At 75.5% G+C, this 112349-nt stretch carries 107 protein-coding genes and 2 riboswitches (2 of these 109 running past the window's edge); of the genes, 82 read left to right on the top strand and 25 right to left on the bottom strand.

What is annotated here, in order from left to right; translation table 11 throughout:
* The 9 genes from ACFU9A_RS13715 to ACFU9A_RS13675 all read left to right on the top strand — a co-directional run.
* On the top strand, positions 1 to 236 hold the end of the coding sequence (locus ACFU9A_RS13715) for an LLM class flavin-dependent oxidoreductase (protein ID WP_430575838.1). It extends 892 nt beyond the left edge of the window; 236 of the gene's 1128 nt are visible here — the last part of the coding sequence; its start codon lies off the left edge, out of view; its stop codon occupies positions 234 to 236.
* Positions 237 to 349: 113 nt separating this feature from the next.
* Positions 350 to 799 carry a thioredoxin family protein gene (locus ACFU9A_RS13710; protein WP_430575837.1) on the top strand — a complete coding sequence of 150 codons (450 nt, stop codon included), beginning with the start codon at positions 350 to 352 and terminating at the stop codon, positions 797 to 799.
* A 37-nt stretch (positions 800 to 836) separates the two neighbouring features.
* Entirely contained in the window at positions 837 to 1298 is a 462-nt protein-coding gene (locus ACFU9A_RS13705) for a DUF4395 domain-containing protein (protein ID WP_430575836.1), read from the top strand.
* Between the two features lie 185 nt (positions 1299 to 1483).
* Positions 1484 to 1597, top strand: a riboswitch (SAM riboswitch).
* A 75-nt stretch (positions 1598 to 1672) separates the two neighbouring features.
* Complete coding sequence (locus tag ACFU9A_RS13700) at positions 1673 to 3310, top strand: ABC transporter substrate-binding protein (RefSeq protein WP_430575835.1); 1638 nt, start codon at positions 1673 to 1675, stop codon at positions 3308 to 3310.
* A 1-nt stretch (position 3311) separates the two neighbouring features.
* Positions 3312 to 4352 (top strand): ABC transporter permease, encoded by a 1041-nt coding sequence (locus tag ACFU9A_RS13695; RefSeq protein WP_430575834.1) that lies wholly within the window; start codon positions 3312 to 3314, stop codon positions 4350 to 4352.
* A complete protein-coding gene (locus ACFU9A_RS13690) occupies positions 4349 to 5257 on the top strand; it encodes an ABC transporter permease (RefSeq protein ID WP_430575833.1) in 909 nt (302 codons plus the stop codon). Before ACFU9A_RS13695 ends, ACFU9A_RS13690 begins: the two co-directional genes overlap by 4 nt.
* Complete coding sequence (locus ACFU9A_RS13685; RefSeq protein WP_430575832.1) at positions 5254 to 6996, top strand: dipeptide ABC transporter ATP-binding protein; 1743 nt, start codon at positions 5254 to 5256, stop codon at positions 6994 to 6996. Before ACFU9A_RS13690 ends, ACFU9A_RS13685 begins: the two co-directional genes overlap by 4 nt.
* Positions 6993 to 8369 (top strand): M20/M25/M40 family metallo-hydrolase, encoded by a 1377-nt coding sequence (locus ACFU9A_RS13680; protein WP_430575831.1) that lies wholly within the window; start codon positions 6993 to 6995, stop codon positions 8367 to 8369. The genes ACFU9A_RS13685 and ACFU9A_RS13680 overlap by 4 nt, the downstream gene beginning before the upstream one ends.
* A 60-nt stretch (positions 8370 to 8429) precedes the next feature.
* Positions 8430 to 8948 carry a gamma carbonic anhydrase family protein gene (locus tag ACFU9A_RS13675; RefSeq protein WP_430575830.1) on the top strand — a complete coding sequence of 173 codons (519 nt, stop codon included), beginning with the start codon at positions 8430 to 8432 and terminating at the stop codon, positions 8946 to 8948.
* A gap of 78 nt (positions 8949 to 9026) precedes the next feature.
* On the opposite strand, the gene ACFU9A_RS13670 is transcribed toward ACFU9A_RS13675, so the two are convergent.
* The 6 genes from ACFU9A_RS13670 to ACFU9A_RS13645 form a co-directional block, all read right to left on the bottom strand.
* On the bottom strand, positions 9027 to 9773 hold the full coding sequence (locus tag ACFU9A_RS13670; RefSeq protein WP_430575829.1) for a GNAT family N-acetyltransferase: 747 nt from the start codon (positions 9771 to 9773) through the stop codon (positions 9027 to 9029).
* 33 nt (positions 9774 to 9806) lie between these two features.
* Positions 9807 to 11216, bottom strand: coding sequence for an LLM class flavin-dependent oxidoreductase (locus ACFU9A_RS13665; protein WP_430575828.1), 1410 nt, complete (start codon positions 11214 to 11216; stop codon positions 9807 to 9809).
* Positions 11217 to 11226: 10 nt separating this feature from the next.
* On the bottom strand, positions 11227 to 12396 hold the full coding sequence (locus tag ACFU9A_RS13660; protein ID WP_430575827.1) for an LLM class flavin-dependent oxidoreductase: 1170 nt from the start codon (positions 12394 to 12396) through the stop codon (positions 11227 to 11229).
* A 14-nt stretch (positions 12397 to 12410) separates the two neighbouring features.
* Entirely contained in the window at positions 12411 to 12926 is a 516-nt protein-coding gene (locus ACFU9A_RS13655) for a flavin reductase family protein (protein WP_430576469.1), read from the bottom strand.
* A 38-nt stretch (positions 12927 to 12964) separates the two neighbouring features.
* The gene (locus ACFU9A_RS13650) at positions 12965 to 13543 is read right to left on the bottom strand and encodes an NADPH-dependent FMN reductase (RefSeq protein ID WP_430575826.1); all 579 of its coding nucleotides are present in this window, start codon (positions 13541 to 13543) and stop codon (positions 12965 to 12967) included.
* Positions 13544 to 13564: 21 nt separating this feature from the next.
* Positions 13565 to 13697, bottom strand: a riboswitch (SAM riboswitch).
* A 134-nt stretch (positions 13698 to 13831) separates the two neighbouring features.
* Positions 13832 to 14440: a DoxX family protein gene (locus ACFU9A_RS13645; protein WP_430575825.1), complete on the bottom strand. Its 609-nt coding sequence runs from the start codon at positions 14438 to 14440 to the stop codon at positions 13832 to 13834.
* 154 nt (positions 14441 to 14594) lie between these two features.
* Here ACFU9A_RS13645 and ACFU9A_RS13640 point away from each other — a divergent pair, with 154 nt between their 5' ends.
* The 22 genes from ACFU9A_RS13640 to ACFU9A_RS13535 all read left to right on the top strand — a co-directional run bounded on the left by ACFU9A_RS13640 (position 14595) and on the right by ACFU9A_RS13535 (position 40076).
* A complete protein-coding gene (locus ACFU9A_RS13640; RefSeq protein WP_430575824.1) occupies positions 14595 to 15296 on the top strand; it encodes a FadR/GntR family transcriptional regulator in 702 nt (233 codons plus the stop codon).
* Between the two features lie 77 nt (positions 15297 to 15373).
* Positions 15374 to 16558: a DUF4185 domain-containing protein gene (locus ACFU9A_RS13635; RefSeq protein WP_430575823.1), complete on the top strand. Its 1185-nt coding sequence runs from the start codon at positions 15374 to 15376 to the stop codon at positions 16556 to 16558.
* A gap of 41 nt (positions 16559 to 16599) precedes the next feature.
* Positions 16600 to 17862: an ABC transporter substrate-binding protein gene (locus ACFU9A_RS13630; protein ID WP_430575822.1), complete on the top strand. Its 1263-nt coding sequence runs from the start codon at positions 16600 to 16602 to the stop codon at positions 17860 to 17862.
* A gap of 72 nt (positions 17863 to 17934) precedes the next feature.
* A complete protein-coding gene (locus tag ACFU9A_RS13625) occupies positions 17935 to 18861 on the top strand; it encodes a carbohydrate ABC transporter permease (protein ID WP_430575821.1) in 927 nt (308 codons plus the stop codon).
* The gene (locus ACFU9A_RS13620; protein ID WP_430575820.1) at positions 18861 to 19688 is read left to right on the top strand and encodes a carbohydrate ABC transporter permease; all 828 of its coding nucleotides are present in this window, start codon (positions 18861 to 18863) and stop codon (positions 19686 to 19688) included. Before ACFU9A_RS13625 ends, ACFU9A_RS13620 begins: the two co-directional genes overlap by 1 nt.
* A 27-nt stretch (positions 19689 to 19715) precedes the next feature.
* The gene (locus ACFU9A_RS13615) at positions 19716 to 20543 is read left to right on the top strand and encodes an SDR family oxidoreductase (RefSeq protein WP_430575819.1); all 828 of its coding nucleotides are present in this window, start codon (positions 19716 to 19718) and stop codon (positions 20541 to 20543) included.
* On the top strand, positions 20540 to 21817 hold the full coding sequence (locus tag ACFU9A_RS13610) for an enolase C-terminal domain-like protein (RefSeq protein WP_430575818.1): 1278 nt from the start codon (positions 20540 to 20542) through the stop codon (positions 21815 to 21817). The genes ACFU9A_RS13615 and ACFU9A_RS13610 overlap by 4 nt, the downstream gene beginning before the upstream one ends.
* Positions 21818 to 21870: 53 nt before the next feature.
* The gene (locus ACFU9A_RS13605; RefSeq protein WP_430575817.1) at positions 21871 to 23982 is read left to right on the top strand and encodes a hypothetical protein; all 2112 of its coding nucleotides are present in this window, start codon (positions 21871 to 21873) and stop codon (positions 23980 to 23982) included.
* Entirely contained in the window at positions 23979 to 25079 is a 1101-nt protein-coding gene (locus ACFU9A_RS13600) for a DUF4432 family protein (protein WP_430575816.1), read from the top strand. The genes ACFU9A_RS13605 and ACFU9A_RS13600 overlap by 4 nt, the downstream gene beginning before the upstream one ends.
* The gene (locus ACFU9A_RS13595) at positions 25076 to 26116 is read left to right on the top strand and encodes an alpha/beta hydrolase fold domain-containing protein (protein WP_430575815.1); all 1041 of its coding nucleotides are present in this window, start codon (positions 25076 to 25078) and stop codon (positions 26114 to 26116) included. Before ACFU9A_RS13600 ends, ACFU9A_RS13595 begins: the two co-directional genes overlap by 4 nt.
* A gap of 26 nt (positions 26117 to 26142) precedes the next feature.
* A complete protein-coding gene (locus ACFU9A_RS13590; protein WP_430575814.1) occupies positions 26143 to 26562 on the top strand; it encodes a hypothetical protein in 420 nt (139 codons plus the stop codon).
* Positions 26563 to 26791: 229 nt separating this feature from the next.
* On the top strand, positions 26792 to 27832 hold the full coding sequence (locus ACFU9A_RS13585) for a LacI family DNA-binding transcriptional regulator (protein ID WP_430575813.1): 1041 nt from the start codon (positions 26792 to 26794) through the stop codon (positions 27830 to 27832).
* Complete coding sequence (locus ACFU9A_RS13580) at positions 27829 to 28809, top strand: carbohydrate ABC transporter permease (RefSeq protein WP_430575812.1); 981 nt, start codon at positions 27829 to 27831, stop codon at positions 28807 to 28809. Before ACFU9A_RS13585 ends, ACFU9A_RS13580 begins: the two co-directional genes overlap by 4 nt.
* Before the next feature lie 4 nt (positions 28810 to 28813).
* Positions 28814 to 29641, top strand: a complete 828-nt coding sequence (locus ACFU9A_RS13575) for a carbohydrate ABC transporter permease (protein ID WP_430575811.1) — start codon at positions 28814 to 28816, stop codon at positions 29639 to 29641.
* Positions 29642 to 29699: 58 nt separating this feature from the next.
* Positions 29700 to 30980 carry an ABC transporter substrate-binding protein gene (locus ACFU9A_RS13570; RefSeq protein WP_430575810.1) on the top strand — a complete coding sequence of 427 codons (1281 nt, stop codon included), beginning with the start codon at positions 29700 to 29702 and terminating at the stop codon, positions 30978 to 30980.
* A 243-nt stretch (positions 30981 to 31223) separates the two neighbouring features.
* Positions 31224 to 32414, top strand: a complete 1191-nt coding sequence (locus tag ACFU9A_RS13565; RefSeq protein ID WP_430575809.1) for an ADP-ribosylglycohydrolase family protein — start codon at positions 31224 to 31226, stop codon at positions 32412 to 32414.
* Positions 32411 to 33802 carry an ADP-ribosylglycohydrolase family protein gene (locus ACFU9A_RS13560; RefSeq protein WP_430575808.1) on the top strand — a complete coding sequence of 464 codons (1392 nt, stop codon included), beginning with the start codon at positions 32411 to 32413 and terminating at the stop codon, positions 33800 to 33802. The genes ACFU9A_RS13565 and ACFU9A_RS13560 overlap by 4 nt, the downstream gene beginning before the upstream one ends.
* The gene (locus ACFU9A_RS13555) at positions 33799 to 34725 is read left to right on the top strand and encodes a ribokinase (protein ID WP_430575807.1); all 927 of its coding nucleotides are present in this window, start codon (positions 33799 to 33801) and stop codon (positions 34723 to 34725) included. Before ACFU9A_RS13560 ends, ACFU9A_RS13555 begins: the two co-directional genes overlap by 4 nt.
* A gap of 76 nt (positions 34726 to 34801) precedes the next feature.
* Complete coding sequence (locus tag ACFU9A_RS13550; protein ID WP_430575806.1) at positions 34802 to 36847, top strand: formylglycine-generating enzyme family protein; 2046 nt, start codon at positions 34802 to 34804, stop codon at positions 36845 to 36847.
* Complete coding sequence (locus ACFU9A_RS13545; protein ID WP_430575805.1) at positions 36844 to 38052, top strand: CaiB/BaiF CoA transferase family protein; 1209 nt, start codon at positions 36844 to 36846, stop codon at positions 38050 to 38052. Before ACFU9A_RS13550 ends, ACFU9A_RS13545 begins: the two co-directional genes overlap by 4 nt.
* Positions 38049 to 38948 (top strand): HpcH/HpaI aldolase/citrate lyase family protein, encoded by a 900-nt coding sequence (locus ACFU9A_RS13540; protein ID WP_430575804.1) that lies wholly within the window; start codon positions 38049 to 38051, stop codon positions 38946 to 38948. The genes ACFU9A_RS13545 and ACFU9A_RS13540 overlap by 4 nt, the downstream gene beginning before the upstream one ends.
* Before the next feature lie 45 nt (positions 38949 to 38993).
* Complete coding sequence (locus ACFU9A_RS13535; RefSeq protein WP_430575803.1) at positions 38994 to 40076, top strand: DNA polymerase IV; 1083 nt, start codon at positions 38994 to 38996, stop codon at positions 40074 to 40076.
* Positions 40077 to 40094: 18 nt separating this feature from the next.
* Here ACFU9A_RS13535 and ACFU9A_RS13530 read toward each other — a convergent pair whose 3' ends face one another.
* The 4 genes from ACFU9A_RS13530 to ACFU9A_RS13515 form a co-directional block, all read right to left on the bottom strand.
* A complete protein-coding gene (locus ACFU9A_RS13530) occupies positions 40095 to 41204 on the bottom strand; it encodes a rhamnogalacturonan acetylesterase (protein WP_430575802.1) in 1110 nt (369 codons plus the stop codon).
* Positions 41201 to 43936 carry a Tat pathway signal sequence domain protein gene (locus ACFU9A_RS13525; protein WP_430575801.1) on the bottom strand — a complete coding sequence of 912 codons (2736 nt, stop codon included), beginning with the start codon at positions 43934 to 43936 and terminating at the stop codon, positions 41201 to 41203. Before ACFU9A_RS13525 ends, ACFU9A_RS13530 begins: the two co-directional genes overlap by 4 nt.
* A gap of 133 nt (positions 43937 to 44069) precedes the next feature.
* Entirely contained in the window at positions 44070 to 45068 is a 999-nt protein-coding gene (locus tag ACFU9A_RS13520; RefSeq protein ID WP_430575800.1) for a hydroxyacid dehydrogenase, read from the bottom strand.
* Positions 45065 to 47257, bottom strand: coding sequence for a DUF2264 domain-containing protein (locus ACFU9A_RS13515; RefSeq protein ID WP_430575799.1), 2193 nt, complete (start codon positions 47255 to 47257; stop codon positions 45065 to 45067). The genes ACFU9A_RS13520 and ACFU9A_RS13515 overlap by 4 nt, the downstream gene beginning before the upstream one ends.
* Positions 47258 to 47390: 133 nt before the next feature.
* On the opposite strand from ACFU9A_RS13515, the gene ACFU9A_RS13510 reads away from it, so the two are divergent.
* The 4 genes from ACFU9A_RS13510 (at position 47391) to ACFU9A_RS13495 (ending at position 50863) form a co-directional block, all read left to right on the top strand.
* Positions 47391 to 48467 carry a substrate-binding domain-containing protein gene (locus ACFU9A_RS13510; protein ID WP_430575798.1) on the top strand — a complete coding sequence of 359 codons (1077 nt, stop codon included), beginning with the start codon at positions 47391 to 47393 and terminating at the stop codon, positions 48465 to 48467.
* Between the two features lie 242 nt (positions 48468 to 48709).
* A complete protein-coding gene (locus ACFU9A_RS13505) occupies positions 48710 to 49132 on the top strand; it encodes a DUF6325 family protein (RefSeq protein ID WP_430575797.1) in 423 nt (140 codons plus the stop codon).
* A gap of 1 nt (position 49133) precedes the next feature.
* Positions 49134 to 49487, top strand: coding sequence for an SHOCT domain-containing protein (locus ACFU9A_RS13500; protein ID WP_430575796.1), 354 nt, complete (start codon positions 49134 to 49136; stop codon positions 49485 to 49487).
* Positions 49488 to 49492: 5 nt separating this feature from the next.
* Positions 49493 to 50863 (top strand): chloride channel protein, encoded by a 1371-nt coding sequence (locus ACFU9A_RS13495; RefSeq protein ID WP_430576468.1) that lies wholly within the window; start codon positions 49493 to 49495, stop codon positions 50861 to 50863.
* Positions 50864 to 50869: 6 nt separating this feature from the next.
* Here the strand turns inward: ACFU9A_RS13495 and ACFU9A_RS13490 are convergent, their stop codons facing one another.
* From ACFU9A_RS13490 to ACFU9A_RS13480, 3 genes are all read right to left on the bottom strand, one after another.
* Entirely contained in the window at positions 50870 to 51952 is a 1083-nt protein-coding gene (locus ACFU9A_RS13490; RefSeq protein WP_430575795.1) for a DUF664 domain-containing protein, read from the bottom strand.
* Between the two features lie 51 nt (positions 51953 to 52003).
* Positions 52004 to 52795 (bottom strand): uracil-DNA glycosylase, encoded by a 792-nt coding sequence (locus tag ACFU9A_RS13485; protein WP_430575794.1) that lies wholly within the window; start codon positions 52793 to 52795, stop codon positions 52004 to 52006.
* Between the two features lie 127 nt (positions 52796 to 52922).
* Positions 52923 to 53423 carry an aromatic ring-opening dioxygenase LigA gene (locus tag ACFU9A_RS13480; protein ID WP_430575793.1) on the bottom strand — a complete coding sequence of 167 codons (501 nt, stop codon included), beginning with the start codon at positions 53421 to 53423 and terminating at the stop codon, positions 52923 to 52925.
* A gap of 264 nt (positions 53424 to 53687) precedes the next feature.
* Between ACFU9A_RS13480 and ACFU9A_RS13475 the strand changes: the two genes are divergently transcribed.
* From ACFU9A_RS13475 to ACFU9A_RS13360, 24 genes are all read left to right on the top strand, one after another.
* Positions 53688 to 53861, top strand: a complete 174-nt coding sequence (locus ACFU9A_RS13475; protein WP_380326414.1) for an Rv0909 family putative TA system antitoxin — start codon at positions 53688 to 53690, stop codon at positions 53859 to 53861.
* A 206-nt stretch (positions 53862 to 54067) separates the two neighbouring features.
* Positions 54068 to 56080 carry a threonine--tRNA ligase gene (thrS, locus tag ACFU9A_RS13470; protein ID WP_430575792.1) on the top strand — a complete coding sequence of 671 codons (2013 nt, stop codon included), beginning with the start codon at positions 54068 to 54070 and terminating at the stop codon, positions 56078 to 56080.
* 13 nt (positions 56081 to 56093) lie between these two features.
* Positions 56094 to 56708, top strand: a complete 615-nt coding sequence (locus ACFU9A_RS13465; protein ID WP_430575791.1) for an HIT family protein — start codon at positions 56094 to 56096, stop codon at positions 56706 to 56708.
* Positions 56708 to 57379, top strand: coding sequence for a phosphatidylinositol phosphate synthase (pgsA, locus tag ACFU9A_RS13460; RefSeq protein ID WP_430575790.1), 672 nt, complete (start codon positions 56708 to 56710; stop codon positions 57377 to 57379). The genes ACFU9A_RS13465 and pgsA overlap by 1 nt, the downstream gene beginning before the upstream one ends.
* Positions 57379 to 58341 carry a phosphatidylinositol mannoside acyltransferase gene (locus ACFU9A_RS13455; protein ID WP_430575789.1) on the top strand — a complete coding sequence of 321 codons (963 nt, stop codon included), beginning with the start codon at positions 57379 to 57381 and terminating at the stop codon, positions 58339 to 58341. The genes pgsA and ACFU9A_RS13455 overlap by 1 nt, the downstream gene beginning before the upstream one ends.
* Positions 58342 to 58382: 41 nt before the next feature.
* Positions 58383 to 59588 (top strand): glycosyltransferase family 4 protein, encoded by a 1206-nt coding sequence (locus tag ACFU9A_RS13450; RefSeq protein ID WP_430576467.1) that lies wholly within the window; start codon positions 58383 to 58385, stop codon positions 59586 to 59588.
* A complete protein-coding gene (locus ACFU9A_RS13445) occupies positions 59585 to 60172 on the top strand; it encodes a hypothetical protein (protein WP_430575788.1) in 588 nt (195 codons plus the stop codon). Before ACFU9A_RS13450 ends, ACFU9A_RS13445 begins: the two co-directional genes overlap by 4 nt.
* Before the next feature lie 69 nt (positions 60173 to 60241).
* Positions 60242 to 61159 carry a pyridoxal 5'-phosphate synthase lyase subunit PdxS gene (gene pdxS / locus ACFU9A_RS13440; protein ID WP_430575787.1) on the top strand — a complete coding sequence of 306 codons (918 nt, stop codon included), beginning with the start codon at positions 60242 to 60244 and terminating at the stop codon, positions 61157 to 61159.
* A gap of 78 nt (positions 61160 to 61237) precedes the next feature.
* A complete protein-coding gene (gene hrpB, locus ACFU9A_RS13435) occupies positions 61238 to 63772 on the top strand; it encodes an ATP-dependent helicase HrpB (protein WP_430575786.1) in 2535 nt (844 codons plus the stop codon).
* Between the two features lie 123 nt (positions 63773 to 63895).
* The gene (locus ACFU9A_RS13430) at positions 63896 to 64462 is read left to right on the top strand and encodes an NUDIX hydrolase (protein ID WP_430575785.1); all 567 of its coding nucleotides are present in this window, start codon (positions 63896 to 63898) and stop codon (positions 64460 to 64462) included.
* Positions 64463 to 64597: 135 nt separating this feature from the next.
* A complete protein-coding gene (locus ACFU9A_RS13425; RefSeq protein ID WP_430575784.1) occupies positions 64598 to 65134 on the top strand; it encodes an alternate-type signal peptide domain-containing protein in 537 nt (178 codons plus the stop codon).
* A gap of 4 nt (positions 65135 to 65138) precedes the next feature.
* Complete coding sequence (locus ACFU9A_RS13420; RefSeq protein ID WP_430575783.1) at positions 65139 to 65801, top strand: signal peptidase I; 663 nt, start codon at positions 65139 to 65141, stop codon at positions 65799 to 65801.
* Entirely contained in the window at positions 65798 to 66541 is a 744-nt protein-coding gene (locus ACFU9A_RS13415; RefSeq protein ID WP_430575782.1) for a hypothetical protein, read from the top strand. Before ACFU9A_RS13420 ends, ACFU9A_RS13415 begins: the two co-directional genes overlap by 4 nt.
* Positions 66534 to 67424, top strand: coding sequence for a hypothetical protein (locus ACFU9A_RS13410; RefSeq protein WP_430575781.1), 891 nt, complete (start codon positions 66534 to 66536; stop codon positions 67422 to 67424). The genes ACFU9A_RS13415 and ACFU9A_RS13410 overlap by 8 nt, the downstream gene beginning before the upstream one ends.
* A gap of 44 nt (positions 67425 to 67468) precedes the next feature.
* Positions 67469 to 68113 (top strand): pyridoxal 5'-phosphate synthase glutaminase subunit PdxT, encoded by a 645-nt coding sequence (pdxT, locus tag ACFU9A_RS13405; RefSeq protein ID WP_430575780.1) that lies wholly within the window; start codon positions 67469 to 67471, stop codon positions 68111 to 68113.
* A gap of 7 nt (positions 68114 to 68120) precedes the next feature.
* Complete coding sequence (locus ACFU9A_RS13400; protein WP_430575779.1) at positions 68121 to 68879, top strand: YebC/PmpR family DNA-binding transcriptional regulator; 759 nt, start codon at positions 68121 to 68123, stop codon at positions 68877 to 68879.
* Positions 68880 to 69160: 281 nt separating this feature from the next.
* Positions 69161 to 69751, top strand: coding sequence for a crossover junction endodeoxyribonuclease RuvC (gene ruvC / locus ACFU9A_RS13395; protein WP_430575778.1), 591 nt, complete (start codon positions 69161 to 69163; stop codon positions 69749 to 69751).
* Between the two features lie 111 nt (positions 69752 to 69862).
* Complete coding sequence (gene ruvA / locus ACFU9A_RS13390) at positions 69863 to 70489, top strand: Holliday junction branch migration protein RuvA (protein ID WP_430575777.1); 627 nt, start codon at positions 69863 to 69865, stop codon at positions 70487 to 70489.
* Positions 70482 to 71576 carry a Holliday junction branch migration DNA helicase RuvB gene (gene ruvB / locus ACFU9A_RS13385; protein ID WP_430575776.1) on the top strand — a complete coding sequence of 365 codons (1095 nt, stop codon included), beginning with the start codon at positions 70482 to 70484 and terminating at the stop codon, positions 71574 to 71576. Before ruvA ends, ruvB begins: the two co-directional genes overlap by 8 nt.
* A gap of 179 nt (positions 71577 to 71755) precedes the next feature.
* The gene (gene yajC / locus ACFU9A_RS13380; RefSeq protein ID WP_430575775.1) at positions 71756 to 72202 is read left to right on the top strand and encodes a preprotein translocase subunit YajC; all 447 of its coding nucleotides are present in this window, start codon (positions 71756 to 71758) and stop codon (positions 72200 to 72202) included.
* 128 nt (positions 72203 to 72330) lie between these two features.
* Positions 72331 to 74460: a protein translocase subunit SecD gene (gene secD / locus ACFU9A_RS13375; protein WP_430575774.1), complete on the top strand. Its 2130-nt coding sequence runs from the start codon at positions 72331 to 72333 to the stop codon at positions 74458 to 74460.
* Positions 74460 to 75557, top strand: a complete 1098-nt coding sequence (gene secF / locus ACFU9A_RS13370; protein ID WP_430575773.1) for a protein translocase subunit SecF — start codon at positions 74460 to 74462, stop codon at positions 75555 to 75557. Before secD ends, secF begins: the two co-directional genes overlap by 1 nt.
* 16 nt (positions 75558 to 75573) lie before the next feature.
* The gene (locus tag ACFU9A_RS13365) at positions 75574 to 76185 is read left to right on the top strand and encodes an adenine phosphoribosyltransferase (RefSeq protein WP_430575772.1); all 612 of its coding nucleotides are present in this window, start codon (positions 75574 to 75576) and stop codon (positions 76183 to 76185) included.
* Between the two features lie 53 nt (positions 76186 to 76238).
* Positions 76239 to 78599: a RelA/SpoT family protein gene (locus ACFU9A_RS13360; RefSeq protein ID WP_430575771.1), complete on the top strand. Its 2361-nt coding sequence runs from the start codon at positions 76239 to 76241 to the stop codon at positions 78597 to 78599.
* Here ACFU9A_RS13360 and ACFU9A_RS13355 read toward each other — a convergent pair.
* The gene (locus ACFU9A_RS13355; protein ID WP_430575770.1) at positions 78544 to 79311 is read right to left on the bottom strand and encodes a TetR/AcrR family transcriptional regulator; all 768 of its coding nucleotides are present in this window, start codon (positions 79309 to 79311) and stop codon (positions 78544 to 78546) included. The genes ACFU9A_RS13360 and ACFU9A_RS13355 overlap by 56 nt on opposite strands.
* 108 nt (positions 79312 to 79419) lie before the next feature.
* On the opposite strand from ACFU9A_RS13355, the gene ACFU9A_RS13350 reads away from it, so the two are divergent.
* The 3 genes from ACFU9A_RS13350 (at position 79420) to ACFU9A_RS13340 (ending at position 81601) form a co-directional block, all read left to right on the top strand.
* Entirely contained in the window at positions 79420 to 79830 is a 411-nt protein-coding gene (locus ACFU9A_RS13350; protein WP_430575769.1) for a nitroreductase/quinone reductase family protein, read from the top strand.
* 10 nt (positions 79831 to 79840) lie between these two features.
* Positions 79841 to 80998 (top strand): ATP-dependent DNA ligase, encoded by a 1158-nt coding sequence (locus tag ACFU9A_RS13345; RefSeq protein WP_430575768.1) that lies wholly within the window; start codon positions 79841 to 79843, stop codon positions 80996 to 80998.
* A gap of 72 nt (positions 80999 to 81070) precedes the next feature.
* A complete protein-coding gene (locus ACFU9A_RS13340) occupies positions 81071 to 81601 on the top strand; it encodes a dihydrofolate reductase family protein (RefSeq protein WP_430575767.1) in 531 nt (176 codons plus the stop codon).
* A gap of 15 nt (positions 81602 to 81616) precedes the next feature.
* On the opposite strand, the gene ligD is transcribed toward ACFU9A_RS13340, so the two are convergent.
* From ligD to ACFU9A_RS13320, 4 genes are all read right to left on the bottom strand, one after another.
* The gene (ligD, locus tag ACFU9A_RS13335) at positions 81617 to 82705 is read right to left on the bottom strand and encodes a non-homologous end-joining DNA ligase (RefSeq protein WP_430575766.1); all 1089 of its coding nucleotides are present in this window, start codon (positions 82703 to 82705) and stop codon (positions 81617 to 81619) included.
* 10 nt (positions 82706 to 82715) lie between these two features.
* Entirely contained in the window at positions 82716 to 83402 is a 687-nt protein-coding gene (locus ACFU9A_RS13330; protein ID WP_430575765.1) for a hypothetical protein, read from the bottom strand.
* Positions 83403 to 83475: 73 nt separating this feature from the next.
* Positions 83476 to 85359: a DUF349 domain-containing protein gene (locus ACFU9A_RS13325; RefSeq protein WP_430575764.1), complete on the bottom strand. Its 1884-nt coding sequence runs from the start codon at positions 85357 to 85359 to the stop codon at positions 83476 to 83478.
* Positions 85356 to 86177: a peptidylprolyl isomerase gene (locus tag ACFU9A_RS13320; RefSeq protein WP_430575763.1), complete on the bottom strand. Its 822-nt coding sequence runs from the start codon at positions 86175 to 86177 to the stop codon at positions 85356 to 85358. Before ACFU9A_RS13320 ends, ACFU9A_RS13325 begins: the two co-directional genes overlap by 4 nt.
* A gap of 103 nt (positions 86178 to 86280) precedes the next feature.
* On the opposite strand from ACFU9A_RS13320, the gene ACFU9A_RS13315 reads away from it, so the two are divergent.
* Both ACFU9A_RS13315 and hisS read left to right on the top strand, forming a co-directional pair.
* Positions 86281 to 86973: an MBL fold metallo-hydrolase gene (locus tag ACFU9A_RS13315; protein WP_430575762.1), complete on the top strand. Its 693-nt coding sequence runs from the start codon at positions 86281 to 86283 to the stop codon at positions 86971 to 86973.
* Between the two features lie 62 nt (positions 86974 to 87035).
* Positions 87036 to 88442 (top strand): histidine--tRNA ligase, encoded by a 1407-nt coding sequence (gene hisS / locus ACFU9A_RS13310; RefSeq protein ID WP_430575761.1) that lies wholly within the window; start codon positions 87036 to 87038, stop codon positions 88440 to 88442.
* Positions 88443 to 88481: 39 nt separating this feature from the next.
* Here the strand turns inward: hisS and ACFU9A_RS13305 are convergent, their stop codons facing one another.
* Entirely contained in the window at positions 88482 to 88865 is a 384-nt protein-coding gene (locus ACFU9A_RS13305; protein ID WP_430575760.1) for a VOC family protein, read from the bottom strand.
* A gap of 192 nt (positions 88866 to 89057) precedes the next feature.
* On the opposite strand from ACFU9A_RS13305, the gene ACFU9A_RS13300 reads away from it, so the two are divergent.
* The 4 genes from ACFU9A_RS13300 to ACFU9A_RS13285 all read left to right on the top strand — a co-directional run bounded on the left by ACFU9A_RS13300 (position 89058) and on the right by ACFU9A_RS13285 (position 93019).
* Complete coding sequence (locus tag ACFU9A_RS13300; protein ID WP_430575759.1) at positions 89058 to 89636, top strand: hypothetical protein; 579 nt, start codon at positions 89058 to 89060, stop codon at positions 89634 to 89636.
* Between the two features lie 82 nt (positions 89637 to 89718).
* Entirely contained in the window at positions 89719 to 89931 is a 213-nt protein-coding gene (locus ACFU9A_RS13295; RefSeq protein ID WP_430575758.1) for a hypothetical protein, read from the top strand.
* Between the two features lie 57 nt (positions 89932 to 89988).
* On the top strand, positions 89989 to 90789 hold the full coding sequence (locus ACFU9A_RS13290) for a hypothetical protein (protein WP_430575757.1): 801 nt from the start codon (positions 89989 to 89991) through the stop codon (positions 90787 to 90789).
* A 58-nt stretch (positions 90790 to 90847) separates the two neighbouring features.
* Complete coding sequence (locus ACFU9A_RS13285) at positions 90848 to 93019, top strand: intein-containing Rv2578c family radical SAM protein (RefSeq protein ID WP_430576466.1); 2172 nt, start codon at positions 90848 to 90850, stop codon at positions 93017 to 93019.
* 35 nt (positions 93020 to 93054) lie between these two features.
* On the opposite strand, the gene ACFU9A_RS13280 is transcribed toward ACFU9A_RS13285, so the two are convergent.
* From ACFU9A_RS13280 to ACFU9A_RS13265, 4 genes are all read right to left on the bottom strand, one after another.
* Positions 93055 to 93369: a DUF1330 domain-containing protein gene (locus tag ACFU9A_RS13280; protein WP_430575756.1), complete on the bottom strand. Its 315-nt coding sequence runs from the start codon at positions 93367 to 93369 to the stop codon at positions 93055 to 93057.
* 12 nt (positions 93370 to 93381) lie between these two features.
* Positions 93382 to 93741 (bottom strand): DoxX family protein, encoded by a 360-nt coding sequence (locus ACFU9A_RS13275; RefSeq protein ID WP_430575755.1) that lies wholly within the window; start codon positions 93739 to 93741, stop codon positions 93382 to 93384.
* A 72-nt stretch (positions 93742 to 93813) separates the two neighbouring features.
* Positions 93814 to 94287 carry a PPOX class F420-dependent oxidoreductase gene (locus ACFU9A_RS13270; RefSeq protein WP_430575754.1) on the bottom strand — a complete coding sequence of 158 codons (474 nt, stop codon included), beginning with the start codon at positions 94285 to 94287 and terminating at the stop codon, positions 93814 to 93816.
* 66 nt (positions 94288 to 94353) lie between these two features.
* Positions 94354 to 95508, bottom strand: a complete 1155-nt coding sequence (locus ACFU9A_RS13265; RefSeq protein WP_430575753.1) for an SseB family protein — start codon at positions 95506 to 95508, stop codon at positions 94354 to 94356.
* A 477-nt stretch (positions 95509 to 95985) separates the two neighbouring features.
* On the opposite strand from ACFU9A_RS13265, the gene aspS reads away from it, so the two are divergent.
* Positions 95986 to 97770, top strand: coding sequence for an aspartate--tRNA ligase (gene aspS / locus ACFU9A_RS13260; protein ID WP_430575752.1), 1785 nt, complete (start codon positions 95986 to 95988; stop codon positions 97768 to 97770).
* On the top strand, positions 97767 to 98630 hold the full coding sequence (locus ACFU9A_RS13255; protein ID WP_430575751.1) for a GNAT family N-acetyltransferase: 864 nt from the start codon (positions 97767 to 97769) through the stop codon (positions 98628 to 98630). Before aspS ends, ACFU9A_RS13255 begins: the two co-directional genes overlap by 4 nt.
* 19 nt (positions 98631 to 98649) lie before the next feature.
* On the opposite strand, the gene ACFU9A_RS13250 is transcribed toward ACFU9A_RS13255, so the two are convergent.
* Positions 98650 to 100107 carry an FAD-dependent monooxygenase gene (locus tag ACFU9A_RS13250; protein WP_430575750.1) on the bottom strand — a complete coding sequence of 486 codons (1458 nt, stop codon included), beginning with the start codon at positions 100105 to 100107 and terminating at the stop codon, positions 98650 to 98652.
* A gap of 50 nt (positions 100108 to 100157) precedes the next feature.
* Here ACFU9A_RS13250 and ACFU9A_RS13245 point away from each other — a divergent pair, with 50 nt between their 5' ends.
* From ACFU9A_RS13245 to aroB, 11 genes are all read left to right on the top strand, one after another.
* Complete coding sequence (locus tag ACFU9A_RS13245; RefSeq protein ID WP_430575749.1) at positions 100158 to 101546, top strand: replication-associated recombination protein A; 1389 nt, start codon at positions 100158 to 100160, stop codon at positions 101544 to 101546.
* A gap of 197 nt (positions 101547 to 101743) precedes the next feature.
* Positions 101744 to 102370 carry a 30S ribosomal protein S4 gene (gene rpsD, locus ACFU9A_RS13240; protein ID WP_430575748.1) on the top strand — a complete coding sequence of 209 codons (627 nt, stop codon included), beginning with the start codon at positions 101744 to 101746 and terminating at the stop codon, positions 102368 to 102370.
* Positions 102371 to 102528: 158 nt separating this feature from the next.
* On the top strand, positions 102529 to 102906 hold the full coding sequence (locus ACFU9A_RS13235) for a DUF948 domain-containing protein (protein WP_430575747.1): 378 nt from the start codon (positions 102529 to 102531) through the stop codon (positions 102904 to 102906).
* A complete protein-coding gene (locus ACFU9A_RS13230) occupies positions 102906 to 103283 on the top strand; it encodes a hypothetical protein (RefSeq protein WP_430575746.1) in 378 nt (125 codons plus the stop codon). Before ACFU9A_RS13235 ends, ACFU9A_RS13230 begins: the two co-directional genes overlap by 1 nt.
* A 160-nt stretch (positions 103284 to 103443) precedes the next feature.
* On the top strand, positions 103444 to 106143 hold the full coding sequence (gene alaS / locus ACFU9A_RS13225; protein ID WP_430575745.1) for an alanine--tRNA ligase: 2700 nt from the start codon (positions 103444 to 103446) through the stop codon (positions 106141 to 106143).
* Complete coding sequence (gene ruvX / locus ACFU9A_RS13220; protein ID WP_430575744.1) at positions 106140 to 106688, top strand: Holliday junction resolvase RuvX; 549 nt, start codon at positions 106140 to 106142, stop codon at positions 106686 to 106688. Before alaS ends, ruvX begins: the two co-directional genes overlap by 4 nt.
* A gap of 60 nt (positions 106689 to 106748) precedes the next feature.
* Positions 106749 to 107897, top strand: a complete 1149-nt coding sequence (gene mltG / locus ACFU9A_RS13215) for an endolytic transglycosylase MltG (RefSeq protein ID WP_430575743.1) — start codon at positions 106749 to 106751, stop codon at positions 107895 to 107897.
* Position 107898: 1 nt separating this feature from the next.
* A complete protein-coding gene (locus ACFU9A_RS13210) occupies positions 107899 to 108786 on the top strand; it encodes a shikimate dehydrogenase (protein WP_430575742.1) in 888 nt (295 codons plus the stop codon).
* A 43-nt stretch (positions 108787 to 108829) separates the two neighbouring features.
* Positions 108830 to 110047, top strand: coding sequence for a chorismate synthase (gene aroC, locus ACFU9A_RS13205; protein ID WP_430575741.1), 1218 nt, complete (start codon positions 108830 to 108832; stop codon positions 110045 to 110047).
* Positions 110044 to 110661 (top strand): shikimate kinase, encoded by a 618-nt coding sequence (locus tag ACFU9A_RS13200; RefSeq protein WP_430575740.1) that lies wholly within the window; start codon positions 110044 to 110046, stop codon positions 110659 to 110661. The genes aroC and ACFU9A_RS13200 overlap by 4 nt, the downstream gene beginning before the upstream one ends.
* The gene (gene aroB / locus ACFU9A_RS13195; RefSeq protein WP_430575739.1) at positions 110658 to 111800 is read left to right on the top strand and encodes a 3-dehydroquinate synthase; all 1143 of its coding nucleotides are present in this window, start codon (positions 110658 to 110660) and stop codon (positions 111798 to 111800) included. The genes ACFU9A_RS13200 and aroB overlap by 4 nt, the downstream gene beginning before the upstream one ends.
* On the opposite strand, the gene ACFU9A_RS13190 is transcribed toward aroB, so the two are convergent.
* The gene (locus ACFU9A_RS13190; protein WP_430575738.1) at positions 111797 to 112264 is read right to left on the bottom strand and encodes a hypothetical protein; all 468 of its coding nucleotides are present in this window, start codon (positions 112262 to 112264) and stop codon (positions 111797 to 111799) included. The two genes, aroB and ACFU9A_RS13190, sit on opposite strands and share 4 nt — an antisense overlap.
* 64 nt (positions 112265 to 112328) lie before the next feature.
* Between ACFU9A_RS13190 and ACFU9A_RS13185 the strand changes: the two genes are divergently transcribed.
* Positions 112329 to 112349, top strand: the start of a protein-coding gene (locus ACFU9A_RS13185; RefSeq protein ID WP_430575737.1) for an ArsR/SmtB family transcription factor. 726 nt of this gene lie beyond the right edge of the window; the window shows 21 of its 747 coding nt (coding positions 1-21); it begins with the start codon at positions 112329 to 112331; its stop codon lies beyond the right edge, outside the window.

The raw sequence follows: 112349 nt of genomic DNA, 5'->3' as shown, positions 1-112349 counted from the left end.
GGGTGGCGGAGAAGATCCTCGACTACCACGGGACCTTCGGGCACGTGCTGCAGTCGGTGTCCGTGAACCACCTGCTCGAGCCGTCCCACCAGGAGGAGGTGCTGCGCCGGTTCGCCGCCGAGGTGGCTCCGGTGGTGCGCGCCGAGGTCGCGACGGACCTGTGGGGACCGGCGGACGCGCGCCGCGCGGCGGGCTTCACCGCGACCGAGCACGCCGCCGTCCCGGCCCCCGCCTGAGGTGCGCGCGTGAGGCCGACGGCGTTGTCCGGCATGCGGTCACGGTGTCGACCGGATCGTGAACGGCGAGGAGGATGTCCCAGGAACCGCCCGCGCGCCCCCGAGGGAGAACCGTGACCGACAGGCCGATCACCCAGCTCGTCGTCCTCGGCGTGCTCGTCGTCGTGACCGTCGTCCTCGGCGCGGTCTGGCGCTCGCGGCAGGGCCGCGTGCGCCCGGCGCCGGCCCGCCGGGACCTCGCCGTGGACTGGGCGGCCCGTGGCGTCCGCCTGGGGGAGCGGGTGACCTTCGTCCAGCTCTCGGCCGAGGTGTGCGCCCCCTGCCGCGCGACGGCCCGAGTGCTCCGCGGCCTCGCCGAGCGCGAGGACGGCGTCGTGCACCACGAGCTCGACGTCGAGGAGCACCTCGACCTCGTGCGCGAGCTGGGCGTGCTCAAGACGCCGACCGTGCTGGTGCTCGACGCGGCCGGGGCCCAGGCTGCCCGCAGCAGCGGCGGCATGTCGCCCGCCCAGGCGCGCCACGCGCTGGAGGCCGCGCTGCCGGTGCCCGCCGGCGCCGCGTGACCGTGCACCCACCCTCGACCGGACCCCGGAGGCGACGATGACCCGCGAGACCACCACCACGCAGGCACCGGCCGGCATCGACCCGCGCGGTCCACGCGTGGGCGCGGGCATCACCGCGCTGCTGCTCGCCGTCGTCGTCCTGCTGGGGGCGTCGCCGGCCGGCCTCGTGCTCCTCGCGGTCGTGGCCGCAGGGTTCCTGCTGGGCGCCGTCCGGGGCGCCCAGGGCACGGTGCAGGGCTGGCTCTTCCGGACGCTCGTGCGCCCGCGGCTCGCCCCGCCGGCCGAGCTGGAGGACCCGCGGCCGCCGCGGTTCGCCCAGCTCGTCGGGCTGGTCGTGACCGGCGTCGGCGTCGTCCTCGGGCTCGCGGGGGTCCTCGCCGCCGTGCCCTGGGCCGCGGGGATCGCGTTCGTGGCCGCGGGCCTCAACGCCGTCGTCGGGCTCTGCCTCGGGTGCGAGCTCTACCTGCTCGGCGCCCGCCTGCGGCCCGCCGCCCGCTGAGCCCGGCCGCTCCACGGCCCACCGCCGGCCCACCGGCGGCCCACCATCGCCCGGCCCCGCCCGTCTCCCGACGGGCGGGGCCGTCGTGCGTCCGGGCCACGTGCGCGGGCACCCCGACGTCCGTGATGTGAGACGACGCGTCCAACCCTTGACTCCCGCGGTCGCGGCGGCTTCCCTGCCGCCCAGGTGACGAGCGCCAGCACCCAGGCCCGGCTCGCTGGCCAGCAACCCTTCGACGTGACGGGGTGCTCCGGGAACGACCTGACCACGCCGCGCCCGCGGCGGGGTAAGCACGGCTCCGGTCGTCCTCGACCGTGCCCGGCGCGACGCCGGGCACGCGGACGGCCCGCCACGACCACGAGGAACCGCTCGCGATGACCACCACCCCCCGCACCCTGCGCCGCCCCGCCGTGGGGCTCGCCGCCACCGCGTCGGCCGCCGCGCTCCTGCTGAGCGCCTGCTCGACCGGCGCCGACGCCGCGTCCGGTGCCGGCGCGTCGGCGGACGCCGACCCCGTCGCCGGTGGCGACCTGACGTTCGCCATCACCGTCGACTCGCACTGCATCGACCCGCAGCAGGTGGGCAACAACGACGCGATCGCCGCCGCCCGGCAGACCGTCGCCTCCCTGACCGCGCAGGACCCGGGGTCCGGGAAGATCCTGCCGTGGCTCGCCGAGAGCTGGGAGGTGAACGACGACGCCTCCAGCTACACCTTCCACCTGCGCGACGACGCCACCTTCGCCGACGGCACCCCCATCGACGCCGAGGCCGTCAAGACCAACTTCGACGCCATCGTCGACCTGGGGGCCGTCGCGTCCCTCGGGTCGCAGTACCTGGTCGGCTACGCGGGCACCACCGTGGAGGACGAGCGCACCGTGACCGTCGACTTCGACGAGCCCAGCGCCCAGTTCCTGCAGGCCACGTCGACGTTCTCCCTCGGGCTGCTGTCGCCCGCCTCGGCAAAGCTGTCGGCGGAGGACCGGTGCGCCGGCAAGTACGTGGGGTCCGGGCCGTTCGCGGTGAAGTCGTACACCCAGGACCAGGAGATCGTCCTGGAGAAGGTCAAGGGCTACGCCTGGGGCTCGGAGGCGAACGCGCACACCGGCGAGGCCTACCTGGACACCGTGACCTTCAAGGTCATCCCCGAGGCCGGCGTGCGCACCGGCTCCCTGCAGTCCGGGCAGGTCGACGCCACCGCCGCGCTCAACGCCGTCGACCTGCCGCAGTTCGACGGCCACGGGTTCTGGCTGCAGTACCGCGCCAACCCGGGCGTCGTGTTCAACCTGTTCCCGAACGAGTCCAGCCCGCTGGCCGCGGACGAGGCGGTGCGGACGGCGATCGTCAAGGGGATCGACCGGCAGCAGATCGTGGACACCGTCCTGACGCCGCAGGACCAGCCGGCCACGGGCGTCCTCTCCCACTCGACGCCGCTGTTCGAGGGCGCCGACGACCTGCTCGCCTACGACCCCGACGGCGCGAAGAAGATCCTCGACGACGCGGGCTGGGTCACCGGCGCCGACGGCATCCGGGAGAAGGACGGGACGAAGCTCTCGACGACGGTGACGTTCTGGCAGGTGCCCGAGCCGCTCGAGCTCGTGCAGCAGCAGCTGCGCCAGATCGGCGTGGACCTGCAGCTCAAGCACGTCACCGTCGCGGAGTCGGAGGCCGCCAAGGAGTCGGGCGACTTCGACTTCGACTACTACAACCTCACGCGGTCCGACGCCGACGTGCTGCGCACGATCTTCTCGGCGAACGCGCGCAACATCAACCAGCGCGATCCCGAAGAGGTCGACACGCTCCTCGACGACTCCGCCGCCGCCACCGACCCCGAGGAGCGGAAGAAGCTCGTCGCCGAGGCGTCCCGGCTCCTGATCGAGCGTGGGCACGCCATCCCCGTCTACGAGCTGTCGACCACGATCGCCGCCGCCGACCGCGTGCAGGGGCTCACGTTCGAGGCGTCCTCGCGGCTGGACTTCTACGACGCGTGGGTGACCGACGGGGCGGAGGGGTGAGATGACGCGCTACCTGCTGCAACGCGCCGGGCAGGGGGTCTTCGTCCTCTGGGCCGCCTTCACGGTCGCGTTCTTCGTCCTCTACCTGCTGCCGAGCGACCCGGCCGCGCTCGTGGCGTCCGGGGGCGGCGAGGTGAGCCAGGTCGACCCGGCCCAGCTCGCCGCCCTGCGCGCCGAGTACGGCCTCGACCGCCCGATCCTCGTGCAGTACGGCGACGCCCTCCTGGGCGCGCTCACCGGCGACTTCGGCAGCTCCTACGTGAGCGGCGCGTCCGCCACGTCGCTCGTCGCGCAGGCCCTGCCCGAGACCCTCAAGCTCACCGGGGCGGCCCTGCTGCTCGCCGTCGTCGGCGGGACGGCGGTGGCCGTGGCCAGCGTCTTCCCCCGGGCGCGCCCCCTGCGGCAGGCGCTGTCCGCCCTGCCGCCCCTCGGCGTCGCCCTGCCCACGTTCTTCGTGGGCCTGGTGCTGCTGCAGTGGTTCTCGTTCCGGGTGCCGATCTTCCCGGCGATCGGCAACGAGGGCGCGATCAGCCTCGTGCTGCCCACGGTCACCCTGGCCGTCCCGGCCGGGGCGCAGCTCGCGCAGGTCCTGTCCCGCTCCCTGCGCGGCACGCTCGGCGAGCCCTACGTCGAGACGGCGTGGGCGAAGGGCGCCGGCCGCGCCCGCGTGCACCTCGCGCACGCCCTGCGCAACGCCGCCATCCCGGCGTTCACCGTGCTCGGCGTGATGGTCGGCGGGCTGCTCGGGGGTGCCGTCGTCACCGAGACCGTGTTCTCCCGGGCCGGGCTCGGCCGGCTCACCGTGCAGTCGGTCAACCAGCAGGACGTGCCGGTGGTGCTGGCGATCGTCGTGCTCGCGGCGCTCGTCTTCGTCGTCGTCACCCTCGCGGTCGACCTCGCCTACCCGCTGCTCGACCCGCGGATCCAGCTGCGCGGCCCGCGGCGGGACCGGGCCCGGCGACCCGATCCCCAGCGGACCGGCCCCCAGCGGACCGGCCCCCAGCAGACCGACACCCCGCGCACCGGGGCGGTGACCGCATGACCCTGCAGACCCTCTCGCGCCCCGCGGCCGCCCCCGACGCGGCGCCCGCGCCCGCCGCCGAGCGCGGCGGGAGCCCCCGGCGCGCGGCGCGCGCCACCCGCCACCTGCTGCGCCGGCCCGGGCTCGTGCTCGCCGTGGCCGTGCTGCTGCTCGTCGCCGCCTGGGCCGTGGTGCCACAGGCGTTCACCGCCCAGGACCCGCTGGGCGGCGTCCCCGCCGACCGGCTCCAGGCGCCCTCGGGCGCGCACTGGTTCGGCACCGACCACCTGGGCCGCGACGTGTACGCGCGGGTGGTGCACGGCGCGTCCCTCACGCTGCGCACGACCGCGCTCGCGGTCGTCGTCGGCCTTGTGGTCGGGTCGCTGCTCGGCCTGCTCGCGGGCTTCCTGCGGGGCTGGGTGGACGACGTGATCGGACGCCTGGTCGACGTGCTGCTGGCGATCCCGAGCATCCTGCTGTCGCTCGCGATCATCACGGCGCTGGGCTTCGGGCCGGTCAAGGTGGCGATCGCCGTGGGCATCGGCTCGGTGGCGACGTTCGCGCGGGTCATGCGTGCCGAGGTGCTGCGCGTGTCGACCTCGACGTACGTCGAGGCGGCGCGGGCGTCGGGCCTGCGCTGGCCGGCCGTGCTCGGCCGGCACGTGCTGCCCAACTCCTCGGGGCCCGTGCTCGCGCTGGTCGCCCTCGACCTCGGCACGGCCGTGCTGGCGGTCTCGGCCCTCAGCTTCCTCGGGTACGGCACGCCTCCGCCCGCACCCGAGTGGGGCGCGCTCGTGTCCGGCGGGCGCGACTACCTCGCCACCGCCTGGTGGCTCACCACCCTGCCCGGCCTCGTCATCGTGGCCGTCGTGCTCGCCGCCAACCGGGTGTCGCGGGCGCTGGAGAAGACGGGAGAGGACCAGTGACCGACATCCATCAGGAGCCCGCCCCGCCGGGCCCGGACACCCCGGTGCTGGAGATCAGCGGCCTCGAGGTCGCCTACCGCACCGCCGAGGGCGGCAGCCGGCCCGCCGTGCGGGGCGTCGACCTTCGCGTCGCGGCCGGCGAGGTCGTGGCGCTCGTCGGCGAGTCCGGCTCGGGCAAGAGCACGACGGCGCACGCCGCCCTGCACCTGCTGCCCCGCGGGGGCGAGGTGACGGGCGGGCGGATCCGGCTCGACGGCCGCGACCTGTCGGACCTCACCGCGAAGGAGTGGCAGGCCGTCCGGGGCCGGCACGTGGGCCTGGTGCCCCAGGACCCGACGGTGTCGCTCAACCCGGTGGTCCGCGTGGGCGACCAGGTCGCCGAGGTGCTCGTCATCCACGGGCTGGCACGGCGCGCGGACGCCAAGGTCCGGGCGGTCGAACTGCTGCGGCAGGCCGGGGTCGACGACCCCGCGGCGCGTGCCCGGCAGTACCCGCACCAGCTCTCGGGCGGGCTGCGCCAGCGCGTGCTCATCGCGATCGCCATCGCGGCCGGCCCGCGGCTGATCGTCGCGGACGAGCCGACCAGCGCGCTGGACGTCACCGTGCAGCGGCGCATCCTCGACCACCTCGACACCCTCGTGCGGGAGACCGGCACCGCGGTGCTGCTCATCACGCACGACCTGGGCGTCGCCGCGGACCGCGCGGACCGGATCGTGGTGCTGGAGGGCGGGGTCGTGGTCGAGGAGGGCCCGTCCGCGCGCCTGCTGGCCGACCCCCGGCACCCGTACACCCGCGCGCTCCTCGCGGCCGCCCCTAGCCTGGCGAGCTCTCGCCTGGTCGTCCGCGGCGGGGGTGGCGCCGCGCCTGCCGGCGCGGGCCGGGCGACCGACGGACGGCCCGACGCCGGGACCGCCGTGTCGTCGGCCGAGGGCACGGCCGCCCCGGTCCTCGCGCTCGACGGCGTCCGCAAGGAGTTCGCCCTGCCGCGCGGGGCCGAGCGGCGCACCCTCGTGGCGGTCGACGACGTGAGCCTCGCCGTCGGGCGGGGGCGCACGTACGCCCTGGTGGGGGAGTCGGGCTCGGGCAAGAGCACGACCGCGCGCCTCGCGCTGCGCCTCGAGCGGGCGTCGGCCGGGCGGGTCGTGTTCCGCGGGCAGGACATCACGGCGGCGCGCGGCGGGGCGCTGCGGGCGCTGCGGCGCGGGTTCCAGGTGGTGTACCAGAGCCCGTACGCGTCGCTGGACCCGCGGTTCACGGTGGAGCAGATCGTGGCCGAGCCGCTGCGCGCCTACGGCGTGGGCGACCGCGCCGAGCGGGCCGACCGGGCGCGCGCCCTGATCGAGGACGTGGCGCTCCCGGCCGACGTCCTGCGGCGCGGCCCCCGGGAGCTGTCCGGCGGCCAGCGGCAGCGCGTCGCCATCGCCCGCGCCCTCGCGCTGCAGCCGGACCTGGTGGTGCTCGACGAGCCCGTGTCCGCGCTCGACGTGTCCGTGCAGGCGCAGATCCTCGAGCTGCTCGTGCGCCTGCAGGGCGAGCACGGGCTGGCCTACCTGTTCATCTCGCACGACCTGGCCGTCGTCCGACAGGTCGCGGACCAGGTCGGCGTGATGAGCCGCGGCCGGCTGGTCGAGTCGGGCGCCGCGGACCAGATCCTGCTGGACCCGCAGGAGGACTACACCCGAGAGCTCGTCGCGGCCATCCCCGGCCGCCGGGCCGTGCAGAGGCTGGAGACGGCATGACGACCACGACGACGACCCCGACGACGGCGGGCCTCGGGCGCGCCCTGACGACCGAGGAGGAGCTCGCGGGCCAGACCGTCGAGCTGCTGCAGGCGCTCATCCGCAACGCGTGCGTCAACGACGGCACGGTGGGCAGCGGGCAGGAGGCCCGCAACGCCGCCACGATCGCGGACTTCCTCGACGGGTCCGGGCTGGACCTGGAGCTCGTGGAGCCCCAGCCCGGCCGCACGTCCCTCGTCACGCGGGTGCGCGGCACCGACCCCACGGCGCCGAGCCTCGGCATGGTGGGCCACACCGACGTCGTGCCGGTCGAGCCGGACGGCTGGAGCCGCGACCCGTTCGGCGGGGAGCTCGTGGACGGCTGGGTGTGGGGCCGTGGCGCGATCGACATGCTCGGGCTCACGGCGGCGTACGCGGTGGTGACCCGGGCGCTCGCGACCTCCGGGCGGCCGCCCGCGGGCGACCTGCTGCTCGCCGCCGTCGCGGACGAGGAGCACGGCAGCGTGTGGGGTGTCGACTGGCTCACCACCCACCGCTGGGACCTGGTGCAGGCCGACCACGTGCTCACCGAGTCCGGCGGCGTGCCCGTGGGCCCGCGCGGGGCGCGCACGCTGGCCGTGGGGGAGAAGGGCGGCGCCGGCCGGCTGCTGCGCGTGCACGGCCGTCCCGGGCACGGCTCCGGCCCTTGGGGCAGCCGGAACGCCATCGTCATCGCGGCGGAGGTCGTGCGGCGGATCGCCGCCGCCCGCGGCCCGGTCGTCGTCGGCGACCTCTGGCGCCGCTACGTCGACGCGCTGGCCCCGGAGCCCGCCCTGCGCGCGGCGCTGCTCGACCCCGACCGCCTCGACGACGCCCTCCCGCAGCTCGGCGCCCTCGGCGCGGTCGCGCACGCCACCACCCACACGACGCTCGCCCCGACCGTCATCGGCGCGGGGTCCAAGCCGAACGTCATCCCGGGCCTGGCGGAGGTCACGCTGGACATCCGCGTGCTGCCCGGCACCCGCCCGGGCGACGTCGAGGCGCTGCTGGCGGCGACGCTCGGCGACCTCGCCGAGCACGTCGAGGTCGTGGGCGACCGGTTCGGCGAGCCGTCGCTGTCGCCCACGGACACCGACCTGTACCGCGTCATCGAGGGCGCCGTGTCCGCGCGCACGGGCGCGGCGGTGCTGCCGACCCTCGGCACGGGCGGCACGGACGGGCGCTTCTACCGGCGCCGCGGCGTCCCCGCCTACGGGTTCGGCCTGCTCAGCGCGGGCTGGGACCCCGGCACGTGGCGCGGGCTGTTCCACGGCAACGACGAGCGCGTCGACGTCGCGTCGCTGGAGCTCACCACCGCCGCGCTGCACGACGTCGTGACGAGGTTCCTGGGCTGACCCCGGACGCGGGCCGGGGCGGGACTCCGGCGGCCGGGCGCGGACGGTAGGGTCGCCGGCATGGCGACGGTGCTCCCCTTCGACGGCCACACTCCCCAGATCCACCCCACGGCGTGGGTCGCCCCGACGGCGACGATCGTCGGGAACGTGCGCATCGAGGCGCACGCCAGCGTGTTCTACGGCGCGGTGCTGCGCGGCGACATGGACGCGATCGTGCTGGGCGAGGGCTCCAACATCCAGGACAACTGCGTGGTGCACACCGACACCGGCGTGCCCGCCACCATCGGCGCGGGCGTGGGCGTGGGCCACGGCGCGATCATCCACGGCGCCACGGTGGGCGACGGCAGCCTGGTCGGCATGGGCGCCACGCTCCTCAACGACGCGGTCGTCGGCGCGGGCGCCTTCGTGGCCGCCGGAGCCCTCGTGCGCGAGGGCCAGGAGATCCCCGCCGGGCACCTCGCCGTGGGCGTGCCCGCGAAGGACCGCGGCCCCCTGGACGCCGAGGGCGCCGAGCGGGTGCGCCGCAACGCGATCGAGTACCGGGAGCTGGCCGAGCGGCACCGTCGCTCGGTCGGCTGACGCCCGCCGCCGGGACGGCGACGGCCCGCGTCTCGTGGTCGGGGACGCGGGCCGTCGTCGTCGCGGCGAGGACCGCGGCTAGGCGCGGGGCGAGGCGAGCGGAGCGCGCACGGCACCGAACGCGGTGCGGGCGCGCAGGCGGAACCCGAGGTGCTCGTAGAGCCGGATCGCGGTCGCGTTGTCGCCGGCCGCGTGCAGCATCGGCCGCGCGCCGCGCTCGCGGACGTGGTGGGCGACGTCGAGCACCAGGCGCGTGGCGAGGCCCTGGCCGCGGTGGTCGGGGTCGGTCGTGACGGCGCTGATCTCGGTCCAGCCGTCGGGCTGCAGACGCTCGCCGGCCATGGCGACGAGGCGGCCCCCGCGGCGCACGCCGACGTACCGGCCCATGAGGTACGTGCGCGGCAGGAACGGGCCGGGCCGCGACCGCTCGACGAGCGCGAGCATGTCGGGCACGTCGTCGGCGCCGAGCACCACGGCCTCGTCGTCGGGCCGGGTCTCGAGCCGGTCGGTGTCGACCAGCTGCACACCCTCGTGGAGGGCGAGCCGCTCCCAGCCCGGGGGGAGCGGCACGGACGCCGGCGGCGTGGGGAACTGCCCGCCGGGGCCGACGAGGTCCACCACGGCGTCCCACACGTCGGGGTCGTCCCACGACCGCACGGCGGCGAACGGGGACACGTCGGCCGGGTAGCGCCGCACCAGCGCGTTGCCCTCCGCCAGGTGCGCGTGGGCGCCGGTGAGGGACGACCAGCGGGGGTTGTCGAGGACGGCCTCGGAGGGGTCGCCGGGCGTGGTGGTGGGGCTGGTGTTGGGGGCGGTGGTGGTCATGGTCCTCCTGTCGGGCCGTGGCAGCCTAGGCGCTCACGGCGCCGGGACGAGCGCCGGTTCGCTCTCGGCGTCGCGGGCGGCGCGCCGGGTGAGCGGCGCGCGGAGCCCCAGGTGCTCGCGCAGCGTGGTGCCGGCGTACGCGGTGGGGTAGGCGCCGCGCTCCTGCAGGGCGGGCACCACCCGGTCCACGACGTCGTCCAGCCCGGCCGGCACGATCCACGGGCTGAGGTTGAACCCGTCGACGGCGCCGGTGCGCACCCAGCGGATGAGCTCGTCCGCCACGGCGCCCGGGGTCCCCGTGAAGCCGCGCTCGCCGGCGTTGCGGATCACCAGCTCGCGGATCGACAGGCCCTCGGCCTCCGCCACGGCGCGCCACTGCCGGGCGATCTCGTGCGTCCGCGCGCCGGTCGTGGCGGAGCCCCGCTCGCCGCCGAGCTCGGCGACCACCGGGTCGTGGGCCGGCAGCGGGCCGTCCGGGTCGTAGGACGAGAGGTCCTCGCCCCAGACGTTCCCGACGACCGACAGCGCGGTCGCGGGCGTGACCTGGGCGCGGCGCACCCAGCGCGCCTTCTCCTCGGCGTCCGCGGGCGTGTCCCCGACGACGATCGCGGTACCGGGGAAGATCTTCACGTCGTCCACGGGCCGGCCGGCCGCGACGACCCGGCGGCGCACGTCGGCCGCGAACTCGAGCGCGTCGGCGAGCACGGAGCCGTGCCGGGAGAAGATCACGTCGGCGTGCGCGGCCGCGAGGTCGCGACCCTGGGGCGAGTCGCCCGCCTGGAAGATCACCGGGTGGCCCTGCGGGCTGCGGGGCGTGGTGACGTCGAGGGCCAGGTCCCGGGGCGTGCGCAGCGCGGCGCCGGGCACCGCGACGCGCGCGACGTCGCCCCCGCCGTCCGGGAACGCGTCCCAGACCCCGCGCGCGACGGCCAGCACGGCCGCGGCCCGCTCGTACCGGTCCGCGTGGTCGAGGTACCCGCCGCGGCGGAAGTTCTCCCCGGTCCAGGCGTTGTCCGTCGTGACGACGTTCCACGCGGCCCGCCCGCCGGACAGGACGTCGAGGCTCGCGAGGCGGCGGGCCAGCTCGGCCGGGTCGTGGTAGGTCGTGTTCTGGGTGGCGACGAGGCCGATGCGCTCGGTGATCGCGGCCAGGGCCGCGAGCTGGGTGATCGCGTCGGGGCGGCCCACGACGTCCAGGTCGTGGATGCGCCCGCGGGACTCGCGCAGGCGGAGCCCCTCGCCGAGGAAGAAGGCGTCGAAGAGCCCGCGCTCGGCCGTGCGGACCACCTGCTCGAAGGAGGCGAAGTCCGTCTGCGACCCGGACTCCGGGTCGGACCAGATCGTGGTGTGGTTGACGCCCTGGAAGAAGACGCCGAGGTGGACCTGGGCGTGCGGCCGGGTGATCGGGGCGTCGGGGGCGTGGGGTGCTGTGGGTGCGCTCATCGTCGGCTCCTCAGGCGTGCGCGGCCGCGGGCTGGGCGTCGCGGGTGACGGTGCGGGGGCGGGTGTCGTAGCGGTTCGCCGGGCGGGGCAGGCCCAGCGTCTGCCGCAGGGTGGCGCCGGCGCGGGGCGCGGCGGTGAGCCGGGCGGCCCGGAGCGGGGGCAGCACGTCGCGGGCGAGCACGGGCAGGTCCGCGTCGAGGGCGGCGGGCAGCAGCCGCACCCCGGCGACGTCGCCGGACGCGGCGAGCCCGGCGAGGAGGCCCGCCAGCCCCGCGGCGTCGCCGGCGTACCGCAGCGCACCCGACCCCCAGGGGCCGCGGGTGCCCGGCGCGGCGGCCGCGTCGAGCTCGGCGAGCCGGGCGGCGCCGGTGCGGCCGCCCGCGTCGAGCGCGACCTCCAGGTCGACGACCGCGAGGGGCGACGCGTCGGGCTCGTGGTCGGTGGCGACCCGCGCCGCGGCCCGCACGGCGGCGACGTCGGTCCCGCCGACGAGGGCGACGTCGACGAGGGCCTCGTCGCGCACCGACGGTGCCACGTCGCCTGCCGCGGCCAGGACGACGGGCTGGCCCTGCGGCGGGCGGGGCGTGATGAGCGGCCCCTTGACGGAGAACGACTCGCCGACGAAGTCGACGTGGTGCAGGCGGTCGCGGTCGACGAACCGCCCGGTGGCGACGTCGCGGATCACGGCGTCGTCCTCCCACGAGTCCCACAGGTCGCGCACGACCTGGACGACGTCGCGCGCCTCGCGGGCGAGGTCCGTCACGGGGTCGCGCCCGTAGGCGTCGGCGGTGCCCGGGTGGTCGGTCACGGCGGCGAGCCAGCCGGCGCGGCCGGACGCCGCGATGTCGAGCGACGCGAGCTGCGTGGCCACGTGGAACGGCTCGGGGTAGGTGGTGGGCACCTGCGGCACGAGGCCGATGGCGTGGGTGGTGCGCGACACGAACGCCGCGCGGGTCACGGCGTCGAGCCGCGCCGAGGACGGCGACCCGGGCAGGGCGGGCAGGAGCGCGTCGGCGAACGTCGCGAAGGTGACGCCGGCGTGCTCGGCCCTCCGGACGGTGCGGGCGAGGCGGGCGGCGCCGACGAGGTCCGCCGGCGCGAGCCCCGCGACGGCGGCGGCCCCGGGATGGGCGCCCGCGCCGTCGACGTCGAGCCCGACGAGGAAGGGTGTGCTGGTCATGGGTCTCTCCGGGATCAGATCGCGGACTCGTCGCCGAGCCGGTGGTAGGTGCGGTCGAGGTAGACGAGCGGCGACGCCTCGTCGGACCCGGACTGCAGGGCGCGCAGCGAGACGAGGTAGCTGTCGCCCACGGGCGTGCGCTGGACGACGCGGGCGCGCACCCACGAGACCGCCCCGTCGACGACGGGCTCGCCCGTGGGCAGGGCGGTCCAGCCGCCGGCCGCGAAGCGGTCGATGCCGCTGGTCGCGAAGCGCGCGGACAGGTCGTCCTGGTGGTCGGCCAGGAAGCTGATCGCCAGGGTGTCGGCCCGCGAGACGGCGGGCCACGAGGACGACGTGGACGCCAGGGAGAAGGCGAGGAGCGGCGGAGCCGCCGACACCGAGATGACGGACGTGGCGGTGAACCCGACGGGGCGGCCCTCGTGCTCGAGCGCGACGACGGCGACGCCGGCGGGATGCTGGCGGAACACCGTCTTGAACTCGTCGGCGGACAGCTGGGGCTCGTCCTGCTGGGCCAGGAGCTCCTCCATGTCGGTCAGCGCGGCGGTCAGGTCGGTGCGCTCGGCGGTCACCGGGCGGCCCCCGTCAGCTCGGCGGCGGGCGTCGCGGCGGCGGAGGTCAGGCCGGTGGCCCGGCGCAGGGGCGTCGACCAGCGGGCGAACCAGGGGTCGAGGGCCGCGCCGAGCTCGGGCAGCTGCGCCTCGGTGAGGGCGAGGGACCGGGTGGGCACGACGGCGCCGAGCTCGACGAGGACGGGGCGCAGGTGCACCTCGCCCGCCAGCGCGTGCGCCGGGTTGCCGGAGACGACGAGCGGCACGACGACGACGCCCGCGAGCCCGTCCGGCCCGTAGAGGTCGAGGAACGCCTTGAGGAGGCCGGTGTAGGAGGCCTTGTAGACGGGGGTGGCCACGACGGCGACGGTGGCGCGCGCGAGGCGCTCCTTCGCCGCGTCGGCGGCGGGGTGGGCGGGGGCGAGGATCTCGCCCGCGAACGCCGCGAGCTCGACCGTCGCGACGTCGTCGGTGCCGAGCAGCTCGGCGACGCGGCGCCCGGCGGCCTCTGCCGCGGCCAGGGTGCGCGAGCCCGCGCGCGGGTTGCCGGACACCACCACCACGGAGGCGGCGGTGGGGCGGGTGGGTTCGGTCATGGGGTGTACCTCGCAGTCCGTCGATCACGCTTGCCGCGCGGCGTCTCGGCCCGCGGACGGGCCGGCCGGCGGCCTGGTCATCTCCCGGAGCACCCCGCCGTGACGTGGGGGTTGCTGCCCAGCCAGCCGGGGCTTCGCGCTGGGGCTCGTGACCTGGGGCGGAGGTATAGCAGCCGATCCGGGGAACGCCAGGGTGCTCCGGTGATTTCTCACGATCCGGACGCGAGGGAGCCTCCGGCCGGGGGACGACCGGAGGCTCCGGGGCGGGTCGGCGGGCGGGGCGCGGCCTCAGGCGTCGAGCCGCAGCCGGGCGCCGAGCGCGACGGCGGCGACGACGGCGGCGCCGGCGACGAGGACGACGTCCTTCAGCACGTACTGGCCGAGCAGCGTCATGCCGTGGCCGAACAGCTCGTCGCCGAAGAGGGCCACGGGGGACAGGATGCCGACCATCGCCACGGCCAGGACGGCCAGCCCCGTCCGCAGCAGGCGGCCGGAGAGGAGCGTCAGGCCGATGAAGGTCTCCATGACGGCCGTCAGCAGCACGGCGGCCTCGCCCGGCACCAGGCCGAACGTCAGCGTCTCCACCGTGCGGGCGGCGATCTCCTCGGCCGGGCTGGCGCCGGGGAAGAGCTTCAGCACGCCGAAGCCGAGGAACACGAGGCCGAGGGCGACGCGCAGGGCGGGGACCGACCACCGGGCGAGGACGCGCGCCAGCGCGGTGACCGCGACGTCGACGCGCAGCGCGACCCGCTCGGCGAGGCGGCGCGGCGCCGTCGTGGGGGCCGTCGTGGGGGCCGTCGTGGGGGCCTCGGCGGCGGTCGGCGCGGGGTTGTCCGGGGACGCCGGGACGGTGCGGGCGCCGGCGGCGTTGCGGGCCGACGAGGTGGTGACGGACATGGCGGTGCTCTCTTCCGGGTGACGGTGCGCGGCCCGGGGTGGCCGCCCCAGGAGAGAGGACCGGTCGGGACCGGGGATGCGGCGCGGCCGCGTTTTCGCCCGGTCGTCACCCGCCCCTTCCTTTTCGAGTGAGCAAGTGATTAGATCACTTTTCATGACGACGGAGTCGGGCCCGGTCCCGCGCCCCACCCTCAGCGGGACGCTCGCGGAGGCCGTGATCCAGATGATCGGCGACGAGGGTCTGGTCGCGGGCGAGCGCATCGGGCCGCAGCGCGACCTGGCGGCGCGGTTCGGGGTCGCGGTCCCCACGATGCGCGAGGCGCTGCGGCGGCTCGAGGGCCTGGGCATCCTGTCCTTCCGCCACGGCTCGGGCATCTACGTGGGGGAGAACTACCTGCGCAGCGTCCTGCCCAACGCGGTGGCCCCGCCCGCCGACCGCGCCCGGCTCGTGGCGCTCGTCCAGGCGCGCGCCGTGATCGAGCCGGCGATCGCGCGGCAGGCCGCGGTGGTCCGCGAGCCGGCCGCGCTGGCCCGCCTGGCCGACCTCCTCGCGGAGGCGCGCGAGTGCCTCGAGAGCGGGTCGGACCGCCTGTGGCGGGTGAACGTCGACCTCCACCGGGCGGTGGCCGACGCGGCGGGCAACACGATCCTGTCCGAGGTGCTCGACGTGATCCTGCTGCTGCACGCCGAGGACCAGCGCCGGATCCTCGCCCTCCACGGCGACCCGGAGTCGGACTACGAGGAGCACGCCGAGCTCGTGCGCCTCGTGACCGAGGGGCGCGCGGACGCCGTCGCGGACCTCATGCACGCGCACCTCACGGAGGTCGTGGGCGCCATCGAGGGCGCGGCGCCCTAGGCCCCCACCACCCGCAGCACCCGGCCCCGGTGGGGCCGGGCCACGGAACGCCACGAGATCACGACGGAGTGATGACGATGACGAGGACGAACTCGCGCCGCGGGCGGCGGCTGGCCGCCGCCGCGATGGCCGGGGCACTCACCCTGGCCGGAGCCACGACGGCGGCCACGATCGCGGCCACGACGACGGCCACGGCGGCGGACCGCGGTGCGCCCGCCTGCTCGCTCGACGGCGCGACGGTGCAGGCCACGCGGGCCGCGCCGGCGCCGCTCGGCGACACCTTCACCGCCTACGCCGACTCGGGGGTCGGCTGGACCGGCGCCGACAGCACCTACTCGGTGCCGCTGCGCGACGGCTCGCTCGCGTGGATCTTCTCGGACACGTTCCTCGGCCCGGTGGCGCCCGACGGCAGCCGCCCGCAGAGCACGCCCTTCCTCAACAACTCGATCGTGCTGCAGGACGGCGCCGCGCTGCGGACCGTCACCGGCGGCACCGCGGACGCCCCGGAGAGCATCGTGGGGCCCGACCCGGACGGCGCCTGGCACTGGTTCGGCGCCGGGCTGGCCACGCGCCGGGGCGACCTGCAGGTGGGCGTGCTCGAGTTCGCGCGGTTCGGCGAGGGCACCTGGGACTGGGGCTGGAGCGGGTCGTCCGTCGCCACCCTGGACACGGACACCTGGCAGGTGACGTCGGTGGACCCGCTGCCCTCGGGCGCGGGGATCCAGTGGGCCTCGTGGTACCAGCGCTCCGGCGGGCACGTGCTCGTGTACGGCGTCGAGGACCGGGGCGGCGAGAAGTTCATGCACGTCGCCAAGGTGCTGGGCGGCGACCTCGCCGACACGGGGCGCTGGCGCTACTGGGACGGCAGCGCGTGGGTGCGCGACGAGGCCGCGTCCGCCCGGGTCATGGCCGGCGTCGCGAACGAGTACAGCGTGACCCCGTACCGGGACGGCTGGCTGCTGGTCACCCAGGACACGTCGGTGCCGTTCAGCGACGAGATCAAGGCCTTCGTCTCCTGCTCGCCCACCGGCCCGTTCACGGGCGGCGCGACGATCCACCGGATGCCCGAGGTCGGCGCGGCCGGCAGCTACGGCGACCCCGACGTCATCGCCTACAACGCCCACGAGCACCCCGAGCTGCGCGACGACGACACGCTCCTGGTGACCTACAACGTCAACTCCGTGGACCCGGACGACCTGTACGCGGACGTCTCGATCTACCGGCCCCGGTTCGTCGAGATCACGCTCGACGTCCGGCACTGACCCTGCAACGACACACGACCATCACGACGAGGTGAGACGACATGAAGCGTTCCCGCATCCTGGCCGGCGCCACGGCGGCGTCCCTGGCCCTGGGCCTGGCGGCCTGCTCGAGCGACGACGGCGGCGGCGGAGGCGGTGACGGCGGCGACGTCACGCTCGGCTTCTACACGGACAAGGCGGCGTGGGAGCCCAGCTTCGACGCCATGAACAAGGAGTCCGCGGCGCAGGGCAGCACGCTGGACTTCACCGGCTACTCCGACGCCACCGCGTACGACAGCTTCATCAAGCAGTCGTTCCGCACCAAGAAGGTGCCCGACCTGTTCACCTGGCACACGGGCAGCCAGCTGGCCGACCTCGTCGACCAGGGGCTGGTCGCCGAGACCACCGACCTCTGGACGAAGGCGGAGGCCGACGGCCTCGTGCCCGAGGGGCTCAAGGACAACTACACCTACGACGGCAAGCAGTACTGCGTGCCGCTGAACGTCGCCTACTGGGCGGTGTACTACAACAAGAAGGTCTTCGCCGACAACGGCGTCGAGGTGCCGACCACGTTCGACGAGCTGACGGCCGCCGCCAAGAAGCTCAAGGCCGCCGGCGTCACGCCGTTCCACCAGATGAACATCATCTTCGAGTTCGCCTGGTTCCAGGCCCTGCTGGCGGGCAACGCGCCCGACGTCTACCAGGGCCTGCAGACGGGCGACGCGTCCTACCTCGACCCGAAGGTCACCGAGGTGATGGACCAGTGGAAGTCGATGATCGACGACGGCTACTACAACGACCCGGGCGTCACGACGGACCCGCAGACGATGCTCAAGAACGGCGACGTCGCGATGGCGTACTTCGGCACGTTCCTCACCGGCCAGCTCACCGACGTGGGCGCGAGGTCCGGGGAGGACTACGGGATCTTCACCATGCCGAGCATGAACCCGGCGTCGGGGAACCAGATGGTGCTGGAGACCGGCCCGCTCTGCGTGGGCAAGGGCTCGGAGAACGAGCAGGCCGCGCTCGACTACAGCGCCTGGTGGATGTCCGACGACGCCCAGAACGCCTGGTCGTCGTCGCGCGGCGACGTGTCGTTCAACCCGCACGTCAAGGTCGAGGACCCGGAGCTGCAGCACCTGGTCGACCAGGTCAACGGCGGCGACTTCACCATCCAGCAGCGCTACCTCGAGGCGAACCCGCTGCCCGTCTACACCCTGTCGACGGAGATCTTCGGCGACTTCGTCACCAACGCGCCCGACCCGGCACCCGGGCTGCAGCGCCTGCAGGACGAGGCCGACACGTACTGGGCCGAGCAGGGCTGAGCCCCGCCCGCCACGTTCGTCGCGCCGCCGGGGGCCCGCGCCACCGGCGGCGCCGGAAGGAGACCACCACCCATGACCGTCACCGCCGCGCCGCCGCGGCCGCCGACGAGCACGGACCGCCCGGCCCGCCGGTCGCGTGCGCCGTACCGCTGGTCCGCCCGGGGCTTCGCCCTGCCCGCCGTGCTTGTCGTGGCGCTGCTGCTGTACCTGCCGTTCGTCTGGACGTCCTTCCTGAGCCTCACCGAGTACAACGGGCTCGGGGACCCCGAGCTCGTGGGCCTGGCGAAGTACCAGGAGATGTTCACCGACGCCGGGTTCCTCAACTCGCTGCGCAACACGCTGTTCTGGGTGGCCGGCACCCTGGTGCTCCCGGTGGGCCTGGGGCTGTTCATCGCGGTCCTCGCGTACGGGCTCAAGGGCTCGTTCTGGTACCGCCTGCCGTTCCTGCTGCCCTACGCGGTCTCCGGTGTCGCGGTCGGCGTCATCTGGACCTTCGTGCTGCAGACCGGGGGAGCCCTCGACGAGGCGCTCGCGCTCCTCGGCGTGACCGACCCGCCGCGCTGGCTCCTGGACGCGCCCCTCAACACGTTCGTGATGATCGGCGCCGCGACGTGGCAGGGCGCGGGGGTGAACGCGCTGCTGTTCACCATCGGGCTGCAGTCCATCCCCAAGGAGCCGATGGAGGCGGCCCGCGTCGACGGGGCCTGGGGCTGGACGCTCTTCCGCACGATGACGTGGCCGATGCTCACGCCGCTCACCACGGTGGTCGTGGGCCTGGCCATCGTCGGGTCGCTCAAGCAGTTCGACATCATCTGGGCGATGACCAAGGGCGGCCCCGGCGTCTCGTCGGAGACCCTCGCACTGACCATGTACAAGGACACGTTCGTGGCGAACGACTACGGGCTGGGGGCCGCCGTCGCGGTGTTCCTCACCGTGATCACGGTCGCGGCGTCCGTCCTCTACCTGCGCCGGCAGCTGTCCGGCGCCCGGGAGTCGTGATGAGTGCCGCGATCGCGGACCGCGTCCGCAAGACCGTCCTCGTGGTGCTGGGCCTGGTGTGGCTGGCGCCCGTCTACCTCATGGTCGTCAACGCGGCGAAGACCAACGACCAGTACGGCGTCCTGTCGGTGTGGAGCCCCGCCGGGCTCGGCGGCCTCTGGGAGAACGCGACCGCCGCGTGGACCCGCGGCGACATCTCCGCCGGCATCGCCTCGACCGCGCTCTACGCCGTCGTCGCGCCGCTGGTCGCGGTGGTGATCGGCGCCGCGGCCGGGTTCGCCATCGTCGCGCTGCGGCTCCAGCACGGCTTCGTGTGGTTCGTCGTGATCTTCGCCTCGACCGTGTTCCCGATGCAGATGCTGCTCATGCCGCTGTTCCTCGGCTACGTCGAGACCGGGTTGTACGACACCCGCACGGGCATGATCCTCGTCTACACGGTGATCTCGGTGCCGTTCGCCGCGTTCGTCATGCGCAACTTCTTCGCCGGGGTCGCGCACCACGTCTTCGAGGCCGCCGTGATGGACGGCGCCTCCACCTGGCGGATCTTCTGGCGCATCTACCTGCCGATGGCGGTGCCCGCGCTCGTGGCGATCTTCATCCTGCAGGCCACGCTCATCTGGAACGACCTGCTGCTGGGGCTCACCCTCACGCAGTCCGCCGAGACACGGCCCGTGATGACGGCCCTGTCCGCGCTGCAGAGCACGTACGGCGGCTCGACGATGCCGGTCGTGCTCGCGGGCGGGCTCATCGTCTCGATCCCCACCGTCGCCCTCTTCCTCCTCGCCCAGCGCGCGTTCACCCGCGGCCTCGCGCTCGGCCAGTACTGACCCGCGTCACCGACCTTGGAGCACCCCATGCCTGACCTCAGCCCCTCGACCCCGACGCCCTGGGGCGGCCGCACCGCGGTCGTCACGGGGGCGGCCGCCGGCATCGGCGGCGGCGTCGCCGACCTGCTGGTGGAGCTCGGCGCCACCGTCGTCGGGATCGACCGCGACGCGGCGGCGCTCGACGCCGCCGCGGCCCGCCACGCCGCCGGACCCGGCCGGTTCGTCGGCCTCGTGGCGGACGTCGCGCGGCCCGAGGCGCTCGACGACGCCGCCCGCCGGGTGCGCGCCGACCACGGCACGCTGGCCGCCGTGGTCTGCGCCGCCGGGGTGCAGCGCTACGGGGCCGTGGACGAGACGGACCCCGCCACCTACGACGAGGTGATGGGCGTGAACGTCGGCGGGGCGTTCCACACCTGCCGGGCCATGGTGCCGCTGGTGCGCGAGAACGGCGGCGGCGCGGTCGTCGTCGTCTCCTCGGCGCAGGCGTACGCCACCCAGACGGGCGTGGCCGCGTACACGGCGAGCAAGACCGCCCTGCTGGGCCTGGCGCGGGCGATGGCGGTCGACCACGCCGCCGACGGCATCCGCGTCAACAGCGTCAGCCCCGGGTCGATCGACACGCCGATGCTGCGCTGGGCCGCCGGGCTGTTGGCCGGCGACCGGCCCGCCGAGGACGTCGTGGCCGAGTGGGGCCGGGCGCACCCCCTCGGGCGGGTCGGGACCCCGCGGGAGGTGGCCGAGGTGGTCGAGTTCCTGCTGTCGGACCGCGCCGCGTTCGTGACCGGCGCGGACGTCAAGGTCGACGGCGGGCTCAGCGCCCGCCTCGCCGCGGCGCTGCCCGAGGCCGACGCATGACCGCGCTCACGGGCAGCGGCATGCGGATCGCCGACGTCCGCGCCACCACCGTGACCGTGCCGCTCGAGGCCCCGCTGCGGCACTCGAACGGCGCGCACTGGGGCCGGTTCGTGCGCACCATCGTCGAGGTCGAGACGACGGACGGGCTGGTCGGGCTGGGCGAGATGGGCGGCGGCGGGCAGAGCGCGGAGGCGGCGATCGCCGCCCTGCGGCCCTACCTGCTCGGGCACGACCCGGCGCGCACCGAGGCGCTGCGGTTCATGCTCGCCAACCCGACCGCGAGCCTGTACAACAACCGCACCCAGCTGGTCGCGGCGATCGAGTTCGCCTGCCTCGACCTGCTGGGCAAGCACACCGGGCTGCCCGTGCACGCCCTGCTGGGCGGCGCGGTGCGGGACGAGGTCGAGTTCGCCTCGTACCTGTTCTTCCGGTACCCGTCCGCCGACGGCACGGGGGAGGTGCGCACGCCCGACCAGCTCGTCGCGGAGGCGGCCCGCCTCAAGTCCGAGCACGGCTTCCGCGTGCACAAGCTCAAGGGCGGCGTCTTCGACCCCGAGGTCGAGCTCGAGGCCTACCGGGCGCTCGCCGCCTCCCTGCCGGGCGACCGGTTCCGCTACGACCCGAACGGGATCCTCAGCGTGGAGGAGGCGATCCGGTTCGCGCGCCGGATCGAGGACCTCGACAACGACTACGCCGAGGACTTCTGCTACGGGCTCAACGGGATGCGCCGGCTGCGCGAGAACACCCGGATCCCGCTCGCCACCAACACCGTGGTGGTGAACGTCGAGCAGCTCGCGGCGAACGTGCTGCAGCCCGCCGTCGACGTGATCCTGCTGGACACGACCTTCTGGGGCGGCATCCGGCCGTGCGTCCGGGCGGCGGGCGTCGCCGAGGCGTTCCAGCTCGGCGTCGCCGTGCACTCCTCGGGCGAGCTCGGCATCCAGCTCGCCTCGATGCTGCACCTGGGCGCCGTCGTGCCGAACCTGGCCTTCGCCGCCGACGCGCACTACCACCACCTGCGCGACGACGTCATCGCGGGCGGCAAGCTCGCCTACCGCGACGGGCGCATCGCCGTCCCGGACGGCCCCGGCCTCGGCGTCGAGCTGGACCGGGACAAGGTCGCCGAGTACGCGGAGCTCTACCGCGAGCTGGGCCCCTACCCGTACGACCGCGACCCCGGCCGGCCCGACTGGTACCCCCTGCTGCCGAGCACGCAGTTCGCCGACCCGCACGCGGCCGGGCGCCCCGCCGCGCTCGCCCGCGAACCCTTCTGACCCCCCGACCGCACCGACGTCCCCCGGACCGACAGAGCACGAGGAACCGCCTGATGAGCACCGCCGCTCCCGCCACGCCGCGCACGATCCCGACCGTCGGGGACCTCGCGTCCGACCTCGTCGTCGACCGGTTCGACGACATGGTCAACCCGCCGGGCCTGACCAACCACTGGGCCACCGCCCAGGTGGACCACGACGTGCTGGCCGTGCGCTCGCTCAACGTGCCACCCGTCTCCCAGGGCGACAGCATCAGCGGCCAGCTGTACCTGGGCGGCCGCCTGGCGCGCTCGTACGGGCGGCCCGTCGAGGTGCGCTGGCGGCCCGACCGGGTGGAGCGCCGCACCGTGGTGGACGGCTGGGACGTGCGCACCGTGACGGTGTGCCCGCCGGGCGAGCCGGGCGTCGCCGTGCAGGTGGAGGTCACCGACACCACCGGCGCGCCGCGAGAGCTGCGCCTCGGCGCATGGCTCGACTCGACGGTCACCTGCGCCGCCGACCCGTGGCTCGCGGGCGCCCCGCCCCAGGCGCGCAACGCGCTGGAGCGCCTCGGCGCCCGCCGCCTCGGGCGCCCGGCGGACGGCTCGGCGGTGAGCGTGCAGTGCCTCGTCGACGAGCACGGCGCGCCCGTCGACGACGGGACGTCGGACCGCGTGGCCGAGGTGGTCCGCGACGTGCCCGCGGGCGGCACGGTGCGCCTCGCCCTCGTGCACACGGTCGCGCGGGGGCGGGACGAGGCGCTCGCGGCGTTCGACCGCGTCGCCGCCGACGTGCCCGGCGCCGTCGAGGCCTCCCGCCGCACCTGGGACGCGGAGATCGAGGCCCTCTTCACGCCGGGGAACGACGAGTTCGGCGGCTGCCTGCCGCGCCTGGTCACGACCGACGACGCGCTGCGCCGCCTGTACTGGTGGGGCGCCGTCGGCGTGCTGTGGTTCCGCCGCGACAACCCGGCGTCGGTGCTCGGGCGCACCTACGACACGCTCATGCCGCGCTACTGGCAGACCACCACGTTCATCTGGGACTACTCCCTGAGCTCGATGGTGCACGCGCTGCTCGACCCGCACGTCATGCGGCGGCAGGTGGAGCACTGGGTGGGCCTCGACATCGAGAAGCACTTCGGCACCGAGTGGCTCACCGGCGGCCCCGTCGGCTACTGGTACTCCGTGAACCACTACGCGATGACGCGGCTGGTGCACGACTACCTGCGGCTGCACGGCGACCACGGGCTGCTCGACGCCGAGGTGACCACGCCCGACGGCCGCACCTCCACGATGGGCGACGAGGTCCGCGCCTGGGCGACGGCGTGGCACCGGCTGCGCTCGGGCACCGGCTCGGGCCTGGCCGACTACGGCGACGTCGACAACCTCCTCGAGTGCGTGAGCTCGTACGTGCACGAGGTGGCGAGCCTCAACGCCGCCAACGTGTGGAACCTGCGCACGGCCGCGGGGATCAGCGACCTGCAGGGGCGCGCCGACGACGCGGCCCGGCTGCGGGCGGAGGCGGCGGACCTGCTGCCGAAGGTGCTCGACCTCGGCGTGCCGGGGGAGGGCTTCTTCCACGCCCGCCAGGCCGACGGGACCCTCGTCCAGACGCGGCACTGCTACGACTTCGCGACCGTCGGGACGACGATCGCCGCGGACGTCCCGGCCGACCGGCGGGACGCGATGGTCGAGTTCTTCGTCCGGGAGCTGCGCACCCCGTCGTGGATGCGTGCCCTGTCGCCGTGGGACGACGACGCGGGCTGGTCGGTGCGCGCCGACCACCAGTGGAACGGCGCCTACCCGGCGTGGCCGGCGGACTCGGCCCGCGCCGCGATCGCGCTCGGGCACCCCGAGGTGGTCCTCGAGTGGCTGCCGGGCCTGGCCCGCAGCGCGAACCAGGGCCCGCCCGGGCAGGCGCACTTCGTGGAGGAGGCCGAGGAGCCGATCGGCGGCGGGGCCCGCAAGACCCCGCCGCAGCTGCCGTACATCATCGACTGGTCCTGCTCGTCCGCGGGGGCGTGGTGCGAGCTGGTGCTGGCGGGGGTGTTCGGCGTGGAGGTCGACCTCGACGGCACCGTGACGGCCGGCGGCTGCGTCGCGGAGCTCGACCCGGAGGCGCGGCTCGAGGGGCTCGTCGTGCAGGGCCGCACCTACGACGTGGTCGGCGGCGAGGTCCGGGAGCGATGAGCGCGCGGGCCGGCGAGGGCGGCTGGGGGAGCCTGCTCGACGACGGCCGCGCCGCGCTGCCGGACGCCCTGGCCTCGGTGGACGAGGCGGTCACGGCCGGCGGGGAGCGGGCGCTCGTCGTGCGGGTGGCCGGCGGGCTGTCGGTCGACGTGCTGCCGGACCGCGGGCTGGACCTCGGCGCGGCCTGGTGGGCGGGCGTGCCGCTCGCCTGGCGCTCGCCCCACCCGCGCGACCCGGGGCCGGGGCGGGGGTGGGAGGACCGCTTCCTCGGCGGGCTGCTCGCCACCTGCGGGCCGGACAACATCGGCGCGCCCCGCGGCGGGTCGGGGCAGCACGGCACCCACCACCTGACCCCGGCGCACGACGTGCGGTGGTGGCGCGAGCGCGACGGCGGCGGCGCGGGCGGCGAGGTCGAGGTGCACGTGTCGGGCTCCGTCGCGCACTCCACGCTCTACGGCGCGCGGGTCGTCGTCGACCGGGAGGTCGTCGTCGCCACCGGACGGCCGTGGGTCGAGGTGCGCGACGTGGTCCGCAACGTGGGCGACGCGCCCGTCGGCGTGCCGCTGCTCTACCACGTGAACCTCGGCGCGGCGGTCCTGGCGCCGGGCTCGCGCCTGGTGGCGGACGCGGACGAGCCGGTGCCGGCGGAGCCGCTCCTGGCGGGCCGGGACGCGGTGACGTTCCCCGCGCCCGCCCCGGGCGCCGCGTACGTGGTGGCCGAGCACCCCGGCGTGCGGTCGACCGGCGGCCGGGCCCGGGCCGTCGTGCGCCCGACCGCAATGCCGGCGGCCGACGGGCACCCCGACCCCGAGGTGGTCGTCGAGTGGCGGTCGGCGACGATGCCTCGGCTGTACTCGTGGGCCTGGCCCGCCGCGGGCTCGTGGGTGCTCGGCGTCGAGCCCGCGAACGCGCCCCTGCTCGGCCCGGAGCGCGACGGGCCGCACGGCGGCGCGCCCGTGCTCGAGCCGGGCGCGTCGTGGGACTGTGGCGTCCGCATCGGCGTCGGCACGCCGGGGCCGCGACCGACGACGGCGCGACCGGCGACGGCGCGACCGACGACGGCGCGACCGACGACGGCGCGAGGGGGCGTGGGATGAGCGAGCCGGGCACGACGGAGCAGGAGCCGGGGCAGGACCTGTCGGCGCAGGACCGGGCAGGGCAGGGGACGACGGACGGCGGCGCGGGGGGCACGGTGCTGCCCACCAGCGTGAGCCCCGCGGCGCGCCGCCACCTCGACCGGCTCGCGGCGTCGCGGCCCGCGCGGCCCCGCGCCTTCCCGGCGCCGGACGACCGGGAGGGCTGGCTGCGGCACGTGGCGGAGGCGGACGAGTGGTTCCGCGCCGCCGTGCGCCTCGACCACCTCCCGCCGGCGGACGAGGTGCGGCAGGTCGGGAGCGCGGTGGCCTACGTGCAGCGCGCCCACGACGCCGACCCGGACGGTCCCGTCGTCCTGGACCTGCACGGCGGCGGGCTGCTCTACGGCGCCGGCGAGGTCTGCCGGGTGTCGGCAGTGACCGCGTCCGCCCGGACCGGGCTCGTCGCGTGGGGCGTCGACTACCGGATGCCGCCGCTGCACCCGTACCCGGCGGCCCTGGACGACGCCCTCGCCGCCTACCGGGCGCTGCTGTCCGAGCGTGGCCCGGGCCGGGTGGTCGTCTGCGGCGGCTCGGCGGGCGGGAACCTCGCGGCGGCCCTGCTGCTGCGCGCCCGGGACGAGGGGCTGCCGATGCCCGCGGCGCTGGTGCTGCTGACCCCCGAGGTGGACCTCACCGAGTCGGGCGACTCGTTCGTCACCAACGCCCCGCACGACCTGGCGCTGGCCAGCCTGCGCGAGGTGAACGCGCTGTACGCGGGCGGCGCCGACCTGGCGCACCCGTACCTGTCGCCCCTGTTCGGCGACCTCGAGGGCCTGCCGCCGACGTTGCTGCAGTCCGGCACCCGGGACCTGTTCCTGTCCAACACGGTGCGCATGCACCGGCGGCTGCGCGCGGCGGGCGTGGCCGCCGAGCTGCACGTGTTCGAGGGCATGCCGCACGGCGGCTTCGGGGGAGGGGCGCCCGAGGACGCCGAGCTCGACGCCGAGGTGCGGGCCTTCGTCGACCGGGCGCTGCGGGCGCGGCACGAGCCGTCGTGACCCGCCGGGCCGCTAGCGTCGGGGCCATGGATCACGAGCCGATGCGGCGGGTCGCCGAGTTCCGCGCGGCGTTCGACCTGGCGGCCGACGCCGCGCGCCCGGAGCTGGCGGAGCACCGCCGGGCGCTGCTGGACGAGGAGTCCGCCGAGGCGTCCGAGGCGCTCACCGACCTCGCGGCGGCGCTGGCCGCCGGAGGGGACGCGGACGCCGCGTACCGGGCGGTGGCCAAGGAGCTGGCCGACGTCCTGTACGTCACGTACGGCGCGGCCGACGCGCTGGGCATCGACCTGCCCGCGGTGTTCGTCGAGGTCCACCGGTCCAACATGAGCAAGTTCGACGAGGAGGGGCGCGTGCTGCGGCGGGCCGACGGCAAGGTCCTCAAGGGCCCGGGCTACCGGCCGCCGTCGCTCGACGGGCTCGTCGCGGCGCCGCCGGACGCCGTCTGACCTGCCCCGACCGGCCCCGGGGTGCGCACGGCCCGGCGGCTCGCCCGCACCCTGCGCGAGGCGCACGGCTGCGGCGGCGTGACCGTGCCGCGAGCCCTTCTCGGGCGCCTTGACACCGGCGCCGGCCGGGTGCCAGAGTGACGCTCATTCCGGAAACGTTTCCAGCGATGTCGTGGGGACCGGACTGGAAACGTTTCCAACAGCCGTCGACGTTGAAGGTGGAGCGACAGTGACGTCATCACGCGCCACGTTGATCGAGGTGGCCCGGCACGCCGGGGTCTCCCTCGCATCGACGTCGCGGGCCCTGCACGGCACCGGGGCCAGCCCGGCCATGGTGGAGCGCGTGCGCGCCGCCGCCGACGAGCTCGGGTACAGCCCGGACGTGACCGGTCGGTCGCTGCGGATGCGCAAGACCTTCCAGGTCGCGTTCGCCGTCGCCGACATCGGCAACCCGGTGTACGTCGAGATGCTCGCCGCCATCCACGAGGTCCTGGCCCCGCACGGGTACCGGGTCGTCGTCATGTCGACGGGGGACACGGCGGGCGCCACCGCCGAGCTCGTCCGGAGCCTCGGGGGCGGCTTCGTGGACGCCCTCGTCGTGAGCCCGCTGCGCGCCGACGACGCCCTCGCCGAGGTGATCCGGCAGGCGCCGGTGCCGGTGGTCGTCATCGGCCGCGCGCTGGACGCCGCCGGCGACTCCGTCTCGACCGACTCCGCGGGCGGCATCGGCCTCGCCGTCGACCACCTGGTCGCCGCGGGCCGTCGCCGGATCGGGTTCCTCAACGGCCCCCTCGACACCACGCCGGGCACGGCGCGCCAGCGCGGCTTCGACGCCGCGACGCGCGCGGACGGCTTCCCCGCGGAGCGCGTCGCCGTCGCGGTGGCCGACGACTTCACCGTCGCGGCAGGGCTGCGCGCCGCGCGCGCCCTGCTGGCGCCGGGCGCCGACGGCACGCGCCTCGACGCCGTCGTCGCCGCGAACGACCTGCTCGCCATCGGCGCGGTGCGCGCCGCCCGCGAGGCCGGCCTCGCCGTCCCGGGCGACGTCGCCGTCACCGGCATGGACGACACCGAGCTCGGCCGCGTCTACGAGCCGGCCCTGACGAGCGTCTCGCTCGGCACCGCGGAGCGCGGGGCCGCCGCCGCGCGCGCCGTGCTCGCCCGCCTCGAGGACGACGAGGCCACCGCCCAGCACGTCGTGATCGGCCCGCGCCTGCTGGTGCGCGCGTCGTCCGGCGTCGACGCCGCGACCGAGGAGGCCACGCGATGAGCGCCCCGACCACCCCGACCGCGCCCGCGGCCGGGTCCTCGAGCCGGACCCCCGCGCGGGGGCCGCAGCAGGTCCGCCGCCGCGGCGGGCTCGAACGAGGCCGTCGCCGCGAGGCCGCCGCCCTGGTGATGCCGTCGCTGCTGCCGATCCTCGTGCTCAGCGTCGCGCCGCTCGTCATGGGCATCGCGCTCGCCTTCACCGACGCGCGGCTCGTGCGCCACCCCGACTACCAGTTCGTGGGCGTCGACAACTTCGTGCGCCTCGCGGGCAACTCGTTCTTCTGGGACTCGTTCCGCATCGGCCTCATCTGGGCGGTGTCCGTGACGCTGCTGCAGCTCGTGCTCGCCATGGGGCTGGCGCAGCTGCTCAACTCCGGCCTCCGGCTCCAGGGCCTCACGCGCGTGCTCGCGCTGATCCCGTGGGCCATGCCGCCCGTCGTCGTGGCGATCATGTGGAAGATGATCTACTCGCCCAACGCGGGGCCGCTCAACGCGTTCCTCGGGTCGCTGGGCCTGCCGGACGACATCAACTGGCTGGCGGACTTCTCCACCGCGCTGCCCGCCGTCATCGTCGTGGGCGTCTGGGTCGGCATGCCGCAGACCACGGTCACGCTGCTCGCCGGCCTGCAGCAGATCCCGGACGAGCTGCACGAGGCCGCGTCCATGGACGGCGCGGGCGCCTGGCGGCGGTTCACCGCCGTCACCTGGCCGAGCCTGCGGCCCATCGTCGCGTCCATCACGTCGCTGAACTTCATCTGGAACTTCAACTCGTTCTCGCTGGTCTACGTCCTCACCGAGGGCGGGCCCGGCGGCCGCACGATGCTGCCGATGCTGTTCACCTACCTCGAGGCGTTCAAGAACCGGAACATCGGGTACGCCGCCGCGATGGGCGTCGTCCTCGTCGTGGTCGTCGTCCTGCTCCTCGCCGTCTACCTGCGGTCGCAGTTCCGCGACGACCGCGCCGTGAAGAAGGGCTGAGCCGATGCGCGCACTCGTCCGCCCCGCCCAGTACGTGGCGCTGGCCGGCTACATCGTCTTCCTCGGCTTCCCGCTGCTGTGGCTGATCTCGGCCTCGGTGAAGTCGTCCGCCGAGCTCAACTCGCTCACCGTGAGCCTGCTGCCCTCGCAGTGGCACTGGGAGAACTACGCCCAGGCCCTCGCCCGGCAGGGTCTGGTGCACTCGGCCGCGAACAGCGTCGTGGTGGCGCTCGCCTCGACGGCGCTCGTGATCCTCATCGCGATGCCCGCGGCCTACGTGCTCGCCCGGCTCAAGGGCGCGATCCGGGTGGCCGGCGTCGGGTGGATCCTCGTGAGCCAGGTGTTCCCGGTGATCCTCATCATCCTGCCGCTCTTCCTCATCCTGCGGACGATGAACCTCACCGACAGCCTCGTGGGGCTCACCCTGGTGCACACCACGTACACGCTGCCCTTCGCGCTGTGGATGCTGCAGGGCTACGTGGCCGGCATCCCGACCGAGCTCGAGGAGGCCGGCTCCATGGACGGCGCCAGCCGCCTCACCGTGCTGCGCCGGATCGTGTTCCCGCTGCTGGCCCCCGGGATCGTCGCCACCGCGATGTTCAGCTTCGTCTCCTCCTGGAACGAGTTCTTCTTCGCCCTGGTCCTGCTCCAGTCGCCGGAGAACTACACCCTGCCGATCACGCTCACGTCGTTCATCGGCGGCGAGGGCAAGGTCGCGCTCGGCCCCCTCGCGGCGGGGTCGTTCCTCGCGGCCATCCCGAGCATCGTCTTCTTCTCGATCATGCAGAAGAAGCTCACCGGCGGGCTCATGGCCGGCGCCGTCAAGGGCTGACGACGCCCTTCCACCTCCTTCCTTCCCTACCCCTGACGACCACCCGAAAGGAAGTCCCATGAAGACTCGTGGAGTGTCCATCGCTGCATGCCTCACGGTCAGCGCCCTGCTCCTCGCCGCCTGCAGCAGCGGTGGCGGCGACGACGGCGACGGCGGCCCCGTGACGCTGAAGTTCCAGTCGCTGTCCGACCAGCCGGCCGCCATCGCGGCGACCGAGAAGATCGTCGACGAGTGGAACACCGACCACCCCGACGTGCAGGTCGAGATCGTGCCGACCGGCTGGGACGGCGTCTACGACAAGCTCATCACCCAGTTCAACGGCGGCGCCGCGCCCGACGTCATCCACTACGAGGCCGCGAGCATCGTGCCGTTCGCCCGCGACGGCTACCTCGCGGACCTCTCCGAGTACATGTCGGACGAGCGCAAGGCCGACATCCCCGAGGGCGTGCTGTCCTCGGTGACCGTCGATGACCAGGTCGTGGCCTACCCGACCGAGCTGCAGTCCTACATGGTCTTCGCGAACAAGAAGCTCCTGCAGGACGCGGGCGTCGAGATCCCGACCGGCGACACCATGACGTGGGACCAGCTGCGGGACATCGCCAAGGCGACGACGAAGGGCAAGACCTTCGGCCTCGGCTGGGGCCTGTCGAGCCCGACCGCCGCGTTCATGACCCTGGCGCCGGGCTTCGGCGGCCAGTACTTCACGGGCACGGGCACGGACGCGAAGATCACGGTCGGCGACGGCGAGATGGCGCTGCCCGAGCTCGTGGACGCGATGGCCCACCAGGACAAGTCGATCCTCCCGGTCACCCTGACGCAGTCGGGCTCCGAGGCGATCGCGTCGTTCTACGCCGGCCAGACGGCGATGACCGTGCAGGGCTCCTACCAGGCCGCGAACATCGCCAAGGACGCCCCGAAGGACCTCGACTGGGTGGTGCTGCCGCCGCTCGCCGGGCCCGAGGGCGCCGGGCAGGCCGCGAACCCGCAGACCCTGTCCGTCAACGTCGACTCGGAGCACGTCAAGGAGTCGGCCGAGTTCATCGAGTTCTTCACCGAGCCGGACAACCTGGCCGCGCTCAACGAGGCGGACGCGCTGATCCCGGCGACGACGTCGGCCCAGCAGGTCCTCGCCGACAAGCTCGGCGACGAGAACGGCTGGAGCACCATCCTGGCCTCGGGCCAGCACTTCGTCTCCGCGCCGTACCTGTTCGTCGACGCGTACGCGCAGTGGAAGGACACCGTGGCCACGCCGGCCTACCAGCGGTTCCTGGCGCAGGAGACGGACGCGGACGAGCTGTCCGCCCAGCTCACCGACGGCTGGGACGAGATCACGAAGTGACGGTCGTGGGGGGGGGGGGGGGCGCCCCCCCCCCCCCCCCCCCCCCGGGCGGGGGGCCCCCCCCCCCCCCGCGGCCCCCCCCCCCCCCCCGCGCCCCCCGCAGCGCCCCGCGGGGTGGGCGGGGGGGGGGGGGCCCCCCCCCCCCCCCCACGACCACCCGCACCGCGGGGCCGGGCGTCGAGCCCGCCCCGCGGGCACCCGGGACGCGAGACACGCGCCCGGCAGGACGACGAGGGAGTGACCGTGACCTGGCTGGACGACCGATCGATGGCCGTGATCACCGGCGCCGCGGTGGGCGACGCGCTCGGCGGTGCCGTCGAGGGCTGGACCCCCGAGCAGATCGAGGAGCGCCACGGGGGCCGGGTGACCGGCATCGTCGGCCCCTGGTACCCGAACTGGCGCGACGCGCGCCCCATCGCGCCGTACCACAAGGGCGACGGACACATCACCGACGACACCCTCATGACGCGGGCGGTCGTGGAGGTCTACGCCAAGCGCCGCGACCACCTGGACGCGTACTCCGTGGCGGAGGACCTCGTGCCCCTGATGATCGGGGAGCCGCGCTGGATCCCCGAGCTCGAGTCGACCGCCCTGCTGCTCCAGCGGGTGTTCCTCGCCGAGAAGTGGATGGTCGCGCGGCTGCACTACGGGCACGTCGACCCGCGCGAGGCGGGCGTCGGCAACGTCGTGAACTGCGGCGCCGCGATGTACGTCGCGCCGGTCGGCCTGGCGAACCCGGGCGACCCGCGCGGCGCGTACGCCGAGGCGATCGACCTCACGGGCGCCCACCAGTCGAGCTACGGCCGGGAGGCGGCGGGCGTGTTCGCGGCGATGGTCGCGGCGTCGGTGGCGCCGGGCGCCACGCTCGACGACGTCGTGCACGCGGCGCTCGACGTCGCCCACGACGGCACCGCGGACGCCCTGCACGCCGTGGTGGAGGCGTTCGACGGCTGGACCACGGCGCCCGGCACGGACGAGGAGGAGCGCGAGCTCGGCCGCCTGGTGCGCGAGACCGTGGCCCCGTTCGACTCCGTGGGCCCCGCGTACCGGCAGATGTCGATGGACGCGCGCCGCCCGTCGCGGACCAAGTCGATCGAGGAGCTGCCGGCGGCGCTCGGCATGCTGCTCGGGCACCGCGGCGACTACCGCGGGTCGGTCCTCGCCGCCGTGAACTACGGCCGTGACGCCGACTCCATCGCCGTCATGGCGGGCGCGGTGGCCGCGGGCCTCGGCGGCAGCGAGGTCGTGCCCACCGACTGGCTCGACGAGATCGAGGTGGCGAGCCGGATGGACGTCCGCGAGACGGGGCGGCTCATGGCCGCCGCGGCCGCCGACATCGTGCGCGCGGACGCCGAGCGGGCGCGGGCGCGCCTGGCGGGCATCGACGCGCTGGACCTCGACGCCGACACCGAGGCCGCCGGGGCGCGGGCATGAGGCTGACCTGGGCGCAGCCGGAGGACCTGCTCGCGCACGAGCTGGTGCAGTCCGCGGCCGAGGGCAAGGAGACGGCCGACGTCCGCGAGCGCTGGGTGGCGGCCGGGGGAGACCCGGCGCCCGCCGTGAGCGGCGCCGGCCCCGTGCCCGCGACGCCGGAGCTGCGCGCCCTGGCCCGCACCCTGCTCGACGAGCTGGACGCCCGGCCGGCCGCGCCCGCCCCGGCGGAGCCCGACGGGTGGGACGAGATCGTCGCCCTGCTGCCGGCGGCCCCCGCCCTGCCCGGCCCGGGCGCCGACCTCGGCGCCCGCGTGCACGGCGCCTGGACCGGCCGCGCCGCCGGCTGCCTGCTCGGCAAGCCGGTCGAGAAGATCCCGCGCGAGGGCATCGAGGAGATCCTGCGGTCCACCGGCCGGTGGCCCCTGGACCGCTGGTTCACCGCGGTCGGGCTGCCCGACGACGTGGCGGCCCGCTGGCCGTGGAACCGCCGCTCCGCCCCGACCTCCCTCGAGGAGAACATCGACGGGATGCCTGAGGACGACGACCTCAACTACCCGATCCTCGCCCTGGAGCTCCTCGAGGCCCGCGGGCGCGGCTTCACCACCGACGACGTGGCGCAGGTCTGGCTCGACCTCATGCCTGCCGGTCGGGCCTTCACCGCCGAGCGCGCGGCGTACCGCAACATCCTCGACGCGCGGCCCGTGCCCGAGACGGCCACGCACCACAACCCGTTCCGGGAGTGGATCGGCGCCCTCATCCGCACCGACCTGCTCGGGTGGGTGAGCCCCGGGGACGTGCGCGAGGCCGCGCGCCTGGCCTGGACCGACGCGCGCCTGAGCCACACCCGCAACGGCGTGTACGGCGCGATGTGGGCGGCGGCGCTGGGGTCGGCGGCCGTGGTCGCGGGCGGGGTCACCGCGGCGCTCGACGCCGCCGACGCCGTCGTCCCGCCCGGCAGCCGCCTGGCCGCGGCCGTCCGCCTGGGCCGGGAGCTGGGCGCGGCGTCCGACGGCGGCGAGGCCGCCGTCCGCGCCGACCTCGACCGGCTGCACGCCACCTACGGCGACCTGCACTGGGTGCACGTGCTGCACAACGCGGCCGTGGTCGCGTACGCGCTCGAGGCCGGGCGGGGCGAGTTCGGCCCGAGCGTCTCGATCGCGGTGACCGCGGGCTGGGACACCGACTCGGCGGCGGCCACGGTCGGCGGCGTCGTGGGGGCCCTGCGCGGAGCCGACGGGATCGGCGCGGCGTGGAGCGCTCCCCTCGACGGCCGCATCGCGACCTCGCTGCCCGGCGGCGAGCGTCGCATCGACGACCTGGCGGCGCGCACGACGGCGCTCGCGCTCCGCGCGTCGCAGGGCGCGGCGGGCGCGGGGAGCCCCTCGTGAGCGCCGGCGGCCGCGTCGTGGTGGTCGGCTCGGCCAACGTCGACCTGGTGGTGGACGTGCCCCGCCACCCGGGCGGCGGCGAGACCATCCTGGGCGGCGACCTGCGCCGCAGCCCGGGCGGCAAGGGCGCGAACCAGGCCGCCGGCGCCGCCCGTGCGGGCGGCGCGGACACGTCGTTCGTCGGCGCCGTGGGGCGCGACGACGCGGCCGACCTGCTCCTCGCCTCGCTCCGGCGGGCCGGGGTGCGCACCGACCTGGTCTGGCGCCTCGACGTCGCGACGGGCACCGCGCTCATCACCGTCTCCCCGGACGGCGAGAACGCGATCGTCGTCGCCCCGGGAGCCAACTCGCGCCTCGCGGTCGAGCGGCCGCAGGCCGAGCGCATCGCCGCGGCCGACGTCGTCCTCGCGCAGCTCGAGGTGCCGCTCGACGTCGTGCTTGCCGCGGCGCGGGAGCGCCGGGCGGGCGTGCCGCTGGTGCTCAACGCCGCGCCGTCCCGCGCCCTTCCCGACGCGCTCTGGGACGCCGTCGACGTCCTGGTGGTGAACGAGCACGAGGCGGCCGACCTCGCTGGAGACCTGGAGGCCGACGCGGTGGCGGACCCCGAGGCGCTCGGGGCCGCGCTGCTGCGGCGGGTGCCGGCGGTCGTGATCACCCTCGGCGGCGCGGGCAGCCTCGTGGCCCGCCGCGGCACGCCGCCGGTGCGCGTGCCCGCGCACCGGGTCGAGGCCGTCGACACCACGGGTGCGGGCGACGTGTTCTGCGGTGTCCTCGCCGCCGGGATCGCCCGGGGCGAGGACCTGGCCGCGGCCGCCCGGCTCGCGGCCGCCGCGGGCGCGCTGGCGGTGACGCGCCGTGGCGCGCAGGACGCCGTCCCGGCCGCCTCGGAGGTGGCCGCCCTCGCGGCCTCCGGGGCCGGCTGAGCCTGCCGGCCGCACCGCCGCACCGCACCGCCCCCATCGTCCCCGGTCCGTTCCCGGACCCTCGGAGGAAGCAGTCATGACGTACACGTTCGACCCCCTGGTCCCGCGGCCGATCGACCGGCCCACCGACGTGCCCGCCGGCGGGCCGCTGACCCCCGAGCAGAGCGTCGCGCTCGACGAGGCGAAGATCTTCGTGGGGCCCGCGGACCCGGCCGACCGCCCGGCCTGGCGCGAGCGGCTGGCCGCCTGGCGCTCGGACGCCCGGGAGCGGCACGGCTACACGGGGGTCGCCTACGACCGCCCGGAGGCGGCGTGGGCCGCGGAGTGCCGCACGGTCGCGCAGGTCTGGCTGTGGGACGAGCTGCTGTACTCGTTCGAGGAGCGGCGGTTCACGCCGGAGCGCTTCCTCGCGGACGCCGCCGAGCGCTTCGCCGGGCTGGACGCGGTCGTGCTGTGGCACGCCTACCCGGTGATCGGGATCGACGACCGCAACCAGTGGGACTTCTACCGCGACGTGCCCGGCATCACCGGTCTGGTGTCCGCGTTCCACGCCGCGGGGATGCGCGTGTTCGTCGACTACAACCCGTGGGACACGGGCACGCGGCGCGGCGAGGACGACCTCACCGAGCTGGCCGCGCTGGTCCGCGACCTGGGCGCGGACGGCGTCTTCCTCGACACGCTGAAGAAGGCGGAGCCGGAGCTCGTGGCCCGCCTGGAGGCGGCGCGCCCCGGCATCGTGCTGGAGGGCGAGTCGAAGCTGCCGGTGGAGCGCATCGAGGACCACTCGTCGTCGTGGGCGCAGTTCTTCGCCGACTCGCCGGTGCCGGGCGTGCTGCGGGCGCACTGGTACGAGCGGCGGCACATGCAGCACCACGTGCGGCGCTGGCACCGCGACCACTCCGAGGAGCTGCAGTCCGCGTGGCTCAACGGCGTGGGCGCCATGGTGTGGGAGGTCGTCTTCGGGGTGTGGGTCGGCTGGTCGGCCCGGGACGCCGCGACCGTGCGCCGCATGGTGCGCGTGCAGCGCGAAGCGGGCGAGCTGCTGCTGCGCGGCGCCTGGACACCGCTCGCGGAGCTGGCGCCGCAGGCCGAGGCCGCCGGCGTGTACGCGTCGCGGTGGGAGGCCGACGGCGTGACGCTCTGGACGCTGGTGAACCGCGGCGACGAGGACTACGCGGGCCCGGTGCTCGCCGACGGCGACGAGCGCGTCGTCGTCCCCGCGCGCGGCATCGCCGCGCTGGTGCGCACCGACGCCGACGCCGGGCGGCCCGGGGCGACCGGGCCCGCGTGGGCCGCGCGGCTGCGCGCCGTCGTGGACGGGCTCGACTCCGCCGACGGCGACCCGCACCACCCGGACGCGCGCTTCCCGCACCGCGTCGCCCGGCGGCTGCGCCCCGCGGCGCCCGCGGGGATCGGGCCGGGCGCGGGCGCCGGTCCGGGCACCGACGCCGTCGTGCTGCCCGCCGGGCCGTACGTCCTCACCGTGCGCCACCGCGCCCGCGAGACCGGCATGTACCAGGGCGCGCCGTACGTCGACGAGTGGAAGCCGCTGCCCCCGCGCCTGCACGACGCCCGCACGCTGCAGCGCGACGGCGAGCTGGCCGCGCCCGTGGCCGTCGCGCCCCGCGAGGTGACGAACGCGCAGTTCGCGGCGTTCGTCGACGCGACCGGGTACGCCCCGGCCGAGCCGCACCGCTTCCTCGCGCACTGGTCCGACGGCCGTCCCGTCCCGGGCACCGAGGACGAGCCGGTGACGTTCGTCGACCTCGACGACGCGCGGGCGTACTGCGCGTGGCGCGACGGGCGGCTGCCCACCGAGGACGAGTGGCAGCTCGCGGGCGGCGAGCCGGGCTTCGGCCGCGGCGCCCCCGCGGTGTGGGAGTGGACCGAGAGCGAGCACAGCGACGGCCGCACCCGGTACGTCATGATCAAGGGGGGCAGCGACTACCGCGCCGACGGCTCGGACTGGTACGTCGAGGGCGGCCGGCACGCGCCCGACTACGCGGTGAAGCTGCTGCTGCCCGGCCTGGGCCTCGCGCGCGGCGCGACGGTCGGGTTCCGGTGCGCCTGGGACCTGCCCGACGCGCTCGGCCTGGTGGACACGACGGAGGTGACCCGATGACCGTCTCGCGCGACGCGGCCGCCGGCGCGCTGGCGGGGCTGCGGGTCGTCGACGCGTCCACGCTGTTCGCCGGCCCGATGGCGGCGATGCACCTGGGCGACATGGGCGCCGACGTCGTCAAGGTGGAGCACCCGGCGAAGCCCGACCCGTCGCGCACGCACGGCGCGGCGAAGGACGGCGTCAACCTGTGGTGGAAGACGCTCGGGCGCAACAAGCGCACGATCACCGCGAACCTCGGCAGCCCCGGCGGTCGCGAGGTGTTCCTCGCGCTCGCGGAGACCGCGGACGTCGTGATCGAGAACTTCCGCCCCGGCACCCTGGAGCGGTGGGGGCTCGGCTACGACGAGCTGTCGGCCCGCAACCCCGGGCTGGTCCTGGCACGGGTGAGCGGCTTCGGCCAGGTGGGCCCCTACCGCACGCGGCCGGGCTTCGGCACCCTCGCGGAGGCGATGAGCGGGTTCGCGGCGATGACGGGGGAGCCCGACGGCCCGCCCACCCTGCCGCCGTTCGGCCTGGCCGACGGCGTCGCCTCCCTGGCGACGGCGTTCGCGGTCATGGTCGCGCTGTCCACGCGCGAGCGCACGGGCCGCGGGCAGGTGGTCGACACCGCGATCGTGGAGCCGATCCTCGCGATGCTCGGTCCGCAGATCACCCGCTGGGACCAGCTGCGCACCGTGCAGCCGCGCTCCGGCAACCGGTCGGCCAACAACGCGCCGCGCAACACCTACCGCACGAGCGACGGGCACTGGGTGGCCGTCTCCACGTCGGCCCAGTCGATCGCCGAGCGGGTCATGCGGCTGGTGGGCCGCCCCGAGCTGATCGACGAGCCGTGGTTCGCCCGCGGCGTCGACCGGGCGCAGCACGCCGACGAGCTCGACGACGCCGTCGGCGGCTGGATCGCCGGGCGCACGCGGGACGAGGTGGTCGCCGCCTTCGAGGAGGCGCAGGCCGCGGTGGCGCCGATCTACGACGCCCGCGACATCGTCGACGACCCGCAGTTCCGCGCCCTCGGCACCATCCACGAGATCGACGACCCGGAGCTGGGGCCGCTGCTCATGCAGGGGCCGCTGTTCCGGCTGTCGGGCAACGACGGCGTCATCCGGCACACGGGCCGCGCCCACGGCGCCGACACCGACGCCGTGCTCGGCGAGCTCGGGTTCGACGCGGAGCGCGTCGCCGCCCTGCGGGCCGAGGGGGCCGTATGACGACGTCCGCGGCGGCGTCGACGATGCCGCCGCTCACCCTCCTGTACGTGCCGGCCGACCGGCCCGACCGGCTCGGCAAGGCGCTCGCGTCGGGTGCCGACGCGGTGCTCGTGGACCTCGAGGACGCCGTGGCGCCCGCCGCCAAGGACGCCGCGCGCGGCCACCTCGCCACGGTGCTCGCCGACGCGCCCGCGCCCGCGCACGTGGCCGCGGGCGCCGGCGTCGCCGGGCCCGCGGTGCAGGTGCGCGTCAACCACGCGGGCACCCCGTGGCACGCCGCCGACCTCGCCGCGGTGGCGGAGCTGCCGGCCGCCGTGGGCGTGCGCGTGCCGAAGGTGGAGTCGGCCGACCAGGTGCGGGACCTCGCGGCGGCGCTGCCCGGCCGCGCCCTGCACCTGCTGCTCGAGACGGCGCTCGGCGTGGAGCGGGCGTTCGACCTGGCGACCGCGTCGCCGCAGGTCGCCTCGCTCGGGCTGGGGGAGGCCGACCTCCGGTCCGACCTGCGCGTGGACGACGAGACCGGGCTGGCCTGGGCGCGGGGCCGCGTGGTCGTCGCCGCGCGGGCCGCGGGCCTCCCGGCCCCCGCCATGTCCGCCTGGACGCACGTGCGCGACCTCGACGGCCTCGCGGCGTCGTGCCGCGCCGGCCGCGCCCTCGGGTTCTGGGGCCGGACGGCGATCCACCCGGCCCAGCTCGCGACGATCCGCGCCGCGTTCGCCCCGGCGGAGGCGGAGGTCGAGCGCGCCCGGGAGGTCGTGCGCGCCGTCGCCGACGCCGCCGCCGCCGGGACGGGCACCGTGGTCCTGGCCGACGGCACGTTCCTGGACGTCGCGATGGTGGAGCGCGCCCGCTGGACGCTGGCGCTCGCGGGGCGGGCGGCCGGCCCCGAGGCCTGACGCGCGGACGGGCGCCGCCCGCGCCGGGTGGCGCAGACTCGGGGCATGGGCCCACGCCGCTTCCGCTGGGTGCTGCACGTCGACCTCGACCAGTTCCTGGCCGCGGTCGAGGTGCTGCGGCGCCCGGAGCTCGCCGGGCGGCCGGTGATCGTCGGCGGCCGGGGCGACCCGACCGAGCGCGCCGTGGTGTCCACCGCGTCGTACGAGGCCCGGGCGTACGGCGTCGGGTCGGGGATGCCGCTGCGGGTCGCGGCCCGCAAGGTCCCGGACGCGGTGATCCTCCCCGTGGACCGCCCGGTGTACGAGGCGGCGTCGGGGCACGTGATGGACACGCTGCGCGGGCTCGGCACCGTGGTGGAGGTCCTCGGCTGGGACGAGGCGTTCCTCGGGACCGACGTCGAGGACCCGGAGGCGTTCGCCCGCCGCGCGCAGCGGGCCGTGCTCGACGCCACCGCGCTGCACTGCTCGGTCGGCATCGGCGACACCAGGGTCCGCGCGAAGATCGCCACCGGGTTCGGCAAGCCGGCGGGCGTGTACCGGCTCACGGCCGAGAGCTGGACCTCGGTGATGGGCGAGCGGCCCGTCGTCGACCTGTGGGGCGTGGGCTCGCGGGTGGCCCGGCGCCTCGCGGCGCACGGCATCGGGACGGTGTCGCAGCTCGCCGCCGCGGACGAGGCCGTCCTGGTCGGCGAGTTCGGGCCGCGGATGGGCGCCTGGTACGGGGAGCTGGGGCGTGGGGAGGGGTCCGCCGTCGTCGACGACACCCCGTGGGTGGCCCGCGGGCACAGCCGCGAGACCACCTACCAGCGCAACCTCACGACGCCCGAGCAGGTCACGGCCGCGCTGCGGGAGCTGGCCGCGCAGGCGCACGCGGACACCGAGGCCGAGGGGCGGCCGGTGTTCCGGGTGGGGCTGAAGGTGCGCTACGCGCCGTTCTTCACCCGCACCCTCTCGCGCAAGCTGCCCGCGCCGACGCGCTCGCTCGACGAGGTGACCGCGGCGGTGCTCGACCTCGCGGCCGGGCTGGAGCCCGGCCGCGAGGTGCGGCTGCTCGGCGTCCGCGCCGAGATGGTCATGCCCTCCGGCGGCGCGGGCGCCGGGAGCACGCCGGTGCGCGGGCGGGTCTGAGCCGGGGCCCCGACCGGGTCAGCGGGCCCAGGACCGCTCCGGCACCAGGCCGAGCCGGTGCAGCTCGTCGGCCACGATGCCGGCGTACACCGACGCGCCGTGCTCGGAGGTGTGGGTGCGGTCGCCGTTCTCCCGGACGAGGTAGAGCGGCTGGGCGTCCGTGGGGCCGAGGCTCTCGACGAGCTCCTTGCTCCGCGCCGTGAGGTCGACGAGGTCCACGCCCAGGTCGGCCGCCACCCCGCGCATCTCGGCGGGCAGGTCGGCCTCGCCCGTGACGACGAGGCCCGTCGGGTCGAGGCGGTCGCCGTCGAACCGCAGGCGCACGATCGGCGTGACCAGGACGGGCGTCGCGCCCGTGGCGCGCGCCCGGCGGACGATCTCGGCGAGGTTCGCCCGGTACTGCGCGGCGGTCGTCGTCTTGTCGTTGTGCGCGAGCTGCACCAGGAGGACGTCGCCCGGGCGCAGCTGCGGCACGAGGGCGTCGAGCATCTCCGGCTCCGCCAGCGCCGAGACGGTGCTCTCGCCGGAGCCCGAGTGGTTGACCACGCTCACCCCGAGGCGGAAGCGGGCCGGCAGGCGCTGTCCCCACCCGGTGTACGGGGCGGCGCCCTGGTCGGTGACCGTGGAGTCGCCGAGCAGCGCGAGGCGCGGGGTGCGCTCGTCCGCCGCCCGGATCCCGATCCCGGCGACGCGCGGGGCGTCTCCGGCGAACGTGAGCGTGAGCCCGGGGGTGCCGTCGCCGGGGGGCAGGTTCTGCTGGCTCTCCGGGTCGCGGACGTTCACTGTGAAGGTGCGCCGCACCACCTCGCCCTCGTCCGTGTCGACGGCGTCGACCATGAGGCGCCGGGCCTCCGCGAGCACCTCGGTGCGGGCGGCGGCGTGGCGGTCCCCGAGCAGCACCGTGACGTCGTAGTGGCCGGGCGGCAGGTCGGGGTAGGTGCACACGACCGGCCCGGCCCCCGTGCACGCCTCCAGCAGCGCGGGGTCCGGGCGGGGCGCCGCGAGCCCGGGCCGCCCGGTGGCGGCCGGCGCGGACGCCGTCGCCGGGGCGGCGGCCCCGACCGCGAGGGTGGTCGCGGCGCAGAGGACCGCCGTCGTCGCCCGCCACGGGCGCCGGGCGGCGCTCACGCGAGCCGCTCCCCGACGAGGGCGAGGCACTGGATCGCCGCCAGCCCGTACTGGGCCGACGCGTTCGAGGAGAAGTCGGCCTCGTCGACGGCGCGCAGCACCGCCGGCGGCTCGACGCGCCGGGTGCCCCAGTCCATCCCGTCGGGGTAGCCCGCGTGCCCCGTGGCCAGCTCCGTCCAGGCGCGCGCGGCGAGCGCGTCGTCGTCCAGCCGGACGGCGGCGTACGCCGTCGCGCGGGAGTACGCCTGCTTGAGGTTGAGGCTGCCCCAGTCCGCGCCGGTGGCCTCCTTCTGCTCCGCCTTGGTGCCGTTGTACAGGCGGCAGAACTCCACCCAGCGCGCCTCGACCTCGGGCTCGTCGACGAGGTCGAGCAGCTCCGTCATCACCTCGACGAGGCCGAACACGGAGCTGAGGCTGCCCACGGACACCGTCTTGTCGGGCCCCGAGCTGAAGGTCGCGGACTCCAGGTCGTAGGTGGCGTCCGCCTGCACCCACGCGTTCGGCAGGGCGGAGACGGAGCGGGCCCCGGCCAGCAGGCGCTCGCGGGCCCGCGGGTCGCCGCCGCGCTCCCACTCGGTCAGCCACGCGCCGGCGATCGCGCCCCAGTCCGTGGTCTTGCTCAGCGGCAGGGCTGCGGGGTCCGGGTCGTACCCGCCCGTGGAGCCGTCGACCTTGCGGCCGGCGTTGAGCACCAGGTAGGTGCGGTCGGAGTCGACCAGCTCGCGCAGCAGGTCGCCGGAACGCTCGTCGCCGGTGAGGAAGTAGACGAAGCGCCGGTAGCTCGCGTTGCTGATGCGCACCTGCTTGGCGCTGTCGCCCCAGTGCTGGACGCCGTGCCGCGTGCCCAGGCCCTTCCACTCGCCGAGGTGGTACACGTCCACCTCGCCGGTGTGCCGGCTCATCGCCTCCGCGAAGCGGAACGCGGCGGCGTCGCCGGTGCGCAGGTAGTGGTACCAGAGCCACAGGTCGGTGGAGAGCTCGGAGTTGTCCCAGGCGTAGCCGCCCACGTCGTAGCGCCACTGGTGGCGGTCGCCGTCGTAGGAGTGCATGACGTCGCCGTAGTCCCAGAACCCGTACCAGGAGCGCTGGTCCACCTGCTCGAGGTGGTAGCGGTGGATGGCGTCGAGCCGGTCCTCGATCGTGGCCCGGGCGGGGGTGGACCGGTCGACGGGCGACCAGGAGCCGAACACGCCCGCGGCGTGGTTGTGCTGGGGGCTGCTCGCGGGCAGCGGCGGGGTGGCGGTGGCCTCCGCGAGCTCGGCGAACCGCGCGGCGGTCGGCGTGGCCGGCAGCGCCCAGAACATCAGCTCGGTGGTGCGCGCGACGCCGTAGGGGGTGCCGAACCCGGGCTCGTAGTCCTCGTAGGTGATCTCGAGGGCGTCGAGCTGCTCGGGGTAGGTGTCCTGGCCCATGCCGTCGTGGTAGAAGCGCAGGTCCATCGCCTCGGCGCGCGGCGACCACATCCAGACCGTGGCGTCGGCCTCGTCGGTCGCGGCGCCCGTGACCTCCAGCTCCGTGGGGTGCAGCTGCCAGAAGTTCCGCATCCCGAAGGCCAGGCCACCCGCCGGGGTGCCCACGTAGCCCAGGCCGGGCGCGCGGCCGCCGGCGTCGACCCGGATCCACGAGTGCCCGGCGCCGGTGCGCTTGCGGATCTCGAAGCCGTGGGCATTGAGCTGGGCCAGGCTGTGGTCGCCCCACGCGGGGATCCAGTGCAGCCGCGAGGTGACCCGCTGGTCCCAGCCGGCCGGGTCGGGCAGCGCCCGGCCGGCCACCTGCGCCTCGCGCACGGCCTCGCCCGGGTCGCGGCGCAGGCCGGTGACGCCGCGCACGGCCTCCGCGAGCACGCCGCCGTCGGGCCCCGCGAACCGCACGTGCCGGTCGTAGAGCTCGCCGCGCATCGGGACGGTGAAGCGGACCCCGAGCCCCGTGACGAAGTCGGTGTCCTCGTCGCCGTCGACGAAGAACGTGTGCACCAGCCGGATCCCGTCCGAGCCCGCGAACAGCGCGAAGCGCAGCACGAACGGCAGCCACTCGCGGCGGCCCTTGCGGTGCACGCCCTCGACCTTGACGACGGCGCGCACCGGGCCGGACTGCTCCACGGTGACCGCGCGGACCGTCCCGGAGAAGGCCTCGAAGGACAGCGCGCCGCCGCGGTCGGTGTCGGGGGAGTCCTGCCGCTGCACGACGAGGCGGCCGTCCTTCGCGACCACCTCGCCGCCGCGCCGGATCTCGCGCACGACCTTGTCGCCCTGCCGGCCGAACTCCACCTGCACGACGCCCGTGTCGACCACGACCTTGCCCGGGTTCTCCCGCACGGTGACCGCGTGCTCTCCCCGGGCGGGTGCCCCGGGCGCGAGGCGGTAGGAGGCGTCGCGGGGCGCGGCGTCGGCCACCGCGTGCGCGGTCCACTTGACGGAGCTGTCGGGCCACCAAGCCGTGGTCCAGGTCTGCACCGGCACGGCCTCGCCGGCGGCGGTGGTGAGGGCGAACTGCTGATCGCCGGGCAGGGCCCCGCGCGGCCAGGGCACGCCCCAGGTGGCGCCGCCGGCGAGGGCGGCGGGGGTACCGCCCTCGAGCCAGCGGACGTCGACGGGGTCGTGCCCGGCGAGCGCCGCGGCGGCGGGCGCGGCCGCGGCGCTCGCGGCGCGAGGCCCGGCGGCGGCGACCGCGCCCGCGGTGAGCGCGGACGTGAGGGCGGAGGTGAGGACGGTACGGCGGCTGACGTCGACCACGATGGCCACTCCTTCGTGACGGTGGGGTGCGTGTCCGTCGGCGGACGCCCTCATCGTGCGGGGGGACCGCGCACCCGGTCGCGAAACGAGCAAAACCGGACCGCGCGGACCGGCGTCCACGCGGCCGCGACCGTCAGGCCGTGGTGCCCAGCTGCTCGGCGCGCACCTCGTGCTCCAGCTCCGCGCCGGCCGCGAGGCGCTCCACCTCGCGCACGGCGAGGTCGCCGAGCCGCCGCAGCTCGTTGCCCAGCGACCCCGCGACGTGCGGGGTCAGCAGCGCCCCCGGCGCGTCGTAGAGCGGATGGTCGGGGGGCAGCGGTTCGGGGTCGGTGACGTCGAGGACGGCCCGGAGCCGGCCCGACACGACCTCGCGGGTGAGGGCGGGCGTGTCCACCAGGCGCCCGCGCGCGGTGTTCACCAGCGTCGCGGCGTCGGGCATGAGGGCGAGCTGGTGCGGCCCGATCATCCGGTACGTGGCGGGCAGGTCGGGGGCGTGCACGGTGACGACGTCGCTGCCCCGCGCGAGGTCGTCCAGGGCGACGGACGCGGCGCCGAGGGCCCGCGCGCCGGCGGCGTCGACCCACGGGTCGTGCAGCAGGAGCTCGACGTCGAACGGGGCGAGGAGGCGCAGCACCTGCCGGCCGATCCGGGACGCGCCCACGACGCCCACGGTCAGGCCGTGGTTGCCGCGGGGGTCGGGCACGGACCAGCCGCCGAACGCCCGGTGCGCCCCGAACGCGTCGGCGGACTCGAGCACCCGCTTGCCCGCCAGCAGGACCATGGCGAGCGTGTACTCGGCCACGGGCCGGGCGTTGGCGGCCGCGGCGCTGGTCACGCGCACGCCGTGCTCCCACGTCGCGGGCGTGACGATCGGCTTGACGGAGCCGGCGGCGTGCACGACGGCGCGCAGCCGTGGGGCACCCCGCAGCAGGTCGGCGTCGAGCCGGGGCGCGCCCCAGCCGGTGAGGAGCACCTCCACGTCGCGCAGCGCGCCGCCCGCCACGTCCGCCGCGGTGAGCACGCCGGGGGCGACGTCGGCGACGCCCCGCAGCCGGGCCAGCGCGGCGTCGTCGAACAGGTCGGGCAGCAGCGCGGCGTCCCGCATGGCGAACGCCGCCCGGAGCCGCGTCACGCGTGGGCCGCCGTCGGCGGTGCGGTGTCGCCGGCCGTGCCCGCGGCGGCGTCCGGGGCCGTGGGCACGGCGTCGACGCGCCCGTCGGGCCACCGCACCTCGACCCGCGCCGGCCGCCCGTCGCCGTCGGTGCGCACGTGCACGCTCGGGTCGGGCCCGAGGCGTGGCTCGCGCTCGGCGCCCAGCAGGACGAGCGCCGCGACGACCTGGCCCGGCCCGACGGCGGTCCTCGTGCGCAGCCAGGGGACGGCGGACGCCGCGCCGAAGGGGTCCGCGCCCTCCCGGCGTGCGCATCCCGCGGCGTCGAGCGCGGGGGAGGGCTGGCCGTCCGCCCGCACCGCGAGCGCGCGCAGCGCGGAGACCGTGCCGTCCTCGCGGACCACGCGGACCCGGTCGTCGCCGCGCTCGAGGCGCAGTGCGTCGTCCGTCGCCGCCGCGATCGGCCAGCCGCCCACGTGGACCGTCCACGGCCCGGGGTCGGCGGGCCACGCGGCGTCCCGGTCGAGGTCGGCGGGGGCCGTCGCGGCGGGCGCGCGGCCCGGCGCCGCGGTGGGTGCGGGCGTCCACCAGGCGAGGCGCACCTCCTCGGGGCCGCGCACCACGGACGCGGTGGTGAGGACGGGGCCGAGGCGGTGGCCGGCCCAGCCCGCGTCGTCGCCCGTCGCCGCGCCGGTCGCCCCGGGCAGGTCGAGCCAGTGCACGCGGGAGCGGGAGACGCCGACGGCGTCGTCCAGGTGCACGCGGTCGACGGCGTCGCGGTGGGACGGCGCGCCGTGGGCGTCCAGCAGTGCGGTGTGCGAGTCCAGGGGCGCGGCGACGTCGGCCGCGGAGAGCTGGGGCGACGTGGCGCCGGAGTAGCCGAGGCGCCGGTAGAACGGGTCGTCGGCGTGGGGTGCCAGCGCGTGCTCGATCGCGCGGTCCGAGCCGTGGTTGAGGAGGCGCACGACGCCGTCGGCGGGCGTGGTGCTCACCAGCCAGCCGGGGGCGGCGAGGGCGACCGTGCGCGGCTCGCGCCACGGGCCCGGCAGCTCCGGCTCGTCCGTCCAGACCGGGTGGTCCGGGGGCAGCAGCAGGCCGAGGAAGCCCTTGCTCGCCCAGTACGGCGACGACCCGCCGGTGTAGAGCTGGCGCACGCGGTGGAACCGGCGGTGCCAGCCCACGGGCAGCAGGCCGCGCTCGTCGACGGCGCCCGCGGCGTCGAACCGGTCGGCGACCGCGCCCGTGAGGGCCCGGGTCGCGCCCGGCGCCAGCGGCGTCGCGCCGGCGACGGCGCCCGCCCAGAACGGGGCCAGGACGGCGTGCCGGTAGGTGACGGAGCGGCCCTGCAGCATCGGCGCGCCGCGCGAGCCCACGAGGTGCTGCGCCTGGCCGAGGTAGGCGCGCAGCCGCGCGGCGTGCACCTCCTCGAGCGGGCGCCCCAGGATGCGGGCGTGCAGCAACGGGTACACGTGCCACGCCCAGCCCGCGTAGTGGTCGAAGCTCTGCCGGCGCCCGTCGCGCCCCCGGCCGTCGGAGTACCAGCCGTCGCCCACGTACAGGGACTCGGCGGTCTCGGCGTTCCGGTCCAGGTCCGCCTGCTCCCACGGCCCGCCCACCGTGGCGAGGAACGCCTCGATCACGGTCTGGAACCAGAGCCAGTTGTTCGTGTAGCCGCGGGTGCCGACCACGCCCGCCAGCCAGTCGACGGTGCGCTGCCGGGTGCCGTCGTCGAGGCGGTCCCACAGCCACGGGCGCGTCTCCGCGAGGGCGATCGCCACCGACGCGGCCTCGACCACCGCCTGGCGCCGCTCGTCGACGCGGGGCCAGCGCTCGCCGCCCGCGGGGTCGACGCCGTGGCGCAGCCCGTCGGCGTACCGGTCGAGGAGCCCGGCGGGGTCACGACCCTCCTCGCCGCGCAGCCGGAACGCCGCGAGCAGGAACGTGCGGGCGTACCCCTCGAGGCCGTCGCTCCAGGCGCCCGAGCCGCTGACGGGGCCGGGCAGCGTGATCAGCGAGCCGCCGGGGGAGGCGTACGGGCGGACGGCGTCGAGCAGCCCGTCGGCGGTCGCGAGCCACCGCTCCCGCGGCCAGCGCCGGGCGGGCTCGAGGCGCGGGTCGGACGGCGGCCCCGCGGCGGGCCCGCGGGAGCTCCCCGCGGCGGCGTCGGTGGTGCGGGCGGTGCTCGTGGGCGTCGTGGCTGCGGGTGTCACCCGGGCATCCTGGCCCGCGGGGCGGAGCATCCCGGCGGGACCGGACATTTCCGATCAGGCGCGGACATCGTCCGCTACGGTGCTGCCCGATCGGAGCACCCTCGACGGCGACGGGCAGAGACGGCGGAGAACCATGCACCTGCGCACGGCACGGCACGAGTACCTGCTGCGGGAGGTCGAGCTGCGCGGCAGCGTGCGCTCCGCGGAGGCGGCGGCGACCCTCGACGTGGCGGAGGTGACCGTCCGGCGCGACATCCAGGAGCTCGACCGCGCCGGCCGTCTCGCGCGGGTGCACGGCGGCGCCGTGGCCCTGCGCTCCGCCCGGGCGCCGCAGGCCGCGCGGGTGCTCGTGGGGGTGGTGGTGCCGAGCTCGACGGTGCACTTCCCGCCGCTCGTGCGCGGCATGGAGGGGCTGGCGCCGAGCCTGCACGTGCGGCTCGTGCTCGGCGTCTCGCACTACCGGCCCGACGTCGAGGCGGCCCAGGTGGACCGCCTCGTCGGGCTCGGCGCCCAGGGGATCGTCGTGGCGCCCACCACCCGCGACCGCGCCCCGGAGGAGCTGGCCGCGTGGCTGCGCTCCGTGCCGGTCCCGGTCGTCGTCGCCGAGCGGCGCGTCGACGGCCTCACCGTGCTGAGCGAGCTCGACCAGGTGCGTACCGACCACGCGCACGGCGCGGTGCTCGCGGTGGAGCACCTGGCGCGGCTCGGGCACCGCCGGGTCGGGCTGGCGGTCTACGACCGCACGCCCACCGCGCCGCACGTGCGCGAGGGGTTCGCGACGGCGGTCGCCCGCCTCGGCGTCGAGCCGGGCCCCGACGTGTCGCTGCCCAAGGGCGAGGGCGACCCGGCCGCGCTGGGGCGCGAGCTCGGCGCGCTCCTGGACCGGTGCCGCGCGACCGGCACCCGCGCCGTCCTCGTGCACACCGACGACCACGCCGCCCGCCTCGTGGAGGCCGCGCTCGACCGCGGCCTGCGGGTCCCGGAGGACCTCGCCGTCGTCGCCTACGACGACGAGAACGCCGAGCTGGCCGTCGTGCCGCTGACCACGGTGACGCCGCCGCGCCGCGAGCTCGGGCGCGAGGCGCTGCGCCTGCTCGTCGCGCGGATCGTGGGGGACGAGGGCGGCGAGGTGCCCGGCGCGCACGCGTCGCCGCGGCACGTGGCGCTGCTGCCCCGCCTCACCGTCCGGGGGTCGTGCGGCGCGGCGTGACGGCTCCCGCCCCGACCGGCCGCGACCGCGCCGCGACCGGGCCGCGACCGGGCCGCGACCGGGCCCGGTCGCGGCGCCGGTGACCTGCTGGTTCACCCCGGCGGCCCCCGCCCCTCGGCATGCGGGCGTGCCCGCCCGATGGGAGAGTTTCGCCAGGACGAGCGCTGCCGCACGGGTCTCCGTCGAGGGGGCCCTCGCGACGGGTCGCGGTCCGTTCCGAGGGATCGACCGAGAGGCAGGACATGCAACCCACCGGACCCGTGGAGCTCGTGCTCATCGAGTTCCCGCAGACCGACTTCAGGGGCGAGGTCATCGCCGAGCTCGCCCGGCTCGTCGACGCCGGCACGATCGACGTGCTCGACGCGCTCCTGATCCGCAAGGCGCAGGACGGCACGATCGAGTGGCTGGAGGCCACCGAGGGCGGCGACGACGAGCTCGCCCGCATCGTCGGCGAGCCGGCCGGGCTGCTCGGGTCGGAGGACGTCGACGACATCGCGGAGGACCTCGAGCCCGGTGCGGCCGTCGGCATGCTCGTCTTCGAGCACACCTGGGCGCGCGGCCTCACCGGGGCCCTGCGCGGTGCCGGTGGTCGGCTCCTGGACTGGACCCAGGTGCCCCCGGCGGCGCTCGAGGCCATCTCCGCCGAGATCGAGAAGGAGAACTGAGATGCCCCCCATGCGACGGATGGGCCGCCCCGGCCTCATCGGCACCATGGCCCGCACGGCCGTCATCACCGGCACGGCGCAGGCGACGAGCCGGGCGATGAACCGGCGCGCCTCCGCCCGCGACGAGCAGCGCTACGCCGCGGACCAGTACAACGCCCAGCAGCAGCAGGCGGCCCAGCAGCAGGCGTACGAGCAGCAGCAGGCGCAGCTGCAGGCCCAGCAGGCCGCGCAGGTGGCGCCGGCCGCGCCCCAGGAGGACCTCATCGCGCAGCTGCAGAAGCTGGGCGACCTCAAGGCCGCCGGCGTGCTCTCGGACGCGGAGTTCGCCGCGGCCAAGGCCAAGCTCCTCGGGTGAGCGGGATGTCCGGGGCCGACGCGACGGCGGGCCGTGCGGCGTCGGCCTCGGGCTCTCTGCCCACGCCGCGCGGCTTCGGCCGCCTGCTGCTGTTCGCGGCGGGCGTGGGCGTCCCGGTCTCGCTGGCGGCGTTCGCGTTCCTCGCCGTCCTGCACGAGCTCACCCACCAGGTGTGGGAGGTCCTGCCGGAGGGGCTGGGGTACGACTCGCCGCCCTGGTGGTGGCCGCTGCCGTGGATGGCGCTCGCCGGCCTGCTCGTCGGGTTCGCCGTCCGCTCCCTGCCGGGGCACGGCGGTCACGTCCCGGTCGACGGCCTGAGCCTGGGCGTCGTCCCCGCGTCCTACGTCCCCGGCGTGCTGCTCGCGGCGCTCGCCGGGCTGCCCCTGGGCGCCGTCCTCGGACCCGAGGGGCCGCTCCTGGCCATCGGCTCGGCGCTGGCCCTCATCCTCGTGCGGCCGTGGGACGCGCGGCTCGACGACCCGACCCGCCAGGTCCTGGCCGTCGCCGGGTCCGCCGCGGCGCTGTCGGCCATCTTCGGCAGCCCGATCGTGGGCGCCGTCTTCGTGGTCGAGGCGTCGGCCATCGCCGGCCTGTCGGGCGCGCGGCTCGTGGGCGTGGTCCTGCCCAGCATCCTGACGTCCGGGGTCGGGGCCCTCGTGTTCACGGGCATGGGCGTCTGGACGGGCCTGGAGATCGCCCCGCTCACCCTGCCCGGCATCGACGGCCCGGCCCGGCCGGACCTCGCCGACGTGCTGTGGACCATCCCGGTGGCCGTGCTCGTCGCGATCGTCGTGCGGCTGGTGCACCGCCTCGGCGGCGCCGTGGCGCGGGCCGCCGCCGCGCACCCCTTCGCGGCCGCCGTGGTGGGCGCGCTGGTGGTCGGCGCCTGCGCCTCGGGGTACGCCCTGGTCACCGGGCGGTCGCCGATGGACGTCGCCCTGTCGGGCCAGGACCTGCTCGCGCCGCTGGCGTCCGACCCCGCCGCGTGGGGCGCCGGCGCGCTGGTCGCGCTGCTGGCGTTCAAGGGCGTCGCCTACGCCGTGTCGCTCGGCACGCTGCGCGGCGGCCCGATCTTCCCCGCCGTCCTCCTCGGCGCGGCCACGGGCGTGCTGGTCGCGGAGCTCCCCGGGTACGGCGCGGTGCCCGGCCTCGCCGCCGGGATGGCGGCGGCCACGGCGGCGACGCTGCCGTTCCCCGTCTCCTCGTCCGTGCTGATCGTCATGCTGCTGGGCCCGGCGGCACCCGCGATGGCGCCGATCGTGCTCCTCGCGGTCGTGGTGGGGTACGTGACGGAGCACTTCCTGCTCAAGCCCCGGCGCGAGCGTCGTGCCGCGGCGTCGGGCGAGGCGTCGGGCGCCGACGCGGCGACCGCCTGACGGCGGCTACTCGCCCGTCGTGCCGTCGACGGCCTCGCGCAGCAGGTCGGCGTGCCCGTTGTGCCGCGCGTACTCCTCGATCATGTGCACCACGATCCAGCGGAGGCTGAACGCGCCCTCGCCGTGGCGGCGCGACGTGACGACCGACGTCGCGTCGAGGCTGCCGGTCGCCAGCGCGGCGTCGAGCACGCCGTCGGCGGACGCGACGGCGCCGTCGAACAGCGCGCGCAGCTCCTGCGGGGTGTCGTCGGCGGCGCTGTGCCACTCCCAGTCGGGGTCGGCGTCCCAGTCCACGGCGTCGAACGGGGGCCGCCGGGAGACGCCCTCGAACACCTCGCGGAACCAGTACAGCTCGACGTACGCGAGGTGCTTGAGCAGCCCGCCCAGGGTCATCGTGCTCGGCGGCAGCGGCGTGCTCAGCTGCGCGTCGTCGAGCCCGGCGGTCTTCAGGCGCAGCGTGTCGCGGTGGTAGTCGAGGTAGCCCCGCAGGGTGGCGGCCTCGTCGGCCCGCAGCGGCGGGTCCGCCCGGGTGTCCTCGACCTGCGCGGCGGCGGGCACCGGCAGCCGGAACGCGCCGTCGGCGAGCGCCGCCCGCAGGGCCGCGGCGGTGTCCGCGGGCTCCTCGGCGCCGGTGTCGCGGGCGTGCGGCTCGAGCCCGGCCAGGTCCCCGAACGCGGCGTGCATGCTGCGCACGGCGTCCGGGTCGCGCAGCTCGGCGTCGGCGCGGCCGCCCGCGCGGGCGAGCGCCACGTCCAGCGCAGGGCGCAGGACGACGTACGCGAGGTCCCAGCCCTCGCGCGCGGCCGCCTCGCGGAACGGCGGCAGGAACCAGGGGCCGACGACGCCGTCCACCACCACGTCGTACCCGCCCCGCACGTACGCGCTCACGGCGCCGACGATCGCCGCCGCCACGGTCTCGTTCTGCCGCTGCGAGCCCGCGAGGTACGGCGGCACGAAGCCGGTCGCGATCGACCGGTAGAACGTGTCGGTCGTGAGGTTGACGGTGGGGCGCTCGAGCTCCGCCGTGAGCAGCGCGGCGACGGTCGTCTTCCCGGCGCCGGGCGGCCCGGTGAGGATGGTCACGGTCATCCGGCGACCCTATCCGCGGCGTGTCGGCGGCGGCGACGGCTTACCGGCCGCTCAGGCGACCGCGAGCGCGCGGGCGCGCCGCAGCACGTCGTCCAGCATCGCGGGGGTGAGCCGGCCCGTGAAGGTGTTCTGCTGCGAGACGTGGAAGCACCCCAGCACGGTGAGCGCGCGGGAGCCCGGTCCGGCGCCGCCCCGGACGAGGGTGACCTCGGCACCGTGCGCGAACGCCGGCCGGGGCCGCGGCACCTGCCACCCCTGCTCGGCCAGCGTCGTGAGCAGCGCCTGCCACCCGATGGCGCCGAGCGCCACGGCCACCCGGAGGCCGTCGCCCACCAGCTCGAGCTCGCGGGCCAGGTAGGGCGCGCACCGGCGGCGCTCCTCGGGGGTGGGTCTGTTCGCCGGCGGCGCGCACCGCACGGGCGCCGTCACGCGGATGCCGGTCAGCTCCAGGCCGTCGTCGGCGGACACGGACGTGGCCTGGTTCGCGAACCCGGTGCGGTGCATGGCCGCGAAGAGGAAGTCGCCGCTGCGGTCGCCGGTGAACATCCGGCCCGTGCGGTTGGCGCCGTGCGCCGCGGGGGCGAGGCCCACCACGACGACCGCGGCCGCCGGGTCGCCGAAGCCGGGCACGGGGCGCCCCCAGTAGGTCTCGTCGCGGAAGGCGGCGCGGCGCTCGCGGGCCACCTCCTCGCGCCACGCGACGAGGCGCGGGCAGGCCCGGCACTCGACGAGGTGGGCGTCGAGGGCGGCCAGCGTGGGCGCGGTCCGCGCGGCGGCGGGGTAGTCGGGGGAGTCCGCGCCGCGCGACGGCGGCCCGGCGGGCGTGGGAGGGACGGTGGGCACGCCCCCAGCGTGCCGGTCGGTGCCGGCGACCACAACGGCGCAGCGCCCCATTGCCGAGCAGGCGGTTGCGCACCTTCTGAGAGCTCAGAGGGTGCGCAACCGCCTGTTCGGCGAGGTGCTGGGGCGGTCAGACCGCCGGGTTGAGGCGGCCGCGGGCCGGGGTGGCCGGGACGGCGGCGGGGACGGTCGCCTTCGCGACGGCCGGCTCGGCGGCGAGGCGGCGCAGCGACCAGCCCATGAGGCCGAAGAGGACGCCGAGGCCCATCACCAGGGCGCTCACGCCGTAGGCGACGACCGAGGTGAAGAGCGAGGCCCGCAGGAACGACGCGTTCATCGCGGTGGCGCGCAGCGGGTCGTCCTGGCCGAGCTGCGCGTACGTCTGGCCGCCGGTGGCCTCGAGCGCGTGCTTGTCGATGACCTGCGCCTGCGCGTACGCGGTGAGGGGCCCGTCCACCGTGGCGCCGCCGAGGAACGCGGCGTCCTCCGAGACGGTGATGTCCTGGGCGGCGAGCTGGCTGCTCACGGTGGCCCACGTGGCGGCGCCGGCACCGATCATCAGGATGCCGGCGATCAGCGCGACGAGGCCGACGATGCGAACCGGTCGCTGGGTGGTGCGGGTGGTGGTCATGGTCCCCTCCGGGTGCCGGGTCGCGCGGTTCGCGGCCGGTCTGGACTGCGCCGGGTCCGGCGCTGTCTCTATGGTATGACCACAGTGCCTGACCTGCATCGACGGATCTTGTGAAGTGCTTCACAAGATTGCTCGGGCGGACCGGCGGCCCTCGGCGCTCGACCGTGGCGGGTTCCGCTCGCGCGCGCGGGCGCGCCGTGGTGCTCTTGTCGGGGCCGGGCCGACGACGGGTCGGTGACCGGCCGCCGACCGAGGGGGATGCACATGGGCGAGAGCTCGGGCCTGGGTGGCCTGTTCGACAAGGCGAAGGACGCCGTCAAGGACCTCGCGACCGACGAGAACATCGACAAGGCCGCCGACGAGGTCAAGAAGCGGACGCCGGACACCGTGGACGGCTACGTGGACAAGGCCGCCGAGGAGGCCAAGAAGCGCAACTGAGCGCCGCCGGACCCTGGCCCGCGGGCGACGAGACACCGCCCACGGGCGGAGCGCCTCGTCGTCGCGACCGGCCCGGATGAGTACGATCGAGGGGCGCCGCCCAGGGTGGCGCCCCTCGGCCGTGCCAGCGCGTCCCCGCGCCGGCCGGCCGCCGTCCGACCGCCGCAAGCCACCGCGCGACGGTCACCGAACCGCAAGGAGCCCCCGTGTCCGACGTCGCCTCGCCGATGCCACCGAACCCTGCCGGCACGAACGACGACGCGCAGCAGACGGTGACGGTGCAGACGCCGACGACGGGCACGGAGCTCTTCTCGGACCGCCGCGACGTCGTCGTGATGCGCGTCGACGGCGAGCTGCTCGACCTGTCGCGCGAGCTCGCGCCCGGCACCGTCGTCGAGCCGGTCACCATCGGCTCGCCCGACGGGCTCGCCGTGCTGCGCCACAGCGCCGCGCACGTCCTGGCCCAGGCGGTCCAGCAGGTCACCCCCGACGCCAAGCTCGGCATCGGCCCGCCCGTGACCGACGGCTTCTACTACGACTTCGACGTCGAGACGCCGTTCACGCCCGAGGACCTCAAGGCCCTCGACAAGGCGATGGCGCGCATCATCCGGGAGGGCCAGACCTTCCGTCGCCGCGTGGTCACGGAGGACGAGGCGCGCGCCGAACTGGCCGGCGAGCCGTACAAGCTGGAGCTCATCGGGCTCAAGGGCGGCTCGTCCGACGAGGACGGGTCCTCGGTGGAGGTCGGCGGCGGCGAGCTGACGATCTACGACAACGTCCGCGGCGCCGGGCGCGAGAGCGAGACCGTGGTCTGGAAGGACCTGTGCCGCGGGCCGCACCTGCCCAGCACCAGGCTGATCGGCAACGGGGTGCAGCTCATGCGCAACGCCGCGGCCTACTGGCGCGGCAGCGAGAAGAACCCGATGCTGCAGCGCGTCTACGGCACGGCCTGGCCCAGCAAGGACGAGCTCAAGGCGTACCTCGAGCGCCTGGCCGAGGCCGAGCGCCGCGACCACCGCAAGCTCGGCGCGGAGCTGGACCTGTTCTCCTTCCACGACGAGGTCGGCTCCGGCCTGCCGCTGTTCCACCCCAAGGGTGGCGTCATCAAGCGGGAGATGGAGGACTACGTCCGCCGTCGCCACATCGAGGAGGGCTTCGAGTACGTCGGGACGCCGCACGTCACCAAGGACGGCCTGTTCCACACCTCGGGGCACCTGCCGTACTACGCGGACACGATGTTCCCCGAGATGGACCTCGAGGGCTCGAAGTACCGCCTCAAGGCCATGAACTGCCCGATGCACAACCTGATCTTCTCCTCGCGCGGCCGGTCGTACCGCGAGCTGCCGCTGCGGCTCTTCGAGTTCGGCACGGTGTACCGGTACGAGAAGTCTGGCGTGGTGCAGGGCCTGACCCGCGTGCGCGGCCTGACGCAGGACGACTCGCACTCGTACGTCACCCCGGAGCAGGCGCCCGGCGAGGTCAAGCACCTGCTGAACTTCATGATGAGCGTGCTCACCGACTTCGGGCTCACGGACTTCTACCTGGAGCTGTCCACCCGCGACGACTCCAAGCCGGACAAGTTCGTCGGGTCGGACGAGGACTGGGCGACCGCCACCAAGGTCCTCGAGGAGGTGGGTCGCGAGACCGGCCTCGAGCTGGTCCCGGACCCGGGCGGCGCCGCGTTCTACGGCCCCAAGATCTCGGTGCAGACCAAGGACGCCATCGGCCGCACCTGGCAGATGGGCACCGTGCAGTACGACTTCAACCAGCCCGCGCGGTTCGGCCTGGAGTACACGGGCCCCGACGGCACCAAGCAGCAGCCGGTGATGATCCACTCCGCCAAGTTCGGGTCGATCGAGCGGTTCATGGGCGTGCTCATCGAGCACTACGCCGGGGCGTTCCCGGCATGGCTCGCGCCCGTCCAGGTGCTCGCGGTGCCGGTCGCGGAGGCGTTCGACGACTACCTCAAGGACGTCGTCGCGCAGCTCAAGGCCCGCGGCATCCGCGCCCAGGTCGACCTGTCCGACGACCGCTTCGGCAAGAAGATCCGCAACGCGTCCAAGGAGAAGGTCCCGTTCGTGCTCATCGCGGGCGGCGAGGACGTCGAGGCCGGCGCCGTGTCGTTCCGCTTCCGTGACGGCACGCAGGAGAACGGGGTGCCGGTGGCCGACGCGATCGAGCGCATCGTGGCCGCCGTCCGCGACCGCGCCCAGGTCTGAGCGGGGCCCCGGCATGGGAGGCGCAGCGGACCAGGGCGCGGACGGCACGACGGTGGAGCCGGCGAGCGGCTTCGGGCCGCCCGAGGACGGCATGCAGCGGCTGTGGACGCCGCACCGCATGGTCTACATCGGCGGCCAGGACAAGCCGGCCGACGGCTCGGTGGCGCAGTGCCCGTTCTGCCGCATCCCGACGGGCGACGACGAGGCCGGCCTCGTCGTCGCCCGCGGGGCGGAGTGCTACGCGGTGCTCAACCTGTACCCGTACAACTCGGGCCACCTCATGGTCCTGCCGTACCGGCACGTGTCGGACTACGTGGACCTCACCGACCCCGAGACGGTCGAGCTCGCGGCGATGACGAAGGCGGCGGTGCGCACGCTCGGCGCGGTGTACGCGCCGGCGGGCTTCAACATCGGCATGAACCAGGGCGAGGTGGCGGGCGCCGGCATCGCGGCGCACCTGCACCAGCACGTCGTGCCGCGCTGGCTCGGCGACGCCAACTTCCTGCCCGTCGTCGGGCAGACCAAGGCGCTGCCCGAGCTGCTGGCGGACACCCGGGCCCGGCTCGCGGCCGCGTGGCCCGCCGAGCCGGCCGCCGGGCACGGCGCCGAGCCCGACGGGGCGCGCTGATGCTCGGAGGCCTGCGGGCGACGATGCAGCGCCTGTTCACCCCGCCCGCGCGCCTGCTGCTGCGCCTGGGCGTCTCCCCGGACGCGGTGACGATCACGGGGACCGTGGTCGTGTGCGTGCTGGCACTCACGCTGCTGCCGACGGGGAACGTGCTGCTCGGCGGCGTCCTCATCGGCCTGTTCGCCCTCGCGGACTCGATGGACGGCGTGATGGCGCGGCTGTCGGGGCGGTCGGGCCCGTGGGGCGCGTTCCTCGACTCCACGCTCGACCGCGTGTCCGACGGCGCGGTCTTCGCCGGCATCACGCTGTGGTTCGTGCTGCACCCCGACCTGCCGTACGCGACCTGGGGCCTGGCGGCCGCGCTCGCGTGCCTGGTGCTCGGCTCCGTGGTGCCCTACGCCCGGGCCCGCGCGGAGAGCGTCGGCGCCACGGCCGCCGTCGGGATCGCGGAGCGCACCGACCGGCTGGTGGTCGCCCTCGTCGCCGTCGGCTTCACCCAGGTCGGGCTGCCCGTCGTCGTCGCCGAGGTCGCCCTCACCCTGCTCGCCGTCGCGAGCCTCGTGACGGTCGTGCAGCGCATGGCCACCGTGCGGAGGCAGCTGGCGGGTACGGCCCGCGACGCCGGGCCGCCGTCCGCGGACCACCGAACCGACCCGAACCCGGAGGCCTGATGCGGATCGACGTCGCCCGCCTGTACACGTTCGCCTGGCGCCACGCGCCGAAGGTGCCCGAGCCGGTGCTGCGCGCGGCGTTCACCGCCGTCGCGGACCTCACCTGGCTGCGCCGCACCGAGGGGGTGCGACGCCTCGAGGCGAACTACGCGCGGGTGCGGCCGGACCTCGACGGGCCGGAGCTGCGCCGCCTCACCCGCGCGGGCATGCGCTCGTACATGCGCTACTTCCGCGAGGCGTTCACGCTGCAGGGCGCCACGTCCGAGCAGGTCGCCGCCCGCGTGCGCGTCGAGGGCCTCGAGCACGTCGCAGGCCCGGTCGGGGACGGCCAGGCCGTCTCGCTCGCGCTGGCGCACCTGGGCAACTGGGACCTCGCCGGCGCGTGGGCGACGCCGCACATCGCCCCGGTGCTCACGGTCGCGGAGCGGCTCAAGCCCGAGGAGCTGTTCGTCGAGTTCGTCGAGTTCCGCCGCTCCATCGGCATCGACGTGCTGCCGCTCGGCGACCACGACGTGTTCCGCAACCTCGTGCGCGGCGCCACGAAGGGCGGCTGCATCGTGCCGCTGCTGGCCGACCGCGACCTCACCGCCACCGGCGTCGAGGTGGACCTGTGCGGCCACCGGGCGCGCGTGGCGGCCGGCCCGGCGGCGCTGGCGATCGCCGCGAAGGTGCCGCTCGTGCCCGTCGGGATCACGTACGAGCGCCTCACGGGGGAGCGGCGGCGCGCCGCCGGCACCGCCTGGGGCATCGTCATCCGCTTCTACCCGCCCGTCCCGGTGCCCGACGGCTCGGGCCTGCGACGCCAGGAGCGGGTCGCGGTGATGACGCAGGGCTGGGTGGACGCGGTCTCGCGCACCCTGCAGGAGTCCACCGAGGACTGGCACATGCTGCAGCGCGTCTTCGTCGACGACCTCGACGCGGACCGGTACGCGCGCACCAAGGCCGAGGCGGGCGAGGGATGAGCGCCCCCGCAGCCTTCGACGCCGCGGCGCCGCCGCGCCCGCTGCGCGTCGGGATCGTGTGCCCCTACTCGTTCGACGCCCCCGGCGGCGTGCAGTTCCACGTGCGCGACCTCGCGCAGGCGCTGCAGCGCGACGGGCACGAGGTGTCCGTGCTCGCCCCGGCGGACGACGAGACCCCGGTGCCGGACGTCGTGACCCCCGCGGGCCGCGCGATCCCGGTGCGCTACAACGGCTCCGTCGCCCGGCTCACGTTCGGGCCGCGGACCGCCGCCCGCGTGCGCCGCTGGCTCGAGGCGGGCCGCTTCGACGTCGTGCACCTGCACGAGCCGATGGTGCCCAGCCTGTCCATGCTGGCGCTGTGGGTGGCCGAGGGGCCGGTCGTGGCCACGTTCCACACCTCCCAGGAGCGGTCCCGCGCCCTGCAGGTCGCGTACCCGCTGCTGCGGCAGTCGCTGGAGAAGATCGCCGCCCGCATCGCGGTGTCGGAGGACGCCCGCCGCACGCTGGTCGACCACGTCGGCGGGGACGCCGTCGTCATCCCGAACGGGGTGTACGTCGACACGTTCGCCGCGGCGTCGACCGACGAGCGCTGGCGCGGCACGCCCGCGGCGCCCACGATCGCCTTCCTGGGGCGCCTCGACGAGCCGCGGAAGGGGCTCGAGGTGCTCGCGGGGGCCGCGCCGAAGGTGCTGGAGCGGATCCCCGGCGCGCGGTTCCTCGTCGCCGGCAAGGGCGACGTGGGCCGGGACGCCGCGATCGACGCGCTCGGGCCGCTCGCGGGCTCGTTCGAGTTCCTCGGGGGCGTCAGCGACGAGGACAAGGCGTCCCTGCTCGCGTCGGCCGACCTCTACATCGCCCCCCAGACCGGCGGCGAGAGCTTCGGCATCGTGCTCGTCGAGGCGATGAGCGCCGGCACCGCCGTCGTGGCGAGCGACCTCGGCGCCTTCCGCCGGGTGCTCGACGAGGGTGCCGCGGGGCGCCTCTTCCGCACGGGCGAGCCGGACGACCTGGCGCGCGCGATCCTCGAGGCGCTCGACGACCCGCAGGACACCGCCGTCCGGCGCGACCGGGCCACGGCGTTCGTGCGCCGGTTCGACTGGTCGGCGGTGACCGCGCAGGTCCTGGCCGTCTACGAGATGGCGGTCGCCGCGGGCGAGGCCCTCGGCTCGCCGGTCGCGCCGTCGCGCTCCGAGAGCGCCGTCGGCTGGCTCCGCACGCGCCGCGCCGCGGGCGGTGAGGGCGCATGAGCTGGTCCGAGCTCGCGCTCGTCGTCGTCGTGGTCGCCGCGGTGGTCGTGTGGCTGGCGTGGATCTCCGCGTCGCGCCTCGACCGGCTGCACCGCAAGGTCGTCGCGTCCCGGATCGCCCTGCAGGCGCAGCTCGCCCGCCGGGCGGGCGCCGCCGTCGACCTGGCGTCCTCGGGCCTGCTCGACCCCGCGGGGGCCGTGCTCGTGGCGGACGCCGCGTTCGCCGCCGTGGAGGACCCGGCCCCGCCGGTCCCGGCCGGTGCGGAGCTCGCGCTGGACGGCCTGGCCCCGGGGCGCGAGCGCGCCGAGAGCGAGCTGTCGTCCACGCTCCGCTCGGCGCTGGGCGACGACGAGTCGCTCGGGGAGCTGCGCAGCACCGCCGCCGGCGACGAGCTCGTGGGTCAGCTCGCGGCCGCCTGGTACCGGGCCCAGCTGGCGCGGCGGTTCCACAACGAGGCCGTCGCCCAGGCGCGCCGGGCACGCCGCACCTGGTACGTGCGGCTGCTGCGCCTCAGCGGGCACGCGGCGCTGCCGCGCACCGTCGAGCTGGACGACCAGATGCCGGAGGGGCTCACCGGGGGCTGATCCGCGCCATAGGATGGGAGGGGCGTGACAGCGGTCACGCCGCTCCCTGCGACACGAGCGAGGCGCGAGTTGAGCGAGACCACCGGCAACGGCCAGATCCCCGCGGGCGAGGTGGGCACCGCCCGCGTCAAGCGCGGCATGGCCGAGATGCTCAAGGGCGGCGTCATCATGGACGTCGTCACCCCCGAGCAGGCGAAGATCGCCGAGGACGCCGGCGCGGTCGCCGTCATGGCCCTCGAGCGGGTGCCCGCCGACATCCGTGCCCAGGGCGGCGTCGCGCGCATGAGCGACCCCGACATGATCGACGGCATCATCGACGCCGTCTCCATCCCGGTGATGGCGAAGGCCCGCATCGGGCACTTCGTCGAGGCCCAGGTGCTGCAGGCGCTGGGCGTCGACTACATCGACGAGTCGGAGGTGCTCACCCCCGCCGACTACGCCAACCACATCGACAAGTGGCGCTTCACCGTGCCGTTCGTGTGCGGCGCGACCAACCTCGGCGAGGCCCTGCGCCGCATCACCGAGGGCGCGGCGATGATCCGTTCCAAGGGCGAGGCCGGCACCGGCGACGTCTCCAACGCGACCACGCACATGCGCCAGATCCGCGGCGAGATCCGCCGCCTCACCTCCCTGCCCGAGGACGAGCTGTTCGTCGCGGCCAAGGAGCTGCAGGCGCCGTACGAGCTCGTCGCCGAGGTGGCGCGGGCCGGCAGGCTGCCGGTCGTGCTCTTCACCGCGGGCGGCATCGCCACCCCGGCGGACGCCGCGATGATGATGCAGCTCGGCGCCGAGGGCGTGTTCGTCGGCTCCGGCATCTTCAAGTCCGGCGACCCGGTCGCGCGCGCCAAGGCGATCGTCCAGGCCACCACGTTCCACGACGACCCCGACGTCCTGGCCAAGGTCTCCCGCGGGCTGGGCGAGGCCATGGTGGGCATCAACGTCGAGGCCGAGCCGGCACCCGTGCGCCTGGCCGAGCGCGGCTGGTAGCACCCGGTCCACGGACGGAGGGGCCCCGCGGACGTCGCGTCCGCGGGGCCCTTCGTCGCGGTCGACTAGGGTCGGGGCGTGCTGCTCCCTGAACCTTCGGTGCCGGGTGCGGACCTGCCCGTCCGGGCAGTCCTGCCTGCCACGGTCGACGCGGTGCGGTCGCGCGGTACGGCGGTGCTGGTCGCGCCGCCGGGGTCGGGGAAGACCTCGTTGCTGCCGCTCGCGCTGGGAGACGCGCTCGGGGGCACGGTCCTCGTCGCCGAACCGCGCCGGCTGGCCACCCGCGCGGCGGCGGCCCGGCTGGCGATGCTGGTCGGCGAGCCGCTCGGGCGGCGCATCGGCTACGCGATGCGTGGTGAGCGGAGCGGGGGCACGGGCCTGAGCGTCGAGGTGGTGACGACGGGGCTCCTCGTGCGGCGGCTGCAGCAGGACCCGGAGCTGCCGGGTGTCACGGCGATCGTGATCGACGAGTGCCACGAGCGGCACCTGGACGCCGACCTGTTGCTCGCGCTCCTCGTCGACGTCCGGGCGAACCTGCGGGAGGACCTGGCCGTCGTCGCGACCTCGGCCACGGCGGACACGCGCCGGCTGAGCCGCGCGCTCGGAGCGGACGACCCCGCACCCGTGATCACGGCGTCCGCCGCGCTGTTCGACGTGGCGACCGAGTGGGCTCCGCCACCGTTGCCCACGCCGCTGCTCCCCGGCGGTCGCGTCGACCCGCGGCTGCTCGACCACGTCGCGGCCGTCGTCCGGCGCGCACTGACGGAGAACGACGGCGACATCCTCGTGTTCGTGCCGGGAGAGGCCGAGATCGGCGGTGTGACTCGCCGGTTGGCCGGTCTGAACGTCCTGCCGTTGTTCGGTCGCCAGACGAAGGCCGAGCAGGAGCGCGCGCTGGCGCCGTCCGCCGTGCGTCGGGTCGTGGTGACGACCTCGGTCGCGGAGAGCTCGCTGACGGTGCCCGGGGTGAGGGTCGTGGTCGACGCGGGCCTTGCCCGGGAGCCGCGGACCGACCAGTCCCGTGGTCTCGGGACGTTGGTCACCTGCCGGGTCTCGAGGTCGTCGGCCGACCAGCGCGCGGGTCGTGCCGGGCGGGAGGCGCCCGGCCGCGTCTATCGGTGCTGGTCCGCCACCGACCACGCGCGTCTCGACGAGCACGCGGCGCCGGAGATCGCGGTCGCCGACCTGGCGGCCTTCGCCCTCGACCTCGCGGCCTGGGGCGCGCCCGCGGGCGCGGGGCTGACCCTGCTCGAGGCGCCGCCGGCCCCGGCGATGACGGCGGCCACCGAGCTGCTGCGCCGCATCGATGCCCTGGACGACGACGGCCGGATCACCGAGCGGGGCCGGCGGATGAGGGCGATCGGGGCGCATCCCCGCCTGGCCCGCGCGTTGTTGGACGGGTCCCCGCGGGTCGGCGCCGACCGGGCACGCGAGATCGTCGCGATGCTCTCGGACGACTCGGTCCGCACCTTCGGCGACGACCTGCCGGCCCGCTGGCGGGCCCTTCGTCGGGGGGACGACCGCGGCGCGACGTCCCGCTGGCGAGAGGAGACGAGGCGCCTCGGCCGCGGCACGACGCACGGCGACCCGTCGGGCGGGCGGGCCGGCCGGGACGGCCCGGAGGGGCGCGGGGTACCGGACGATCTTGCGGTGGGGATCGTGGCGGGTCTGGCGTACCCGGACCGGATCGCGCGGGCCCGGGGGACGGGTTCGGCGACGTACCAGATGTCGGGTGGCACGGGTGCCGCGCTGGATCCGCGGTCGCCGCTGCGGAACGCGCCCTGGCTGGCGATCGCGGTCGCCGACCGGGCACCCGGTCGCGCCGACGCCAGGATCCGTGCCGCGGCGCCGATCGACGAGACGACCGCGCGGGACGTCGCGGGCGACCTCGTGTCGACCACCGACCAGATCCGCTGGGACGACGGCCGGATCGTGACACGGCGCGTCGAGGCGCTCGGCGCGATCGTGCTGGGCGACGTCCCGCTGGCGAACCCCGACCGGCTCCTCGTCCAGGCGGCCGTCCGCGACGGCATCCGGCGCAGCGGTCTGTCCGTGCTGCGCTGGTCGGAGGCCGCACGCGCCCTGCGCGAGCGGCTCGCGTTCTGCCACGCGCACCTCGGAGCCCCGTGGCCCGCGGTCGACGACGAGGCGCTGCTGGCCGATCTTGACGCCTGGTTGGGCACGGAGCTCGCCGCGGTGCGAGGCTCGCGCGATCTGGCCGGCATCGACGTCGCCTCGGCGCTCCGACGACTCCTGCCGTGGCCGGCCGCGGCCCGGTTCGACGAGCTGGCACCGGAACGGCTCCAGGTCCCGTCGGGCTCCGCGATCCGGCTCGCGTACGACGGTGTCGAGCCGCCGGTCCTCGCCGTGAAGCTGCAGGAGGTCTTCGGCTGGACCGCGGCCCCGGCCGTCGCGGACGGCCGTGTCCCGGTCGTCCTGCACCTGCTGTCGCCCGCGGGACGACCGGTCGCGATCACGAGCGATCTCGCGTCCTTCTGGCGCCAGGGCTATCCCGGGGTCCGAGCCGACCTGCGAGGCCGCTATCCCCGCCATCCGTGGCCGGAGGACCCGCTCGCCGCCCTCCCGACGAAGCGGGTCAAGCCCCGCCGGTGACCGGGGCCGCCCTGGTCCCGTGGCTACCATGGGCACCATGGATGCGCGCTCCCCGTCAGCCGTGAACGACGGCATCACCGTCGACGCCGAGCGGGCGTCGGTGCGCCCGGCGGAGCGGGGCTGGTGACGCCCGCCCTCGGGGACGACTGGGCGGTCGGACCGGACGGCCTGCGGCAGCGCCGCGCCGCGCGCGTCATCGTGCTCGACCACGTGGACCGGGTCCTCCTGGTGCGTGGGCACGACGCCGACCAGCCGGAACGCTCCTGGTGGTTCACCGTCGGCGGCGGCATCGACGAGGGCGAGAGCGAGGTCGACGCCGCCCTGCGCGAGCTGCGTGAGGAGGCGGGCCTCGCCCTCGCGCCGGGCGCCCTCGTGGGCCCCGTGCTGACCCGCGACGCGTACTTCCACTTCTTCGCGGAGACGTGCCGCCAGCAGGAGGTCTTCTTCCTCGCGCGCGTCGCCGGCGGCCACGAGCCCACCGCCGACGGGTGGACCCCCGAGGAGCGTGACGTGCTCGACGAGATGCGCTGGCTGACCACCGCGGAGCTGCGCGCCGAGACGCGCGAGGTCTTCCCGACCGCGCTGCCGGACGTCGTCGACGCGCTGGCCGCCGGCTGGGACGGCACCGTGCGTCACCTCGGCACGCAGCACGACGACGAGCCGTCGGACCCGGACGAGCTCGCGCCCTGACGTCGCCCGCCGCCACCGCCGACCTCCCGCGACGGGACACGACGCGCGCCCCGAGCATCCGTTCGTTACCGTCGAGGTGAGCCAGGTCACGCACAGCGAGGTGCGGGCGGCAACGGACCGACGGGGGGCGTCGACGTGAACCGACTGACGAAGGCAGCGATCGCCGTGGGGGGTGCCGCCGTCCTGCTGGTCGGCGGGGCCCAGACGATCGCGTACTGGACCGCCGAGGGGACGGCCACGGGCACCGACGTGTCCGCGGGCACCCTCACCATGACCGACGGGGCCTGCGGGGAGTGGACCCTCGACGGGGGCGGGGCCGTGACCGACGGCATCGTCCCCGGCGACACCGTCACGACGACCTGCTCGCTGACCGTCGGGGGCACCGGGGACCACCTGGCCCTGGGGGAGATCACGGTCTCCTCGCCGACCTGGGGCGCGGACAACGCGCTCACCGAGGCCCTGGACCTGAGCCTCACCTCGGCCACCCTCGGCGGCGACACCCTGACGCTGCCGCTCACCGACCCGGTGCCGGTGAGCGCCTCGTCCCCGCTCGTCGTCTCGCTCGAGGCGGCGTTCGACACCGCCGCCGGCAACGACACGCAGGCGCTGACGGCCGCGCTCGAGGACGTCACGGTCCAGGTCACGCAGGCACACGTCGTCCCCGCGCCCTGAGCGCGTGGACGCGGCACCCGCGCGACCGGGCACCGGTGTGCGGCGCGTCCTCGGCCGGGCGCTCGCCGGGGTCGTCCTGCTGGCTGCCGGGGGCGCCCTGCTGCTCGTCGTCGTGATCCCCAGGCTGGCCGGCGCCACCCCGTACGGCGTCGCCACGGGGTCGATGCGCCCGGGGCTCGACGTCGGCACGCTCGTCGTGGTGCGGCCCGTGGACGCCGACGAGATCACCACGGGACAGGTGGTGACCTACCAGCTGCGCTCCGGCGACCCAACGGTCGTGACGCACCGCGTCGTGGGGCTCGGCACCACCGCCTCCGGCGAGCGCACGCTCGTCACCCGCGGCGACGCGAACGAGGTGGCCGACCCGCGGCCGGTCCAGGCCGTGCAGGTGCGGGGCGTGCTCTGGTACGCCGTCCCGCAGCTCGGGCGCCTCATGGGCCTGGGGACGCCGCAGCAGCGCGAGCAGCTCACCACGGTCGCGGCGCTGGCGCTCCTGGTCTACGCGGGCTGGCTCGTCGCGGGGGAGGTGCGCACGCGTCGCGCCGCCGCGCGGCGGGCCCGCGACGACGGGGCCGGTGGTCCGACGCCGGCCACGCCCGCGGAGCGGCCGCCGCTGCACGACGCGCTCTTCGGCCCGGGCGGCGCAGGGCCCGGTGACCGTCGATGATCGCGCCGCGGCCCGCCGGCGCCGGTTCCCCGCGCCGCCCGGGAGCGATGGCCGGCGCGTGCGCGGTCGGCCTGGCGCTCGCCGCCGCCCTGCCCGCCGAGGGTGCCAGGGCCGCCGGCGACGACCCGCCGGGCGGGGTCGCGCTGAGCCTCGACGGCGACCGGTGGAGCCGAGACCTCGACGCGCCGCTGTTCGACACCGCGCGGTGGGTGCCGGGGGAGACCCGGCGCTCGGTGGTGCTGGTCCGCAACGACGGACCCGGTGCCGCGCAGGGGGACGTCGTCGTCGCCCTGGGTCCCGGGGACGGCGCGGCGGGCCGGGCCCTGGCCGACGCGCTGCGGGTGCGCGTGCGCGCGGAGGGCTCCCGGTGGGCCACCGACGGGGCGCCGGTCGACCTCGCCGAGTCCGAGGTACTGCCCGTCGCGCTGGAGGTGACGCTCGACCCCGCCGCCGGGGACGAGACCCAGGGCGGGACGGTGCCGCTCGACGTCGTCGTCACCCTCGGGGGGACCGGGGACGGCGGCGGTGGCGCGGACGGCGCGCCCGGCGCGGACGGCGGGGACGGGCCCGGCGGGGCCGACGGCGCGCCGGGGGGCGAGCGGGACGAGGTCCGGGGGGACGGGGCGCTGCCGCGCACCGGAGGGGCGCCGGCCGCGGCGCTGCTCGCCGCGGCGGGCGCCGTGCTCCTCGGTGCCCTGCTGCGGACGCTCGCGGCGCGCCGGGGAGGCCGCCGTGGCTGACCGCGAGGGGCGGCGCCGGGGCGTGCGCGGGGTCGCGGCGCTCGTCGTGGTGGCCCTCGCCTGCGTTGTCGCGAGCGCCGGGATCGCCTGGGCGTGGTGGCAGGCGTCGGGCACGGCGACGGCCCCGACGACGCGCGTCACGGCGGGCACGCTCGACGTCCAGGCGCCGGGCGTGGGGACCGGGCTGGTGGGGCGCGGGGGCACGGTGACGCTGTCGGCGCTGACGCTCACCGCCGCGGTCCCGGGCTCGGGGGCCTCGGAGGTGGTCACGGTCCGCAACGCCGGGTCGCGCCCGATCAGCGTGACCGCGACGCCCGGGCGGACCGGCTCGCTGACGACGGCGTTCGGCGTGAGCGCGTCGTTCGGCGCGACGGACACGGGGACCGGCTGCAGCGCCGGCACCGGCGGGACGACGACCATCCCGGTGCGCGGGACCGCGACGCTGTGCCTGGCCGTGGCCGTGGCGGCCACCGCGCCGAGCACCACCCAGGGCCTGTCGGGCACGATGTCGGTGGCGCTCGCGGCGAGCATGCCCGGCACCTCATGGACGGACACGGGCACCATCGTGAGCGGCGCGGTGGGCGCGGCGACCGTCCCGGCGCCGACGCTGAGCTGCGGCGCCCTCGGCCTCGTCTCCGTGACCTTCAACTGGACCGCGGTCACGAGCGCGACCCGGTACCAGTTCACCTTCGGGCCGGCGGCCACCCCCACCACCGTGCAGGTGCCGGCCGGCACGACGACCTACCAGGTGACCGGCGTGGCCACCAACGCCACGGCGCGGGTGCGCGCCGAGCGGGTCTTCCCGAGCGTCACGTGGACGTCGGTGGCGTCGAGCCCTCGCACGTACTCCATCGCCCTCGGCCTGATCGGCACCTGCGCCTGACGGCCGGGGCGGGACGTCGCCGTCGGCGCCTCTACACTGCCCCGGTGACCACGACGATCGGCGTCCTCGCCCTGCAGGGCGACGTGCGCGAGCACGCCGCCGCCCTCGAGCAGGCGGGTGCCCGCGCGGTGAGCGTCCGCCGCCCGGCCGAGCTGGACGCCGTCGACGGGCTGGTGCTGCCCGGCGGCGAGTCGACCACCATCGACAAGCTGCTGCGCCTCTTCGAGCTCGCCGACCCCCTGCGCGACCTCATCGGGCAGGGGCTGCCCGTGTTCGGCTCCTGCGCCGGCATGATCCTGCTCGCGGACCGGATCGAGGGCGGCACGGCCGACCAGCGCACGCTCGGCGGCATGGACGTGGTCGTGCGGCGCAACGCCTTCGGCCGCCAGGTCGACTCGTTCGAGGCGGACCTGCAGGTGGCGGGCGTCTCGGACGCCCCGGGCGGGCGCCCCGTGCGCACCGCGTTCATCCGCGCGCCGTGGGTCGAGGAGGCCGGCCCGCAGGTCGAGGTCCTGGCCCGGATCCCGGACCGCTGGGCGGACGGCTCCACGGTGGGGCCCGCCGCCGGTAAGATCGTCGCAGCACGTCAGGGACGGCTGCTCGCCACCGCGTTCCACCCGGAGATCACGGGGGACGCGCGCGTGCACGGGCTGTTCGTCCGGATCGTCCAAGCATCGCGAAGGAGTTAGGGAGCGCATGTCAGGTCACTCCAAGTGGGCCACGACCAAGCACAAGAAGGCGGCGATCGACGCCAAGCGTGGCAAGCTCTTCGCAAAGCTGATCAAGAACATCGAGGTCGCCGCGCGCACCGGTGGCGGTGACCCCGCCGGCAACCCGACCCTGTTCGACGCCATCCAGAAGGCGAAGAAGTCGTCGGTCCCCAACGACAACATCGAGCGCGCCCTCAAGCGCGGCTCCGGCGAGGGCGCCGACGCCGTCGACTACCAGACGATCATGTACGAGGGCTACGGCGCCAACGGCATCGCCGTCCTCGTCGAGTGCCTCACGGACAACAAGAACCGCGCCGCCTCCGAGGTCCGCCTCGCGTTCAGCCGCAACGGCGGCAACCTGGCGGACCCGGGCTCCGTGTCCTACCTGTTCTCCCGCAAGGGCCTCGTCGTCGTGCCCAAGGCCGACGGCGTCACCGAGGACGACGTCATGCTCGCCGCCCTCGACGCCGGTGCCGAGGAGGTCAGCGACGAGGGCGACGTCATCGAGGTCCTCTCCGAGGCCACCGACCTCGTCGCCGTGCGCACCGCCATCCAGGAGGCGGGCATCGAGTACGACTCCGCCGACTCCATCTGGCACCCGTCCATGGAGGTCGAGGTCGACGTCGAGGGCGCGCGCAAGATCATGCGCCTCATCGACGCGCTGGAGGACAGCGACGACGTCCAGAACGTGTACGCCAACTTCGACGCCTCGGACGAGGTCATGGCGGAGCTGGACGAGGACTGACCTTTTCGGTCGTGCCAGGCGGGGGCTTCGGCGGAGGCGGCCGGGCGGGGTGGGACGTGTCGCGAGGCGCGCCATCCGGCCGCTCGTTCCTCGCGGCCTCCCGCCAGGCCCGGCCAGCCTCGCGACACGTCCCACCCCGCCCGTCCGCGTTCGTGCAAGACCTCCGGGTCCGCGACCTCGGATCATTCCTCGTGGTGGGGGAGAGGCAGGGGGCTGTGGACCCTGCGTGGCCGTCGTCGCGCCTTCGCGGGGGTGTCTGTCGTGCGTGAGATGGTGACCGCGTGCGAGTGCTGGGGGTGGATCCGGGGCTGACCCGGTGCGGGGTCGGCGTCGTCGACTCGTTGCCGGGACGCAGGGCCCGGATGGTCGACGTCGGGGTCGTGCGCAGCGAGCCCGAGCTGAGCGTGGACCTGCGCCTGTTGCGCATCGCCGAGGGGCTCGACGAGTGGCTCGAGCGCACCGTGCCCGACGTCGTGGCCGTGGAGCGCGTGTTCGCGCAGAACAACCTCAGCACCGTGATGGGTACGGCGCAGGTCGCCGGCCTGGCGATGGTCGCCGCCGCGAAGCGCGGGGTGCCCGTCGCGATGCACACCCCCAGCGAGGTGAAGGCCGCCGTCACCGGGTCCGGCCGGGCGGGCAAGGAGCAGGTCCAGCGGATGGTCGCGCGCATCCTCGGGCTCGACGAGCTGCCCCGGCCCGCGGACGCCGCGGACGCCCTCGCCCTCGCGGTCACCCACCTGTGGCGGCCCTCCGGCGCGCTGCAGGGCGGGGAGCGCAACGAGCTCACGCCGGCGCAGCGCGCCTGGGCCGCGGCGGAGCGCTCGGCGCGCACCGGGTCGCACCGTGGCGCCCCGTCCCGGACGGCCCGCTGACGACGGGGGTGCCGGCCTCCCCGTGTCGCGTCCGGGAGCGTCGGCACCGGTTGTTACAGTGACGCCTCGTACGGGTGTTCGACGGATGGCCAGTTCGACGGAAGGACCACGGTGATCGCCTCCTTGACCGGCACGGTCACGCACGTGACGCTCGAGCGGGCCGTGCTCGACGTCGGCGGGGTCGGGTACCTCGTCCACGCCACCCCCGGCACCCTGGCGGGGCTCCGGGTGGGGGAGCGCGCCCAGCTGCACACCACGCTCGTCGTCCGCGAGGACTCGATGACCGTGTTCGGCTTCGCCGAGGCGGACGAGCGCGAGGTCTTCGAGACGGCGCAGTCGGTCTCCGGCGTCGGCCCGCGGATCGCCCTCGCGATGCTCGCCGTGCTCACCCCCGACGCCCTGCGCCGCGCCGTCGCGAGCGAGGACCTCGCGGCGCTGCGCCGCATCCCCGGCGTCGGGCCCAAGAGCGCCCAGCGCCTCGTGCTCGAGCTGTCCGGCAAGCTCGGCGCGCCGACCTCCGCCGCCGCCGGCGGCGTCGTGCCCGACGCGACGCCCGTCGCCCCGGGCGACCCCGCGCGCGACCAGGTGGTCGAGGCGCTCGTGGGCCTGGGCTGGGCCGCCAAGGTCGCCCAGGACACGGTCGACCGCGTCCTCGCGGACGCCGGCGACGACGGCCCCGTGGACGTCGCCGCCACGTTGCGGGCGGCGCTGCGCTCGCTGGGCGGCCGACGTGGCTGAGCCGCTGGAGCCGGAGTACGGCGGCGAGCGGCTCGTCACCTCCTCGGCCGACGACGTGGAGCGCGCGGCCGAGGCGGCGTTGCGGCCCAAGAACCTCGGCGAGTTCGTCGGCCAGCGCGTCGTGCGCGACCAGCTCTCCCTCGTCCTCCAGGCCGCGCTGGCCCGCGACGCCTCGCCCGACCACGTGCTGCTGTCCGGCCCGCCCGGCCTCGGCAAGACGACGCTCGCGATGATCATCGCGGCCGAGCTGGGCACGTCGCTGCGCGTCACCAGCGGTCCGGCGATCCAGCACGCGGGCGACCTGGCCGCCGTCCTCTCCTCGCTCGAGGAGGGCGAGGTGCTCTTCATCGACGAGATCCATCGCCTCGCGCGCCCGGCGGAGGAGCTCCTGTACGTCGCGATGGAGGACTTCCGCGTCGACGTCGTCGTCGGCAAGGGCGCGGGCGCCAGCGCGATCCCGCTGGCGCTGCCGCCGTTCACCGTGGTGGGCGCGACCACCCGCTCCGGGCTGCTCCCGGCCCCGCTGCGGGACCGGTTCGGCTTCACCGGGCACCTCGACTTCTACGACGCCGCGGAGCTGGAGCGCGTCATCCTGCGCTCGGCCGGCCTGCTCGGCGTGGACCTGCAGCACGCGGCCGCGCACGAGATCGCCGGCCGGTCGAGGGGCACGCCCCGCATCGCCAACCGGCTGCTGCGCCGCGTGCGCGACTGGGCGCAGGTGCGCGGGGACGGCCGGCTGGACCTGCGCGCCGCCCGCGCCGCCCTCGAGGTCTACGAGGTGGACCCGATCGGCCTCGACCGGCTCGACAGGTCCGTCCTCGACGCCGTCTGCCGCCGGTTCGGCGGCGGGCCCGTCGGCCTGAGCACCCTCGCGATGACCGTCGGCGAGGAACCCGACACGGTCGAGACCGTCGCGGAGCCGTACCTGGTGCGCGAGGGGCTGCTCGGCCGCACCCCGCGCGGGCGCGTCGCGACGGCGGCCGCCTGGGAGCACCTCGGCCTCGAGCCCCCGCCCGGGGCGTGGGGCGCACCGCTCGGCGGCACCCTCTTCGACGAGGCCGCCGAGAGCGGCGAGCAAAGCACCTAGACTGGTGGTGCCCGGCCGCTGGCGGCCCGGGCTGGAACTCGACGGGTGCCGTGCTCGTTGGGGCCCGTACGCACAGGTTCGCGAGCAGACGCGGAGCTGTGCCCGGCGTGCCGACCGGCGCGCCGCGACGCCCGCCCGTCGACCACCGACCGCCGGGCAGCGACAGACAAGGACGCTCCGTGGACTTCTCCATCATCATTCTCTTCGTGGTCCTCGCCGGCCTCATGTTCTTCATGAGCTCGCGGTCGCGAAAGCAGCAGCGCGCGCAGCAGGAGTTCCGGTCGCAGCTCGCCCCGGGCCAGGAGGTCATGACCGGCTCCGGCCTCTTCGGCACCGTGGTGGAGATCGACGAGGAGAACGACACCGTCACCATCGAGTCGAGCCCCGGCACGCAGACCCGCTGGCTCCGTGCGGCGATCGCCAAGCGCGTCGACACGCCCGTCGAGGACGCCACCGAGGCGGCCGACGAGACCGACGTCACAGCCGACCCCACCGCGACCGGTACGATCACCTCCGGCGACGGTCGCATCGACGTCCCCGACGACCTGTCGAGCCTGGACACCGCGCAGCGGGAGTACCGGGACCAGCAGCGTCGCGACGAGGGCGAGACCGGCACCACGAAGTGACAGCACCAGCGACATGGGACGGCGGGCGCTCGCGCCCGCCGGCCTGACAACGCGCCGGTCGGGGTGATCCCGGCCGGCGCCATCACGCGTCGACCCCTCGGCGGCGCGCAGACGGGAAGAGACAGAAGTTGGCGAACTCACGCACGAAGCGGTCGCGTTCGGCGCGCACCCTCGTGGTCTTCACGATCCTGACGATCGTCCTGCCGTTCCTCGCCCTCGGCGCCGGCGTCTTCTGGGACGCCAAGTCCGACTCCAACCCGGACGGCGCGAGCTGGGCCCCGGGCCTGGCGCTCGACCTGCAGGGCGGCACGCAGCTGATCCTCACGGCCGACACCACCGACGGGTCGCAGGTGACGTCGGAGACGATCGACGAGTCGATCAACGTCATCCGGCAGCGCATCGACTCCTCGGGCGTCTCCGAGGCCGAGATCACCGCCCAGGGCTCGAAGAACATCGTCGTCGGGATCCCCGGCGAGGTGTCGCAGGAGACCATCGACCTCATCTCCCAGCCCGCCCAGATGCGCTTCCGCCCGGTGCTGACCTATGCCGCGGGCACGCCGACGCCCGAGCCGTCCGCCTCGCCGAGCGGCGACGCCGAGGGCGCGTCCTCCGACGACACCGCGGCCGACGACGCGAAGGCAGACGAGAACGCGGACACCACGCCGAGCGGCAAGAGCGCCGGCGCGGCCGTGACCCTGCCCTCGGACCTCGCCAACGCCACCGACCCGACGGCGACGCCCACCGCGACCGCCACGTCCGGCGACGGCGCGTCCTCGGACCCCTCGCCGACGTCGACGCCGGCCGAGGGCGACCAGGCCGCGACGTCCGACCCGAGCGACCTCGCGCAGGTCACGCCGGAGATCCAGTCCCAGTTCGAGAAGCTCGACTGCACCGACCCGGAGAACCTCAAGGGCGGCGGCGGGGACGACCCCGACAAGCCGCTGGTGACCTGTGACGAGACCGGTGCGGTCAAGTACATCCTCGGCCCGGTGGAGATCGAGGGCACCCACATCGCCAACGCGAGCTCGGGCCTGGTGCCGGGGCCGAACGGCACCACCACCAACGAGTGGGGCGTCTTCCTCGACTTCGACTCGGAGGGCGCGAAGGCGTTCCGCGAGACCACGGGCCGCCTCGCCACGCTCGAGGCGCCGCGCAACCAGTTCGCCATCGTCCTCGACACCCTGGTGGTCTCGGCCCCGTCCGTGTCGCAGGCGATCACGGACGGCAGCGCCGTCATCTCCGGGTCGTTCACGCGCGACTCGGCGGCCACGCTCGCCAACCAGCTCAGCTTCGGCGCGCTGCCGGTGCAGTACACGGTAGAGAGCCAGGAGGTCATCTCCGCGACCCTCGGCTCCGAGCAGCTGCGCAACGGCCTCATCGCGGGTCTCATCGGCCTCGCGCTCGTCGTCGTGTACTCGCTGCTGCAGTACCGCACGCTGGGCCTGCTCACCGTCGCGTCGCTGGTCGTCGCCGGTGTCATCACCTACCTGTCCATCGCCCTGCTCTCCTGGGGGATGGGCTACCGGCTCTCGCTCGCGGGCGTCGCCGGTCTGATCGTCGCGATCGGCTTCACCGCGGACTCGTTCATCGTGTACTTCGAACGCATCCGTGACGAGCTGCGTGACGGGAGAACTCTGGCCTACGCCGTCGAGCGCGGCTGGGCCCGCGCGCGGCGCACGGTGCTCGCGGCCAAGGCCGTCAACCTGATCTCGGCCGTCATCCTGTACTTCCTCGCCGTCGGCGGCGTGCAGGGCTTCGCGTTCACCCTGGGCCTGACGACGATCATCGACGTCGCCGTGGTGTTCTGGTTCACGCACCCGATGATGGAGGTCATCACCAAGATCCCGTTCTTCCGGGACGGTCACCTCTGGTCCGGCCTGTCGCCGGAGCGGCTGCGCGCGGGCTCCGGCCCGCGGTACGTCGGCGCCGGGCGGGTCCGGATGCCGGAGCCGGCCGTGGCCGGCGCCGCCCCGGCCGTCGACACGACCGAGGTCGAGCCCGAGGCCGCCCGCGTGCCCTCCGGCGCGCCGACGTCGGCGGAGCCCACGGCCCCTGAGCCCGTGCACAGCAGCGCGCGGCAGGCCGCGGGTCCCGCGACCGACGCGTCCGGCCGTCGCCTGACGATCGCCGAGCGCCGCGCCGCCGAGCGTCGCGCGGCCGCGGCCCAGGAGGCCGAGCCCGACCCAGGACCCGACGACGGTGCGTCGCCCTCGGCGACCGGTGAGAACCCCTCCGGCACGAACGAGGAGAGCCGCTGATGGCCCGCATCAACTTCGCCCAGTGGGGCAACGACCTGTACACGGGCCGCCGGTCCTACCCGATCGTGCAGCGCCGCCGGCGCTGGTTCGTGATCGCCGCGGTGCTCGCGATCGCCTCGATCCTCATCATCGCGATCAAGGGCCTCACGCTCGGCATCGACTTCCGCGGCGGCACGGAGTTCACCGTGACCAACGCGTCCTCGACCGAGCAGCAGCTCGCGATCGACGCCGTGCACCAGACCCTCCCCGGTGAGGAGCCCCGCGTCGCGATTGTGGGCGGCTCGTCCGTCCGCGTGCAGACCGAGGAGGTGACGCCCGAGCAGGAGTCGGAGATCGTCGCCGACCTCGCCACTGCGTACGACGTGGACGAGTCGACGATCACCACGTCGTTCGTGGGCCCGACCTGGGGCGCCGGCGTCTCGACCCGGGCCCTGTGGGGCACGGTCGTGTTCGTGCTCGCTGCGGCGCTGTTCATGGCCGTGTACTTCCGCGCCTGGCGGATGTCGGTGGCGGCGATCATCGCCATGCTCGGCGACCTGCTCATCTCCGCCGGCGTGTACGCCGCCATCGGCTGGGAGGTCACGCCGTCGACGATCATCGGCTTCCTGACGATCCTCGGTTTCTCGCTGTACGACAAGATGGTCGTCTTCGACAAGGTCCGCGAGAACACCGCGGACGTGCTCACCCAGACGCGCAGCACCTACGCGGAGCGGGCGAACCTCGCCGTCAACCAGACGCTGGTCCGGTCGATCAACACCTCGGTCGTGGCGCTGCTGCCGGTCGCGAGCATCCTGTTCGTGGGGGCGTTCCTGCTGGGTGCGGGCACGCTGCGCGACCTGTCGCTGTCGCTGTTCGTCGGCATCGCCGTCGGCGCCGCCTCGTCCCTCTTCCTCGCGACCCCGCTGGACGTCTCCCTGCGGGAGCGTGAGCCCCGGATCGCGGCGCACACGAAGTCGGTGCTCGAGGCCCGCGCCGGTCTGGTCGCCGAGGGCGGCCACGAGGCCGAGGTCGAGGCGTACACCACGGGGTCGGCGCAGCTCGTGCCGGGTCAGCACCAGGGCGCCAGCGCCCAGCCGCGCCGCAAGCGCGCGCGCTGAGGCGCGGGTGACAGGGATGACGGACGCCTTCGACGGCACGGCCGGTGACGGCCGGCCGGACGACATCGTGCTCGACGGGCTGCGGGGCCTGGGCTCCGGGCGCGCCGCGGAGATCCGCGCGCTGATCCGGGACGTGCCGGACTTCCCGCACCCGCCGGTCGTGTTCCGGGACATCACCCCGCTGCTCGCGGACGGCCCGGCGCTCTCGGACGTCGTCGAGGCGTTCGCCGGGCTCGTGGACGCGGACGGCGGCGTGGACGTCGTCGCCGGCATGGAGGCCCGTGGCTTCCTGCTCGGGGCGCCGCTCGCGACCCGCCTCGGCGTCGGCTTCCTGCCGCTGCGCAAGGCCGGGAAGCTGCCGCCGCCGGTGGAGCGCGTGGAGTACGACCTCGAGTACGGCTCGGCCGCGATCGAGCTGCGCACGGGAACACTCAGCACGGGTGCGCGTGTTCTCCTCGTCGACGACGTGCTCGCCACCGGCGGCACGGCGCGCGCGGCGGCCGAGCTCGTGGAGCGCTCGGGCGGCCAGGTGGTGGCCCTCGCGTTCCTGCTCGAGCTCGCTGGCCTGGGCGGACGCGACCGGCTGCCGGGCCGGACGGTCGAGGCTCTGCTGCGCGTGGAGTCGTAGACTTGCCGTCCCGGCCGTCGGTGACCCCGCGGTGGATGCGGAAGGAGGCGCAGATGAGCGACGAGACGAAGGTCGCGCGCGCCGCCGCCGCGCCCCAGGGATCCGCGCCGGCCGGCCGCGGCGCCGGCTCCGGGCGCAGCGTGCGCAACCGGCTGGTGCGGCTCGGGGTGCGCGGCGCCCCGCCCACCACGCCCGCGTTGGAGCCCGTGCTCCAGGCCGTGCGCACCAACCACCCGAAGTCGGACCTGTCGGTGCTCGAGCGCGCCTACGCGACGGCGGAGCGGTGTCACCGCGGCCAGGAGCGCAAGTCCGGCGACCCGTACATCACGCACCCGGTCGCCGTGGCGACGATCCTGGCCGAGCTCGGCTTCGACGGCGCGACCCTCGCGGCCGCGCTGCTGCACGACACGGTCGAGGACACGGACTACGGCCTCGACGAGCTGACGCGGGAGTACGGCGAGGAGATCGCCATGCTCGTCGACGGCGTCACCAAGCTCGACAAGGTGAAGTACGGCGACGCGGCCCAGGCCGAGACCGTCCGCAAGATGGTCGTCGCGATGGCCAAGGACATCCGCGTGCTGGTCATCAAGCTCGCGGACCGGCTGCACAACGCCCGCACCTGGAAGTACGTCTCCGGGTCGTCGGCGCAGCGCAAGGCGCGCGAGACGCTCGAGATCTACGCCCCGCTGGCGCACCGCCTGGGCATGAACACCATCAAGTGGGAGCTGGAGGACCTGTCCTTCCAGACGCTCTACCCCAAGGTGTACGACGAGATCGTGCACCTGGTGGCCGAGCGCGCGCCCGCCCGCGAGGAGTACCTCTCGGTGGTGCGGGAGCAGATCTCCGCCGACCTGCGCAGCGCGAAGATCAAGGCCACCGTGACCGGTCGGCCCAAGCACTACTACTCGATCTACCAGAAGATGATCGTGCGCGGGCACGACTTCGCGGAGATCTACGACCTCGTCGGCACGCGCGTCCTCGTGGACACGGTGCGCGACTGCTACGCGGTGCTCGGCGCGCTCCACGCGCGCTGGAACCCGGTCCCGGGCCGGTTCAAGGACTACATCGCGATGCCGAAGTTCAACATGTACCAGTCGCTGCACACGACGGTCGTGGGCCCGGGCGGCAAGCCGGTCGAGATCCAGATCCGCACGCACGACATGCACCGGCGCGCGGAGTACGGCGTCGCCGCGCACTGGAAGTACAAGCAGATGGCGCCCGCCGGCAAGGCGGCCACGGACGACCCGCGCGCCAACGACATGGCCTGGCTGCGCCAGCTCGTCGACTGGCAGCGCGAGACCGCGGACCCGAGCGAGTTCCTCGACTCCCTGCGCTACGAGATCGGCGGCGCGGAGGTGTACGTCTTCACGCCGAAGGGCGAGGTGATGGCGCTGCCCGCCGGCGCCACGCCGGTCGACTTCGCCTACTCGGTGCACACCGAGGTGGGCCACCGCACGATGGGCGCTCGCGTCAACGGCCGCCTCGTCCCGCTCGACTCGACGCTGCAGAACGGCGACACGGTCGACATCCTCACCTCGAAGGCGGAGTCCGCGGGCCCGTCGCGCGACTGGCTCGCGTTCGTGAAGTCCGCGCGCGCCCGCAACAAGATCCGCCAGTGGTTCACCAAGGAGCGGCGCGAGGAGGCGATCGAGCAGGGCAAGGACGCCATCACGAAGGCGATGCGCAAGCAGAACCTGCCGATCCAGCGCCTGCTCAGCCACGAGGCGCTCGTCGGCCTGGCGAACGACATGCGCTACGCCGACGTGTCCGCGCTGTACGCGGCCGTCGGCGAGGGACACGCCTCGGCGCCGCACGTGGTCGACCTGCTCGTGAAGTCGCTCGGCGGCGAGGAGGGCACCGAGGAGGACGCGGCCGAGGCCGCGCGTCCCGGCACGCCCACGCGGCGCGGGCGCACCGGCGACCCCGGCATCGTGGTCAAGGGCGTGGACGACATCTGGGTCAAGCTCGCCAAGTGCTGCACGCCGGTGCCGGGCGACTCCATCGTCGGGTTCGTGACCCGGGGAGCGGGCGTGAGCGTGCACCGCGCGGACTGCGCCAACGCCGAGCAGCTGGCGAAGGCCCAGCCGGAGCGCATGGTCGACGTGAGCTGGACGACCGGTGCCAACACGATGTTCCTCGTGCAGATCCAGGTCGAGGCGCTCGACCGGTCCCGGCTGCTCTCCGACGTGACGAAGGTGCTGTCGGACTATCACGTCAACATCCTGTCGGCGACGGTCTCCACGTCGACCGACCGGATCGCGATCTCCAAGTTCGTCTTCGAGATGGCCGAGCCCGGGCACCTGCAGCAGGTCCTCACCGCGGTGCGCAAGGTCGACGGCGTGTTCGACGTCTACCGGATCACCGGGACCAAGGCGGCCGAGATGCCGCAGGCCTCGGAGGGCGCGGCGCACTGACCTCGTGCGCCGGCGTCCCGGAGATGAGGGCGCCGAGGGTCGGTCCCGCGCTCGGGGGCAGCGGGGTGGCGCCGGGAGCGGCGCGGAACCCGCCGAGCAGCACGGCGACGAGCCGCCGCGACGCGCTCCCCGTCGGGTCGGCCGCCGCGGCCACGACGCCGTCGTTCGCCATCACCACGAGGGCGAGGTCGTCGAGGGTGACGTCGGGCCGCAGCGCGCCCGAGGCCTGGGCGCGGGCGACGAGCCCGGCCAGCGACGCGAACACCCGGTCACGCTCACGACCGATCGCCGTGGCGTCGCCGGCCCGCGGCACGGACGCGAGGAAGGCGGCGCTGAACCCGCGGTCCACCGCCTGGGTCTGGCAGACCCGCGTGACCGCGGTGACGAAGCCGCGCCACGGGTCGGGGTCCTGCGTCGCGGCGTCCACGTCGGCAGCGCACCGGGCGAACTGCTCCGCGAAGACCTGCTGGACGAGGTCGTCGCGGGTCGGGAACCGGCGGTAGAGCGTGGCGACGCCCACCCCGGCGTGCCGGGCCACCGTGGCCATCGGGACGTCGAGACCGCGTTCGGCGAAGAGCCGCCGCGCGACCGCGACGATCCGGTCGCGGTTGCGGCGGGCGTCGGACCGCATCGTCGCGGCGCCGGCGGCGGTGTCGGCGGGGGACCGGTCGGCGTCGTCGCGCGGGGGCACGTGAGAGGAAGTGGCGGTCATCCTTCTCAGACTACGCAGAAGTGGAGGGGGTGCTCCGCTTGCGCCCCTAGGGTGGCAGGTGGCCCCCGGGTCGTTCTCGACCCGCCGCACCGTCCCGCTGGAGATCCCGTGCCGTCCTTGCAGTCCCCGTTCGTCCGTCGGTTCGTCCGAGCGTTCAACACCGGCGTGCTCGCCTGGCGGTCCTCGCCGCGCTGGGGCGGGGCGGCACGCCGGCACCTGACGATCCTCACGTACACCGGCCGGCGGTCGGGGCGGGAGTTCAGCATCCCCGTGGGCTACCGCAGGCGGGGGGAGGTCGTCACGATCGGCGCCATGCTCCCGGACGCGAAGCTCTGGTGGCGCAACTTCCTGGGCGCCGGCGCCGCCGCCACCGTCGAGGTCGACGGCGTCGCGCGCCCGGGGCACGCCGTCGCCGTCCGGGACGACGCGGGCCGCGTGACGGTCACCGTCCGGCTGGACCCGCTCGCGGGCCCGGCGGCGCCCGCCCCTGCAGAGGTGCCGGTCGCACCCGCGGAGTAGGTTCGCCAGCATGACGCTGCCGCTCGAGCCGCCGCTGCTGCCCATGCTCGCCAAGTCGGTGCCGGACGTGCCCGACCAGCCGGGCGGCGCCCCCACCTGGGTGTACGAGCCGAAGTGGGACGGCTTCCGCGCGCTCGTCTTCCGGGACGGCGACGACGTGCGGATCGACTCCCGCAACGGGCGGCCGATGCAGCGCTACTTCCCGGACGTCGTCGACGCCGTCCTCGACGCGCTGCCGACGCGGTGCGTGGTCGACGGCGAGATCGTCGTCGCGCGGCCCGGCGACGAGGCCTCGGGCCGGTCCGCACACCTCGACTTCGACGCGCTGGGTCAGCGCATCCACCCCGCGGAGTCGCGCGTGCGGATGCTCGCCTCCGAGACGCCGGCGAGCCTCGTCGTCTTCGACCTCCTCGCCCTGGGTGACGACGACCTGTCCGGGCGCCCGCTGGGGGAGCGGCTGGCCGCGCTCGACGGGCTCGGCCTCGCCGGGCCGCAGGTGCACGCGACGCCGCGCACGCAGGACGCCGCCGTCGCCCGGGACTGGTTCGCGACGTTCGAGGGCGCCGGCCTCGACGGGGTGGTCGCCAAGCGGCTCGACGACGCGTACCAGCCGAACAAGCGCGCGCTGCTGAAGATCAAGCACGCCCGGACCGCCGACGTCGTCCTGGCCGGCTACCGGCTGCACAAGACGTCGACGCCCGAGGCGCCCCTCATCGGGTCGCTCCTGCTCGGGCTGTACGCCGACGGCGACGACCCCGCCAGCCTCCAGTTCGTGGGCGTCTCGGCCTCGTTCCCCACCGCCCGCAGGGCCGCGCTGCACGCCGAGCTCGCGCCGCTCGTCGTCGAGCCCGGCAGCGACGCCGCCGCCGCGCACCCCTGGGCGAACTGGCAGGACCCTGCCGTCGCCGACGGCAGCACGGGGGAGCGGCGACCCGGCGCCCAGTCGCGCTGGAGCGCGGGCAAGGACCTCTCGTTCACCCCGCTGCGGGTGGAGCGGGTGCTCGAGGTCGGGTACGACCACATGGAGGGCAGCCGGTTCCGCCACACCGCGCAGCTCAAGCGGTGGCGGCCCGACCGCGACCCGGCCTCGTGCACGTACGCGCAGCTCGAGGAGCCGGTCGGCTACGACCTGGCCGGCCTGCTGCCCGGGGCGCCGGGCACCGCCTGACCGCCGGCCCCGCCGATGAGTCGCGACCGACGCCGGGGTCTAGGGAGCATGGGAACCCTCAGGTACGGACTGATGAGCTGTTCGCTCGACGGCTACGTGGCCGACGCCGGCGGCGGCTTCGACTGGAGCGCGCCGGACGACGCCGTCCACGCGTTCATCAACGACCGGGTCCGGGACGTGGGGACGTTCGTCGTGGGCCGGAACATGTTCGAGACCATGCGCGTGTGGGACACGTGGCCCCCGGGGCAGAGCGACGCCTCGGACGAGTTCGCGGAGATCTGGCGCGGGATCGACAAGATCGTCTGCTCCGACAGCCTCGGCGCCGTCGACGCGCCGCGCACCACCCTCGAGCCGCGGCTCACGACGGCCCGCCTCGCCGAGATCGCGGCGGCCGCGGACGGCGCCGTCGAGGTGTCGGGGCCCACGACGGCCGCCGGCGCGCTGCGGGCCGGGCTGGTCGACGAGATGACGATCCGCATCGTGCCGCACGTCGCCGGGGGCGGGCTGCGGCTGCTGCCCGACGGGATGCGGGCCGACCTCGTGCGCGCGGAGTGCGTGCCGCTCGGCGACGGGTCCGTCTTCCTGCGCTACACCCGTCCCTGATCGTCGCGGGCGGGGTCAGGACCGCTTGCGGTCCGTGTCGCGGCTGGGCTGCACCCGCTTCGGCTCGCCCGGCATCTTCGGGTACTCGGGGGGATAGGGCAGGTCGCCCAGCCCGTGCTCCTCCTCGTCGCGGCGGGCGAGCTCGAGGGCGGCGTCGAGCGAGCAGTCGAGCGCGGGGTCGCGGTCGGCGCGCAGCGGCGCGAACAGGTCGCCGCGCTCGGCGAACCGGGCGGGCACGGTGGTGACGTCGAAGTCGTCCGGGTGGACCTCGCCGACCTCGTCCCACTCGAGCGGGGTGGAGACGGTGGCGCGCTTGTTGGCGCGCACGGAGTACGCCGACGCGATGGTGCGGTCGCGCGCCATCTGGTTGTAGTCGACGAAGATCTTGACGCCCCGCTCCTCCTTCCACCACTTGGTGGTGACCTGGTCGGGGAGGCGCCGCTCCAGCTCCCGGCCGACGGCGATCGTGGCGCGTCGGGCCTGCTGGAACGACCAGCGGGGCGCGAGCGGAACGAAGACGTGCAGGCCCCGCCCACCCGACGTCTTCGGGTAGCCCGTGAGGCCGAGCTCGGCGAGCAGGTCGCGCAGGTGGGGAGCGACGGTGGCGGCGTCGTCGAACGTGGTGCCGGGCTGGGGGTCGAGGTCGATGCGGAGTTGGTCCACGGCCTCGACGTCGTCGCGCCGCACGGGCCACGGGTGGAACGTGAGGGTGCCGAGGTTCGCCGCCCACGCGACGACCGCCAGCTCGGTGGGCGCCACCTCGTCGGCCGTGCGTCCGCTGGGGAAGGCGATGGTGGCGGTCTCCACCCAGTCCGGTGCCCCCTGGGGGAGGCGCTTCTGGTAGAACGCGTCGCCGCGGTTGTCCGCGCGCGTGGCCATCACGGCCTCGGGCCACCAGCCCTTCGGCCACCGCTCGAGGGTGGTCGGCCGGTGCAGCAGGGCGCCGAGGATGCCCTCGCCCACGGACAGGAAGTACTCGACGATCTCGCGCTTCGTGAGTCCCGGGCGGTCGGGCAGCTCGGGGAAGACGACGCGGTCGGGGCTGGAGACGCGGACGGCGCGTCCGGCGGCGTCGAGCTCGACGGCGGGTGCGGCGGGGGCCATGCGCCTCAACCTAGGGCAGGGCGACGGGCGCCGCACGGAGGGGCTCCGTCGCCCCGGAGCGTGCGAGCTCGAGCACGTGGCGCGCCCGCGGCCGCCCGACCGCGCGGGTCCGGCGCTCCAGCAGCCGCGCCGCGTCGGAGAGGTCCAGCCCGCACGCGCCCGCGAGGACGCGGGCGAGCCCGGCGGCCCCCTCGTCGCCGGGGACGTGGAGGGCGACGTCCACGACGGTCCGCAGCGGGGCCGTCACGCGCACCCGGCCGACCTCCTGGGTGTCGCCACGGAGCAACGGAGCCTGCCACACGAGCCCGGCGCCCCAGACCTCCGGCCGGTGACCACCGGCGGCGTAGGTGACGTCGAGGCACGCCGCCGCCTGGACCGCCGCAGGCCGCCCGGCGTGCACCCAGGCGGCGCTGCGGCCCGCGAGGACACCGCCGGTGGGCAGCTCCGCCGCGAGCAGCGTCGCCCGCAGGGCGGGGGTCACCGGAGTCCCGGCGGCGACGGCTGCGTCCCCGCGGAGGACCTCGAGGGCGCCGTCCCGCACCAGCACGTCCCAGGCGGCCCGCCCGCCAACGTCGTGCGGGCGCACCAGCGGGCCCGACCCCCGCGGCGGCGGGGCGAGGAGCGCCCCGAACCGGGCGGTGCCGGCGTCGGCGCGCGGGTGCCGGGGGAGCGAGGCCGAGACGGCGAAGGGGTCCACGACCGGAACGTATCCGGTCGTGGACCCCTTCAGGGGCGGCCTGTGGACGGCCGCGGCCGCGAGGCGCGCAGCGTCAGCCGCGGGTCTCCTCGGCCGCGCGCACCACCTGCTCCAGCCACGCGCGGCGGGCGGCGAGGGCGGTCTCGGCCTCCTCGACCCGGCGGGCGTCGCCGGACTCGCGCGCCGCGGCGAGGTCGCGCTCGAGGCCCTCGATGGCCGCCTCGAGCTGCGCCGCCGCGCCCTCGGCCCGCGCACGGGTCTCGGGGTTGGTGCGGTCCCAGCGGGCCTGCTCCGCGTTGCGGACCGCCGTCTCGACCGCGCGCATGCGGCCCTCGACGCGCTGCACGTCGCCTCGGGGCACCTTGCCGGCGTCCTCCCACCGCTCCTGCAGGTCGCGCAGCGCGGCCTTCGCGGCGGCGAGGTCCGTGACCGGCAGCAGCGCCTCCGCCTCGACGAGCAGCGCCTCCTTGACCACGAGGTTCTGCCCGTACTCGGCGTCGATCGCCGCGTTCTCCGCGTCCCGCGCCCCGAAGAAGGCGTCCTGCGCGGCCCGGAACTTGGCCCACAGCGCGTCGTCGTCCTTGCGGCTGGCCCGGCCGGCGGCCTTCCAGCGCGCCATGAGGTCGCGGTAGGCCGCCGCGGTCGCACCCCAGTCGGTGTGGTCCCTCAGGGCCTCCGCCTCGGCGACCAGCTTCTCCTTCTCCGCCTTGGCGGCGCTGTTGCGCTGCTCGAGGTCGGCGAAGAAGTGCCGACGCTCACGGTCGAACGCGGTACGGGCGTGGCTGAACCGCTTCCAGAGGGCCTCCTCCGTCGGACGGTCGATGCGCGGCCCGTTGCGCTGCGCGTCCTTCCACTGGTCGAGCAGGCCGCGCAGCTCCTCGCCCGCCGGGCGCCACTGCATCTTGGCGGGGTCGGTGCCGGCGATCTTCTCGGCCGCGTCGACGATCTCCGTGCGAGCCGCGACGGCCTCCGCCTTGGCCGCGGCACGCTCCTGCTCGAGCGCCGCACGCCGCTCCGCCGCGCGGGCCCTGAGGCCCTCGACGCGGGAGCGCAGGGCGTCCAGGTCGCCGACGGCGGCCGGCTCGCCGGTCTCCTCGGCGAGCTTCGTGAGGGTCTGGTCGATCTCCCGCACGGACAGGTCGGCGCTGTCGAGACGCGTCTCGAACAGGGCGACCTTGGCGTCGAGGTCGAGGTACCGGCGCACGTAGAGGCTCATCGCCTCGGAGGTGTCGACGCCAGGGAACTGGCCGACCTGGCGCTCGCCGGCAGCCTCCCGCACGTACACGGTGCCGTCCTCGTCCACCCGGCCGAACGCCTCGGCGGCGGCCGCCTGGGCGGCGTCGTGGGCGGGCGGCGCGACCGGCGTCACCGGGGTGGCGGACTCGGCGGGCGGGACGTCCGCGGGCGTGGGCGCCGCCGGACGGCGCACGGCCGACGGCTTGGGCGCGCCCGGCCGGGGCTTCGGCACGGCCGACGGCTTGGGCGCCGCCGGCGCCGCCGGCTTCGCCGGGGCCGGGGTCGGCTCGACCGGAGCGGCCTCGACCGGAGCGGCCTCGACCGGAGCGGCCTCGGGCGCCGCGGCCTCAGCAGCCTCGGGCGCCGCGGCCTCAGCAGCCCCGGGCTCGGCGGGCGCCTCGGCGGGCTCGGGCTCGGCGGGCGTCTGGGCCTCGGGCTCGGCGGGCGCCTCGGCCTGCTCGGGCGCGGGGGTGCCGGTGGCCTCGGGGTCGGCGGTCGTCCCGGGCTCCGGGGCGGCGTCCGCCGTCTCGGGCGCGGGGTCCGCCTCCGTGGCCTGGGGCTCCGCCGTCACGGCGGCCTCGGCAGCGGCGGGCTGCTCGTCGGTAGCCGGGGTCGGCGGGGCCGCCTGGTCCGGGGTCGTCTGCGATGGAGTCTCGGCCGTCTCCTCGGTGCCGGCCGGGGTCTCCTCGGGGCCGGTCGAGCCGGGGGTGCTCTCGCTCACTGGGTCTCCACTCCTTCGATGATGACGGGGCTGTTGGGCGGACCGTCGCCGGTTCCGCTCGACTTGCCCTCGTCAGCGACTGCCTGGACGGCGTCCAGGCCGGACGTGACGGTGCCGAGCACCGTGTACCCGCCCGCGGTGTCGGACGGGATGGTCGAATCCTGGTACACGATGAAGAACTGCGAGCCCATCGACTCGCCGTCGTTGCCCTGGCGGGCCATCGCGATGGTCCCCGCGGGGTACACGTCGTCCTTCGGGGCGTTCTCGATCGGGCCGTACGAGTAGCCCGGGCCGCCGGTGCCCGTCCCCGTCGGGTCGCCGCACTGGAGCACGAAGATGCCCTGCGTGGTGAGCCGGTGGCAGGGGGTGTCGTCGTAGTACCCCTTCTTCGCGAGGGACACGAAGCTCGCGACCGCCTGCGGGGCGGCGGCGCCGTCCAGCTCGACCACGACCTGCGAGTCGGTCCCGCCCGCGCACAGGTCCAGCGTGGCGGTCCAGGTGCGGTCCTCGGCGGCCGACGGGTCGGGCAGGTCCCCGCCCGAGCGGGCCTCGGTCGAGGCGGCGGGGCAGTCCCCGGCGGCCCGCGGCGTCGGGGTGGCGGTCGGGTTCGCGGCGCTGCCGAGGTTCGCGATCACGAAGCCGCCGCCCACGAGTGCGAGGACGGCCACGATCGCCACGATCGCGAACGCCCGCTGCCGCCGGGCGCGCGCCTGCGCCTGCCGCTGCTCCCACTTCTCCTGCCGCTTGCGGGCGTACTCACGCTCGCGCTTGGTGGCCGCCACCGTCGGGGGCACCTCCTCGGTCGTCCCGTCTCGCACGGGAACTTCCGCGCGCGGAGGACAGTCTAGAGGCCGGGACGCAGGTCACACCCGCAGGGACGGCCGGCCCGCCGCCGACGGCGCGGACGCTAGCGTGGAGGCCGTGCAGATCCTCCTCGTCGTCGCCCCCGTCTTCGCCACCAACTGCTGCGTCGTGGTCGCGGGTCCGGACGGGCGCGACGCGGACTGCGTGGTCGTCGACGCCGGCGCCGGGACCGCGCCGGGGGTCGAGCGGCTGGTCGCCGAGCGGGGCCTGGTTCCTCGCGCCGTCCTCGCCACGCACGGGCACGTGGACCACACCTGGGACGCCGCCGCCCTCTGCGACCGGTACGACGTGCCCCTGCGCCTGCACGCCGCCGACGCCTACCGGCTCGGCGACCCGTTCGGCACCCTCGGCACCGAGGCCGCGGACCCCGGTGTCAGCGGCGCACTCGCGCAGGCGCTCGCGGCCACCGGCCGGCGCCCGGAGGACTACCGCGCCCCGGCGGTCGTCGAGCCGTTCGACGGCGCCGACGGCGGGCTCGTCGCGGGGGAGGTACGGCTGCGGGCGCTCCACGCACCCGGGCACACGGAGGGCTCCACCCTCTACGTCGTCGGGGACGTCGTGCTCGCGGGCGACGTCCTGTTCGCGGGCGGGGTGGGCCGCACCGACCTGCCGGGCGGGGACCCGGCGACGATGGCGCGCACGCTCCGCGACGTCGTGGGCGGCCTCGACCCCGCGCTCGACGTCGTGCCCGGGCACGGCCCGACGACGACCGTGGGCCGCGAGCTCGCCACCAACCCGTACCTGCGCTGACGCGGCGGCCGCGACGCGGACGGGCGCGCCGGACGGCCCCGCGGTCTGGGAAGATGTGCACCATGGCACGCCCCACCCCGCTCTCCGGCTTCCCCGAATTGCTCCCCGACGGTCGCGTCGTGGAGCAGCACGTGCTCGACACGCTGCGCCGCACCTTCGAGCTCCACGGGTTCGCCGGCATCGAGACGCGGGCCGTGGAGCCGCTCGACCAGCTGCTGCGCAAGGGCGAGACCTCCAAGGAGGTCTACGTGCTGCGCAGGCTCCAGGAGGAGGGCCAGGCCGACGCGTCCCCGGACCGCGGCGAGAAGCAGCTGGGCCTGCACTTCGACCTCACCGTCCCGTTCGCGCGCTACGTGCTCGAGAACGCCGGCCGCCTCGCGTTCCCCTTCAAGCGCTACCAGATCCAGAAGGTGTGGCGCGGCGAGCGTCCCCAGGACGGCCGCTTCCGGGAGTTCGTCCAGGCCGACATCGACGTCGTCGGCGCGGGCGAGCTCCCGTACCACTACGAGGTCGAGCTGCCGCTGGTCATGGCCGAGGCGCTCGGCGCGCTGCGCGACGTCGGCGTGCCCGAGGTCCGCATCCTCGTGAACAACCGCAAGGTCGCCGAGGGCTTCTACCGGGGCCTCGGCCTCGAGGACGTCGAGGGCGTCCTGCGCCAGGTCGACAAGCTCGACAAGATCGGCCCCGACGCGGTCGCGGAGCTCCTGCAGGCCGAGCAGGGTGCCACGCCCGAGCAGGCCAAGGCGTGCCTCGAGCTGGCCGCGATCTCGGGCGAGGACGTCGGCGTCGTCGAGCGCGTGCGGGCCCTCGCGGCGTCCTACGCCGCCGGTACGGAGCTGCTGGAGACCGGGCTCGGCGAGCTCGCCGCGCTGATCGAGGCGGCCGCGCGCCGCGCACCCGGCGTCGTCGTCGCGGACCTCAAGATCGCCCGAGGGCTCGACTACTACACCGGCTCCGTCTACGAGACGGTCCTCGTGGGCCACGAGCAGCTCGGCTCGATCTGCTCCGGCGGCCGCTACGACACCCTCGCCTCCGACGGCAAGAACACGTACCCCGGCGTGGGACTCTCGATCGGGGTCTCGCGCCTCGTGTCGCGGCTGCTGTCCGCGGGGCTGGTCGCCGCGACGCGCGGCGTGCCCACCGCAGTCCTCGTCGCGGTGAGCGACGAGGAGCACCGCGCGCAGTCCGACGCCGTCGCCACCGCGCTGCGGACCCGCGGCGTCCCGGCCGACGTCGCGCCCACCGCGGCGAAGTTCGGCAAGCAGATCAAGGTCGCCGACCGCCGCGGCATCCCCTTCGTCTGGTTCCCGGCCGGTCCGGGCGCCGAGGGGGAGCCGGCGGCCGACGCGCTCGCCGGCCAGGTCAAGGACATCCGCTCCGGCGAGCAGGTGGACGCGCACGCCGACTCGTGGGCGCCGCCGGCGGAGGACCTGCACCCGCGCGTGGTCCCCGCGGTCGCGGCCGGCTGAGCGGTCCTGGTCCCGGTCCCCGGACCGGGACCGCGGCGCTCACGCCTCGATGAGCGCGACGACGTTGCGCGCGGGGTCGCGGAACCACGCGATGGTCGGGCCCTGGCGCGGGTCGTCGCTGCGGACCACGCCGTCGGCGTCCTGCGCGAACCCGGGGTAGCGCACCAGCTCGACGCCCGCGTCGTGCAGGTCGGCGGCCGCCGCGGCGACGTCGGGCACGACGAGGTTGAGGACGGTGTGGCCGGCGGGCTCGTGCGCGTCGCCCTTGGGGTAGACGAACACGGGGGAGCCCCCCGTGACGTCGAGCTCGAGCCCCATCGGCGTGCGCCGCGCCGCGAGCCGCAGGGTGTCGCGGTAGAAGGTCTCGGCGGCGTCGAGGTCGTCGACGGAGAAGCTGCTGAACGCACGATGCACGGTGAACACGGGGGACTCCTCGGGTCGGTCGCGGCCCGGCGGTCCCGGGCCCTGGGGTGTGGACCCGGCGCGCCGCGGGAACTGAGCGGGGGACCGCCCGCGGGGGTTGTCCCCCGCGCACCCTGAGGCGCCCCTGAGAATCACCCTGAACTTGGGCCTGACCTGGCCGGACGGACCGTCGGAGCCGCTACGGTGGCGCCCGTGAGCATCTACGTCGTCCTGTCCCGCAGCAGCACCGTCCTCTCCCGGACGATCCGTCTGGCGACACGCGACGAGTACACCCACGCGGCCCTGGCCCTCGACGCCGACCTCGAGCTGATGTTCAGCTTCGGGCGGCGCCGCGCCGGCAACCCGTTCGTGGGGTGCTTCAAGCGCGAGCGGCTCGACGACGACCTCTACCGCGACATGCCGGTGCTGCCCGGCGTCGTGCTCGAGGTGCCGGTGACCGCCGCCCAGCGCGAGGCCGTCTGCGGGCAGGTGGCCGAGTTCCTCCTCGACAGCCACACCTACACCTACAACGCCCCGGGCCTCGTGAGCGGGCTGTTCGGCCGCGGCTCCGAGGACGACCGGCGGTTCTTCTGCTCGGAGTTCGTCTACCAGGTGCTGCACGGCGCCGGCGTGGCCGACCTGGGCCTGCCGCGCTGGAAGGTGCGCCCGCAGACCCTGCTCCAGGTGCCGGGCGAGGTCGCCTTCCGCGGCGACCTCAAGCGGTACGTCGCCCAGCGCGGCCCGGCGCCGGCCGCGGCGGCGCTCGCCTTCCGGTGGCCCGTGCCGGCCTGAGCCGGCCTGAGCCGGCCGCAGCCGGCCCCGCCCCCCGCGCGCGCTCCAGCGCGGGTCCAGGGTGGAGTGCGACCGTGGAACCATGCCGCACCGAGTCTTCCTCCACGTGGGCACGCCGAAGTCCGGCACGACGTACCTGCAGTCGCGACTGCACGCCAACCGGCGGCAGCTGCGCCGTCACCACGTCCGCTACCCGACGGGCGCGCTCGGCGAGCCGCGGCTGCACTACTGGGCGGCGCTCGACCTCACGGGCACCGACCACGGCGTCGAGCCCCGGCGGGTGGACGGAGCCTGAGACCGGCTGGTCGCGAAGGCCGGGCGGGCGTCCGGCGACGTCGTCCTCAGCCACGAGGTGCTCGCCAAGGCGACCCCCGGGCAGGCCGAGCGGGCGCTCGCGGACCTCGCTGCGTCCGGTGCCGACGTCCGGCTCGTGCTCACCGCGCGCGACCTCGCGCGGGAGCTCGCGAGCGGGTGGCAGGAGTCCCTCAAGTTCGGTGCCCGCAGGACCCTGCGTGACTTCCTCGACCGCGCGCGGGAGGGGCGGTCCGCGTTCATGAGGTCGTTCGACCCGACCCGTGTCCTCACCACGTGGGGGAGCGGCCTGCCGCGGGAGCGGATCCACGTGGTGACGGCGCCGCCCCCGGGCCGGGCCGAGGACCTGCTCTGGGTGCGGTTCCTCGACGCCCTCGACGTGGACCCGGCCTGGGTGCCGCGCGAGGCGGCGCGGGTGAACGCGTCGGTCGGGGTGCCGGAGGCGCAGGTGCTGCGTCGCCTCAACGGCCGCCTGGGCGCGCGGGCACACCGGGGCGGGGACCTGTCGCCGCTGGTGGACGGGCTCGTGGTGGCGCACGCGCTGGCCCCTCGGCGTTCCGCGGCGATCACCGTGGGGCCCGACGACCTGCCCTGGGTGGCCGAGCGCAGCGGGGAGTGGGTCGCGTGGCTGCGACAGCGCGGCGTCACCGTGCACGGCGACCTGGACGACCTGCTCCCGGAGGCGCCCGAGGGCGACTGGACGGACCCGGACGCGCCGCGGCCCCGGCAGGTGGCCGCGGCGGCCCTCGACGTGGTGGAGGTGCTCCTCTCGGAGGTGCACGACCGGCCGGCATCCCTGGGCGAGCGGCTGCGGCGAGCGTTCACGCGCGCCCGCGGCTGAGCGCCGGCTCCCCGCGCCGGGGCTGGACACGGGATCGAACATGTGTTCGAATGCGTGGGTGCGGTGGGACGGGCAGGCGATCGGGGCGGACGACGGCGCGCTGCCGGGCCTGGAGCGGTCGGGCCTGGCGCGGCTCGGCCTGGTGCGCAGCGTGCGGACGCCGGAGTTCGCCGACGTCACGTTCCACGAGGTGATGGCGAAGAGCGCGCTCACCAAGGTGCCCGCCGCGTCGCGGATGCCTTTCGGCTGGACGGTCAACCCCTACCGCGGCTGCAGTCATGCGTGCCGGTACTGCACCAGCCCCGACACGCTCGTCCTGATGGCGGACGGCCGCCAGAGGCCGATCCGTGACGTCCGGGTCGGCGACAAGATCGTGGGCACGGTCAGGGCCGGCGGGTCTCGTCGTTATGCCGAGACGTCGGTCGAGGCCGTGTGGCGCGAGGTGAAGAGGGCGTACCGCGTGACGCTGGCCGACGGGACCGAGATCGTCGCGAGCGGCGATCATCGGTTCCTCGCGCGGGACCGCGGGTGGACGCACGTGGCCCGCCCGGGGCGAGGTGCACCGCAGCGCCCGTACCTGACGACGGACGACGCGCTGATGGGGTTCGGCCGGGGCCTGCCGACGGCCGCGAGGTCCGGGCCGGGTGAGTCTCGTGAGTACCGCCTCGGCTACCTCACCGGCATGATTCGCGGCGACGGGATGCTCCTGTCCAAGGCCCACCAGGCGGACGACGGGCGAACGCGACGCGTGACGCACTTCCGGCTCGCGCTGACCGACGCCGAGGCGCTCGACCGCTCGGCCGAGTACCTGACTCTCGAAGGGGTCGCCCTCAAGAGGCGGCCGTTCCGCCCGGCGACCCCGACGAGGCGGGCCGTGGACTGCATCTACTCGGGCCGTCGTGCGGACCACGAGACGATCAACCGGACCATCAGGTGGCCCGATGAGCCTGCCGACGCATGGAAGCGGGGGTTTCTTGCGGGGACCTTCGATGCCGAGGGGGCGTCCTCGCGAGGCGTCCTGCGCATCTCGCACGGCGACGAGGAGATCGTGACTCGTGCGGGCACCTACCTGGACCAGCTCGGTGTGCCGAACGTCCGGGAGCGAGCGCGTGCGGACGGCGTCCTCACCGTCCGGGTCGCCGGAGGACTCGCGGCCCGGCGACGCCTCCTTCACCTCGTCGCCCCTGCGATCACGCGCAGGCCGACGATCGTCGGCGACGCGGTCACGACCTCCAGCGACCTCAGGGTGACGAGCGTCGAAGACCTCGGCGTCGAGCAGGAGATGGTCGACATCACGACCGGCACCGGAGACTTCGTCGCCAACGGTGTCGTCTCGCACAACTGCTTCGCCCGCCCCACCCACGAGTACCTCGACCTGGACGCCGGCCGGGACTTCGACTCCCAGGTGGTCGTGAAGATGAACGTCGACGCCGTGCTGCGCACGGAGCTCGCGCGGCCGTCGTGGCGGCGGGAGCCGGTGGCGCTCGGCACCAACACCGACCCGTACCAGCGGGCGGAGGGGCGGTACCGCCTCATGCCGGGGATCATCGGGGCGCTCGCGGACTCGGGGACGCCGTTCTCGATCCTCACGAAGGGCACGCTGCTGCGACGCGACCTGCCGCTCATCGCCGAGGCGGCACGCAAGGTGGAGGTGGGGCTGGGTGTGTCCCTCGCGTTCGCCGACGAGGAGCTGCAGCAGGCGGTCGAGCCCGGCACGCCGACGCCCCGGGCCCGCCTCGATCTCATCCGGGCGGTGCGCGCGGCGGGGCTGCCCTGCGGCGTGATGGTGGCGCCCGTGCTGCCGTGGCTCACCGACTCGCGCGACCACCTGCGGCGGCTGCTCGACGCGGTGGCGGACGCCGGGGCGACGGGCGTCACGGTGGTGCCGCTGCACCTCAAGCCGGGCACGCGCGAGTGGTACCTGCAGTGGCTCGAGCGCGACCACCCGCGCGTCGTGGCCGGCTACGGCCGGGTGTTCTCCCGCGGCACGTACGCCCTGGAGGCGTACCGGCAGTGGCTGTGGGACCGGGTGGAGCCCCTGCTCGTCGAGCGCGGGTTCGGCTCCTCCGGGCACCGTGCGCGGTCGGGCGCCACCGGCCGGTTCCCGGACGAGCTGCGCCCGCACGACGAGGGCGACTACCCGGCCGGCTCGATCGTCGAGCACTCGATCCCCGAGCGTCGGACCACGTCGGCAGGGCGCGCCGCCGAGCAGGAGGAGCTCCTGTTCTGACGGCTTCGACCGTGTCGCTCCGGCGGGCTGTGCGGTCAGTCGACCGGCGACACCCGCAGGATCTGCGTGCGCGCGACGGCCCGGTCGCGGACGTCGAGCCGCGCCGTCCGCTCGGGGTCCGCCATGTAGGCCGCGAGGGCGGCCTCGTCCGGCATCTCGATGACCTGCATCTCGGTCGGGTCGTCGGTGCTCGTCCCGGCGTCGAGGGAGCGGACCCGCGAGACGACGCGGCCGCCGTGCCGGGGGACCAGCGCGAGCACCTCCGACTCGTAGGAGGTCAGCAGGTCGGCCTCGCCCGGGGCGGCCCACAGCAGCACGCACAGCGTGACGGGGCGAAGGTCAGGGCTCACAGGATCAGCCTCTCAGCGCAGGAACGAGAACCAGAGCACGAACGCGCACAGCAGGAACATGCCGGTCGCGTTGACGAAGAAGTTGCGGCCGAAGTCGCGGGCCCGCACGTGGAAGGCGAGCGCGAGGACGAAGTACACGACGAGCGCGACCGACGTCACGAGCCCGAGCGCCGGCACCCAGATCCCGGCGACCAGGCCGACCGTGGCGGCCGCCTTGATCCACGGCATGACCCACCACCACTGCTCCGGGAAGCCCACGTCCCGGAAGCACTGCGCGATGAACGACACGGGCCTGAGGCACAGCAGGGCGTCGCCGGCGCACACGAGGGCGAGCACCAGCACGGGCCACACGGGGTCGGGCAACGTCGCCATGGGCCCGACGCTACGTGCCCACGCGGGCGCCGGGCGGGAGGTGTGACCAGGCTCTCAGCCCGCCGGAGCGGATCAGTCGCCGTCGACCAGCCGGGCGGGGAACCCGCCGGTCGCGACCGGCCCCCAGCGGTCGATCGTGATCCGTACGACGCTCTTTCCCTGGCGCAGCATCGCCTCGCGGTACTCGGCCCAGTCGGGGTGCTCCTTGCCGGCGGCCGCGCGGTAGTACTCGACGAGCGGCTCGACGGAGTCCGGGACGTCGATCACCTCGGCCGTGCCGTCCACCTGCACCCAGGCGTCGTCGAAGTCGTCGCCCAGGGCGAGGAACGACGCCTGCGGCCGACGGCGCAGGTTCACCGCCTTGGCGCGGTCGGGGTAGGTCGACACGACGACGCGCCCCGCTTCGTCGACGCCGAACGTGACCGGGCTGAGCTGCGGCGACCCGTCGTTCCGGGTGGTGACGAGCACGCCGTGGTGTCGCGCGCGGAGGAGGTCGAGCAGGTCGTCGCGCTCGACGCGGGTGGTGGTGGCGATGCGGGGTGCCATGGGCGGCCCTTCGTGGTGGCGGTGCGCGGCGAGGGCGACGCGCGGGGACGGGCGGGGACGGGCGGATCAGGGGAGAGCGGGCGCGGCGCCGGGGGCGGCCTCGTCCGGGACGTCGCCGGGAGCGCTCATGAGCCACTCGGTGGCGAACAGGACCTTGTCGGTCAGTCCCAGCATGGCGTCGCGGATCTCCACGTGCGGGGTGGAGAACGCGAGCCGGGCGACGGCCTGCGCGCCGGGCGCGGGCGCCCAGTAGTCGACGAGGAGGAGCGGGACGTCCTGGCCGCCCAGCTCGGCCGAGCCCGGGGTCACCCGGACGTGCCGCAGGAACGGGCCGGAGAGGGTGTCGGTGACGGTGAGCGCGTCGTCGGGACCGAGCCGCGGCTGGAGCCGGTCGTGGATGCGCTGCAGGTGCGTGACGCCGCCCGCCTCGGGGCCGAGGTCGTGCCAGTACAGCGTGAGGTTCAGCGCGAGGGCGGCGTCCTTGCCCGGCAGCACCAGGTAGGCCATGACCTGCCCGCCGGCGGCGGCGGCCCTCGTGGCGACGGCGGTGAGCTGGTCGCGCAGGTCGCGTCGCAGCGCGGCCCCGCGGTCTCCCAGGGCGGCGCCCTGCTGCTTGACGACCGCGCGGATCTGCAGGTCCCGCTGGGCCTCGTCCTCCAGGTCGACGAGCGCCCAGTGGTCCGGCAGGTTGAGCTCGATGCCGATGCCGCGCGACCCGCCGGGCTCGTCCACGCTCGCCATCGCCTGCAGGCCCTCGAAGCTGATGCCCGCGCCGGTGCCGTCGGCCAGGCCGGTCGCGTCGGCGTCGTCGCCGGGACCGAGCGCCGCGCCGAGCTCGGCCACCCCCAGGGTCATCGCGTCGGTGCTCCCGGGGTCGACGACGACCCGGTCGATGACGGCGCCGTGCCGGTGCAGGAACGGGATCAGCGAGTCCCGCCGCCGGAGGCTGTAGGCCCGCGAGGGGTCGTCGGCCAGGAACCGCTCGAGGGCACCGGCCGACGAGAACAGGCACAGGGCGTAGGGGAGCGTCCCGCCCTCGGGTGCCGGGAAGACGCGCACCTGCGGGGTCTCGTCCTCGCGCGGGAGGACCGGGACGACGACGGGGGCGTCGCGGAGGGCCCGGAGGGCCGCGTCACGGTCGGCGCGGGCGAGCGCGGTCGCGAGCGGCCCCGGGGTGCCGGGCTGCTGCGCCGGCGCTGCGTCGTGGGTGGCGTCGGTCATGGTCGATCAGGTCTCCAGTGTCGGGTCGGAGGTGAGCGCGGTGCGGGGCGTGCGGTCCTCGGCGTCGCTGGTCAGGGGCTCTCGGGAGACCCGTTCGAGTGCCATCAGTCCTCCACTGTGTCCTCGCCGCCGCGCCTTCTGGTGCCGACCGTCTCGTTGCTGGTGGTGCCCCCGCCCCGTCCGCGCCCGCGCGCAGGCCCAGGCTCGTGTCCAGGCTCGTGTCCAGGTCCCCCCGCAGGTCAGCCACCGGTTCTCACCCGGTCCCGCCCCGGAAGAGAGTAACGAGAGGGGCGGTTTGTGACCACGGCAACACACCTCGGCGGTCGACGCGCCCTCCGGCGTCCGAAAAGGCGGAGGTGGCCCGGGGCGCAGCGACTAAACTCGCCACGTCGCCCCGACGGGGCGCGACGGCCGCCCCGGCCGGGCACCGGGACGGCGGCACCACCCGCCCACCACCCGTCACGAAAGGACCCCTCCGTGCTCCGCACCCACACGGCCGGCTCACTGCGGGCCGAGCACATCGGCCAGACCGTCACCCTCACGGGGTGGGTCGATCGCCGCCGGGATCACGGGGGAGTGGCCTTCATCGACCTGCGCGACGCCTCGGGCATCTCCCAGGTCGTCATCCGGGACGAGTCCGTGGCCCACCCGCTGCGCTCCGAGTTCGTGCTGCAGGTGACCGGCGAGGTCGGCCGCCGCCCGGAGGGCAACGCCAACCCGAACCTCGCCACGGGCGAGATCGAGGTCGTGGCCAAGGAGGTCGTGGTCCTCAACGAGTCGGCCCCGCTGCCGTTCCAGGTCTCCACGGCCCTGGCCGACACGGAGACGATCGGCGAGGAGGCGCGCCTCAAGCACCGCTACCTCGACATCCGCCGCCCGAGCCAGGCGCACGCCCTGCGGCTGCGTTCGAAGGCGAACCAGGCGGCGCGGCGCGTGCTGGACGAGCACGACTTCGTCGAGGTGGAGACGCCCACCCTGACCCGGTCGACGCCCGAGGGCGCCCGCGACTTCCTGGTCCCGGCCCGCCTCGCGCCCGGCAGCTGGTACGCGCTGCCGCAGAGCCCGCAGCTGTTCAAGCAGCTCCTCATGGTCGGCGGCCTCGAGCGCTACTACCAGATCGCCCGCTGCTACCGCGACGAGGACTTCCGTGCCGACCGCCAGCCCGAGTTCACGCAGTTGGACGTCGAGCTGAGCTTCGTGGACCAGGACGACGTCATCGCCCTGGCCGAGCAGGTCCTCGTCGCGCTGTGGAAGCTGATCGACGTCGAGATCCCGACGCCGATCGCCCGCATGACCTACGCCGAGGCGATGCGCCTGTACGGCACGGACAAGCCGGACCTGCGCTTCGGGAACCCGCTCGTCGAGCTCACGGAGTACTTCGCCGAGACGCCGTTCCGCGTCTTCCAGGCGGAGTACGTGGGCGCCGTCGTCATGGCCGGGGGCGCGTCGCAGCCGCGCCGCCAGTTCGACGCCTGGCAGGAGTGGGCCAAGCAGCGCGGCGCCAAGGGTCTCGCCTACGTGACGTACGGCGAGGACGGCACGCTCGGCGGCCCGGTCGCCAAGAACCTGTCCGACGCCGAGCGCGAGGGCCTCGCCGCCGCCACCGGCGCGCAGCCGGGGGACGCCGTGTTCTTCGCGGCCGGCCGGACCTCGGAGGCCCGCGCGCTGCTCGGCGCCGCCCGCATCGAGATCGCGCACCGCACCGGCCAGGTCGACGAGGACGCGTGGGCGTTCGTGTGGGTCGTGGACGCACCGCTGTTCAAGCCGACCGGCGAGGACGACGACGTCGACCTCGGCCACTCCGCCTGGACCGCCGTGCACCACGCGTTCACGTCGCCCAAGCCCGAGTGGATCGACAGCTTCGAGTCCGACCCGGGCAACGCCCTGGCCTACGCCTACGACATCGTGTGCAACGGCAACGAGATCGGCGGCGGCTCCATCCGTATCCACCGCCGCGACGTGCAGGAGCGGGTCTTCGACGTCATGGGCATCGGCCCGGCCGAGGCCCAGGAGAAGTTCGGCTTCCTGCTCGACGCGTTCAAGTTCGGCGCGCCGCCGCACGGCGGGATCGCGTTCGGCTGGGACCGCATCGTCGCGCTGCTGACGAAGTCGCCGTCGATCCGCGACGTCATCGCCTTCCCGAAGTCGGGCGGCGGCTACGACCCGCTCACCGACGCGCCGGCGCCGATCACGCCGGAGCAGCGCAAGGAGGCGGGCGTGGACGCCCCGCCGCAGGACGAGCCGCCGGTCGCGGGGGAGTGACCAGCACCCTCGACGGGCACGCCCTCGCCCCGGTCACCGAGGTGGCCGGGGCGAGCGTGCCTGCGCGCTGGGCGCACCACCCCGTCGTCGTCGCCGAGGCCGCCCACGGCGGGTGGGACGCCAGCCACGTCTGGTTCGACGACGACGCCTTCCTGGTCCGCCTGCGCTGGCGGGAACGGATCGACGGCGTGCGCCCGCTCGCCGTCGACCACGCCCCGACGGGGGTGAGCGTCCTCGCCGTGGGCGGCGCCGACGGCGCGTCGCGCCTGGTGCTGGCCGCCGAGGCGGAGCTCTCCGCCGTCGGAGGACTGGGCCCGGTGGTGCGGGCGTCGATGCCGCGGGGCACGCACGCGACGCTGTCCGGCGTCGTCCCCCCGGACGGCCTCGTCGTCCCGGCGCCCTTCGACCGCGCACCGTTCGACGCGTGGGACTGGATGTGCGCCACGGAGCCGCCGCCCGTCGTGCCGGGCGAGGACCGCGTCACGGAGCTCACGAGCGCCGACGAGCGCGCCGAGGCGGCCGCGTGCCTCGCCGTCGCGCACCCGGGAGGTGAGCTGCCCGTCGGCGAGCCCCGCTCCCGCTGGTGGGGCTGGCGCGACGAAGACGGCGTGGTGCGGGGCGTCGCGGGCGCGTCACGGCGCGTCCCGGGCCGCCCCTGGGCGCTGGGCTCGATCGGGACCGACCCGGCCTGGCGCGGGCGGGGGATCGCCGCCGCGGTGACCGCCGCGGCCACGCGGGCGGGCCTCGCCGAGACGTCGATGGTCACCCTGGGGGTGTACGCCCACAACGAGGCGGCACGGCGCCTCTACCTGCGGCTGGGCTTCGACCCCGCGCAGGAGTTCGAGAGCTCTCGCCCCTGACCGGACCCCGCGGCGCGCGTCAGTCGTCGGCCGCGTGGGCGGGGTCGACGGCGTCGGCCAGGTAGCCGTCCGGGCGGACCAGCAGCGTCGCGGACCATCCGTCGGCGCGCCGCACCACGACGCGCTCTGCCGGGTCGACCTCGCCCGGAGCCGCGGGGACCGCCGCCGGCGCGCCCGACCCCGGCCCGACGACGACGAACCGGCCGGCCCGCAGCGCCTCCGCCATACGCGTCCCGGCGCCGTCGGGCACCAGCGGCAGGTCGGGCACGCGCCGTCCCGCCGCGGGATGGGCGCCCGCGGGGGCCGGGTACCGGACCCCGAGCGCGGAGACGGTGGCAGCCGCCCGCCGGCGGGCGGGCGCCACGCGCGCGAGGGCGGTGGCCAGGACGGCGCGCGCCGCGGCCGCCGCCGGCCCGGGACGCGTGGCCAGGCGCAGCAGGGCGCCGCTGGTGCGCAGCACCTGCGTCCCGACCGGGTACCGCTCGTCGGCGTAGCCGTCGAGCACGTCCGCGTCGGAGCCGCGCACGACGGCCGCGAGGCGCCACGACAGGTTCGCGGCGTCCTGCAGGCCCGTGTTCATGCCGAGGCCGCCTGCCGGGCTGTGGCAGTGGGCGGCGTCGCCCGCCAGCAGGACGCGGTCGGCGCGGTACCGGGTGGCCTGGCGCTCGTCCGCCGCGAACCGGGTCGCGAAGCGCAGCTCGTGCATCCCGAGGTCGTCCCCGAGGGTCGCCCGCGCGACGGCGCGGACCTCGTCCAGGTCGACCGCACGGTCGGTGTCGCCCGGGTCGATCTCCTCGTCCCAGCCGATGAACCGGTACCAGCCGCCGCCGAAGGGCGCGAGGAAGCCCAGCGAGCCGCCCGCGGAGGCGACGGTGAGGACGTCCTGCGGCGGACGGGCCACGCGGACGTCGGCCAGCACCATCGCGCGGATCACCGTCTCGCCGGGGAACGCGACGCCCGCGGCCCGGCGCACCGTCGAGCGCACCCCGTCCGTGCCGGCCACCCACGGCGCGCGCACCGTCGCCGCGCCGTCCGGGCCCGTCGTCGTGAGGGTGACCGCGTCGTCGTCCTGGGCGAGGCCGGTGACCTCCACGTCGTGCCGGAAGCGGGCGCCCGCGGCCTCCGCGCGCCGGCGCAGCAGGCGCTCGACCTCGTACTGCGGGGTGACGAGCACGAACGGGAACCGGCCCGGGAGGGTGTCGAGGCGGACCTCCACCCGCCCGAAGACGCGCAGCGCGCGCACCTCCCGGCCGGTGGTGACGAGCTCGTCGGCCAGGCCACGCGCGTCGAGGGCCTCGAGGCTGCGCGCGTGCACCGCGAACGCGCGCGTGAGGTTGCTCAGGCCCGCCGGGCGCTTCTCGAGCACGGTCACCCGCGCGCCCGCCACGGCCAGGTCGCCCGCCAGGAGGAGGCCGGTCGGCCCCGCCCCGACGACGACCACGTCCGCGTCCGCCCCGACCTCGCCGTCGACCGCCATGCCTCCACCCTAGGGACGGGAGCGTGGGTGACGCTCCGTAGGCTGGGGGCATGGACCTGTTCGACGCCGCGCTCACCGGCACCCGCGGCACGCCGGCGACCGGGCGCACCGGACCGAGCGCCCCCCTGGCCGTGCGCATGCGGCCCGCCACCCTCGACGAGGTCGCCGGGCAGGGCCACCTCCTGGTGGCGGGCTCGCCGCTGCGCCGGCTCGTGGAGCCCGACGACGAGTCGGCCCGGCGCGCCGCGCCCGGGTCGGTGATCCTCTGGGGCCCCCCGGGCGTGGGCAAGACGACCCTGGCGTACCTGGTCGCGACGTCCTCCGGGCGCCGCTTCGTCGAGCTCTCCGCCGTCACCGCCGGGGTCAAGGAGGTGCGCCAGGTCGTCGAGGACGCGCGGCGTCGCCTCGCCACCGGCGGGGAGGAGACCGTCCTCTTCATCGACGAGGTGCACCGCTTCTCCAAGACCCAGCAGGACGCGCTGCTGCCCAGCGTCGAGAACCGCTGGGTCACGCTCGTGGCCGCCACCACGGAGAACCCGTCGTTCTCGGTGAACTCCCCGCTGCTGAGCCGCTCCCTGCTGCTCACCCTCAAGCCCCTGACCGCGGACGACGTGCGCGCGCTCGTGCGCCGTGCCGTCGCGGACGAGCGCGGCCTCGGCGCCTCCGTCGAGCTCGCCGCCGACGCCGAGGACCAGCTCGTGCGGATGGCGGGCGGCGACGCGCGCAAGGCGCTCACCATCCTCGAGGCGGCCGCCGGCGCCGCGCTCGCCGACGCCGACCCCGGCCGCGCGGCGGACGCCGCCGTCCCCGTCGACCTGGACACCGTCGAGCGCGCCGTCGACGTCGCCGCCGTGCGCTACGACCGTGACGGGGACCAGCACTACGACGTCGTGTCCGCGTTCATCAAGTCCATCCGCGGCTCCGACGTCGACGCCTCCCTGCACTACCTGGCCCGCATGGTCGCCGCGGGGGAGGACCCGCGGTTCATCGCCCGTCGCCTGGTGATCTCCGCGGCGGAGGACGTCGGCATGGCCGACCCGTCCGCCCTGCAGACCGCCGTGGCCGCGGCGCAGGCCGTGCAGCTCATCGGGATGCCCGAGGGGCGCATCGTCCTCGCGGAGGCCGTCGTGCACCTCGCGACCGCGCCCAAGTCGAACGCCGCCTACCTCGGCGTCGACGCGGCGCTCGCGGACGTGCGGGCGGGCAAGGCGGGTGTGGTGCCCCCGCACCTTCGCGACGCGCACTACGCCGGTGCCGACGGGCTCGGGCACGGCAAGGGCTACCGCTACGCGCACGACGCGCCGCACGCCATCGCGGCGCAGCAGTACCTGCCGGACGAGCTCGCGGGGCGGCGCTACTACGCGCCGAGCGACCGCGGCTTCGAGAAGCAGGTCACCGACCGGCTGACGCGGATCCGGCAGATCCTCGACGACGCCTGACGGGTCGGCGGCCCGGGCCCGGAGGATGCGATAAGATACTGCGGTTGCCGATTCCGGCGACCGCCTGGGACCTCGGCCCCGTGAGCACCCCGCCATCGCGCGCAGGGAGTTCCATCGGCTGGTCCCGCACCCGACCTTCCCCCGCGGGGGATGCACGGGTGTGACCTCATCCATCACCGAAGGACAGGAAGCAACCAGTGACCGCTGTCACCAAGTCGCGCCGCCAGGTCCGCCTGAGCCGCAAGCTCGGCCTCGCCCTGACGCCGAAGGCCGTCCGCCACTTCGAGAAGCGCCCTTACCCCCCGGGTGAGCACGGCCGCGCTCGTCGCCGCACCGAGTCGGACTATGCGGTCCGTCTCCGCGAGAAGCAGCGTCTGCGCGCCCAGTACGCGCTGCGCGAGAAGCAGCTCGTCAAGGTCTACGAGACCGCCCGCAAGCACCCGGGCCTGACCGGTGAGGTCATGGTCGAGGACCTCGAGACGCGTCTCGACGCCCTCGTGCTGCGCGCCGGCTTCGGCCGCACCATCCTGCAGGCCCGCCAGGCCGTGACGCACCGTCACATCCTGGTGGACGGCAAGATCGTCGACCGTCCGTCGTTCCGCGTGAAGCCGGGCCAGACCATCCAGGTCAAGCCGAAGTCGCAGGCCACCACGCCGTTCCAGGTCGCCGCCGCCGGCGCCCACCGCGACGTGCTGCCGGCCGTGCCGGGCTACCTCGAGGTCAACCTCGAGAAGCTCTCGGCCACGCTGACCCGCAAGCCGAAGCGCGCCGAGGTCCCCGTGACCTGCGAGGTGCAGCTCGTGGTCGAGTTCTACGCGCGCTGATCTTCCGCGTGCGCTGACCGCGCACCGCAGCCGAGAGTGCTGCAAGCGCTGGACGCCCCGTCTCCCGCCGTCGCGGGGGCGGGGCGTCCGCCGTTTCGGGTGGTCGCCCGGGATAGGGTGACGACCGACCGTCTGACGCCTGTGCGAGGAGAGATCTGATGTCGATGGGTGACGTGGCCGGGCTCATCGCGGCCGTCGCGTTCGTGCTGCTCGTGGGGCTGCTCGCGATCCCGCTGGTGAAGCTGGGGCGCGTGCTCGACGAGGCGACGCGCTCCATCCGCGAGGTCACCGAGCACTCCGTGCCGATCCTCGACGAGGCGGCCACCACGGTGGCCTCGACCAACGACCAGCTGGTCAAGGTGGACACGATCACCACGTCGGCCGCGCAGGTGAGCGAGAACGTGTCGGCGCTGGCCGGCCTGTACGCCTCCACGCTCGGCCGCCCGCTGGTGAAGGTCGCGGCGTTCTCCTACGGCGTGCGGCAGGCGTTCGCGGGCGCGTCCCGCGCGAGCCGTTCGGCGAAGGCCGACCGCTGATGCGCCGGCTGTTCTGGGTCGGCGTCGGCGTCGTCGTGACGGTCGTCGTCGTCCGCCAGGGCCGCAAGCTGGTCCTGCGGTACACGCCGGAGGCCGTCGTCGACCGGGCCGAGCGGGCCGCGCAGGACGCCGGGCAGCGCGCGGAGACGTTCGTCGCGACGTTCCGTCGCGAGTTCACGCAGGCGCGCACCGCCCGCGAGGCCGAGCTCACGGCCGCGCTGCTCGCCGAGGGCCAGCCCGACCCGGACGACGTGCGCGCCAGCGGCCTGAGCGCCGCGGACCTGCGCCGCGGCGCGCCGGGTCACGCCCGGCACGCGGCCGCGGACCCGGACGCCGAGGTCGCGGCCGACGAGGCCGACCTCGGCTACTCGTTCTGACCCGGGCGGGCCGCTCCGCCCCCGTCCGGGAAAATCCCGTTCCGACCATCCGGCGTCGCGCGGGACAATAGGGGACGGCCCGCCCGCGAGGGTGGGCACGGCACCCGCCACCACGACCGTCACCAGCCGTCATCGGCTCGACACACCTTCGAAGGACACCATGCGCACCGCCGAGATCCGCAAGCGTTGGCTCGACTACTTCGAGTCCCAGGGGCACGCCATCGTGCCGAGCGCCCCCCTGGTCTCGCCGGACCCGTCGATCCTGTTCACGATCGCCGGCATGGTGCCGTTCATCCCCTACATCCTCGGCACCGAGCCGGCGCCGTGGCCGCGCGTGGCGAGCGTGCAGAAGTGCATCCGCACCAACGACATCGAGAACGTCGGCCGCACCACCCGGCACGGCACGTTCTTCCAGATGAACGGCAACTTCTCGTTCGGCGACTACTTCAAGCGCGAGGCCATCGACTTCGCGTGGGAGCTGCTCACGTCCGAGCAGGGCACGGGCGGCTACGGGCTCGACGGCGACCGCCTGTGGGTCACGATCTGGGAGCAGGACACCGAGGCCTACGACGCGCTGACGAAGGGCGTCGGGCTGGACCCGAAGCACGTGGTGCGCCTGCCGCGCGAGGAGAACTTCTGGGACACGGGCCAGCCCGGCCCCGCCGGCCCGTGCGCGGAGTGGCACTACGACCGCGGCCCGGCGTACGGCCCCGACGCCGTGGGCGGCACGGTGGACCCGGGCGGCGACCGCTACCTGGAGATCTGGAACCTCGTCTTCGACGAGTTCGTGCGCGGCGAGGGCCAGGGCAAGAACTACCCGCTGCTGGGCGAGCTCGACCACAAGAGCATCGACACGGGTGCGGGTCTCGAGCGCATCGCGTACCTGCTGCAGGGCAAGGAGAACCTCTACGAGATCGACGAGGTGTTCCCCGTCATCACCCGCGTGGAGGAGCTGACCGGCAAGCGGTACGGCGCCGACGCCGAGGACGACGTGCGGATGCGGGTGATCGCGGACCACGTGCGGTCGTCCCTCATGGTGATCGGCGACGGCGTGCGGCCCTCGAACGAGGGCCGCGGCTACGTGCTGCGCCGCCTCATCCGCCGCGCCGTGCGTGCGGTGCGACTGCTCGGGGTCGACGAGGTCGCGCTGCCCTCGCTGCTGCCGGTGTCGAAGGAGGCCATGAAGGCCTCCTACCCGGAGCTGGAGGCGGAGTTCGGCCGCATCAGCGACGTCGCGTACGCCGAGGAGGACGCCTTCCGCCGCACCCTGGCGCAGGGCACGACCATCCTCGACACGGCCGTGGGCCGCGCGAAGCGGTCCGCCGACGGCACCAGCCCGGTGCTCGGCGGCGCCGAGGCGTTCCAGCTGCACGACACGTACGGCTTCCCGATCGACCTCACGCTCGAGATGGCGGCCGAGCAGGGCGTCCAGGTCGACGAGAAGGCGTTCCGCGACCTCATGGCGGAGCAGAAGCAGCGCGCCCGCGCGGACGCGCTCGCCAAGAAGACGGGGCACGCGGACCTGCGCTCGTACGAGACCCTGAACAAGGAGCTCGTCGCGCCGGTCGAGTTCCTCGGCTACACGGACACCGAGGCGTCGGTGACCGTCGCCGGCCTGCTGGTGGGCGGCGTGCCCGCGCCCGCCGCGTCCGCCCCCGCCGATGTCGAGGTCGTCCTCGACCGCACGCCGTTCTACGCCGAGGCCGGTGGCCAGCTCGCCGACCAGGGCACGATCGTGCTCGACGGCGGCGCGACCATCGAGGTCGACGACGTGCAGCGGCCCGTCAAGGGCCTGTCGGTGCACCGTGGCCGCCTGGTCGAGGGCACGGTCGCGCTCGGCGACCCGGGCCTCGCGACGATCGACGTGTCGCGCCGGGTCGCGATCAGCCGCGCCCACTCGGCCACGCACATGATCCACAAGGCGCTGCACGAGATGGTGGGGCCGGACCGCACCCAGGCCGGGTCGGAGAACGCCCCGAGCCGCGTGCGCTTCGACTTCCGGTCCCCGACGCCGGTGGCGGCGGACGCCCTCGGCGAGATCGAGGAGCGGGTGAACGCGCGCCTGACCGAGAACCTCGAGGTCACCGACGCGACGATGCCGATCGACCGCGCCCGCGAGCTGGGCGCCATGGCGCTGTTCGGCGAGAAGTACGGCGACACGGTGCGCGTGGTGTCCATCGGCGGCGACTGGTCGCGCGAGCTGTGCGGCGGCACGCACGTGAAGGCCACCGGCGAGGTGGGCCGCGTCGCGCTGCTCGGCGAGGCGTCCATCGGCTCCGGCGTGCGGCGCGTGGACGCGCTGGTCGGCGACGGAGCGTACGGCTTCCAGGCCAAGGAGCACGCCCTGGTGGGCCAGCTCACCGGCCTGCTGGGCGCGCGCCCGGACGAGCTGACCGACCGGGTCGGCTCGCTCCTGACCCGGCTCAAGGAGACGGAGAAGGAGCTGGCCGGGCTGCGCCAGGACCGCCTGCTCGCCGCCGCCGGCACGCTGGCCGCGCAGGCGGAGCGCGTGGGCGAGGTCCGCGTGGTCGCGCACGACGCCGGCGAGGTGGCGTCGGCGGACGACCTGCGCGCGCTCGCCCTCGACGTGCGCGGCCGGCTGGGCGACGCCGAGCCGGCGCTCGTCGCCGTGGGCGGCGTCGCGGGCGGGCGCCCCCTGGTGGTCGTCGCCACGAACGCGGGCGCCCGCGAGGCGGGCCTGCGTGCCGGCGACTTCGTCAAGGCCGCGGCCACGACGCTCGGCGGCGGGGGCGGCGGCAAGCCGGACCTGGCCCAGGGCGGCGGCACCGACGCGGCGGCCCTGCCCGGCGCGCTCGCCGGCGTGCCCGAGGGCGTCCGCGCGGCCCAGGCCACCGCGTGACCGTTCCGGCCTCGCCCGGGCAGGACGCGCCCCGCGGGCTCCCGCGGGGCGCGCGCCTCGGCGTCGACGTCGGCAAGGCCCGGATCGGCCTGGCCGCCAGCGACCCCGACGGGCTGGTCGCGACCCCCGTCGAGACCGTGCCGCGGGTGCTGGAGGTGCCGCGCGACGCCGCCGGCGCGCCCGTGACGACGGCCGACGTCGCCCGGATCGCCGCGGAGGCCGAGGACCGGTTCGCGGCGGTCGTGTACGTGGGGCTGCCCCGGCACCTGTCGGGCGCGGAGGGCGCCGCGACCGCCGACGCGCGCGAGTTCGCGGGCCGGCTCGCCGCCGCCGTCGCGCCCGTGGAGGTGCGGCTGGTGGACGAGCGGATGACCACGGTGACGGCGCACGCGCAGCTGCGTTCGGCCGGGCGACGCACCAAGACACACCGGTCTGTCGTCGACCAGGCAGCAGCCGTTATCATTCTGCAATCTGCACTCGACGCGGAGCGGACGGCCGGGGGGCGTACCGGGGAGCTCGTCGAGTTGCGGACGCCGGGCGCCTGACCTGCCCGGACAGCAGACCATCGTGCCCTTCCCAGGCCCCGTCAGAAAGAAGCGCCAGGCGTGACCGACCTCTTCGAGCACCCCGCCCTGCAGGAGGCGCCCGCGGCACCCACGCGGCGCCGCTCGGCCGCCGGCAGGCGGGCCGCCGCCAAGCGCAAGCGCCGCCGTCGCCAGCGCACCGCGGTGATCCTCGTGATCGTGCTCGCGTTCGTGGGCGCCGGCGCCTACCTGCTCTGGGACCGGATGGACTCCCTCGTGGGCGACCTCCCCTTCATCGGGTCGCAGAACGAGGACTACCCCGGTCCGGGCGGCGACCCGGTCGAGGTCGTCATCCCCGAGGGCGCCACGGGCGGCAAGATGGGCGCCGTCCTGTTCGACGCGGGCGTCGTGGCCAGCGCCGGCGCCTTCAGCGACGCGTTCAGCCAGAACCCGGCCGCCGCCGGCATCCAGCCGGGCACCTACCAGCTGCAGGCCGAGATGAAGGCGTCCGACGCCGTCGCCGCGCTGGTGAAGAACGAGAAGCTGCAGATCAACGTGACCATCCCCGAGGGGTACACGGTCGACCAGATCGTGAAGCGCGTCGCCTCCGTCACCACGATCACCGAGGACGAGCTCGAGGCGGTCCTGAAGAAGCCCAAGTCCATCGACCTGCCCAAGCAGGCCGACGGCAACGTCGAGGGCTGGCTGTTCCCGAAGACGTACACCGTCCAGCCGGGCGACGACGCGACGACGTTGTTGTCGAGCATGGTCGCGCAGACGGCGAAGGAGCTGGACGACCTCGGCGTGGACAAGTCCGACTGGCAGGACGTGCTGAACAAGGCGTCCTTGGTCGAGAAGGAAGCGCCGGAGGGCTACCGCGGCGAGGTGGCCCGGGTCATCGAGAACCGCCTGGACCGCGGGTCGCCGCTGGGGCTCGACGCGATCAACGCGTATGGCCTCGGCAAGCCCGCCGACCAGATCACGAAGTCCGAGTTCGCGGACGGTTCCGACCCGTACAACTCGCGGAAGAACACCGGCCTCCCGCCGACGCCGATCGCGAACCCCGGCCAGGCTTCGGTCGAAGCGGTGCTGGATCCCCCCGCGGGTGACTGGAACTGGTACGTCACGGTGAACCTTGATACCGGGAAGACCAAGTTCACGGACAACTACAACGAGTTCCTCGAGTTCCGCGCCGAGTACCAGAAGTGGGCCGCGGAGAACGCCGGCTGACATGACGGTCTCCCGACGTGCGGCGGTGCTGGGCCACCCCGTCGCGCACTCGCTGTCGCCCGTGCTGCACACCGCCGCCTACGACGCCCTCGGCCTGGAGGGCTGGGAGTACACCGCGATCGACACGACGGTCGACGACCTGCCGGCGCTGGTGCGCGGGCTGGACCTGGGCTGGGCGGGCCTGAGCGTCACGATGCCGCTCAAGCACGCGATCATCGGCCTGGTCGACCACGTGGACCCGCTCGCGGTCGCCGTGGGCGCGGTGAACACCGTGCTGGTCGGGCCGGCGCGGTGCGGCGTGACGCTCACCGGCACCAACACCGACGTGTACGGCCTCGTCACGGCGCTCCGCGAGGGCTTCGCGGCCCAGGGTCGTGGCTCCGGCGCGGGTGCCGCGAGCGCCGTCGTCCTCGGCGGCGGGGCGACGGCGGCGTCCACGCTGGCGGCCCTCGGCGAGCTCGGCTGCACGTCCCCGCGGGTGCTGGTGCGCTCGCTCGGCCGCTCGGCGGCGCTGCAGGAGGCGGCCGCCCGGATGGGCGTGACCCCGCGCTTCGAGGTGCTGGGCGCGACGGCGTCGCTCGGCGCCCTGCGCGAGGCGGACGTCGTCGTCTCGACCATGCCGGCCTACGCGGCCGACCCGGTCGCGGCCGCGCTCTCCGCCCAGGGCGGCGCGCCGTCGGGCGTGCTGCTCGACGTCGTCTACGACCCTCGGCCCACCGCCCTGGCCGCGGCCTGGGCCGCCGCGGGCGGCACCGTGGTCGGCGGCGAGCGGATGCTGCTGCACCAGGCGGCGGAGCAGGTGCGCCTCATGACGGGCCGCACCGCCCCGGTCGGCGCGATGGACGCCGCCCTCGCGGGGGCGCTGTCCGCGCCCGCGTCCGCTCCCTGACCACCGGACCGACCCCTGCCGCGGGCGTGGAAGAATCGCAGGCATGCTGCGCTGGATGACGTCGGGGGAGTCGCACGGTCCGTCACTCGTCGGGGTGCTGGAGGGTCTGCCGGCGGGTGTCGAGCTCGTCACCGCGGACATCCAGGCGGCCCTGGCGCGCCGGCGGCTCGGGTACGGCCGCGGCGCCCGCATGAAGTTCGAGCAGGACGAGGTCCGCGTGCTCGGCGGGCTCCGCCACGGCATCAGCCAGGGCGGGCCGCTCGCGTTCGAGATCGGCAACACCGAGTGGCCCAAGTGGACCGAGGTGATGTCGCCCGACCCGGTGGCGCGCGAGGCCCTCATGGTGGACGCGGGCACGGGTGACGAGCGCGAGATCGCGCGCAACCGACCTCTGACGCGCCCGCGACCGGGCCACGCGGACCTGGTCGGGATGCGCAAGTACGGCTTCGACGACGCCCGCCCCGTGCTGGAGCGCGCCAGCGCCCGCGAGACCGCGACCCGCGTCGCGCTCGGCGTCGTCGCGGCGAGGTTCCTGGAGCAGGCGGTCGGGGTGCGCCTCGTGTCGCACGTCGTGGCGATCGGCCCCGTCGAGGTGCCCGAGGGCGCCGAGCTGCCCGCGCCGGGCGACGTCGCCGCGCTGGACGCCGACCCCGTGCGCTGCTTCGACGCCACGACGAGCGCGACGATGGTGGCCGAGATCGACGAGTGCCGCAAGGACGGCGACACGCTCGGTGGCGTCGTCGAGGTGCTGGCCTACGACGTGCCCACCGGCCTCGGCAGCTACGTGCAGGGCGACCGCCGCCTCGACGCGCGGCTCGCGGGGACGCTCATGGGCATCCAGGCGATCAAGGGTGTCGAGGTCGGGGACGGCTTCCGCACCGCGCGCCGCCGCGGCTCCGCCGCCCACGACGAGATCGAGCGCGGCGACGACGGACACATCCACCGCCGCTCCAACCGCGCCGGCGGCATCGAGGGCGGCATGTCCAACGGCGAGGTCCTGCGGGTGCGCGCCGCGATGAAGCCCATCTCGACGGTGCCGCGCGCGCTCGCCACGGTCGACGTCGCCACGGGGGAGGCCGTCACGGCCCACCACCAGCGCTCCGACGTCTGCGCCGTCCCGCCCGCGGCCGTGGTCGCCGAGGCGATGGTCGCGCTCGAGCTGGCTCAGGCCGTCGTCGAGAAGTTCGGCGGGGACTCGGTCGCCGAGGTGCGGCGCAACGCCGAGGCGTACCTCGCCTCGATCCCCGAGCTGCTGCGATGAGCGCGGGGGTGCCCCGCGCGGTCCTCATCGGCCCGCCCGGGAGCGGCAAGACCACCATCGGCCGGCTGCTCGCGCAGCGCCTGGGGGTAGCGTTCCGCGACACCGACGCGGACGTCGAGGAGGCCGCGGGCAAGCCCGTCGCGGAAATCTTCGTCGACGACGGCGAGCCGCACTTCCGCGACCTGGAGCGCGAGGCCGTCACGACCGCGCTCGCCTGCCACCCGGGCGTCCTCGCTCTCGGGGGCGGCGCCGTCATGGACGAGCACACCCGGAGCGCCCTCGAGGGGTACGCCGCGGGCGGCGGCGTGGTCGTCTTCCTCGACGTCGCGCTCGCGCACGCCGCGCCCCGTGTCGGCTTCAACCAGTCCCGCCCGCTGCTCGTCGGCAACCCCCGCGCGCGGTGGGTCGAGCTGATGCAGCTGCGGCGCCCCACGTACGAGCGGCTCGCCACCGTGCACGTCGTCTCGGACGACCGGCCCCCGCACGAGGTCGCCGCGCAGGTGCTCGCGGGCGTCACCGGCGCCGCCGGGCAGGAACCGGCCCCCGAGCCCCACCCCGCACCCGCACCGCAGCGCCCGTCCGAGGGCGCACCAGCACAGGAGGTCCAGTCATGACGGTCCGCGTGACCGTGCAGGGCGCCCAGCCCTACGACGTCGTCGTCGGGCGACACCTGCTCGGCGAGCTGCCGACGATGCTCGGCGGCGCGGTCCGCCGGGTGCTCGTCATGCACCCGGCGTCCCTGCAGGCCACCGGCGACGCGGTCCGCGAGGACCTCGTGGCGCAGGGCTACGAGGCGTTCGCCGTCGAGCTGCCGGACGCCGAGGAGCAGAAGACGGCGCAGGTCGCCGCGTTCTGCTGGCAGGTACTGGGCCAGGCCGACTTCACGCGGTCCGACGCGATCGTCTCGGTGGGCGGCGGCGCGACGACGGACCTCGCCGGGTTCGTCGCCGCCACCTGGCTGCGGGGCATCAAGGTCGTGCACGTGCCCACCACGCTGCTCGCGATGGTGGACGCGGCCGTCGGCGGCAAGACCGGGATCAACACCGCCGAGGGCAAGAACCTCGTGGGCGCGTTCCACCCGCCGGCCGGGGTGCTCTGCGACCTGGCGGCCCTCGAGTCCCTCGACAGGTGGGACCTCGTGGCGGGGATGGCGGAGGTCGTCAAGACCGGCTTCATCGCCGACCCGCGGATCCTCGAGCTCGTCGAGGAGCACGCCGACGCGCTGCGCGAGTGGAAGGGCGCGGACGCCACCGAGGAGACCTGGGCGGTGCTCGCCGAGCTCATCGAGCGGTCGGTGCGCGTCAAGGCCCGCGTGGTGGGGGAGGACCTCACCGAGCAGGGCCTGCGCGAGATCCTCAACTACGGCCACACCCTCGGCCACGCCGTCGAGCTCACCGAGCGCTACCAGTGGCGGCACGGCGCGGCCGTCGCGGTCGGCATGGTCTTCGCCGCCGAGCTCGCCCGCCTGGGCGGCAAGCTCGACGACGCCGTCGTCGACCGGCACCGGGCGATCCTCACCTCGCTGGGCCTGCCCACCACCTACCGCGGGGACCGCTGGGACAAGCTCCTCGCGGCGATGCAGCGGGACAAGAAGACGCGGGGGAACCTGCTGCGGTTCGTCGTGCTGGACGACGTCGCGAAGCCGACGCGCCTCGAGGGCCCGGACCCGACGCTCCTCGCCGCCGCCTACGCGGAGGTGTCGAAGGAGCCGCCGACGGGCCGCCCGGGCGTGACGGTCCAGCTGGGGCTCTAGCCCGCGCGGCGCGCGGCCTCGCCCGCGGCGCGGTCGGCGTCCCACGCGCGCACGACCTCCCGGCACGCCGGGAGGTCGTCGTCCGCGACCAGCAGGACGAGGTTGCCGTCGTGGTCGCTGTAGAGGTGCCGCACCGTGACGCCGGCGGCACCGAGGCGCCGGGCGAAGGCGCCCATCTGCCCGGGCACGTCCTGGGCCAGCCGCGTCGTCACGACGTCGCGGGCGACGGCGGCACCGAGCCCCGTGCCCGCGAGCGCCGCCAGCGCCCCGGGACCGTCGTCGACGAGGAAGTGCGCCACGGCACGGCCGCCCACGGTGGTGACGCCGCCGCCCTCCAGGCTGACTCCGGCGTCACCGAGCGCCTCGCCGAGCACCGCCAGGGCGTCGGGCCGGTCGGGCAGGACGACCTCGAGGTCCTGCGGGGCGAGGTCGCGCGGGGCGGGGCGGGGCGTCGGGATGCTCATGCCGCGACCCTAGGCGCGCGACGCTTCGGCGACGGCCGAACCGTCGTCGCCGTAGGGTCGCGGTATGGACCGGCGCACCGGCAGG

Source organism: Isoptericola sp. NPDC057653 (assembly GCF_042799955.1).
In the GTDB taxonomy this organism is placed as follows: domain Bacteria; phylum Actinomycetota; class Actinomycetes; order Actinomycetales; family Cellulomonadaceae; genus Isoptericola.
This window is presented reverse-complemented; position numbering and strand designations above follow the sequence as displayed.

Excerpts from the sequence above, each read along its gene's own strand:
- ACFU9A_RS13705 (WP_430575836.1), top strand. The coding sequence starts at position 837 with ATGACCCGCGAGACCACCACCACGCAGGCACCGGCCGGCATCGACCCG.
- ACFU9A_RS13700 (WP_430575835.1), top strand. The coding sequence starts at position 1,673 with ATGACCACCACCCCCCGCACCCTGCGCCGCCCCGCCGTGGGGCTCGCC.
- ACFU9A_RS13695 (WP_430575834.1), top strand. The coding sequence starts at position 3,312 with ATGACGCGCTACCTGCTGCAACGCGCCGGGCAGGGGGTCTTCGTCCTC.
- ACFU9A_RS13690 (WP_430575833.1), top strand. The coding sequence starts at position 4,349 with ATGACCCTGCAGACCCTCTCGCGCCCCGCGGCCGCCCCCGACGCGGCG.
- ACFU9A_RS13680 (WP_430575831.1), top strand. The coding sequence starts at position 6,993 with ATGACGACCACGACGACGACCCCGACGACGGCGGGCCTCGGGCGCGCC.
- ACFU9A_RS13675 (WP_430575830.1), top strand. The coding sequence starts at position 8,430 with ATGGCGACGGTGCTCCCCTTCGACGGCCACACTCCCCAGATCCACCCC.
- ACFU9A_RS13670 (WP_430575829.1), bottom strand. The coding sequence starts at position 9,773 with ATGACCACCACCGCCCCCAACACCAGCCCCACCACCACGCCCGGCGAC.
- ACFU9A_RS13665 (WP_430575828.1), bottom strand. The coding sequence starts at position 11,216 with ATGAGCGCACCCACAGCACCCCACGCCCCCGACGCCCCGATCACCCGG.
- ACFU9A_RS13660 (WP_430575827.1), bottom strand. The coding sequence starts at position 12,396 with ATGACCAGCACACCCTTCCTCGTCGGGCTCGACGTCGACGGCGCGGGC.
- ACFU9A_RS13655 (WP_430576469.1), bottom strand. The coding sequence starts at position 12,926 with ATGGAGGAGCTCCTGGCCCAGCAGGACGAGCCCCAGCTGTCCGCCGAC.
- ACFU9A_RS13650 (WP_430575826.1), bottom strand. The coding sequence starts at position 13,543 with ATGACCGAACCCACCCGCCCCACCGCCGCCTCCGTGGTGGTGGTGTCC.
- ACFU9A_RS13645 (WP_430575825.1), bottom strand. The coding sequence starts at position 14,440 with ATGTCCGTCACCACCTCGTCGGCCCGCAACGCCGCCGGCGCCCGCACC.
- ACFU9A_RS13640 (WP_430575824.1), top strand. The coding sequence starts at position 14,595 with ATGACGACGGAGTCGGGCCCGGTCCCGCGCCCCACCCTCAGCGGGACG.
- ACFU9A_RS13635 (WP_430575823.1), top strand. The coding sequence starts at position 15,374 with ATGACGAGGACGAACTCGCGCCGCGGGCGGCGGCTGGCCGCCGCCGCG.
- ACFU9A_RS13630 (WP_430575822.1), top strand. The coding sequence starts at position 16,600 with ATGAAGCGTTCCCGCATCCTGGCCGGCGCCACGGCGGCGTCCCTGGCC.
- ACFU9A_RS13625 (WP_430575821.1), top strand. The coding sequence starts at position 17,935 with ATGACCGTCACCGCCGCGCCGCCGCGGCCGCCGACGAGCACGGACCGC.
- ACFU9A_RS13620 (WP_430575820.1), top strand. The coding sequence starts at position 18,861 with ATGAGTGCCGCGATCGCGGACCGCGTCCGCAAGACCGTCCTCGTGGTG.
- ACFU9A_RS13615 (WP_430575819.1), top strand. The coding sequence starts at position 19,716 with ATGCCTGACCTCAGCCCCTCGACCCCGACGCCCTGGGGCGGCCGCACC.
- ACFU9A_RS13610 (WP_430575818.1), top strand. The coding sequence starts at position 20,540 with ATGACCGCGCTCACGGGCAGCGGCATGCGGATCGCCGACGTCCGCGCC.
- ACFU9A_RS13605 (WP_430575817.1), top strand. The coding sequence starts at position 21,871 with ATGAGCACCGCCGCTCCCGCCACGCCGCGCACGATCCCGACCGTCGGG.
- ACFU9A_RS13600 (WP_430575816.1), top strand. The coding sequence starts at position 23,979 with ATGAGCGCGCGGGCCGGCGAGGGCGGCTGGGGGAGCCTGCTCGACGAC.
- ACFU9A_RS13595 (WP_430575815.1), top strand. The coding sequence starts at position 25,076 with ATGAGCGAGCCGGGCACGACGGAGCAGGAGCCGGGGCAGGACCTGTCG.
- ACFU9A_RS13590 (WP_430575814.1), top strand. The coding sequence starts at position 26,143 with ATGGATCACGAGCCGATGCGGCGGGTCGCCGAGTTCCGCGCGGCGTTC.
- ACFU9A_RS13580 (WP_430575812.1), top strand. The coding sequence starts at position 27,829 with ATGAGCGCCCCGACCACCCCGACCGCGCCCGCGGCCGGGTCCTCGAGC.
- ACFU9A_RS13575 (WP_430575811.1), top strand. The coding sequence starts at position 28,814 with ATGCGCGCACTCGTCCGCCCCGCCCAGTACGTGGCGCTGGCCGGCTAC.
- ACFU9A_RS13570 (WP_430575810.1), top strand. The coding sequence starts at position 29,700 with ATGAAGACTCGTGGAGTGTCCATCGCTGCATGCCTCACGGTCAGCGCC.
- ACFU9A_RS13560 (WP_430575808.1), top strand. The coding sequence starts at position 32,411 with ATGAGGCTGACCTGGGCGCAGCCGGAGGACCTGCTCGCGCACGAGCTG.
- ACFU9A_RS13550 (WP_430575806.1), top strand. The coding sequence starts at position 34,802 with ATGACGTACACGTTCGACCCCCTGGTCCCGCGGCCGATCGACCGGCCC.
- ACFU9A_RS13545 (WP_430575805.1), top strand. The coding sequence starts at position 36,844 with ATGACCGTCTCGCGCGACGCGGCCGCCGGCGCGCTGGCGGGGCTGCGG.
- ACFU9A_RS13540 (WP_430575804.1), top strand. The coding sequence starts at position 38,049 with ATGACGACGTCCGCGGCGGCGTCGACGATGCCGCCGCTCACCCTCCTG.
- ACFU9A_RS13535 (WP_430575803.1), top strand. The coding sequence starts at position 38,994 with ATGGGCCCACGCCGCTTCCGCTGGGTGCTGCACGTCGACCTCGACCAG.
- ACFU9A_RS13510 (WP_430575798.1), top strand. The coding sequence starts at position 47,391 with ATGCACCTGCGCACGGCACGGCACGAGTACCTGCTGCGGGAGGTCGAG.
- ACFU9A_RS13505 (WP_430575797.1), top strand. The coding sequence starts at position 48,710 with ATGCAACCCACCGGACCCGTGGAGCTCGTGCTCATCGAGTTCCCGCAG.
- ACFU9A_RS13500 (WP_430575796.1), top strand. The coding sequence starts at position 49,134 with ATGCCCCCCATGCGACGGATGGGCCGCCCCGGCCTCATCGGCACCATG.
- ACFU9A_RS13495 (WP_430576468.1), top strand. The coding sequence starts at position 49,493 with ATGTCCGGGGCCGACGCGACGGCGGGCCGTGCGGCGTCGGCCTCGGGC.
- ACFU9A_RS13490 (WP_430575795.1), bottom strand. The coding sequence starts at position 51,952 with ATGACCGTGACCATCCTCACCGGGCCGCCCGGCGCCGGGAAGACGACC.
- ACFU9A_RS13480 (WP_430575793.1), bottom strand. The coding sequence starts at position 53,423 with ATGACCACCACCCGCACCACCCAGCGACCGGTTCGCATCGTCGGCCTC.
- ACFU9A_RS13475 (WP_380326414.1), top strand. The coding sequence starts at position 53,688 with ATGGGCGAGAGCTCGGGCCTGGGTGGCCTGTTCGACAAGGCGAAGGAC.
- ACFU9A_RS13465 (WP_430575791.1), top strand. The coding sequence starts at position 56,094 with ATGGGAGGCGCAGCGGACCAGGGCGCGGACGGCACGACGGTGGAGCCG.
- pgsA (WP_430575790.1), top strand. The coding sequence starts at position 56,708 with ATGCTCGGAGGCCTGCGGGCGACGATGCAGCGCCTGTTCACCCCGCCC.
- ACFU9A_RS13455 (WP_430575789.1), top strand. The coding sequence starts at position 57,379 with ATGCGGATCGACGTCGCCCGCCTGTACACGTTCGCCTGGCGCCACGCG.
- ACFU9A_RS13445 (WP_430575788.1), top strand. The coding sequence starts at position 59,585 with ATGAGCTGGTCCGAGCTCGCGCTCGTCGTCGTCGTGGTCGCCGCGGTG.
- ACFU9A_RS13415 (WP_430575782.1), top strand. The coding sequence starts at position 65,798 with ATGATCGCGCCGCGGCCCGCCGGCGCCGGTTCCCCGCGCCGCCCGGGA.
- ACFU9A_RS13400 (WP_430575779.1), top strand. The coding sequence starts at position 68,121 with ATGTCAGGTCACTCCAAGTGGGCCACGACCAAGCACAAGAAGGCGGCG.
- secF (WP_430575773.1), top strand. The coding sequence starts at position 74,460 with ATGGCCCGCATCAACTTCGCCCAGTGGGGCAACGACCTGTACACGGGC.
- ACFU9A_RS13365 (WP_430575772.1), top strand. The coding sequence starts at position 75,574 with ATGACGGACGCCTTCGACGGCACGGCCGGTGACGGCCGGCCGGACGAC.
- ACFU9A_RS13360 (WP_430575771.1), top strand. The coding sequence starts at position 76,239 with ATGAGCGACGAGACGAAGGTCGCGCGCGCCGCCGCCGCGCCCCAGGGA.
- ACFU9A_RS13355 (WP_430575770.1), bottom strand. The coding sequence starts at position 79,311 with ATGACCGCCACTTCCTCTCACGTGCCCCCGCGCGACGACGCCGACCGG.
- ACFU9A_RS13345 (WP_430575768.1), top strand. The coding sequence starts at position 79,841 with ATGACGCTGCCGCTCGAGCCGCCGCTGCTGCCCATGCTCGCCAAGTCG.
- ACFU9A_RS13340 (WP_430575767.1), top strand. The coding sequence starts at position 81,071 with ATGAGCTGTTCGCTCGACGGCTACGTGGCCGACGCCGGCGGCGGCTTC.
- ligD (WP_430575766.1), bottom strand. The coding sequence starts at position 82,705 with ATGGCCCCCGCCGCACCCGCCGTCGAGCTCGACGCCGCCGGACGCGCC.
- hisS (WP_430575761.1), top strand. The coding sequence starts at position 87,036 with ATGGCACGCCCCACCCCGCTCTCCGGCTTCCCCGAATTGCTCCCCGAC.
- ACFU9A_RS13295 (WP_430575758.1), top strand. The coding sequence starts at position 89,719 with ATGCCGCACCGAGTCTTCCTCCACGTGGGCACGCCGAAGTCCGGCACG.
- ACFU9A_RS13275 (WP_430575755.1), bottom strand. The coding sequence starts at position 93,741 with ATGGCGACGTTGCCCGACCCCGTGTGGCCCGTGCTGGTGCTCGCCCTC.
- ACFU9A_RS13270 (WP_430575754.1), bottom strand. The coding sequence starts at position 94,287 with ATGGCACCCCGCATCGCCACCACCACCCGCGTCGAGCGCGACGACCTG.
- ACFU9A_RS13265 (WP_430575753.1), bottom strand. The coding sequence starts at position 95,508 with ATGACCGACGCCACCCACGACGCAGCGCCGGCGCAGCAGCCCGGCACC.
- ACFU9A_RS13250 (WP_430575750.1), bottom strand. The coding sequence starts at position 100,107 with ATGGCGGTCGACGGCGAGGTCGGGGCGGACGCGGACGTGGTCGTCGTC.
- ACFU9A_RS13245 (WP_430575749.1), top strand. The coding sequence starts at position 100,158 with ATGGACCTGTTCGACGCCGCGCTCACCGGCACCCGCGGCACGCCGGCG.
- ACFU9A_RS13235 (WP_430575747.1), top strand. The coding sequence starts at position 102,529 with ATGTCGATGGGTGACGTGGCCGGGCTCATCGCGGCCGTCGCGTTCGTG.
- ACFU9A_RS13230 (WP_430575746.1), top strand. The coding sequence starts at position 102,906 with ATGCGCCGGCTGTTCTGGGTCGGCGTCGGCGTCGTCGTGACGGTCGTC.
- alaS (WP_430575745.1), top strand. The coding sequence starts at position 103,444 with ATGCGCACCGCCGAGATCCGCAAGCGTTGGCTCGACTACTTCGAGTCC.
- ACFU9A_RS13210 (WP_430575742.1), top strand. The coding sequence starts at position 107,899 with ATGACGGTCTCCCGACGTGCGGCGGTGCTGGGCCACCCCGTCGCGCAC.
- aroC (WP_430575741.1), top strand. The coding sequence starts at position 108,830 with ATGCTGCGCTGGATGACGTCGGGGGAGTCGCACGGTCCGTCACTCGTC.
- ACFU9A_RS13200 (WP_430575740.1), top strand. The coding sequence starts at position 110,044 with ATGAGCGCGGGGGTGCCCCGCGCGGTCCTCATCGGCCCGCCCGGGAGC.
- aroB (WP_430575739.1), top strand. The coding sequence starts at position 110,658 with ATGACGGTCCGCGTGACCGTGCAGGGCGCCCAGCCCTACGACGTCGTC.
- ACFU9A_RS13190 (WP_430575738.1), bottom strand. The coding sequence starts at position 112,264 with ATGAGCATCCCGACGCCCCGCCCCGCCCCGCGCGACCTCGCCCCGCAG.